The 101,484-nt window shown below is 68.7% G+C and carries 99 protein-coding genes; 34 read left to right on the top strand and 65 right to left on the bottom strand.

Features of this window, described 5'->3' with window-relative positions; translation table 11 throughout:
• The 5 genes from A5760_RS27470 to mihF all read right to left on the bottom strand — a co-directional run.
• The coding region (locus tag A5760_RS27470; RefSeq protein WP_155764202.1) for a hypothetical protein at window positions 1-64 on the bottom strand (64 nt) is incomplete at its 3' end.
• 98 nt (window positions 65-162) lie between these two features.
• Complete coding sequence (gene coaBC, locus A5760_RS24570; protein WP_064885703.1) at window positions 163-1,428, bottom strand: bifunctional phosphopantothenoylcysteine decarboxylase/phosphopantothenate--cysteine ligase CoaBC; 1,266 nt, start codon at window positions 1,426-1,428, stop codon at window positions 163-165.
• Window positions 1,429-1,449: 21 nt separating this feature from the next.
• Window positions 1,450-1,776: a DNA-directed RNA polymerase subunit omega gene (gene rpoZ, locus A5760_RS24565; RefSeq protein ID WP_007774376.1), complete on the bottom strand. Its 327-nt coding sequence runs from the start codon at window positions 1,774-1,776 to the stop codon at window positions 1,450-1,452.
• Window positions 1,777-1,843: 67 nt separating this feature from the next.
• Window positions 1,844-2,515 (bottom strand): guanylate kinase, encoded by a 672-nt coding sequence (gmk, locus tag A5760_RS24560; protein WP_155764460.1) that lies wholly within the window; start codon window positions 2,513-2,515, stop codon window positions 1,844-1,846.
• A gap of 34 nt (window positions 2,516-2,549) precedes the next feature.
• The gene (gene mihF / locus A5760_RS24555; protein ID WP_007171927.1) at window positions 2,550-2,864 is read right to left on the bottom strand and encodes an integration host factor, actinobacterial type; all 315 of its coding nucleotides are present in this window, start codon (window positions 2,862-2,864) and stop codon (window positions 2,550-2,552) included.
• 964 nt (window positions 2,865-3,828) lie between these two features.
• On the opposite strand from mihF, the gene A5760_RS24550 reads away from it, so the two are divergent.
• Window positions 3,829-4,251 carry a TOBE domain-containing protein gene (locus tag A5760_RS24550; protein WP_064885700.1) on the top strand — a complete coding sequence of 141 codons (423 nt, stop codon included), beginning with the start codon at window positions 3,829-3,831 and terminating at the stop codon, window positions 4,249-4,251.
• Between the two features lie 8 nt (window positions 4,252-4,259).
• Here A5760_RS24550 and pyrF read toward each other — a convergent pair whose 3' ends face one another.
• The 8 genes from pyrF to A5760_RS24510 all read right to left on the bottom strand — a co-directional run bounded on the left by pyrF (window position 4,260) and on the right by A5760_RS24510 (window position 14,131).
• Window positions 4,260-5,084 carry an orotidine-5'-phosphate decarboxylase gene (gene pyrF, locus A5760_RS24545; RefSeq protein WP_064885698.1) on the bottom strand — a complete coding sequence of 275 codons (825 nt, stop codon included), beginning with the start codon at window positions 5,082-5,084 and terminating at the stop codon, window positions 4,260-4,262.
• Entirely contained in the window at window positions 5,081-8,455 is a 3,375-nt protein-coding gene (gene carB, locus A5760_RS24540; protein WP_064885696.1) for a carbamoyl-phosphate synthase large subunit, read from the bottom strand. The genes pyrF and carB overlap by 4 nt, the downstream gene beginning before the upstream one ends.
• Window positions 8,455-9,576, bottom strand: a complete 1,122-nt coding sequence (gene carA, locus A5760_RS24535; RefSeq protein WP_064885694.1) for a glutamine-hydrolyzing carbamoyl-phosphate synthase small subunit — start codon at window positions 9,574-9,576, stop codon at window positions 8,455-8,457. The genes carB and carA overlap by 1 nt, the downstream gene beginning before the upstream one ends.
• Window positions 9,573-10,073 (bottom strand): hypothetical protein, encoded by a 501-nt coding sequence (locus A5760_RS24530; RefSeq protein WP_064885692.1) that lies wholly within the window; start codon window positions 10,071-10,073, stop codon window positions 9,573-9,575. Before A5760_RS24530 ends, carA begins: the two co-directional genes overlap by 4 nt.
• On the bottom strand, window positions 10,070-11,374 hold the full coding sequence (locus A5760_RS24525) for a dihydroorotase (RefSeq protein WP_064885690.1): 1,305 nt from the start codon (window positions 11,372-11,374) through the stop codon (window positions 10,070-10,072). The genes A5760_RS24530 and A5760_RS24525 overlap by 4 nt, the downstream gene beginning before the upstream one ends.
• Complete coding sequence (locus A5760_RS24520) at window positions 11,371-12,342, bottom strand: aspartate carbamoyltransferase catalytic subunit (RefSeq protein WP_064885688.1); 972 nt, start codon at window positions 12,340-12,342, stop codon at window positions 11,371-11,373. The genes A5760_RS24525 and A5760_RS24520 overlap by 4 nt, the downstream gene beginning before the upstream one ends.
• Window positions 12,339-12,911 carry a bifunctional pyr operon transcriptional regulator/uracil phosphoribosyltransferase PyrR gene (gene pyrR, locus A5760_RS24515; RefSeq protein ID WP_064885686.1) on the bottom strand — a complete coding sequence of 191 codons (573 nt, stop codon included), beginning with the start codon at window positions 12,909-12,911 and terminating at the stop codon, window positions 12,339-12,341. The genes A5760_RS24520 and pyrR overlap by 4 nt, the downstream gene beginning before the upstream one ends.
• Window positions 12,912-13,510: 599 nt before the next feature.
• On the bottom strand, window positions 13,511-14,131 hold the full coding sequence (locus tag A5760_RS24510; RefSeq protein ID WP_231122738.1) for a MerR family transcriptional regulator: 621 nt from the start codon (window positions 14,129-14,131) through the stop codon (window positions 13,511-13,513).
• A gap of 117 nt (window positions 14,132-14,248) precedes the next feature.
• Between A5760_RS24510 and A5760_RS24505 the strand changes: the two genes are divergently transcribed.
• Genes A5760_RS24505 through A5760_RS24495 form a run of 3 tightly spaced genes read left to right on the top strand, consistent with a single transcriptional unit; the run spans window position 14,249 to window position 16,479 of the window.
• Entirely contained in the window at window positions 14,249-14,680 is a 432-nt protein-coding gene (locus A5760_RS24505; protein ID WP_231122736.1) for a hypothetical protein, read from the top strand.
• A gap of 32 nt (window positions 14,681-14,712) precedes the next feature.
• Complete coding sequence (locus A5760_RS24500) at window positions 14,713-15,927, top strand: serine hydrolase domain-containing protein (RefSeq protein ID WP_064885682.1); 1,215 nt, start codon at window positions 14,713-14,715, stop codon at window positions 15,925-15,927.
• A gap of 12 nt (window positions 15,928-15,939) precedes the next feature.
• Window positions 15,940-16,479 (top strand): GNAT family N-acetyltransferase, encoded by a 540-nt coding sequence (locus tag A5760_RS24495; RefSeq protein ID WP_064885680.1) that lies wholly within the window; start codon window positions 15,940-15,942, stop codon window positions 16,477-16,479.
• Here A5760_RS24495 and A5760_RS24490 read toward each other — a convergent pair whose 3' ends face one another.
• From A5760_RS24490 to A5760_RS24465, 6 genes are read right to left on the bottom strand one after another with little or no spacing between them, the layout of a single operon-like run.
• Window positions 16,480-19,206, bottom strand: a complete 2,727-nt coding sequence (locus A5760_RS24490; protein ID WP_196772198.1) for a fumarate reductase/succinate dehydrogenase flavoprotein subunit — start codon at window positions 19,204-19,206, stop codon at window positions 16,480-16,482.
• Window positions 19,203-19,955 carry an ABC transporter ATP-binding protein gene (locus tag A5760_RS24485; RefSeq protein ID WP_064885678.1) on the bottom strand — a complete coding sequence of 251 codons (753 nt, stop codon included), beginning with the start codon at window positions 19,953-19,955 and terminating at the stop codon, window positions 19,203-19,205. Before A5760_RS24485 ends, A5760_RS24490 begins: the two co-directional genes overlap by 4 nt.
• A complete protein-coding gene (locus A5760_RS24480) occupies window positions 19,952-20,827 on the bottom strand; it encodes an ABC transporter permease (protein WP_064885677.1) in 876 nt (291 codons plus the stop codon). Before A5760_RS24480 ends, A5760_RS24485 begins: the two co-directional genes overlap by 4 nt.
• Window positions 20,824-22,212 carry an ABC transporter substrate-binding protein gene (locus A5760_RS24475; protein WP_064885675.1) on the bottom strand — a complete coding sequence of 463 codons (1,389 nt, stop codon included), beginning with the start codon at window positions 22,210-22,212 and terminating at the stop codon, window positions 20,824-20,826. Before A5760_RS24475 ends, A5760_RS24480 begins: the two co-directional genes overlap by 4 nt.
• Window positions 22,213-22,237: 25 nt before the next feature.
• A complete protein-coding gene (locus A5760_RS24470) occupies window positions 22,238-22,468 on the bottom strand; it encodes a 4Fe-4S dicluster domain-containing protein (protein ID WP_064885673.1) in 231 nt (76 codons plus the stop codon).
• The gene (locus tag A5760_RS24465; protein ID WP_064885661.1) at window positions 22,465-23,235 is read right to left on the bottom strand and encodes a GntR family transcriptional regulator; all 771 of its coding nucleotides are present in this window, start codon (window positions 23,233-23,235) and stop codon (window positions 22,465-22,467) included. The genes A5760_RS24470 and A5760_RS24465 overlap by 4 nt, the downstream gene beginning before the upstream one ends.
• A 229-nt stretch (window positions 23,236-23,464) precedes the next feature.
• On the opposite strand from A5760_RS24465, the gene A5760_RS24460 reads away from it, so the two are divergent.
• The 3 genes from A5760_RS24460 (at window position 23,465) to A5760_RS24450 (ending at window position 25,467) form a co-directional block, all read left to right on the top strand.
• The gene (locus A5760_RS24460) at window positions 23,465-24,292 is read left to right on the top strand and encodes a hypothetical protein (protein WP_064885659.1); all 828 of its coding nucleotides are present in this window, start codon (window positions 23,465-23,467) and stop codon (window positions 24,290-24,292) included.
• Window positions 24,293-24,438: 146 nt separating this feature from the next.
• Window positions 24,439-24,765, top strand: a complete 327-nt coding sequence (locus A5760_RS24455; RefSeq protein WP_064885657.1) for a hypothetical protein — start codon at window positions 24,439-24,441, stop codon at window positions 24,763-24,765.
• Window positions 24,766-24,798: 33 nt separating this feature from the next.
• The gene (locus A5760_RS24450; RefSeq protein WP_064885655.1) at window positions 24,799-25,467 is read left to right on the top strand and encodes a response regulator transcription factor; all 669 of its coding nucleotides are present in this window, start codon (window positions 24,799-24,801) and stop codon (window positions 25,465-25,467) included.
• Here A5760_RS24450 and A5760_RS24445 read toward each other — a convergent pair.
• Window positions 25,449-26,906, bottom strand: coding sequence for a sensor histidine kinase (locus A5760_RS24445; RefSeq protein WP_082279604.1), 1,458 nt, complete (start codon window positions 26,904-26,906; stop codon window positions 25,449-25,451). The genes A5760_RS24450 and A5760_RS24445 overlap by 19 nt on opposite strands.
• Before the next feature lie 79 nt (window positions 26,907-26,985).
• Between A5760_RS24445 and A5760_RS24440 the strand changes: the two genes are divergently transcribed.
• Entirely contained in the window at window positions 26,986-27,249 is a 264-nt protein-coding gene (locus tag A5760_RS24440) for a hypothetical protein (protein WP_231122734.1), read from the top strand.
• A gap of 2 nt (window positions 27,250-27,251) precedes the next feature.
• Here the strand turns inward: A5760_RS24440 and A5760_RS24435 are convergent, their stop codons facing one another.
• The 6 genes from A5760_RS24435 to A5760_RS24415 all read right to left on the bottom strand — a co-directional run bounded on the left by A5760_RS24435 (window position 27,252) and on the right by A5760_RS24415 (window position 33,189).
• Window positions 27,252-30,113 carry an aminotransferase class I/II-fold pyridoxal phosphate-dependent enzyme gene (locus A5760_RS24435; RefSeq protein WP_064885653.1) on the bottom strand — a complete coding sequence of 954 codons (2,862 nt, stop codon included), beginning with the start codon at window positions 30,111-30,113 and terminating at the stop codon, window positions 27,252-27,254.
• Window positions 30,114-30,208: 95 nt separating this feature from the next.
• Window positions 30,209-30,610 (bottom strand): hypothetical protein, encoded by a 402-nt coding sequence (locus A5760_RS24430; RefSeq protein WP_064885651.1) that lies wholly within the window; start codon window positions 30,608-30,610, stop codon window positions 30,209-30,211.
• Window positions 30,607-31,116, bottom strand: coding sequence for a transcription antitermination factor NusB (nusB, locus tag A5760_RS24425; protein WP_064885650.1), 510 nt, complete (start codon window positions 31,114-31,116; stop codon window positions 30,607-30,609). The genes A5760_RS24430 and nusB overlap by 4 nt, the downstream gene beginning before the upstream one ends.
• On the bottom strand, window positions 31,113-31,676 hold the full coding sequence (gene efp, locus A5760_RS24420) for an elongation factor P (protein WP_064885648.1): 564 nt from the start codon (window positions 31,674-31,676) through the stop codon (window positions 31,113-31,115). The genes nusB and efp overlap by 4 nt, the downstream gene beginning before the upstream one ends.
• Window positions 31,677-31,800: 124 nt before the next feature.
• Window positions 31,801-32,025 carry a hypothetical protein gene (locus tag A5760_RS26860; protein ID WP_155764459.1) on the bottom strand — a complete coding sequence of 75 codons (225 nt, stop codon included), beginning with the start codon at window positions 32,023-32,025 and terminating at the stop codon, window positions 31,801-31,803.
• 54 nt (window positions 32,026-32,079) lie between these two features.
• Window positions 32,080-33,189, bottom strand: a complete 1,110-nt coding sequence (locus A5760_RS24415) for a M24 family metallopeptidase (protein ID WP_064885646.1) — start codon at window positions 33,187-33,189, stop codon at window positions 32,080-32,082.
• A gap of 33 nt (window positions 33,190-33,222) precedes the next feature.
• Here A5760_RS24415 and A5760_RS24410 point away from each other — a divergent pair, with 33 nt between their 5' ends.
• A complete protein-coding gene (locus tag A5760_RS24410; RefSeq protein WP_196772197.1) occupies window positions 33,223-33,948 on the top strand; it encodes a B-4DMT family transporter in 726 nt (241 codons plus the stop codon).
• Here A5760_RS24410 and aroQ read toward each other — a convergent pair.
• The 5 genes from aroQ to A5760_RS24385 are packed head-to-tail and all read right to left on the bottom strand — an operon-like array spanning window position 33,945 to window position 38,468.
• A complete protein-coding gene (aroQ, locus tag A5760_RS24405) occupies window positions 33,945-34,391 on the bottom strand; it encodes a type II 3-dehydroquinate dehydratase (RefSeq protein WP_064885642.1) in 447 nt (148 codons plus the stop codon). The two genes, A5760_RS24410 and aroQ, sit on opposite strands and share 4 nt — an antisense overlap.
• Window positions 34,388-35,482 (bottom strand): 3-dehydroquinate synthase, encoded by a 1,095-nt coding sequence (aroB, locus tag A5760_RS24400; RefSeq protein WP_064885640.1) that lies wholly within the window; start codon window positions 35,480-35,482, stop codon window positions 34,388-34,390. The genes aroQ and aroB overlap by 4 nt, the downstream gene beginning before the upstream one ends.
• On the bottom strand, window positions 35,479-36,003 hold the full coding sequence (locus A5760_RS24395) for a shikimate kinase (protein ID WP_064885638.1): 525 nt from the start codon (window positions 36,001-36,003) through the stop codon (window positions 35,479-35,481). Before A5760_RS24395 ends, aroB begins: the two co-directional genes overlap by 4 nt.
• Window positions 36,003-37,208 carry a chorismate synthase gene (gene aroC / locus A5760_RS24390; RefSeq protein WP_064885711.1) on the bottom strand — a complete coding sequence of 402 codons (1,206 nt, stop codon included), beginning with the start codon at window positions 37,206-37,208 and terminating at the stop codon, window positions 36,003-36,005. The genes A5760_RS24395 and aroC overlap by 1 nt, the downstream gene beginning before the upstream one ends.
• 51 nt (window positions 37,209-37,259) lie before the next feature.
• Entirely contained in the window at window positions 37,260-38,468 is a 1,209-nt protein-coding gene (locus tag A5760_RS24385) for an acyl-CoA dehydrogenase (RefSeq protein ID WP_064885636.1), read from the bottom strand.
• 212 nt (window positions 38,469-38,680) lie between these two features.
• Between A5760_RS24385 and A5760_RS24380 the strand changes: the two genes are divergently transcribed.
• Window positions 38,681-39,754, top strand: a complete 1,074-nt coding sequence (locus A5760_RS24380; protein WP_064885633.1) for an LLM class flavin-dependent oxidoreductase — start codon at window positions 38,681-38,683, stop codon at window positions 39,752-39,754.
• Window positions 39,755-39,759: 5 nt separating this feature from the next.
• Here A5760_RS24380 and A5760_RS24375 read toward each other — a convergent pair whose 3' ends face one another.
• From A5760_RS24375 to A5760_RS24350, 6 genes are all read right to left on the bottom strand, one after another.
• Window positions 39,760-40,188 (bottom strand): prepilin peptidase, encoded by a 429-nt coding sequence (locus A5760_RS24375; RefSeq protein ID WP_064885631.1) that lies wholly within the window; start codon window positions 40,186-40,188, stop codon window positions 39,760-39,762.
• A gap of 10 nt (window positions 40,189-40,198) precedes the next feature.
• On the bottom strand, window positions 40,199-41,038 hold the full coding sequence (locus tag A5760_RS24370) for a shikimate dehydrogenase (protein ID WP_064885629.1): 840 nt from the start codon (window positions 41,036-41,038) through the stop codon (window positions 40,199-40,201).
• On the bottom strand, window positions 41,013-42,260 hold the full coding sequence (gene mltG / locus A5760_RS24365) for an endolytic transglycosylase MltG (RefSeq protein ID WP_064885627.1): 1,248 nt from the start codon (window positions 42,258-42,260) through the stop codon (window positions 41,013-41,015). Before mltG ends, A5760_RS24370 begins: the two co-directional genes overlap by 26 nt.
• Window positions 42,253-42,771, bottom strand: coding sequence for a Holliday junction resolvase RuvX (gene ruvX, locus A5760_RS24360; RefSeq protein ID WP_064885625.1), 519 nt, complete (start codon window positions 42,769-42,771; stop codon window positions 42,253-42,255). The genes mltG and ruvX overlap by 8 nt, the downstream gene beginning before the upstream one ends.
• Complete coding sequence (gene alaS / locus A5760_RS24355) at window positions 42,772-45,474, bottom strand: alanine--tRNA ligase (RefSeq protein WP_064885623.1); 2,703 nt, start codon at window positions 45,472-45,474, stop codon at window positions 42,772-42,774. It abuts the gene before it with no gap.
• A 130-nt stretch (window positions 45,475-45,604) separates the two neighbouring features.
• On the bottom strand, window positions 45,605-45,994 hold the full coding sequence (locus A5760_RS24350; protein WP_170880053.1) for a secondary thiamine-phosphate synthase enzyme YjbQ: 390 nt from the start codon (window positions 45,992-45,994) through the stop codon (window positions 45,605-45,607).
• Window positions 45,995-46,153: 159 nt separating this feature from the next.
• Between A5760_RS24350 and A5760_RS24345 the strand changes: the two genes are divergently transcribed.
• Window positions 46,154-46,774, top strand: coding sequence for an antibiotic biosynthesis monooxygenase (locus A5760_RS24345; RefSeq protein ID WP_082279606.1), 621 nt, complete (start codon window positions 46,154-46,156; stop codon window positions 46,772-46,774).
• A 153-nt stretch (window positions 46,775-46,927) separates the two neighbouring features.
• Complete coding sequence (locus A5760_RS24340; protein WP_064885616.1) at window positions 46,928-47,551, top strand: hypothetical protein; 624 nt, start codon at window positions 46,928-46,930, stop codon at window positions 47,549-47,551.
• Window positions 47,552-47,573: 22 nt separating this feature from the next.
• Here the strand turns inward: A5760_RS24340 and A5760_RS24335 are convergent, their stop codons facing one another.
• Together A5760_RS24335 and A5760_RS24330 are read right to left on the bottom strand one after the other, a co-directional pair.
• The gene (locus A5760_RS24335) at window positions 47,574-47,909 is read right to left on the bottom strand and encodes a hypothetical protein (RefSeq protein ID WP_064885614.1); all 336 of its coding nucleotides are present in this window, start codon (window positions 47,907-47,909) and stop codon (window positions 47,574-47,576) included.
• On the bottom strand, window positions 47,906-49,264 hold the full coding sequence (locus A5760_RS24330) for a replication-associated recombination protein A (protein WP_064885612.1): 1,359 nt from the start codon (window positions 49,262-49,264) through the stop codon (window positions 47,906-47,908). Before A5760_RS24330 ends, A5760_RS24335 begins: the two co-directional genes overlap by 4 nt.
• Window positions 49,265-49,419: 155 nt before the next feature.
• On the opposite strand from A5760_RS24330, the gene A5760_RS24325 reads away from it, so the two are divergent.
• The 3 genes from A5760_RS24325 (at window position 49,420) to A5760_RS24315 (ending at window position 56,427) form a co-directional block, all read left to right on the top strand.
• Window positions 49,420-50,337 (top strand): hypothetical protein, encoded by a 918-nt coding sequence (locus tag A5760_RS24325; protein ID WP_064885610.1) that lies wholly within the window; start codon window positions 49,420-49,422, stop codon window positions 50,335-50,337.
• Between the two features lie 91 nt (window positions 50,338-50,428).
• Entirely contained in the window at window positions 50,429-53,758 is a 3,330-nt protein-coding gene (locus A5760_RS24320; RefSeq protein ID WP_064885608.1) for a DUF2126 domain-containing protein, read from the top strand.
• Between the two features lie 53 nt (window positions 53,759-53,811).
• A complete protein-coding gene (locus tag A5760_RS24315) occupies window positions 53,812-56,427 on the top strand; it encodes a circularly permuted type 2 ATP-grasp protein (RefSeq protein ID WP_155764464.1) in 2,616 nt (871 codons plus the stop codon).
• A gap of 11 nt (window positions 56,428-56,438) precedes the next feature.
• Here A5760_RS24315 and A5760_RS24310 read toward each other — a convergent pair whose 3' ends face one another.
• Genes A5760_RS24310 through A5760_RS24300 form a run of 3 tightly spaced genes read right to left on the bottom strand, consistent with a single transcriptional unit; the run spans window position 56,439 to window position 59,184 of the window.
• The gene (locus A5760_RS24310) at window positions 56,439-57,119 is read right to left on the bottom strand and encodes a DUF6629 family protein (protein ID WP_064885604.1); all 681 of its coding nucleotides are present in this window, start codon (window positions 57,117-57,119) and stop codon (window positions 56,439-56,441) included.
• 45 nt (window positions 57,120-57,164) lie between these two features.
• Window positions 57,165-58,220, bottom strand: coding sequence for a zinc-binding metallopeptidase family protein (locus tag A5760_RS24305; protein WP_064885602.1), 1,056 nt, complete (start codon window positions 58,218-58,220; stop codon window positions 57,165-57,167).
• Window positions 58,213-59,184 (bottom strand): transglutaminase family protein, encoded by a 972-nt coding sequence (locus A5760_RS24300; protein ID WP_064885600.1) that lies wholly within the window; start codon window positions 59,182-59,184, stop codon window positions 58,213-58,215. The genes A5760_RS24305 and A5760_RS24300 overlap by 8 nt, the downstream gene beginning before the upstream one ends.
• A 98-nt stretch (window positions 59,185-59,282) precedes the next feature.
• On the opposite strand from A5760_RS24300, the gene A5760_RS24295 reads away from it, so the two are divergent.
• Window positions 59,283-59,672, top strand: a complete 390-nt coding sequence (locus tag A5760_RS24295) for an MmcQ/YjbR family DNA-binding protein (RefSeq protein ID WP_064885598.1) — start codon at window positions 59,283-59,285, stop codon at window positions 59,670-59,672.
• Window positions 59,673-59,677: 5 nt separating this feature from the next.
• On the opposite strand, the gene A5760_RS24290 is transcribed toward A5760_RS24295, so the two are convergent.
• The 3 genes from A5760_RS24290 to A5760_RS26855 form a co-directional block, all read right to left on the bottom strand.
• The gene (locus A5760_RS24290) at window positions 59,678-60,757 is read right to left on the bottom strand and encodes an FUSC family protein (protein WP_064885596.1); all 1,080 of its coding nucleotides are present in this window, start codon (window positions 60,755-60,757) and stop codon (window positions 59,678-59,680) included.
• 3 nt (window positions 60,758-60,760) lie between these two features.
• Window positions 60,761-61,198: a nitroreductase family deazaflavin-dependent oxidoreductase gene (locus tag A5760_RS24285; RefSeq protein WP_064885594.1), complete on the bottom strand. Its 438-nt coding sequence runs from the start codon at window positions 61,196-61,198 to the stop codon at window positions 60,761-60,763.
• 80 nt (window positions 61,199-61,278) lie between these two features.
• Window positions 61,279-61,557, bottom strand: a complete 279-nt coding sequence (locus A5760_RS26855; protein ID WP_231122733.1) for a hypothetical protein — start codon at window positions 61,555-61,557, stop codon at window positions 61,279-61,281.
• Between the two features lie 406 nt (window positions 61,558-61,963).
• Here A5760_RS26855 and A5760_RS26850 point away from each other — a divergent pair, with 406 nt between their 5' ends.
• Entirely contained in the window at window positions 61,964-62,278 is a 315-nt protein-coding gene (locus A5760_RS26850) for a hypothetical protein (RefSeq protein WP_155764455.1), read from the top strand.
• A gap of 156 nt (window positions 62,279-62,434) precedes the next feature.
• On the opposite strand, the gene aspS is transcribed toward A5760_RS26850, so the two are convergent.
• Window positions 62,435-64,264 carry an aspartate--tRNA ligase gene (gene aspS, locus A5760_RS24275; protein ID WP_155764454.1) on the bottom strand — a complete coding sequence of 610 codons (1,830 nt, stop codon included), beginning with the start codon at window positions 64,262-64,264 and terminating at the stop codon, window positions 62,435-62,437.
• Between aspS and A5760_RS24270 the strand changes: the two genes are divergently transcribed.
• The 3 genes from A5760_RS24270 (at window position 64,263) to A5760_RS24260 (ending at window position 66,673) form a co-directional block, all read left to right on the top strand.
• Window positions 64,263-65,162, top strand: a complete 900-nt coding sequence (locus A5760_RS24270; protein WP_196772199.1) for an oxidoreductase — start codon at window positions 64,263-64,265, stop codon at window positions 65,160-65,162. The two genes, aspS and A5760_RS24270, sit on opposite strands and share 2 nt — an antisense overlap.
• A 125-nt stretch (window positions 65,163-65,287) precedes the next feature.
• Complete coding sequence (locus A5760_RS24265) at window positions 65,288-65,785, top strand: SRPBCC family protein (RefSeq protein WP_064885586.1); 498 nt, start codon at window positions 65,288-65,290, stop codon at window positions 65,783-65,785.
• A gap of 9 nt (window positions 65,786-65,794) precedes the next feature.
• Complete coding sequence (locus tag A5760_RS24260; protein ID WP_064885584.1) at window positions 65,795-66,673, top strand: neutral zinc metallopeptidase; 879 nt, start codon at window positions 65,795-65,797, stop codon at window positions 66,671-66,673.
• Between the two features lie 6 nt (window positions 66,674-66,679).
• On the opposite strand, the gene A5760_RS24255 is transcribed toward A5760_RS24260, so the two are convergent.
• On the bottom strand, window positions 66,680-67,561 hold the full coding sequence (locus tag A5760_RS24255; RefSeq protein ID WP_064885582.1) for a dihydrodipicolinate synthase family protein: 882 nt from the start codon (window positions 67,559-67,561) through the stop codon (window positions 66,680-66,682).
• A gap of 36 nt (window positions 67,562-67,597) precedes the next feature.
• Window positions 67,598-68,383: an aldolase gene (locus A5760_RS24250; protein ID WP_064885580.1), complete on the bottom strand. Its 786-nt coding sequence runs from the start codon at window positions 68,381-68,383 to the stop codon at window positions 67,598-67,600.
• A 76-nt stretch (window positions 68,384-68,459) separates the two neighbouring features.
• Here A5760_RS24250 and A5760_RS24245 point away from each other — a divergent pair, with 76 nt between their 5' ends.
• The 3 genes from A5760_RS24245 to A5760_RS24235 are packed head-to-tail and all read left to right on the top strand — an operon-like array spanning window position 68,460 to window position 71,000.
• Window positions 68,460-69,011, top strand: a complete 552-nt coding sequence (locus A5760_RS24245) for a helix-turn-helix domain-containing protein (protein ID WP_064885578.1) — start codon at window positions 68,460-68,462, stop codon at window positions 69,009-69,011.
• Between the two features lie 49 nt (window positions 69,012-69,060).
• A complete protein-coding gene (locus tag A5760_RS24240; protein ID WP_064885576.1) occupies window positions 69,061-70,665 on the top strand; it encodes an MFS transporter in 1,605 nt (534 codons plus the stop codon).
• Entirely contained in the window at window positions 70,662-71,000 is a 339-nt protein-coding gene (locus A5760_RS24235; protein ID WP_064885574.1) for a gamma-glutamylcyclotransferase family protein, read from the top strand. The genes A5760_RS24240 and A5760_RS24235 overlap by 4 nt, the downstream gene beginning before the upstream one ends.
• Here A5760_RS24235 and A5760_RS24230 read toward each other — a convergent pair whose 3' ends face one another.
• Window positions 71,001-71,429 (bottom strand): hypothetical protein, encoded by a 429-nt coding sequence (locus tag A5760_RS24230; RefSeq protein WP_064885572.1) that lies wholly within the window; start codon window positions 71,427-71,429, stop codon window positions 71,001-71,003.
• 88 nt (window positions 71,430-71,517) lie between these two features.
• On the opposite strand from A5760_RS24230, the gene A5760_RS24225 reads away from it, so the two are divergent.
• Window positions 71,518-73,119, top strand: a complete 1,602-nt coding sequence (locus A5760_RS24225) for a fibronectin type III domain-containing protein (RefSeq protein ID WP_064885570.1) — start codon at window positions 71,518-71,520, stop codon at window positions 73,117-73,119.
• A gap of 1 nt (window position 73,120) precedes the next feature.
• On the opposite strand, the gene A5760_RS24220 is transcribed toward A5760_RS24225, so the two are convergent.
• On the bottom strand, window positions 73,121-74,149 hold the full coding sequence (locus A5760_RS24220; protein ID WP_064885568.1) for an Rv2578c family radical SAM protein: 1,029 nt from the start codon (window positions 74,147-74,149) through the stop codon (window positions 73,121-73,123).
• A 109-nt stretch (window positions 74,150-74,258) separates the two neighbouring features.
• On the opposite strand from A5760_RS24220, the gene A5760_RS24215 reads away from it, so the two are divergent.
• Together A5760_RS24215 and A5760_RS24210 are read left to right on the top strand one after the other, a co-directional pair.
• Window positions 74,259-74,744, top strand: a complete 486-nt coding sequence (locus A5760_RS24215) for a hypothetical protein (protein WP_064885566.1) — start codon at window positions 74,259-74,261, stop codon at window positions 74,742-74,744.
• 95 nt (window positions 74,745-74,839) lie between these two features.
• Window positions 74,840-75,064, top strand: coding sequence for a hypothetical protein (locus A5760_RS24210; RefSeq protein WP_064885564.1), 225 nt, complete (start codon window positions 74,840-74,842; stop codon window positions 75,062-75,064).
• 3 nt (window positions 75,065-75,067) lie between these two features.
• Here the strand turns inward: A5760_RS24210 and A5760_RS24205 are convergent, their stop codons facing one another.
• The 3 genes from A5760_RS24205 to A5760_RS24195 are packed head-to-tail and all read right to left on the bottom strand — an operon-like array spanning window position 75,068 to window position 78,529.
• Window positions 75,068-76,564, bottom strand: a complete 1,497-nt coding sequence (locus A5760_RS24205) for an HNH endonuclease signature motif containing protein (RefSeq protein WP_064885562.1) — start codon at window positions 76,562-76,564, stop codon at window positions 75,068-75,070.
• Window positions 76,565-76,597: 33 nt separating this feature from the next.
• Window positions 76,598-77,869, bottom strand: a complete 1,272-nt coding sequence (hisS, locus tag A5760_RS24200) for a histidine--tRNA ligase (RefSeq protein WP_064885560.1) — start codon at window positions 77,867-77,869, stop codon at window positions 76,598-76,600.
• A gap of 3 nt (window positions 77,870-77,872) precedes the next feature.
• Window positions 77,873-78,529, bottom strand: coding sequence for an MBL fold metallo-hydrolase (locus A5760_RS24195; protein WP_064885558.1), 657 nt, complete (start codon window positions 78,527-78,529; stop codon window positions 77,873-77,875).
• A 114-nt stretch (window positions 78,530-78,643) separates the two neighbouring features.
• Between A5760_RS24195 and A5760_RS24190 the strand changes: the two genes are divergently transcribed.
• The gene (locus A5760_RS24190; protein WP_064885556.1) at window positions 78,644-79,537 is read left to right on the top strand and encodes a peptidylprolyl isomerase; all 894 of its coding nucleotides are present in this window, start codon (window positions 78,644-78,646) and stop codon (window positions 79,535-79,537) included.
• A 75-nt stretch (window positions 79,538-79,612) separates the two neighbouring features.
• Complete coding sequence (locus A5760_RS24185; RefSeq protein WP_064885554.1) at window positions 79,613-81,376, top strand: protein kinase domain-containing protein; 1,764 nt, start codon at window positions 79,613-79,615, stop codon at window positions 81,374-81,376.
• Window positions 81,377-81,383: 7 nt separating this feature from the next.
• On the opposite strand, the gene A5760_RS24180 is transcribed toward A5760_RS24185, so the two are convergent.
• The 6 genes from A5760_RS24180 to yajC all read right to left on the bottom strand — a co-directional run bounded on the left by A5760_RS24180 (window position 81,384) and on the right by yajC (window position 89,617).
• Window positions 81,384-83,762 (bottom strand): RelA/SpoT family protein, encoded by a 2,379-nt coding sequence (locus A5760_RS24180; protein ID WP_064885709.1) that lies wholly within the window; start codon window positions 83,760-83,762, stop codon window positions 81,384-81,386.
• Between the two features lie 43 nt (window positions 83,763-83,805).
• A complete protein-coding gene (locus A5760_RS24175; RefSeq protein WP_064885552.1) occupies window positions 83,806-84,348 on the bottom strand; it encodes an adenine phosphoribosyltransferase in 543 nt (180 codons plus the stop codon).
• A gap of 7 nt (window positions 84,349-84,355) precedes the next feature.
• Window positions 84,356-86,050, bottom strand: coding sequence for an ABC transporter substrate-binding protein (locus A5760_RS24170; protein ID WP_064885550.1), 1,695 nt, complete (start codon window positions 86,048-86,050; stop codon window positions 84,356-84,358).
• Window positions 86,051-86,054: 4 nt separating this feature from the next.
• Window positions 86,055-87,335 carry a protein translocase subunit SecF gene (secF, locus tag A5760_RS24165; protein ID WP_064885548.1) on the bottom strand — a complete coding sequence of 427 codons (1,281 nt, stop codon included), beginning with the start codon at window positions 87,333-87,335 and terminating at the stop codon, window positions 86,055-86,057.
• Window positions 87,336-87,338: 3 nt separating this feature from the next.
• Window positions 87,339-89,180: a protein translocase subunit SecD gene (secD, locus tag A5760_RS24160; RefSeq protein ID WP_064885546.1), complete on the bottom strand. Its 1,842-nt coding sequence runs from the start codon at window positions 89,178-89,180 to the stop codon at window positions 87,339-87,341.
• 110 nt (window positions 89,181-89,290) lie between these two features.
• Window positions 89,291-89,617 carry a preprotein translocase subunit YajC gene (gene yajC / locus A5760_RS24155; protein WP_064885544.1) on the bottom strand — a complete coding sequence of 109 codons (327 nt, stop codon included), beginning with the start codon at window positions 89,615-89,617 and terminating at the stop codon, window positions 89,291-89,293.
• 210 nt (window positions 89,618-89,827) lie between these two features.
• Here yajC and gabT point away from each other — a divergent pair, with 210 nt between their 5' ends.
• Window positions 89,828-91,168 carry a 4-aminobutyrate--2-oxoglutarate transaminase gene (gabT, locus tag A5760_RS24150; protein ID WP_064885707.1) on the top strand — a complete coding sequence of 447 codons (1,341 nt, stop codon included), beginning with the start codon at window positions 89,828-89,830 and terminating at the stop codon, window positions 91,166-91,168.
• Window positions 91,169-91,319: 151 nt separating this feature from the next.
• Entirely contained in the window at window positions 91,320-94,832 is a 3,513-nt protein-coding gene (gene car, locus A5760_RS24145) for a carboxylic acid reductase (protein WP_064885542.1), read from the top strand.
• A 65-nt stretch (window positions 94,833-94,897) separates the two neighbouring features.
• Here the strand turns inward: car and A5760_RS24140 are convergent, their stop codons facing one another.
• From A5760_RS24140 to ruvC, 6 genes are all read right to left on the bottom strand, one after another.
• The gene (locus tag A5760_RS24140; protein ID WP_064885540.1) at window positions 94,898-95,590 is read right to left on the bottom strand and encodes a hypothetical protein; all 693 of its coding nucleotides are present in this window, start codon (window positions 95,588-95,590) and stop codon (window positions 94,898-94,900) included.
• Window positions 95,591-95,718: 128 nt separating this feature from the next.
• Window positions 95,719-96,105 carry a DUF1304 domain-containing protein gene (locus A5760_RS24135; protein WP_064885538.1) on the bottom strand — a complete coding sequence of 129 codons (387 nt, stop codon included), beginning with the start codon at window positions 96,103-96,105 and terminating at the stop codon, window positions 95,719-95,721.
• Window positions 96,106-96,263: 158 nt separating this feature from the next.
• Window positions 96,264-96,953 carry a hypothetical protein gene (locus tag A5760_RS24130; RefSeq protein ID WP_064885536.1) on the bottom strand — a complete coding sequence of 230 codons (690 nt, stop codon included), beginning with the start codon at window positions 96,951-96,953 and terminating at the stop codon, window positions 96,264-96,266.
• A 249-nt stretch (window positions 96,954-97,202) separates the two neighbouring features.
• On the bottom strand, window positions 97,203-98,258 hold the full coding sequence (gene ruvB / locus A5760_RS24125; protein WP_064885534.1) for a Holliday junction branch migration DNA helicase RuvB: 1,056 nt from the start codon (window positions 98,256-98,258) through the stop codon (window positions 97,203-97,205).
• On the bottom strand, window positions 98,255-98,854 hold the full coding sequence (ruvA, locus tag A5760_RS24120) for a Holliday junction branch migration protein RuvA (protein ID WP_064885532.1): 600 nt from the start codon (window positions 98,852-98,854) through the stop codon (window positions 98,255-98,257). Before ruvA ends, ruvB begins: the two co-directional genes overlap by 4 nt.
• A complete protein-coding gene (gene ruvC, locus A5760_RS24115; RefSeq protein WP_064885530.1) occupies window positions 98,851-99,417 on the bottom strand; it encodes a crossover junction endodeoxyribonuclease RuvC in 567 nt (188 codons plus the stop codon). Before ruvC ends, ruvA begins: the two co-directional genes overlap by 4 nt.
• Before the next feature lie 179 nt (window positions 99,418-99,596).
• On the opposite strand from ruvC, the gene A5760_RS24110 reads away from it, so the two are divergent.
• The 4 genes from A5760_RS24110 to A5760_RS24095 form a co-directional block, all read left to right on the top strand.
• Entirely contained in the window at window positions 99,597-100,208 is a 612-nt protein-coding gene (locus tag A5760_RS24110; RefSeq protein WP_064885528.1) for a DUF4178 domain-containing protein, read from the top strand.
• A 17-nt stretch (window positions 100,209-100,225) separates the two neighbouring features.
• Window positions 100,226-100,729 (top strand): DUF2617 family protein, encoded by a 504-nt coding sequence (locus A5760_RS24105; protein ID WP_064885526.1) that lies wholly within the window; start codon window positions 100,226-100,228, stop codon window positions 100,727-100,729.
• Complete coding sequence (locus tag A5760_RS24100) at window positions 100,726-101,157, top strand: DUF4247 domain-containing protein (RefSeq protein ID WP_064885705.1); 432 nt, start codon at window positions 100,726-100,728, stop codon at window positions 101,155-101,157. The genes A5760_RS24105 and A5760_RS24100 overlap by 4 nt, the downstream gene beginning before the upstream one ends.
• Window positions 101,158-101,174: 17 nt before the next feature.
• A partial coding sequence (locus A5760_RS24095; protein WP_231122732.1) for a DUF350 domain-containing protein occupies window positions 101,175-101,484 on the top strand: 310 nt, incomplete at its 3' end.

Genomic DNA, 101,484 nt, shown 5'->3' with positions numbered 1-101,484 from the left:
CGATCTTGTCGGGATGTCCCTCAGTCACCGACTCACTGGTAAACAGGCGACCCTTTTCGCTCACAATGACAATCCTTCCTAATTAGTTAGTTAACCGAATTATATCGGTTGGCGTCGGCCCGGCCAGCACCTGCCCCCGGTGCCGAGAAGAACTCGACCGTTCTATCCGCTGTCCCCGTGCAGGAACGCGGCAATCGCATCCACGATACGACTGGCCATCAATGTCTTGGAGCCGTGCTGCAGCGCCGACTCGGTACCGTCGGCCGCCAGCAGCCAACCGTCGTTGCTGTCCACCTCGAACGCCCGGCCGTCGCCCACCGCGTTGACGACCAACAGGTCGCAGCCCTTGTTGCGCAGCTTCGCCCGGGCGTGAAACAGCACGTCCCCGTTGGCATCGCCGGTCTCGGCCGCGAATCCCACGATGGCGCGCATGTTGGGCAGCTCGCCGTTGGTCCGCGCCCGCACCGCACCCGCCAGCACGTCGTCGTTGCGGACCAACTCGATCGTCGGCGGCTGGTCTTGCTCCTTCGGGCCCTTTTTGATCTTGGCGGCCGCAACCCGGGCCGGCCGGAAGTCGGCGACGGCGGCGGCCATCACCAGCACGTCCGCCTCGGCCGCGTGCTTGGCGACGGCGTCGCCCAGTTGCTCGGCGGAGCTGACGTGGACCACCTCTACACCGGCGGGGTCGATCAGCCCGGTGGTGTGCCCGGCGATCAGCGTGACCTCGGCGCCGCGCTGGGCGGCCACCCGCGCCACCGCATAGCCCTGCTTGCCGGAGCTGCGGTTGCCGATGAAGCGCACCGGGTCGACCGGTTCACGCGTGCCCCCCGCCGTCACCAGCACCTTGCAGCCGGCGAGGTCGTAGGGCAGCGCGTCCTGGCGTTCCAGCAGCAGATGAGCCAGCGTGGTGATCTCCTCGGCCTCCGGTAGCCGGCCCGAGCCGCTGTCCGTCCCGGTGAGCCGCCCGGCGGCGGGTTCCAGCACCACCGCTCCCCGGCGGCGCAGCGTGGCCACGTTGTCGACGGTGGCCGGGTGCAACCACATCTCGGTGTGCATGGCCGGCGCGAACAGCACCGGACATCGCGCCGTGAGCAGGGTGGCGGTCAGCAGATCGTCGGCCCGGCCGTGTACCGCCCGGGCCAGCAGATCGGCGGTGGCCGGCGCCACCACGACCAGGTCGGCCTGCTTGCCGAGCTGGACGTGCGGCACCTCCGGCACGTCGCTGAAGACGCCGGTGTGCACCGGCTGGCCGGAGAGCGCCTCGAAGGTGGCGGCCCCGACGAAACGCAGCGCGGACTCGGTCGGGATGACGCGGACCGAATGACCGGCCTCGGCGAGCTGACGAACGACGGTGCACGCCTTATAGGCGGCGATACCGCCGGAGACGCCGACGATTACTCTTTTCGCGACCCGATCGCGGTTGTCCACAGCGCGCCCGGCCCGGCCCTGTTACTCGCCCTCGGTGTGCTCGAGGAGGTCGCCGTGGATCTCGCGCATCGCGATCGAAAGCGGCTTTTCCTGCAGCCCCGGCTCGACCAGCGGACCGACGTATTCGAGGATGCCCTCCCCGAGCTGGTTGTAGTAGTCGTTGATCTGGCGGGCCCGCTTGGCGGCGTAGATCACCAGGGCGTACTTGCTCGAGACGCGGTCCAGCAGCTCGTCGATGGGCGGGTTGGTGATGCCCAGCGGGGTGTCGTAGGCGCCCGGTCCCCCGGCGGACGGATCGAACCGGTCGGGGACGGCGGCCAATGCCGCGTCGGACTGCGGAATACTCACTTAGGTCAATCTCCTGGCGGATTGGAGCGGCTCATCGCCGCTGAAAGAAACTTGAAAAATTCGGTGGTCAATCTTGCTGGGAAGTGGTCCTGCTTCTGGACTGGCCAGACGGGTCATGCCGGCCCGGCGCAGTTCCCACCAGCAAGGATACCAATTCGGAGCACGCTGACTCCAATTCAGTGTTCACGACCACCCGGTCGAAGTCATTTTGGGCCGCCATTTCGACGCGGGCGGTCTCCAGACGCCGCTGCATGACCTCCGGCGTTTCGGTGCCGCGGCCGACGAGCCTGGCCCTGAGGTCCTCCCAGCTGGGCGGCGCCAGGAAGACCGCGAGGGCCTCGGGCATCGCCTTCTTGACCGCCCGGGCCCCGGCCAGATCGACCTCGATCAGCACCGGGAATCCGCGGGCCGTGGCGGCCCGGACCGGCTCGGCCAGGGTGCCGGATCGGTGCAGGCCCGAGTGGATTTCGGCCCACTCCAGCAGCGCGCCCTCGTCGATGAGCTGCTGGAAGCGGGCCGGGGTGACGAAGTGGTAATCGACGCCGTCGACCTCGCCGGGCCGCGGCGCCCGCGTCGTGGCCGAGACGCTGAAATGCAGGTCCGGGACCCGCTCACGCAGGCATCGGACCACAGTCGACTTGCCGACCGCGGAGGGACCGGACAGCACGACCACACGTCCGTTACCTGATGGTTCAGGACGTGTCCCGTGCTGGACGTCCGGTCCCCCGCCGGCGCTCACAGGCGCTCCTTGGGCCGGTGCGCCCACGGCTCGGTTAGGAGCCGAACTTTTCCAGCAGGGCCTTGCGCTGACGATCGCCAAGACCCCGCAGACGGCGGGTCGGGGCGATCTCCAGCTCAGTCATGATCTCCTGCGCCTTGACCTTGCCCACCTTGGGCAACGCCTCGAGAAGCGCGGAAACCTTCATCTTGCCCAGGACTTCATCGGTCTCGGCGTCCTTGAGGACCTGGGTCAGGTTGGTGCCGCCACGCTTCAGGCGGTCCTTGAGCTCTGCTCGCGCTCGACGTGCGGCAGCCGCCTTCTCCAACGCGGCCGCGCGCTGCTCGTCGGTCAACTGGGGAAGGGCCACGATTCCTCCGTATCTGATCAATCAATTTCAATCGATCTCATTTTGTCTCGCCGGCACTTCTGCCAGCGCAGACGACCGTACTCAGGCCTTCTGACGAAATCTAACCCGACCCCCTGCTTAAGGGGGCAAAGTCCCAGCATGCACCGGCGTGTAGCCGGCCAAAGCGGTGCTTCCGGCGGGGTTCACAACGGCCGCGCCGAGCGCCGTCCGGGTGTCGGCACAAGCGCCGTTTCGATTCGTCAATAAGCCGTCTACCTGCGGTTTTATCGCCCGGCGACCGCGGCAGGAGTGACGGCCGGGCCGTCCGGAAAGCCGCCGGCCGGCCGCCGTCACGCCCGGTGCGAGGGATCACGGATTTATTTGCGGCGTGTCGCGCGTGTCGCATCGCCGGTCAAACGCCAGGCCAACACCGCTGTTCGGCCCGCGCCCCGGTCCTGACGGCCCCCGCGGGGGCCTCGAGGCGGCCTTGTGGCCCCGAATCCGGGGTGTCCGCGCGCCTCGCCGTCCGCCCAGCTCCCGGGCCCGCGGCGGCCGCCCCGGACAGCCTTCCGCAGGTCACGCGCGGATCGTCCAGCAACCAATGACATCGCCGCCGGGATTCGTCGTCGAATCCGCCGGCCCGGCAGGCTTTCGCGTCGCGGCGACCCCACGTTCGGCGGTAGGCGTCCGAGCGTGCGCCGCGGCCGATCCGGGGTGGACGTGATCAAGGTCAACTCACCTGAACAAATCGTGAACTTTCACCAACCATCAAGCGCCGCAGCGTCGTTCGGCGCCCGGGATCGGCGCCGCACCCGGACGCCGCGGGCGATGACGGCCGCTCGTTTCCGCGATATTCGGGCGATCTACCGAGTCTATTTCCGCACACGCGGACTGAAGCTAGCCTGGGTTCCGTAAGTGCGGGATGATGGCTCCCCCACGCCTCATTTCAGCTAATCGGGGGCACGGAATCCGATACGATCGAGAAGTGTCCAACCTGCGAATTCGCCAGGCAGCTGAGCTGCTTGGAGTCAGCGACGACACCGTGCGGCGCTGGATCAACCAGGGCACACTTGCGGTCAGTCACGACGCCGCCGGCCGCAAGGTGATCGCGAGCGAGGACCTCGCCCACTTCTCCCGCACCAATGCGCCCGCCCCGCCGGCGGACCCGCTCAGCATCGGCAGCTCGGCCCGCAACCGGTTCGTCGGGCTGGTCACCTCGGTGGTCAGCGACAAGGTGATGACCCAGGTGGAGATGCAGTGCGGCCCGTTCACCGTGGTGTCGCTGATGAGCACCGAGGCCGCCGACGAACTGCAGCTGCGCCCCGGCAGCGTCGCGGTGGCCGTCGTCAAGGCCACCACCGTCATCGTCGAAACCGCGCGGCCCAGCACCGCGGTGGCGTCGGACTAGACGCCAACTCATACCGCCAGGTAGGCGACGGCGTCCAGCATGCGATCGGCCGCCGCGCGCAGCTCCGTCACGCCCGGCCCGGCCCGCAGCACCTCGCGGGCCACCGCGGGCAGCAGCTGCCCGGGTTCCGCGCCGCCCAGCCCGGCGAGGGCCTCCGGCCGCCCGCCCTGGACGCCGAGCCCGGGCACCAGCACCGGACCGCCCAGCGCGCTGAGGTCGGGCGCCTGCAACACCGTCGCGCCCACGACCACGCCGACATATCCCGGTCCGGACGGGGTCGCGGAACGGTTCACCACCGCCGCCTGGTCGACGACCAGCTGGGCCACCGTGCGGCCGTCGAAGGCGGCACGCTGCACGGTGGCGCCCTCGGGGTTGGACGTGGCCGCCAGCACGAACACCCCGCGGTCGTGCGCCGCGGCGGTCTCCAGCAGCGGCCGCAGCGAGCCGAAGCCCAGGTACGGGGTGGCCGTCACGGCGTCGGCGGCCAGCGGTGAATCACCCGCCCAGGCGGCGGCATAGGCCGCCATCGTCGTGCCGATGTCGCCGCGTTTGGCGTCGGCCAGCACCAGCACCCCGGCCGATCGCAGGGCCGCGATGGTGCGTTCCAGCACCGCGAATCCCGCGGCGCCGTAGGCCTCGAAGAACGCGACTTGCGGTTTGACGACGGCGAATCCGGAAAGCGAGTCGATGCAGATGTCACAGAACGCCGCCAGGCCGTCGGCGGTCGTGGGCAGGCCCCAGGCGCGCAGCAGCTCGGGATGCGGGTCGATGCCCACGCACAGCGGCCCGCGTTGCGCCTTCGCGTCCGCCAGCCGGACGCCGAACCCGGTCACCGGTCCCCGTTACCGGTCGAACCGCCCTGACCGATCTGGCTGTGCAGTTCTTGCAGGCTACGCACGCCGATGTCGCCGCGGATGCCCGCTTCGATGCCCTGCACGGCGGCCGAGGCGCCCTGCACCGTGGTGACACAGGGGATGTTGACCGATACTGCGGCCGAACGGATTTCGTAGCCGTCGATGCGCGGGCCGGAGTTGCCGTAGGGCGTGTTGATCACCATGTCGACCTCACCGGCCTTGATGACGTCGACGGCCGACGTCTCGGGGCGACCCGGCTGCGGGTCCTCGAAATGCTTGCGCACCTCGTCGCACGGAATCCCGTTGCGGCGCAACATCTCCGCGGTTCCCTCGGTAGCGAGGACGCGGAATCCCAGGTCGGCCAGCCGCTTGACGGGGAACACCAGCGAGCGCTTGTCCCGGTTGGCCACCGACACGAAGATGGTGCCCTGGGCGGGCAGCGACCCGTAGGCGGCGGTCTGGCTCTTGGCGAAGGCGCTGCCGAAGTCGCGGTCGATGCCCATCACCTCGCCGGTGGATTTCATCTCCGGGCCCAGCAGCGAGTCGATGGCGGCACCGTCCGCGCGGCGGAAGCGGTGGAAGGGCAGCACGGCCTCCTTGACCGCGATCGGGGCGTTCTGCGCGGCGTGGGCGCCGTCGCCGGACGCAGCCAGCATGCCCTCCTCGCGGAGCTGGGAAATGCTGGCGCCCAACATGACTCGGGCGCATGCCTTGGCAAGCGGGATCGCGGTTGCCTTCGACACGAACGGCACCGTGCGGCTGGCGCGCGGGTTGGCCTCCAGGACGTAGAGCACGTCGTCCTTGAGCGCGTACTGCACGTTGAGCAGGCCCACCACGCCGATGCCGTGCGCGATGGCCTCGGTCGCGCGGCGCACCTTCTCGATGTCGCTGCGGCCCAGCGTCACCGGCGGCAGCGCGCACGCCGAGTCGCCGGAGTGGATGCCGGCCTCCTCGATGTGCTCCATGATGCCGCCGATGTAGACCTCGGTGCCGTCGCACAGCGCGTCCACGTCGATCTCCACCGCGTCCTCGAGGAAGCGGTCGACGAGCACCGGGTGCTCGGGTGAGAGCTCGGTGGCGCGGGTGATGTAGTCCCGCAGCGTCTCCTCGTCGTAGACGATCTCCATGCCCCGGCCGCCGAGCACGTAGGACGGCCGCACCAGCACCGGGTAGCCGATGTCCTCGGCGATCCGCTGGGCCTGGGCGAAAGTGGTTGCCATGCCGTACTTCGGCGCCGGCAGGCCGGCCGCGGTGAGCACGTCGCCGAAGGCGCCGCGGTCCTCGGCCAGGTCGATGGCCTCCGGCGGAGTGCCGACGATCGGCACGCCCGCGTCGGCCAGGCGCTGCGCCAGCCCGAGCGGGGTCTGGCCGCCCAGTTGCACGATCACCCCGACGACCCCTTTCCCGGGCCCGGCCCCTGCCGCCGACTGCTGCTCGGCGCGGAACACCTCGAGGACGTCCTCGAAGGTCAGCGGCTCGAAGTACAGCCTGTCGGCGGTGTCGTAGTCAGTGGACACCGTCTCCGGGTTGCAGTTGACCATCACGGTCTCAAAACCAGCCTGCGACAACGTCGTTGCCGCGTGCACGCAGCTGTAGTCGAACTCGATGCCCTGCCCGATGCGGTTGGGACCCGACCCCAGGATCAGCACCTTGGGCCTCTCGGTTTGCGGCGCCACCTCGGTCTCGGCGGCGGGGTCCAGCTCGTAGCTGCTGTAGTGATACGGCGTCTTGGCCTCGAACTCGGCCGCGCAGGTGTCGACGGTCTTGTACACCGGGTGCACACCGAGCCGCTCGCGCAGCGACCGAACCCCGTTCTCGCCGGCCAGTTCGGGCCGCAGCGCGGCGATCTGGCGGTCCGACAGCCCGCTGTGCTTGCCGCGACGCAGCAGGTCGGCGTCGAGCACCGGGGCGGCGATCAGCTCCGCCCGCAGCTCGATCAGCTCGCCGATCTGCGCGACGAACCACGGGTCCACGCCGCTGGCCTCGGCGACCTGCTCCACCGACGCGCCCAGCCGCAGCGCCAGTTCGATGTCGTAGAGCCGGCCCTCGGTCGGCGTCCGCAGCCGGGTCAGCACCTCGTCGACGTCACCCTCGGGGTCGGGTTTGGTCCAGAACCCGGCGCGGCTGGTCTCCAGCGACCGCATCACCTTGCCGAGTGCCTCAACGAAGTTGCGGCCCAACGACATCGCCTCGCCGACGGATTTCATGGTGGTGGTCAGCGTGGGATCGGCGCCCGGGAACTTCTCGAACGCGAAGCGCGGCGCCTTGACCACCACATAGTCCAGGGTGGGCTCGAAGCAGGCCGGCGTTTCCTTGGTGATGTCGTTGACGATCTCGTCGAGCGTGTACCCGATGGCCAGCTTGGCGGCGATCTTGGCGATGGGGAAGCCGGTCGCCTTGGACGCCAGGGCGCTGGACCGCGACACCCGGGGGTTCATCTCGATGACGATCAGCCGGCCGTCGGCCGGGTTGATCGCGAACTGGATGTTGCAGCCGCCGGTGTCCACCCCGACCTCGCGCAGGATCGCGATGCCCAGGTCGCGCATTCGCTGGTATTCCCGGTCGGTCAGCGTCATCGCCGGCGCAACGGTGACCGAGTCACCGGTGTGCACGCCCATCGGGTCGAAGTTCTCGATCGAGCACACAACGACCACGTTGTCGTTGCCGTCGCGCATCAGCTCGAGCTCGAATTCCTTCCAGCCGTAAATCGATTCCTCGATCAACACGTTGGCGCTGGGGCTTTCGGCCAGCCCGGCGCCGGCCATCCGGTCCACCTCCTCGACGGATCGCGCCATCCCCGATCCCAGGCCGCCCATGGTGAAGCTGGGCCGCACCACGACCGGCAGGCCGAGCTCCTCGACCGTCTCGCGGACCTCTTCCATGGTGAAACACACTCGGCTGCGGGCGGATTCACCGCCGACCTTGGCGACGATGTCCTTGAACATCTGCCGGTCCTCGCCGCGCTGGATGGCGTCGAAGTCGGCGCCGATGAGCTCGACGCCGTGGCGCTCCAGCGCCCCGTTCTCGTACAGCGCGACCGCGGTGTTCAGCGCGGTCTGCCCGCCCAGGGTGGCCAGCAGCGCGTCGATCTTGTTGCCCCGCTCGGCCTGCTGGGCGATCACCTTCTCCACGAACGCGGCGGTGATCGGCTCGACGTAGGTGTGGTCGGCGTACTCCGGATCGGTCATGATGGTGGCCGGGTTGGAGTTGACCAGGCTGACCTGCAGCCCCTCCGCACGCAGCACCCGGCAGGCCTGGGTCCCCGAGTAGTCGAACTCGCAGGCCTGACCGATGACGATCGGCCCCGAGCCGATCACCAGCACGTGGTTGAGGTCGGTGCGACGTGGCACTAGCGGCCCTCCCCTGACATCAGCTCGATGAATTGGTCGAAGAGATACTCCGCGTCGTGCGGTCCGGCCGCGGCCTCCGGGTGGTACTGCACCGAGAAGGCTTGCCCGTCTGCGAGTTTGACGCCCTCGACTACTCCGTCGTTGGCGCAGGTGTGGCTGACGATCGCTTGGCCGAACGGCGTGTCGAAGGACTGGCCGGCCTCGCCCTCGAGCGCGAAGCCGTGGTTTTGGGCGGTGACGGCCACCCGCCCGGTGGCGTGGTCGATTACCGGGATGTTGATGCCGCGGTGGCCGAACACCATCTTGTAGGTGGACAGCCCCAGCGCCCGGCCCAGGATCTGATTGCCGAAGCAGATGCCGAACAACGGGATTCCGGCACCCAGCACCTCGCGGGTGACCGCGACGATGTGGTCGGCGGTGGCGGGGTCGCCCGGGCCGTTGGACAGGAAGACGCCGTCGGGCTCGAGGTCGGCGATCTGCTCGTAGGTCGCCGACGAGGCCAGCACGTGGGTGCGGACGCCGCGGCGGGCGAAGTTGCGCGGCGTGTTGGTTTTGATTCCCAGGTCCAGCGCGGCCACCGTAAACCGCGGTGACCCTTCGGGTTCCACGATGTAGGTCTCCGGCGTGCTGACCTCGCCGGCCAGGTCGGCCCCCAGCATCGACCGCTGCCCGCGCACCCGCGCCAGCAGTTCGTCCGCATCGGCGAGCGCCTCACCGGAGAACACGCCCGCCTTCATCGAGCCGCGGGTGCGCAGATGCCGGACCGCCGCGCGGGTGTCGATGCCGGCGATGCCCACGATCTGCTGGCGGACCAGTTCGTCCTCCAGGGTGCCGGTGGACCGCCAGTTGGACGGGCGCGGCGACGGATCGCGCACCGCGTAGCCGGCCACCCAGATCTTGTCGCCGCGGCTTTCGGCGTCCTCGCCGTTCCAGCCGGTGTTGCCGATCTGCGGCGCGGTGGCCACCACGATCTGCCGGTGGTAACTCGGATCGGTCAGCGTCTCCTGGTAGCCGGACATGCCGGTGGAAAACACGGCCTCGCCCAATGTTTGGCCGATCTTGCCGAACGCCGTGCCGGTGAAGACGCGCCCGTCCTCGAGTACCAACTGTGCCTTGGTCACGCCGCTCCCTCCTGATGCTGGGATTCAAGCCACCCGTCGTATTCGTCACGGCGGTTCGCCCGGAAGCCGGTGTCGATCTCGACGCCCGACGGCAGCCGCCAGCGGATCGCCAGAATCCCGATCCGGCCAGTCATTCTGCGCTCCATACGGATGTGCGCGATGGAGTCCCGAGGGATCCAAATAGGTTGGGCCCGTACGCGTTCCACCATGATGCCGCCCGCATAGCGGGTCAGCACCCCTCTGCTACGGAAACCCAGATCACCGGCCGCGATCCGCTCACTCCAGCCCGGCGCCATCATGGAGCCGCAATAGTGCCCGCGGGTGGTGATGGTCGCCGCCCCCACCCGGTCCGGGATCTCGGGCAACGCCCCGATCAGCTCCGCCTGCCGCTGCGAGCGACGGTGCCAGGTCCGCATCATCAGCTGGATCACCACCGTGATCACGACCACCACCACGGCCGCGAAGATCAGCGATCCCACCAGCGTGCCCGAATTCATGCCGGGGACTTCCCGTCTCGGGCGGTGACCTTGCCGCGCAGCAGCGTGGCCGTCACGGTGGCGGGCAGCGTCATCTCCTCGTAGGGCGTGTTGGCCGACCGGCTGGCCAGGTCGGATCCGGCGACGGTCCACGAGGTGGTGGGGTCCACCACCGTAAGGTTGGCCGGCTCCCCCACCTCCAGCGGCCGGCCGTGATCGGGCAGCCCCGCGATGCGGGCGGGGTTTTCGCTCATCACCCGGGCGACGTCCCGCCAGGTCAACAGGCCGGGCGTGACCATCGTCTGCACCACGATCGACAGCGCCGTCTGCAACCCCAGCATGCCCGGGCGCGCCGCGCAGAACTCCACGCACTTCTCGTGCTCGGCGTGCGGGGCGTGATCGGTGGCCACACAGTCGATGACGCCGTCGGCCAGCGCCCGGCGCAGCGCCACCGCGTCGGCCGCTTCGCGCAGCGGCGGGTTCACCCGGTTTTGCCCGTCGTAACCGGCCAGCCTGCTGTCATCGAGCATCAGGTGGTGCGGGGTGACCTCGGCGGTGATCGAGATCCCTTGCCCCTTAGCCCATTTCACGATCTCGACGGTGCCCGCGGTGGAGGCGTGGCAGATGTGTACCCGGGCGCCGGCGTCGCGGGCCAGCAGCGCGTCGCGGGCGACGATCGACTCCTCCGCTGCCCGGGGCCAGCCCGCCAGGCCCAGCCGGGCCGCGGTGGGTCCCTCGTGGGCGACGGCGCCGACGGTCAGCCGCGGCTCCTCGGCGTGCTGGGCGATGAGCACGCCCAGACCGGTGGCGTATTCCAGGGCGCGGCGCATCACCAGCGGGTCGTGCACGCAGATGCCGTCGTCGGAGAACATCCGCACCTGCGCGGCCCCGGCCGCCATCATGCCCATCTCGGTGAGCTCTTTGCCGGCGAGCCCGACGGTGACGGCGCCGACCGGGTGCACGTCGACCAGGCCGACCTGCTGACCTCGATGCCACACGTGGTCGGTGACCACCGGGCTGTCGGCGACCGGGTTGGTGTTGGCCATCGCGAACACCGCGGTGTAGCCCCCCAAAGCCGCTGCGGCCGAACCGGTTTCGATGTCCTCGGCGTACTCGCGTCCGGGTTCGCGCAAATGGGTGTGCAGGTCGACCAGGCCGGGCAGCAGCACCTGATCGGTGGCGTCGATCACGTCCAGGTCCTTTTCGACGCCTCCGGCCTCGCCCAACCCGGGGCCGATGTCGGCGATCTGGCCGTCATCGACCAGCACGTCGACGCGATCGCCCTCGCCGTACAACCGAACCCCGCGCAGCAGCACGCTCACGCCGCACCCTCTTCTCCGGCCAATTCGGTGCCGACCAGCACGTGGAACAGCACCGCCATCCGCACGTGGACGCCGTTGGAAACCTGTTGCAGCACAGCCGATTGCGATGAGTCGGCCACCGACGAGGCGATCTCCATGCCACGCAGCATCGGTCCCGGGTGCAGCACCACGGCGTGGCCGGGCAGCATCGCCTGGCGGCGATCGGAAAGCCCGTACAGCGAGGAGTATTCGCGCACCGAGGGGAAGAACCCGCCGTTCATCCGCTCGGCCTGCACCCGCAGCATCAGCACCGCGTCGGCGGCGGGCAGCTCGGCGTCGAAGTCGTTGGACACGGTGACCGGCCAGCCCTCGACGCCGACCGGCAGCAGCGTCGGCGGCGCGACCAGGACCACCTCGGCGCCCAGGGTGTCCAGCAGCATCACGTTGGAGCGGGCCACCCGGCTGTGCAGGATGTCGCCGACGATCACGATGCGACGGCCCTCGATGCCGCCGAGGCGCTGGCGGATGGTCAGCGCGTCCAACAGGGCCTGGGTCGGGTGCTCGTGGGTGCCGTCACCGGCGTTGATCACCGACGGCCCCCCGTTGTCTCCGGAGGCGTTCGCCGCCGATGTCCACTCGGCGAGCAGGTGCGCGGCGCCGGAGGCCGGGTGCCGGATGATCAGCGCGTCGGCGCCGGCGGCGCGCAGCGTGAACGCGGTGTCGCGCAGCGACTCCCCCTTGCCCACCGACGATCCGGACGCGCTGACATTGATCACGTCGGCGCTCATCCACTTGCCGGCCACCTCGAAAGACACCCGGGTGCGCGTCGAGTTCTCGTAGAACATCGTGACGATGGTGCGGCCGCGCAGCGTCGGCAGCTTCTTGATCTCGCGACCCACCAGCGCCTGTGCGAACCGGTCGGCGTCGTCGAGGATGGCCGTGGCGTCATCTCGGCTCAGGTCGCCGGCCGCCAGCAGATGGCGCGTCATCGTGAGATCACCACCCCGTCGTCACCGTCGTTCTCGCTCAGCAGCACGTGCACGCTCTCGCCGCGTGAGGTGGGAACGTTCTTGCCCACATAGTCGGCGCGTAGCGGCAATTCGCGGTGGCCGCGGTCGACCAGCACGGCCAGCTGCACCACCCGCGGCCGGCCCACGTCGCGCAGCGCGTCCAGCGCGGAACGGACCGAGCGACCGGAGTACAAGACGTCGTCGACCAGGATCACCAACGCGTCGTCGATGCCGCCGGCCGGAATCGAGGTGGCTTCCAGCGGCCGTGGCGGTTTCTGCATCAGATCGTCGCGGTAGAGGGTGATGTCCAGGGCACCGTGGCCGACCTCGACGCCGCTGTATTCGCCGATGTTGGTGGCGAGCCGATCGGCGAGGATCACACCGCGGGTCGGGATGCCGAGCAGCACCACCCGTGGCGCGTCGGGACCGTCCAGTGCGGTCTTTTCGATGATCTGATGCGCAATGCGGGAAATGGTGCGGCCCACATCGGCCGCCGACATCAACTCCCGGGAATCGCTGCCTAAGCCGGTGTCGCCCGCAGCACCCATACGAAACTTGACCTCCTTCTCCGCCTCGCCGGACGGATCGTTAAAGGATGTCGACTGCGAGGCAGCGTAGCACTAATTTCGAGCGCGACGCCGCCAGGCAGGTGTGGCGCCCGTCGTCCCTCACTTGCGCCAGTCACACCCGCCCCATGGGTCTGGGGAAGGGACACATGGCGGGCACGAATCATGTCCGGTCCGCCAACGTCGGATTCGACGAAAGTGAACGCTGAAATTTCGAAGTGAAAGCCTATTGAGGAGGCGGAGGCGGAGGCCAGGTGCGGCGCGGCCTGATCGGCCCACAGTTCAACCCGATTTTGCAGTTCCAGCCGCTTGCCTGGGGTTGGGGCGTATCGCAACAAACGTCATCCGGCGATGTGGGCGTCGGTTCGACGGTCGTCACAGGATCCGCCATGTTGGTGGGCGGCGCTTGAACACCGCCGATTGCACTGAACGCCAGGGCAAACACGGCAGCACCACCGCACGCTGCGGCTATCGTCCTCGCCATTTGATTGGCCATGGCGGTCAATTCAAATTTCTCCGCGCTGAATGTACAGAGGCGTTATTCCACGATCACGTTGCGGACGCAGCGCAAATCATGCCGCCTAATCGAGGGCTGACCCGCCCTCGGCCAGGCGTTGCGCGGCCAGGTGGGCATGCGCGATGCGGCGCAGTGCCGCGAGGATCGGTTCGTAGAAGATCGTCCCGAGGACGGCGTATTCGATTGCCGCCGTTGGGGGTTCCAGCGGCATCTGCTCGATGTCGTAGTTGGCGATGGCACTGATGTGCGGCGCGTATGCGCGCAACCGATCCTCGGTCATCGGCACGCCCGCGGCCTCGGCGTCGGCGAGCGCGCGGTCAAGCTGCGCTACCGCGGGAAGATCGTCGGGCACCACGAAGTCAAGCGCCGACAGCGCGGCCCGAGCCCGTGCGCAGTCCTCACCGCTTGCGGGTTGAGCGGGCCGCGAAAGCGCCGCTGTCGCCGCACCCAGCGTCGCGAAAAGCGACCGGCCCGGGTGGTCGATGAGTCCGACAACGGAACTGATCTGGGAGATCGAGAGACCGATCGCGGACAGCGCCCTGATCAGCGCGATCCGTCGGACGTGGAGCTCGTCGTAGTGGGCGCGAGTCGAGCTGACGACGCGGCCCGGCATCAGCACGCCCTCACGTAGGTAGAACTTGATCGTCGGCACCGGCACATTGGTGCGACTCGCCAGCTCCGACATCAGCACGGAAGCGCTCCTTCGAAAGTCTTGCCAGAACATCTTGACATTGGATACTTCTACTATCCACTATTGGATAGTAGAAGTATCTAACCCCGGCTTATGACGTCAGGAAGTTTTATGAGCACCTCGCTGATCGCCCCGTTCATGAGCGTCACGCTGGGGGCCACCATCATCTCGGTCGTCACCATCGCGTCCGGCGGCGTCTTCTTACTTCGCGTGGTCACCGGGAACCACGAAGCCAACGGCCTGCAGAAATCGTTTTTTCGAGCCGGCCACGCGCACGCCGGTGTGCTCGTGATGCTGGGCCTACTGCTGTCGGTACTGGGCAACGCCGCGGGCGCGAGCCCCGGTTGGGCCAACGGCGGGGCGATCGCCGTGCTGCTGGCCGCCATCATGATGCCCGCGGGATTCTTCCTATCGGTGCTCGGCCGCAACCCGGCGCGCCCGAACCGGATGATCGCGAGCGTGTGGCTCGGCGCGACGCTACTGATCGCGGGCGTACTCACGTCCGGGGTGGCCACCCTGATCGCCGGGATCGACCGAATCTGAGGACCGCACGACCGGCCCGCTAACCTGACCAGGTGAATCGCTCGTCCCTCAATGGCAATGCCGCCTCCATTCGTGAGGTGTGCGACGCCGGCCTGCTCGCCGGCGCGGTGACGGTGGTCTGGCAGCGCGGAGAACTGCTGCAGATCAACGAAATCGGCTACCGCGACGTGGACGCGGGTCTGCCGATGCAGCGCGACACGCTGTTTCGCATCGCGTCGATGACCAAGCCGGTGACGGTCGCGACGGTGATGAGCCTGGTCGACGACGGCAAGCTGACGCTCAAAGATCCGGTGACCCGCTGGGCGCCGGAGTTGGCCGACGTGCGGGTGCTCGACGATCCGCATGGCGCGCTCGACCGGACGCACCCGGTGGACCGCACCATGCTGATCGAGGATCTGCTCACCCACACCAGTGGGCTGGCCTACGGCTTCTCGGTGTCAGGGCCGATCTCCAAGGCCTACATGCGGCTGCCCTTTAATCAGGGCCCGGACGCCTGGCTGGCCGAGCTGGCCAAGCTGCCGCTGGTGCATCAGCCCGGTGACCGGGTCACCTACAGCCACTCCATCGACCTGCTGGGCGTCATCGCCTCCCGCATCGAGGGCAAGCCGTTCCATGAGGTGCTCGATGAACGGATCCTGGGCCCGGCGGGCATGAGCGACACCGGGTTCTTCGTCTCACCCGAGGCCCGGCGGCGCGCGGCGACCATGTACTCACTCGACGAACAGAGCCGGCTGCATCACGGCGTGATGGGCCCACCGCACATCACGCCGCCCTCGTTCTGCAATGCCGGCGGCGGATTGTGGTCGAGCGCAGACGATTACCTGCGGTTCGTGCGGATGCTGCTCGCCGGTGGAACGGTCGACGGCGTGCGGGTGCTCTCGGAAGAGTCGGTCCGGTCGATGCGGACCGACCGGCTCACCGAGGAGCAGAAGCGGCACAACTTTCTGGGCGCGCCGTACTGGGTCGGCCGCGGCTTCGGGCTGAACCTGTCCCTGGTGACCGATCCGGCCAAGAGCACACCGCTTTTCGGGCCCGGCGGCCTCGGCACGTTCAGCTGGCCCGGCGCCTACGGGACCTGGTGGCAGGCCGACCCCAGTGCGGACCTGATCCTGCTCTACCTGATTCAGAACCTGCCGGACCTGACCGTCGACGCCGCCACCGCCGTCGCCGGAAACACGTCGCTGGCCAAACTCCGCACGGCGCAACCGCGATTCGTCCGCAACACCTATCGCGCCCTCGACCTTTAAAGTCACATCCCGATGCCCGAATACCCACCCGACCGCATCAGCGGTCCGCGGCTGCTGCTGCGCCTACCCACACTCGACGACGCCGGGGCGCTGTTCCAGCGGGTCGCCCGCGACCCGCAGGTCACCAAGTATCTGTTGTGGGCGCCGCACCCCGACGTGGCCGCGACGCGGCGCGTGATCACCGAAAAACTCAACGCCAGCGCGGACGAGAAGACGTGGGTCATCGAGTCGCGGCACCGCGGCGAGGTGATCGGGTTGGCCAGCTGCCGGCGCACCGCACCGCATTCGGTCGAGGTCGGCTACTGCCTGGGCAGGCGGTGGTGGGGCAAGGGATTGATGTCCGAGGTGCTCGGCATGCTGCTCACCGCGCTCGACGCCGATCGCGAGGTGTACCGCGTCTGGGCCACCTGCAGTGTGGACAACGAGCGCTCGGCGCGGCTGCTCGAGCACGCCGGCTTCTTTCTGGAGGGGCGACTGGCCCGGCACGCGGTCTACCCTACGATGGGGCCCGAACCGCAGGACAGCCTGCTGTACGCCAAGATCCTGCGCTGATTAGCCTTCTTCCGCCAAGCTGTCCTGCTCGAGCGCCCGGCGGGCGTAGGCCCGCACGTCGGCGTCGCCGTCTTTGAGCGCAAGCCCCAGCGCGTCCCGGGCGGCTGGCTCCCCTGCCCAGCGGGTCAGGCTGAGCACGGCCGCCTTGCGCACGTCCAGATGGGCGTCGCCCAGCGCCTCGGACAGATGCGGAACCGCGAAGTCGACCGGGGCGCCGGCCAGCGCGCGGGCCGCGCCTTCCCGCACCTGCCAGGCCGGCGCCCGCAGCGCCTGCTTGATGGCGGCGTAATCGTCTTGGCCGCAACCCAATTGACCCAGCGCGGCCAGCGCAGCGGCGCGAACCAGCGGGTCGGAGTCGCCGACCAGCCGGCGCACGGCCCGGCTAGCTGGGGCTGCTGTCGCCCTTAGCGTCGCCAGTCCGGCGGCCGCGGCGATGCGGACCTCGCGGTTCTCGTCACCGGCGGCGGCGACGACACCAGCCACGTCGTCGACGGACACCAGCGCGCGCACGGCCTCGATGCGCACCCGATGATCGGCGTCGTCGAGCGCGCGACGGTATTGCGCGGCGTCACCGGCCCGGCGGGCGGCCAGCACGTACAGCGAGGCCGCGCGCACCACCCGATCGACCGAATCCAGGTGCTCGCGAACGCTTTCCGGCTGCGGCAACACCTCGACCAGCTCGCGGATGCCGTCGGCGCTGGTGAGGCGGACCGAGGCATCGCCGTCCTTCAGCGCGGCCACCAGGGCCGGCGCATACCCGTCGGGGATGTGCTCGGTCAGCGTCGACACCGCGGTGCGGCGCACGCCGGGATCCGCGTCGGCAAGGTAGGGATCGAGGTCGATCATCGTGGGCTCCTCGAGCGCCAGGACCTCGGCGATGCGCGGTGACGGCGGCTCGAACGCGGTTGTGGCGGAGCCGATTCGCGACACCGCGGTGGCCGGCGCCTGACCGCCGACCAGCGGCGGCTGCTCCACCGGGTACACGGTCCGGTCGGTGGGCGGCAGGCCGTCGAACTCCGGGACCGGCACGAAATACGGTGCCACCGGCCGCTTGAGGAACACCATTCCTTTTTCGGCGTCGCCTTGGGTCGCTTTGCGCAGGTTGAGGTGATAGCCCCACTGGTTGTCGTCGCGGCCGGGCAGGTCGGCGCGATCGTGATAGAGGCCCCAACGGGATTCGGTGCGGGTGTGCGACGAACGGGCGGCCATCTCGGCGCAGTCGCGGATGAACGTCACCTCCACCGCGCGCATCAGCTCGTGCGGATTGCGGGCGCCCATCTCGGCGATCTCGGCGCTCATCCGCTCGAAGGTGCGGATGGCCAGCGACAGCTTGGCCCCGGTCTTGGGCGGCGCGACGTAGTCGTTGACGAAGCGGCGCAGCTTGTATTCGACCTGGGGTTGCGGCGGGCCGTCCGGATGCCGCAGCGGCCGGTAGATCAGCTCGTGCGCCTCGCGCACCTGATCCTCCGGAAGCTGTTGCGGTGCAGCGACGTCGGCCAGGGTCGAGGCGGCGTGCGTGCCGGCCAGGTCGCCGAACACGAATGCCCCGATCATGTAGTTGTGCGGCACGCAGGCCATGTCGCCGGCGGCGTACAGCCCGGGCACCGTGGTGCGGGCGTGCTCGTCGACCCACACCCCCGACGCGGAGTGCCCACTACACAAGCCGATTTCGGAGATGTGCATCTCGATGTCGTGGGTGCGGTAGTCGTGGCCGCGGTTGGCGTGGAAGGTGCCCCGGGTGGGCCGCTCGGTGGTGTGCAGGATGCTTTCCAGCGCGGTCAGCGTCTCGTCGGGCAGGTGCGACACCTTGAGGTAGATGGGTCCGCGCGCGGAGTCGATCTCGGTTTTGACCTCGGCCATCATCTGCCCCGACCAGTAGTCGGAGTCGACGAACCGCTCGCCGTGCGCGTTGACCTGATAGCCGCCGAAGGGATTGGCGACGTACGCACATGCCGGGCCGTTGTAGTCCTTGATCAACGGGTTGACCTGGAAACACTCGATGCCGGACAGCTCCGCGCCCGCGTGGTAGGCCATCGAGTAGCCGTCGCCGGCGTTGGTGGGGTTCTCGTAGGTGCCGTACAGGTAGCCCGACGCGGGCAGGCCGAGCCGGCCGCAAGCACCGGTGGCCAAAATGACCGCCTTGGCGCCGACCGTGACGAATTCACCGGTGCGGGTGTTCAGCGCCGCCGCACCCACGGCCCTGCCCTCGTGGGTCAGCACCCGCACCGGCATCAGCCGGTTCTCGATCTGGATCTTCTCGCGCATCGACCGTTGCCGCAGCACGCGATACAGCGCCTTCTTGACGTCCTTGCCTTCGGGCATCGGCAGCACGTAGGAGCCCGAGCGGTGCACCCGGCGCACGGCGTACTCGCCGTGCTCGTTCTTCTCGAACTTCACGCCGTACCGCTCCAGCCGCTGCACCATCGCAAAGCCCCGGGTGGCGGTCTGATACACGGTGCGCTGGTTGACGATTCCGTCGTTGGCGCGGGTGATCTCGGCGACGTAGTCCTCGGGTTCGGCCTTGCCGGGGATCACCGCGTTGTTGACACCGTCCATGCCCATCGCCAGGGCGCCGGAGTGACGCACGTGCGCCTTCTCCAGCAGCAGCACCTGCGCGCCGTTCTCGGCGGCCGACAGCGCCGCCATGGTGCCCGCGGTGCCGCCGCCGATGACCAGGACGTCACAGTCAAGCCGGACCGGGGCCGCCGGGTCGGGAATCTGCATCATGCCGCCACCGCCGAGTGATTCAGTGCCGCAATGACTTCGGCGCGCAGCGCGGCGCGCTGCCGGTCGACGCGCGGCTCCGGCACGTCGACCAGGGTGCGCAGCGGCTGACCGGCCTTGCCCAGTACGGCGATGCGATCGCCCAGCAGCAGCGCCTCGTCGACGTCGTGGGTGACGAAGACGATCGTCGTCGGGTGGGCACGCCAGGTGTCGATCAGCAGCCGCTGCATGGCCGTCCGTGTCTGGGTGTCCAGCGCGCCGAACGGCTCGTCCATCATCACCGCGCGCGGCGCCCCGGCCAGCCCGCGGGCCAGCTGGACGCGCTGCCGCATGCCGCCGGACAGGCTCTTGGGCAGATAGTCGCCGAAGCCGGTGAGACCGAGCTCGGCGATCCAGCGGTCGGCCTCGGCGCGCCGGCCGGTCCGGGCGACGCCTCGCAGCCTCAGGGCCAACTCGATGTTGGATCGCACGGTGCGCCACGGCAGCAACGCGTTGTCCTGGAACACCATGCCCCGGTCGCCCGAGGTGGTCGTGACCTCGTCGCCGTCGGCGACGATCCGGCCGTCGTCGGGCCGCAGCAGCCCCGCCAAGGCCCGCAGCACCGTCGACTTGCCGCAGCCCGAGGGGCCGGTGAGCACCAGGATCTCCCCGGGCCGCACCGTCAGGCTCAGCCCGTCGATCACCGGTCTTCCGGTGTAGGACAAGCGAACTCGATCCAGTTCCAGACTCACTCCAGCCTTTTTCAAAGTCATTGCCGGCCTTCCTCCTCCGCACGCGGCAGCCAGCCGGTCACCCGACGGCCCACGACCTCGACGGTCGCCGCCGTCGCGAAACCCAGCACGCCGATGGTGATGATCCCGACGAACACCTGGGGATAGGCCAGCACGGTGTAGTCCTGCCAGGTGCGATAGCCGATCCCGAGTCGGCCCGAGATCATCTCCGCGGAGATCACGCAGATCCACGCCACGCCCATACCGACCGACAGGCCGCCGAACACTCCCGGCAGGATGCCCGGCAGCACCACCTGCTTCAGCACATCCCACCGGCCGCCGCCGAGGGTGCGCACCGAGTCCTCCCACAGCGTGGGCAGCGCCCGCACCGCGTGCCGGGTGCTGACCAGGATCGGGAAGTACGCCGCGAGGAAGGTGATGAACACGATGCCGGCCTCGTCGGTCGGGAACAGCAGGATCGCCACCGGCACCATCGCGATGGCCGGGACGGGTCTGACCAACTCCGTGAGCGGGCCGAAGGTGTTGGCGAACAAGCGGGAACGCCCCAGCAGCACGCCCGTCGCGACCCCGACCACCGCGGCCAATCCGAAGCCGGTGAGGATACGGATCAGCGACTGCGCCAGGTCAAGCCAGTACTCGGAGGTTCCGAGCCGGCGTCCCAGCGCGTGCACGATCTCGGTGACGGTGGGCAGCGTGTCGAAGCGCAGCAGCAGCCGGACCTTGTCGGCGGTGAGCGCCTGCCACAACCCGATCGCGGCGGCGACCGAGGCGAGCCGCAGCAGCCGCCACTGCCATGGCGAGCCGGCACGTCGCGGGGTGGCCGCGGCCGGTACCGCGTCGACGACTTGCGCCGACACCGGGGCTGCCGGGTCGCCGGTGAGATAAGCGGTCATACCGAACCTCCAAGGGCGTGCTCGTAATTCACGATGGCGCCGCCCGGGTGTGCGGCGAGATAGCGATGTGCGCCGGCCGGCGTCCCGAACGGCAGGTAGTTCTGGCCGTCCTGAACCCAGACCGCCTTGTCGGCGAACCACCGGGTGCCCAGCTCCGCGTCGGGAACATAGGCGGCACGGACTTTGGCGCCTCGGGCGGTCGCCTCGCGCACGGCCCGGAGCAGACTGGCCGGGTCGGCGACCGTTTGCGTGGAATCCGAACCGTCCAGCCACAGTTCGCTGGCCAGGGCGGGATCCCCGCGCAGCGCGGACGGGTTGGCGCTGGCGGCCCGGGCCGCGTCGTAGTTCAGGCCGCGGGCGCCGAATACGGTGCGCAAGGGCGCGTCCTGGACGAAGCCGGACACGTCCAGGTCGGCGAAGTCGCCGATCGACTTCAGGTACGGCACATCGTTTTTCAACGCCTCGACCAGGGACGGTTTGAGCGTGGTGTCGAACGAGGTACCACCGGGGCCGTTGTAGAGGTACACCACTTCCTGCGGCAGGCCGCTCCCCTGGGCGACGATCCGGGCGGCCTCCAGCGGCTTGGAGTTGAGGAAGTCGGTGGCGTCCAGTTGCGCCTGCAGGAAGGCGCCCAGCACCTCCGGATGAGACGTCGCATACGAGCGCCGCACCACCACCCCGTGCAGGGTGGGCAGGTTCAGCTCGGCCCCGTCGTACAGCAGTTTGGCCTTGTTCTGGAACACCAGCAGCCCCGGCCAGGCGACGAACTGCGAAAGACCCTGCACCTGACCGGATTCCAAGGCAGAGGCGCCCACCTGCGGTTGCTGGTTGAGCACTTCCACACCCCTGATCCCGGCCCTGTCCAGCGCCCGCATCAGGGTGCCGTGACCGGCCGACCCCACACTCGCCGAGACCTTGGAGCCGGCCAGGTCGCGCAACGTGGTCGCCGACGAACCGGGCGCCACCACCACCATGTTCAGGGCGCCCTTGGGGTTGTAGCCGGTGATGGAGACGATCTCGGTCTTGGCCAGCGGGTTGGCCTGCGTCTTGGAGCCGTTGATCAGCATCGGGTAGTCGCCCATCGAGCCGATGTCGATCTTCTCGGCGAGCATCTGCGCGGTGATCGGAGCTCCGGTGTCGTAATCCTGCCACCGCACAGCGTATTTGGTGCCGGTACGGGTGGTGATGTCGGCCAGCCGGTGTTCCAGGTAGCCCTGCGCGCGCAGCAGCGTACCCGCGGTGACGGTGTTGATGGTCTTGGACTGATATCCCACCACCACGTTGACCACACCGGAGGACTGCGACAGGGATTCCAGTGAGCAACCGGTGGTGATCGCGGCGATCGCGATCACCACCGACGCCAGCCGGATGGCGCGTCGTTTCATCAAAGATCCTGGGGTCGAATGCTTTTCAGCGAAGGAGATAGGGCATGTTGACCGTGACCGCGCCGGTGGGACAGCGGGCCGCGCAGGGGCCGCAGTACCAACACTCGTCGACGTGCATGAAGGCCTTGCCGGTGTCGGGGTTGATGGCCAGCGCGTCGAGCGGGCAGACCTCCACGCACAGGGTGCAGCCGTCGATACACAGCGACTCGTCGATGGTGACCGGCACGTCGGCGCGGTTGTTGTTGATCAGCGTCATGGGTTGCTCCTCATCGGCTCGGCTCTAATAAGGTTGCCCCGCATGGTGATTCGATCGCCCCGCATCCGGATGTACTCCAGGTCGACGGGGGTGCCGTCGGCGAGGCTGGTGAGCCGCTCCAGCATCAGCAGTGCCGCGCCGTCGGGCACCTGCAGCGTGGCCGCCGAGTGCGCGTCGGCGGGAATGGCCTCCAGCGCAAGCGCCGCCGACCCCAGCCGTTGCCCGCTCACCTCCTCGATGAGCGCGAACAGGTCGTTGGTCTCCAGCGGATGGGTCAGCACCTCGCGGCCGATGTCCGGGTCGAGGTAGGTGAGGTCGAGGCTGAGCGGCAGGTCGCCCAGGTACCGCAGCCGCTCGATGAACACCGCCTGCTCGCCCGGTTGCAGCCGCAACCGGCGGGCCACCGACGGCGGCGCGGTGACCGGGATCGCGGCGCGCACCTCGTTACGCACCTCACCGAGATCCTTGAACGTCTCCTTCAGACCCAGCAGCGCGTCGAGACCGTGGTCGTACTTGCGCTGCGCGACGTGCGTGCCGACCTTGGGTCCGCGGTCGATCAGCCCCTCGTGCTTGAGGACGGTCAGCGCCTCGCGAATGGTGTTGCGCGAGACCGAGAATTCGGCGGCCAGGTCCAGTTCCGCGGGCAGGCCCTCCAGATAGGCGTCGGAGTGGATCTGCTGGCGCAGCACGTCGGCGACCCGGCGGGCGCGATTGGCCCTGGAGTCTTGAATGTCCCAGCTGGGTACCGGTTGCGCCACGGGAGTCACGCTAACGCAGCTCAGGGCCGTTTTTCGGGTCGCCGATGATGCCCCGCGGCGGTGGCCGCGCGTATTGCGCCGGGGCGCCTCGAGGCCCGACCAGCTAAAACCGCCACCCGCCGCGGTATTGCGCCACCTGCGCGAACACGTCGGCTTTGCGATCCCGGTGAGCAGAACCTGCCACGCCGTGCGCCGCGCCGATTCCCGGATTGAGGCCCGACGGCGGAAGATGGCGTGCATGACGGACGTTGCGAAGCACGCGCTGACCAAGGTGCCTGCGGTCACCCTGGGGTTCTGGGTCATCAAGGTCTTGGCGACGACATTGGGCGAGACGGGCGGCGACACCGTCACGATGACGCTGAATTGGGGCTATGCCGCGGGGGTCGCGATTTTCGGCGTCGCGCTGGTGGGGCTGGTGGCGGCGCAGATCCTCGCCAAGCGATTCCATGCGGCCCTCTACTGGGCGACAATCGTGGCCTCGACGACGTTCGGCACCGTGCTGGCCGACTTCGCAGACCGATCGCTGGGCATCGGCTACACGGGCGGGTCGCTACTACTGCTGGCGTGCCTGCTGGCCACGCTGGGACTGTGGCGATGGTCGCAGGGCACCGTATCGGTCAGCACTGTCTCCACGCCCAAGGTGGAGGCCTTCTACTGGGCGACCATCACGTTCTCGCAGACGCTGGGCACCGCGCTCGGCGATTGGCTGGCCGACACACGCGATTTCGGTTACGAACGCGGCGCGCTGGTTTTCGCGGTTGGCCTCGCGGTGGTCGCGGCCCTGTACTTCTGGACGTCCATTTCCCGCGTCGCCTTGTTCTGGGTCGCGTTCATCCTCACCAGACCGCTGGGCGCGACCGTCGGTGATTTCATCGACAAGCCCGTCGCCGACGGCGGCCTGGCGTGGAGTCGCCCGCTCGCCTCGGCGGTGCTCGCGGTGTTGATCACGGTGTTGGTCGTCGTCATACCGCAGCGCCCCGGTCGCCACCCCGGCCAGCCCAAAGATGATGCGACGGAACATCATCCGGAAACCGGCGTCCAGCAACCGGACCAGGATCCACGCTGACGCGGCCGCACTCAGCGAGAAGTTAACTCGTAAACCGGGCGCCACCAGCGGAAACGGTGAAGCGGCGACCCGATTCTCAACGATTTCACAGCGATTTGACCTTACGGTTTGTGAGATCGGTGATGACGGCGGCACACAGGAGCGGGATGCCACCCGGCACGCAGCAGCGGCAGGCAACACCCCTCATGATGCTTCCCCCGATGGGCTTGCGAGAGCGTCGCATCGAAGAATGCCCGACGATGTGGTTCAACCGGGACTTCTTCCAACGACCCTGGCCTGACTGGAAAGTCGACGTCGACGTCGACGGCCTGACAACGTTCTTCAGCCACACCAATCCCGGTGAGACCATCGTCGGCCATCCGGTGCGCATCACGCTGGAAAACCCGGGCGTCGTGTGGGTGGCGACCAACCGCTTCTGCCGGATGGGCGGCCCGTTCGCCGAGGTGCTGATCGAGGCCCGCTGGCCCGACTGAGGGCGCGTCCGGCGCTCGACGTAGCGTTGAAACATGAGAGTCCTGCTCGTCGAGGATGAACCGCGGCTGTCCGCCACCGTGGCCAGGGGGCTCAAGGCTGAGGGGTTCGTCGTCGTGGCCGTCGGCAATGGGGTCGATGGCCTGCGGGAGGCCACCGAAAATGGTTTCGACGTAATCATTCTCGACATCATGCTGCCCGGGCTCAGCGGCTATGAAGTGCTGCGCCAAATGCGCTCGCACAACGTGTGGACACCGGTGCTCATGCTGACCGCCAAGGCCGGTGAGTATGACGAGACCGACGCCTTCGATCTGGGTGCGGACGACTATCTGACCAAGCCGTTTTCGTTCCGGGTGCTGGTGGCGCGACTGCGGGCGCTGATTCGTCGCGGCGCGCCGGCGCGGCCGGTGGTGCTGAAAGCCGGGTCGCTGGCGCTGGATCCCGCCCGGCACACGGTGAAACGGGGTTCGACCCCGATCGCGCTGACTCCCCGCGAGTACGGGGTGCTCGAATTCCTGATGCGCAACAAGGACGTGGTGGTGACCAAGGCCGAGATACTGCAGAACGTCTGGGATGCGCATCATCACGGGCCCGACAACGTGGTCGAGGTCTACGTGGGATATCTGCGTCGCAAGATCGATGTGCCCTTCGGCACCAACACCATCGAGACGATCCGGGGCGTCGGTTACCGATTGCTGTGCTGAGACACGGGCAACGTCACGATCATCTTGGTTCCGCCGGAGGGCGGGTCGTCGATGGTGACCGTGCCCCGGTGTGCGGCAACGACCTCGGCGACGATCGCCAGGCCCAGGCCCGTCCCTCCCCCGCTGCGGGCCCGGTCGGAATCCAGGCGCACGAAACGTTCGAATACCCGGTCCCTGTCGGCGGGGGCAATTCCGGGGCCGTCATCGCTGACGGTCAGAACCGCCGCCCCGTCCCGGCCGCCGACTTCGATGGCCACACACGAAACCGCATGGCGGACAGCGTTTTCGACGAGATTACGGATCATCCGCGACATCGCCACCGGATCCGCTTCCAGGCGCACCGGACGAATATCGGTGTGGACCACGCATTGCGTGTCACGCCGCGCGCGGTCGGCTTCGGCGCGCGCGAGGTCGTCGAGCGCCACCTGCTCCTTGCGCCGGAGCAGCGTCTGCTCGTCGGCGCGGGCCAGCAGCAGCAGATCTTCGATCAGGGTGTGCATGCGCTGCGCCTCGGGCAGCAGGGTGTTGACCGCCAGGTCGACGTCGAGCAGATCGGGATGGGCCTCGGCCACTTCCAGCCCCGAGATGATGGTGGTCAGCGGGCTCCGCAATTCGTGCGACGCGTCGCCGACAAACCGTTGCTGCGCGCGGTGACCCGCTTCCAGACGCGAGAGCATCTCGTTCATGGTGACGGCCAGGGCCGCGATCTCGTCGTGGCTGTCCGGCACCGGCACTCGCTCGGCCAGATCGGACGTCGAGATGTCGGCCACCCTGGTTCGGATCGCGTCCACCGACTGCAGCGACCGGCGCACCAGCCAGTAGGTTGCCCCCGCCACCACGCCGACGATGACCGGCGCGCTGCAGGCCAACAGGATCGCCAGCGTCCGTGCGGTCGCCTCGACCGCCTCGCTGCCGCCTCCCACCAGCACCGTGTACACGCCGAATCGCGTCGCGACCTTTTGGCCACTGACGCGCATGTCGTCGCCGGCCACCGCGTCGTCGGGCAGGCCGCGCCGCAGATTGAAGTCGAACTGGCTCGCCGGAACCAGCGGCGTCGTCGGGGCGGAACCGGATCGCTTGACCACGTTGCCATCCGGACCGATCAGCTGGGCCGCGACCACCCGCTGGTCGGTGATCAGCAAACGGTTGTCGAGGTCGTCGGGCGAATCGGACTGCAGTGCCTTGGCGATGTCGCGGACCCGTTCGGCAGCAGCGTAATCGACGCCCGCCAACAACGAGCGGTACAGGATCGCGTCCAAACCTGCGCCGGCCACGCCGAGCGCGCACAGCACGACGATCGCCGACACGGCCGCCGAGCGGGCCGAAATGCCCAGGTGGGCGAGCCGCCACCGACCCGGCCGCCCGCTTCGCCGAAACGGCCAGACACGGGGTATTCGCACGCCGTTAATTCTGCAGCCCCGCGGCCCGGCTGAAAACATCGAGCTCAGCGCGTTCTCAGCGGCCTCTCAGCGGTCGCGTCCTAGGCTGGCGCTCGTCATGTTTGGTACTGCACGCCCCGTGCGTCGTAACGATCGTGCGATCGCCCGAATACTGGTCAGCGCGGCAGTCATGGTCGGCTGCGGCGTCCTGGGAGCGGCGCCGGCCGGCGCCGACCCGAGTCCGTTCAACACCCTCAGCTCGAGCTGCAACCAGACGGCTCCGGCGGGCAGGGACGCACTCCTGGAGGGGATCCGGCGGGGTATCGCCGACTGGTCGGCGGGCGCGCCGCACACCCCGGCCCGCACCGCGTGCGGCGTGAATCCGCCCCCGACGACAGGCTGACCTCAGCTGCTGTCGGCGACCGACGGCACGGCCGGGGCGTCGTTGGCACCGTTGCGCGCTCCGTTCGTTGCCGACGCGTCCGCCGGCAGCTCGAACGCCGCGGTCACCGAGCCCACCGCCGCCATCGCGGCGTTGCGTTGCGCCTCCATGCGCGCCAATGCCGTCTCGGTGAAGACCGACAACCCGAGATCGGGGTTGTACCCGTGGATTTCCTTGACGTCGAGCTGGGCCAGGAAGTAGATGATCTCCTTGGAGACCACCTGGCCCGGGACCAGCACCGGGAAGCCCGGCGGGTAGGGCACCACGAAGGTGGTCGACACCAGGGTCTTGCCCTCGGCCAGCCGTCGCCCGGCCATGCCGATCAGCACGTGTTCGCGGTCGGTCTCCTCGTAGCCGGCGTAGAACGCCGCCCGCATGTCGCCGAAGTTGCACTTGTCGACGGGCCGGAACGCGACGTCGAATTCGCTGAAGTCGGGCAGATGCGGCAGATCCTCGGTGATCTCCTCGACATGACGCTCCTGCAGCGCCCGGTCGGCGACGCTGGCCGCCTTCTCGATGCGGTCGAAATCGATTGCCACCCTTCGTAACACGTCGAGCAGATAATGCACGCTGGACCAGGTGACGCCGATCGTGAAGATCAGCAGCACGCTGTTGATCGACGTCTTGTTGATCTGGATGCCGAATCGCTCCATCAGGATCTTCTCGCGGAAGTCGTAGCCGTTCATCCCGGTCGCGCCCACGAACAAGGTCACGCGCGTCGCATCCAGCACGAACTGGTCGGAGCGCCAGGCCTCGTTCCACTCGGCCAGCGCGCCCTGCCTGACCTCGCGATAGGAGCTCACCGAGGACTCCCGGAACTCCTCGGGCACCAGGTCGGATTCGTCGAGGATGCGGAACCACTTGCTGATCAGCCTGTCTTTTCGCACCCGATGCCGGAAGACCAGTGCCATGTCGTAGACCTGCCGGACCAGTTGAAAGCCCTCGATGTCGACCTGGCGGCGGGCCAGGTCCAGGGACGCCAGCAGCTGCTGGTTCGGCGACGTCGAGGTGTGTGTCAGGAACGCCTCGGCGAAGGAATCCCGGGTGAGCGCGTTGAAATCCTGGTCGCGCACGTGGATCATCGACGCCTGCCGCAGCGCCGACAGCGACTTGTGCGTGGAGTGCGTGGCGTAGACGCGCACCCGGGCGGCGGCAGGATCCGGCATCAGCTCGCGCTCGATCCACTGCGACCGGTCGACCCCGTCCATGGACGCGGCCCATTTCCGGTATTCCTCAACGTATTCCGGCGATGCCAGCATCTGCTCCAGGCGCTCGGCGGACACCATGGCGGTCCGCTGCCGCGCCCACGGCACGGCCGTCGCGAACGCGTACCACGCCTCGTCCCACAGGAAGCAGATGTCCGGCTTGATCGCCAGCACCTCCTGCATGACCTGCATGGGGTTGTAGACGACGCCGTCGAAGGTGCAGTTGGTCAGCAGCAGCATGCGCACCCGGTGCAGCTGTCCGGCCGCCTCCAGGTCCAGCAGTGTCTGCTTGATGGTGCGCAGCGACACCGCGCCATAGATCGCGAACTGCGGCAGCGGATACGCGTCCAGGTACAGCGGGTAGGCACCGGCCAGCACCAGCCCGTAGTGGTGCGACTTGTGGCAGTTGCGGTCGATCAGCACGATGTCGCCCGGCCGGGTCAGCGACTGCACCACGATCTTGTTGGCCGTCGACGTCCCGTTGGTGACGAAGTAGGTGTGGTCGGCGTTCCACGTCTTGGCCGCCTTGTCCATCGCCTTTTTGATGTTGCCGTGCGGGTCCAGCAGCGAGTCGAGGCCGCCCGAGGTGGTGGAGGTTTCGGCCATGAAGATGTTGCGGCCGTAGAACTCCCCCATGTCCTGCAGCGACCTGGAGTTGAAGATGCTGGCGCCGCGCGCGACGGGCAGGGCGTGGAACTGGCCGACCGGCGCGGCGGCATACGCGCGCAGCGCATCGAAAAAGGGTGTGGCATAACGGTTTCGCAGCCCGGCGAGCACCGTGCTGTGCAGGTCGGTGACGTCGTTGAGCCGGTAGAACGTGCGGTCGTAGACGTCGGGCTCGGTGTCATCGCCGGCCGCAATCGACTCGTCGGTCAGCAGATACAGGTCGATGTGGGGCCGCAACTCCCTGATCCACTCGCCGCACTCCACCCAATAATTGGCGCGGTCCGGAATGGCGTCTCCCGCATCCTCGTTGGGCCCGAGCAGGGTGTTCATCAGCGGCAGCCGGTCCCGGGACCGCAGCGACAGGTCGTCACGGATGATCGCGGCCTGAATCTCCCCGTTCAGCGCCACCGCGGTAATCGCGTCCTCGACGCTGGGAACCACCAGGATCTCGAACTGCACGTCGTCGGACGGGCAGCGCAGCGCGCGCAGGCACTCCGCCAGGCTGTCCGGCGCAGTGCTCGGGGCGTCGTCGGCGAGCAGCACGGTGTAGAAGTGCTGCTGCTTGGCCTGGGCGACCAGCTCCTGGTCATCCAGCGGCGCGGAGGTATCGAAAAGTCCTGCGCGGTCACCGTATTCACTCAGCAGCCGCACGGCCAGGGAGACCTCCTCGGTGAGCCGCACCGTGGACAGGCTCTCCAGGTGGGCGCGGAAGATCGCCAGGTTCCCCGCACCGGGGTACAGCCAGTACCGCTCGTAGGCGGCTATGCGATCCATGAGGCGCTTCACCCGCGCCACGTCGTGGGTCTTGTCCAGTCCGGCGAGGTCCACCTCGGCGAGGTGACGGCAGGCGTCGTCGAGCAGGTTCCAGGTGTCGACCCGGGCGTAGGAGGGGTTGGCCACGGCCGCCAGTGCGGACACCCGAAGTCGTCGCGGCTGGGTGCTGTATCGAATCATGACCTCACCTGTTCTTCTCGGATCGCCGCCGCTGACGTGCCGCTCGTATTGTGAACCCGCTGCGCCACGCCCGTGGTCATTTCACCTCAGCTTGCTCAGCGATCCGCCTCGTCGTCACTGTCCACGACGTCGCCTCGAGGTCGCCGAGTACCCCGCGTGCTGTCCGCCCACCGCAGCACGGGCAGCTCGAGGCGACGGACCGGCAACTCGGTGACATCACCGAGCGACCGCACCACGCCCTGCGTCAGCCCCATGATCGCGGCCATCACCGGCAGCAGCGGCTGCAGCGGCTTGGCCGCCGAACGCACCGTGCTGATGCGGCGGGCGACGGCCACCCGTTCGACGCAGTGATACAGCCAGGCGCCCACACCCAGCGCGTAGATCGACAGCACCGAAGCCACGATGCTCAGCCCGTAGGCTGCGCAGATCACCGCACCCAGCACCACCGTGGCGGCCAGGATGGCCGCCACGAGCAGGCGCAGCTCCAACCGGGTCATGGTTGCGGTCCGTGGTCCTCCGGTGTGCCGGAGGTGTCGGAACCCACCGCACCCCGGACCGCCTGGGCGGCGGCCCTGATCTGCGGTGTCACCAGCATGACGTGGCCAAGCACCCCGTTGACGAAGCCCGGCGAGTCGTCGGTGGACAGCTCCTTGGCCAGCTGGACGGCCTCGTCGACGGCGACCGGTTCGGGCACGTCGTCGGCGTAGAGCAGCTCCCAGACCGCGACCCGCAGGATGGCGCGGTCCACGGCGGGCAGCCGGTCCAGCGTCCAGCCCTGCAGATGCGAGCTGATCAGGTCGTCGATGTGCGCGGCGTGTTCGCCGACGCCCCGGGCCGCCGCGGCCGTATACGGCTGCAGGGCCGCCACTTCGGGGTTCGTTTTAGCGAGCCCGGTGCGGACGTCGACGACCTCAGCCGGGCTCAGCCCACGGGCCTCGGCTTCGAAAAGCAGGTCGACGGCGCGCTTGCGGGCCTGATGGCGTCCCCGCACGGGTCTGCTCACGCGTTGACGCGCCCCAGGTAGCTGCCGTCGCGCGTGTCGACCTTCAGCTTGTCTCCGGTGTTGATGAACAACGGCACCTGGATCTCGGCGCCGGTCTCCACGGTGGCGGGTTTGGTTCCGGCGCTGGACCGGTCGCCCTGCAGGCCCGGCTCCGTGTGCTTGACCTCCATCTCGACCGAGACGGGCAGCTCGAGGTACAGCGGGGCCCCGTTGTGGAACGCCACCTGCACCGGCAGGCCCTCCAGCAGGAACCGGGCAGAATCGCCGACCAGCGACTCGGGCAGCGGATGCTGCTCGTAGTCCTGGCTGTCCATGAACACGAAGTCCGAGCCGTCGCGGTACAGGTACGTGGCGTCGCGCCGGTCGACGGTGGCGGTCTCCACCTTCACGCCGGCGTTGTACGTCTTGTCGACGACCTTGCCGGAGAGCACGTTCTTGAGCTTGGTCCGCACGAAGGCCGGGCCCTTGCCCGGTTTGACGTGCTGGAACTCGACGATCTGCCACAGCTGGCCGTCGATCACCAGCACCAGTCCGTTCTTGAAATCGGCAGTGCTTGCCACGGTTCGGTATATCTCCTCGAGGATGGACAGTCGCTACGGAACTGTCTGTAACTTGTCGGCCAGTTTAGAGCGCTCCGCGACCGGGTCCCGCGGGCCGGGTCGGGCGGTGGCGCGCGAAACGCCGTTAGTGGTGGGCGTGTTCGGAGCCGAGCGCGGCGTGCTCGTCTGGCGACGGCAACGGCTTGATCATCGTCAGCAGCGGGACGTGCAGCGTGACCCCGCTGGCGAACGGCAGGTGGATCGCGAAGTAGACGATCTGCATCTCCAGCCGCAGCTCCCGAAGGGGCTGGGCGTACATGTCCCACCGGAAATCTCGCAGGCGTGCCAAACCCCGTGCCACCCCATTCACGCACCCGACTGTACTCGGGGGCGCAACCCCGGCAAAGCCGTGAGTCGGCGGTAGCTACGCCAAAACGGCGAGCTCCTTGGGGAACTTGGTCAGCAATTCGGGGGGCTTGCCGAGGGTTTCGTCCGGCACCACCAGCGTGTCCTCGATGCGCACCCCGCCGCGGCCGGGCAAGTAGACGCCGGGTTCCACGGTCACCACGGATTTGGCCAGCAACGTGCCGGTGGACGTGGCGCCGATGCCCGGCGCTTCGTGGATCTCCAGGCCCACGCCGTGGCCCAGGCTGTGGCTGAACTGCTCGCCATAGCCGGCGTCGGCGATCACCCGGCGGGCCGCGGCGTCCACCTCGCGCAGATCGGCGCCAGCGTGCAGCGCCTCCCGGCCGGCCCGCTGCGAATCGGCGACCAACTGGTAGATCTCCAGCTGCCAGTCGGCGGCCTTGCCGAGCACGAAGGTGCGGGTCATGTCGGAGTGGTAGCCGCCGACCAGCGCACCGAAGTCGATCTTGACGAAATCGCCGCCGGCCAGCACCGCGTCGGTGGGGCGGTGATGCGGGATCGCCGAATTCGGGCCCGCGGCCACGATGGTCTCGAACGAGATCGCGTCGGCGCCGTGATCGAGCATCAGGGCCTCCAGCTCGCGGCTGACCTCGCGTTCGGTCCGGCCGGGCCGCAGGCCGCCCCGCGCCACCAGATCGGTCAGCGCCGCGTCGGCCGCCTCGCACGCCAGCCGCAGCAGTGCGACCTCGCCGGCGTCTTTGACCTCGCGCAACGCCTCGACGGTTCCGGCGGCCTTGACCAGCTCGGTGGCCGCCTTCCGCTCGTCCAGCTCGCGGGTCAGCGCGTCGAATCCGTCGACGGTCACCACGTTGCTCTCGAAGCCCAGCTTCTGCGCGCCGGCTTCGGCGGCGTGCGCGGCCAGGTGGCGTCCCAGTGCCCGCTCGATGGCCACGTCGAGGTCCGGCGCCTGCTCGGCGGCCTGGGTCCGATACCGCCCGTCGGTGGCCAACACCGGGCCGCGATCGTCGGCGAACACCAGCAACGCGCCGTTGGACCCGGTAAAACCGGAGAGGTAACGGACGTTCACCAAGTCCGTGACCAGCAGCGCATCCAATCCGCTGGCCTCAAGTCGCGCTCTGAGCCTGTCTCGACGCTGTGAATGTGTCACGGGTCTTGACGGTACTCGCTACGCTTTTGGGCCATGAGTAACTGGATGCTGCGCGGATTGGTCTACGCCGCGGCGATGGTCGTCGTCCGATTGTTCCAAGGTGCACTGATCAACGCGTGGCAGACACAGGCCGGGCTGTTCAGCGTTTCCCTGCTGATTCTGTTCATCATCGGCGTGATGATCTGGGGAATTCTCGACGGCCGCGCCGACGCCAATGCCAACCCGGATCCGGATCGCCGCGGCGACCTGGCGATGACCTGGCTGCTGGCCGGCCTGGTGGCCGGTGTGATCAGCGGGGCCGTCTCCTGGCTGGTCGCGATCGTGTACAAGGGCCTGTACACCGGGGGCCTGCTCAACGAGCTGACGACGTTCGCGGCCTTCACCGCGCTGTGCGTCTTCCTGCCCGGAATCATCGGCGTGACCATCGGGCGCTGGCGGGTGGACCGGCAGATGGAGAAGACTCCGGAGAAACACCACGGCCTTGGCGAACGCGAGCGGGACGGTGACACCGACGTGTTCTCCGCGGTGCGCGCCGACGACGCCCCCACCGGCGAGATCCCCGCGCAGAGCTCTGACGCCCACGCCGAGCCGCGGACGTCGGCGGTCGCCACGGCCGAGCGCGAGGCGCCCACCGACTCGGCGGCCACCACCGAATCACCGACCGAGACGATCGCCAAGCCCGAGGACGACCCGAAGACCGAGGTGATCCGCACCGGCGACGAGCACACCAAGCCGGGCACGGAACACGACAAGGGCTAGCTGTCGGCGCCGGGCTCCGCGGCCAGATAGCGCAGGGCGAGCAGATAGCCCTGCACCCCCAGCCCGACGATCACTCCGGTCGCGACCGGGCTCAGGTACGAGTGTCGCCGGAACTCTTCGCGCGCATGAACATTGGAGATGTGCACCTCGATCAGGGGCGCACTCAACTCCGCACACGCGTCGCGCAACGCCACCGAGGTGTGGGTCAGCCCGCCGGGGTTGAGGATCACCGGCTCGCCCGCGTCGGCGGCAGAATGGATCCAGTCCAGCAGTTCGGCTTCGTTATCACTTTGCCGCACAACGGCTTTGAGGCCCAGCGCGTCGGCTTCCCGCTCGATCAGCGCGGCCAGCTGATCGTGCGTCGTGTCGCCGTACACCTCCGGCTCGCGCCGGCCCAGCCGGCCCAGGTTCGGGCCGTTGATGACGTTGACCGTCGTGGTCATGAGGCCTCCTCCGCGAGTCCGGCGTAGGCCGCCGCCAGCAGCGACGGGTCGGGGCCGGCCATCCGGCCCGGCTTGCCCAGGCCGTCGAGGACAACGAAGCGCAGCACCCCGGCCCGCGACTTCTTGTCTCCCGCCATGTATTCCAGCAACTGCGGCAGCGCGTCGGCGTCGTAGCTGACCGGCAGGCCAAGCGCGGACAGGATGGTGCGGTGCCGCTGCGCGGTGGCGTCGTCGAGGCGGCCGGCCAGCCTGGCCAGCTCGGCGGCGAAGACCAGTCCCACCGACACCGCGGCCCCGTGCCGCCACTGGTAGCGCTCGCGACGCTCGATGGCGTGCCCCAATGTGTGCCCGTAGTTGAGGATTTCGCGCAGCTCCGACTCTTTCTCGTCGGCGGCCACCACCTCCGCCTTGACGGCGATCGCGCGGCGGATCAGCTCGGCCAGCACGTCACCCGACGGGTCGACCGCGGCCTGCGGGTCGGCCTCGATGAGGTCGAGGATCACCGGATCCGCGATGAATCCCGCCTTGACGATTTCGGCCATCCCGGCCACAAGTTCGTTGTGCGGCAACGTCTGCAGCGTGTCGAGGTCCACCAGAACGGCGTGCGGCTGATGGAACGATCCGACCAGGTTCTTGCCCGCGTCGGTGTTGATCCCGGTCTTGCCGCCGACCGCCGCGTCGACCATGCCGAGCAACGTGGTGGGCACGTGCACGATGTCGACGCCGCGCAGCCAGGTGGCCGCGGCGAATCCGGCGACGTCGGTGGCCGCACCGCCGCCAAGGCTGACCAATGCGTCTTTGCGCCCGATCCCGATGCGGCCCAACACTTCCCACAGGAAGCCCACCACCGGGAGGTCCTTGCCCTCCTCGGCGTCCGGGATTTCGATGCGGTGGGCGTCAACACCCTTGTCCGCCAACCGGCTTCGGATCACCTCGGCGGTCTCGGTCAGCACGGGTTGATGGACGATCGCCACCTTGTGCCGGCCGCCGACAATTTCGTCCAGCTCGCCCAGCAGGCCGGTGCCGACGATCACCGGGTACGGCGGGTCGACGGCCACCTCGATGGTGACCGGATGACCAGAGCGCGTCATGTCGCGGCCCCGGCGGGAGCCTGCAACCGCGAGACGATGTAGCGGACCACCGCGCCGGGGTTGCGCCGGTTGGTGTCGACGCGGATGGTGGCCGCCCGCCGGTACAGCGGGCTGCGTTCGGCCAGCAGCGCGCGGTACTTGTCGGCGCGATCGGGGCCGGCCAGCAGCGGGCGCACGGCGTTGCCGCCGGTGCGGCGCACACCTTCGGTGGCGCTGATCTCCAGGTAGATCACGGTGTGACCGGCGAGCGCGTCACGCACCCCCGGAGTGGTGACGGCGCCGCCCCCGAGCGACACCACGCCGTCGTGGCCGGCCAGCGCGGCGCGCACCACGTCTTCCTCGATGCGGCGGAATTCCGGCTCGCCGTCGGTGGCGAAGATGTCGGCGATGCGGCGCCCGGTCTGCTGCTCGATGGCCACATCGGTGTCCAGGAAATCGACGCCGAGCGCCTTGGACAGCCGCCGGCCGATGGTGGACTTGCCCGATCCCGGCAGGCCCACCAGGACCGCCTTGGGCGCCATTAGGCGGTACCCCGGGCGGCCGGCGACTCCCGCTCTGCGACGGCCTGCCGGTAGGACGCGATGTTGCGGCGGGTTTCGGCCAGCGAATCGCCGCCGAACTTCTGCAGCGCCGCCCGCGCCAGCACCAGGGCCACCATGGCCTCGACGACCACGCCGGCGGCGGGCACCGCGCACACGTCCGAGCGCTGGTGGATCGCGACGGCCTCGTCGCCGGTCGCCATGTCGACCGTGGCCAACGCGCGCGGCACCGTGGAGATGGGCTTCATCGCGGCACGCACCCGCAGCGGCTGCCCGTTCGTCATGCCGCCCTCCAGGCCGCCCGCGCGGTTCGTCGACCGGACCACGCCGTCGGGGCCGGGATACATCTCGTCGTGGGCACGGCTGCCGCGACGGCGTGCCGTCTCGAAGCCGTCGCCGATCTCGACACCCTTGATCGCCTGGATGCCCATGACGGCGCCGGCGAGCTGGCTGTCCAGCCGGTTGTCGCCGCTGGTGAACGAGCCCAGCCCGACGGGCAGGCCCAGGACCACCACCTCGACCACACCGCCCAGCGTGTCGCCGTCCTTCTTGGCGGCCTCGATCTCGGTGATCATCGCCTCCTCGGCGGCCTTGTCGAAGGCGCGCACCGGGCTGGCGTCGATCGCGGGCAGGTCGCCCGGGCCGGGCGGCGGGCCGTCGTAGGGCGCTGATGGGCCGATCGCGACGACGTGCGAGAGCACCTCGACGCCGAGCGCCTGGCGCAGGAACGAGCGGGCAATGGTGGCGGCCGCGACGCGGGCCGCGGTCTCCCGGGCGCTGGCCCGCTCCAGCACCGGCCGGGCGTCGTCGAAGCCGTACTTGAGCATCCCCGCGTAGTCGGCGTGGCCGGGCCGCGGCCGGGTCAGCGGCGCGTTGCGCGCGCTGTCCGCCAGCTCGCCCGGGTCCACCGGGTCGGCGGCCATCACGGTCTCCCACTTCGGCCATTCGGTATTGCCGATCTCGACGGCGATGGGCCCGCCCAGGGTGACACCGTGCCGCACCCCGGACAGCACGCTCACCGCGTCACGCTCGAACGCCATCCGGGCGCCGCGACCGTAGCCCAGGCGGCGACGGGCCAACTGTTCCGCAATGTCGAGGGAGGTGACCTCCACACCCGCGACCATGCCTTCGAGCACGGCCACCAGCGCGCGGCCATGCGACTCCCCAGCAGTGATCCAACGCAACACGGGTCCCATTCTCCCATGGGGGCGGGCGTGGACTTAAATCCGAGCGCTGCGTCAGAAGAAGCTGGTGTCGGGCAGCTCCGCGCCGTTCACGGCGACATCGCCCAGCACCCGCGCCTTGTAGACGGTCGGGTTGTGCGAGAACAGCGTCCGCAGGTTGCGCCAGTGCCGGTCCAACAGCGCCGACGCCTGCACGGCCGACGCGCCGCCGACGTCGAAGACGCGCGACGCGGCCCGCAGCGCGGGCTCCTGGATCGCAACCTTGACGCGCGCGGCGGCGATCGACGACCGGGTTTCCAGCTCGGGATCGATCCCGGTGTCACGCGCCGCCTGAAGCGCGGGAGCGAGTTCGGCCGCCGCGCTGTGCACCAGTGCCTGCGCGGCGTAGGCCACCGCGTCGATCTCGCCGACGATCTGCAGCAGCTGCGGATCCGCGGTTGGCTCCCCGACGCTGGCAAAGGTGTAGGTGCGTGCCCGCCCACGCAACAGCGCCGCGGCGTCCGCGGTCAGGGCCCGCAGTATGCCGGCGGCGATGGCGTGCAGGAACAGCTGCATCAGCGCACCGCGGGCGCGGTTCACCCCGATGGTGTCGGCCAGCGGGAAGACTTCGTCGGGCGCGACCGCGACGTCGTGGAATATCGTTGTGCCGCTGCCCGTTTGGCGCTGGCCAATGCCGTCCCAGTCGTCGAGGTGCTCGACGCCGGCCCGGTCCACCGGGATCACCACCGCGGTCGGGGTGTTGTCGTCGTCCTGCGCGGTGATGCGCAGATAGTCGGAGAACTGTGCGCCGGTGCTGTAGAACTTGCGGCCACGCAGCCGCAGCCCGTCCCCGCTCGACACCAGCCGGGTGTCACGGTCGTTGCCGCCCACCGACTTCTGGCTCTTTTCGGCGTTGGCGCCGCCGATCAGCCCGCCCTCGGCGACCACCGCGATCCACCGGTCGCTGCCCGGTCGCCGCGGCGCGACCTGCAGCTCCTCGACCAGCGCGTAGTGGATCCGCAGGATGTGGGCCAGGTCGGGATCGGCCGCGGCGAGCGCGATGAGGTGGTCGAAGAATTGCGGCACCGAGTAGCCGGCGCCGCCGTGCTCGCGGGCCAATCGCACCGCGCCCCACCGCTGGTCCCGGACGAGTTTGAGGCCGCGCAGAGGCGGCTCGGTTCCGCCGGCGGCCAGCCGCTGGCGATAGTCGGCGGCGATGTCGGCGAGCACCCCGTCGATCGCCGCCGGGTCTGCTGCCGGGTGCTCGTGGGATCCAACGGGCATGGGAGTCAAAGCCTTTCTGGGCGAATCGATGTCGCACACACGACGATCAGCCCGAAAGGCTGTCAGGATGCGACGCTGGCGGCAACGGTTTCCTGCGACCTGAATTTTTCGCCCTCGGGTGGACTTTCATCCGTGCTGATTCCTGCGGTGACCACGCGATAAGCCGCGAAGCCCGGACATGCCACCGCGGTGATGTGCCACCATGTTGCCTGGTGGGTCAATTTCTCTGGTACATACCGAATACCGTCGAGCCGGGGCATCGAGGCGACGACACCGTCGACGGCTGGGGAAGTTTGGACTATTCGGTCGACCTGGCGCTGCGCGCCGAGCAACACGGCTGGGAAGGCGCGCTGATCGGCACCGGCTGGGGACGGCCGGACACCTTCACCGTCGCGACCGCGATCGCCGCCCGCACCACCAACTTCGCCCCGCTGGTGGCGGTGCGCCCCGGTTATTGGCATCCGGCGCATTTCGCCAGTGCGGCGGCAACCCTGGATCGACTCAACCAGGGCCGGCTGCTGATCAACGTCGTCAGCGGCGCCGATGATCTGGCCGCGTACGGCGACCCCGAGGTCGACAAGGGCCGCCGCTACGACCGCACCCGCGAATTCATCCGGCTGGTTCGCCGGTTGTGGAGCGAGGACGACGTCACCTTCCGTGGCGAGTTCTTCGGCGTCGAACACTCGACGTTGCAACCGCGCCCGCTCGGTGCGGCCGACGGCCGGTACCCCAAGCTCTATTTCGGCGGAGCATCGGCGGCCGCCGAGCAGGTCGCCGCGACCGACGCCGATGTCCAATTGTTCTGGGGAGAGTCACTGGACGGGATCGCCGAGCGCATCGACAGGCTGAAGTCGTTGTCCGACAAGCTCGGTCGCGAGCACGCGCCGCTGGAATTCGGGCTTCGGGTGACAACGCTGGTGCGCGACACTTCCGAGCAGGCCTGGCGCGACGCCGAGGCGAAGGTCGCCAAGCTGGCCGGCACGCCGACCATGCTGCTGCTGCACGACCCGGCCGGGTCCGAGGGGCAGCGGCGGCTCAACGACCTGGCCGGGCGCGGAGAGGTGGTCGATTCCTGCCTGTATACGACGCCGAGCAAGTACGGCGGTGAGGGCGCCGGGACGACCTGGCTGGTCGGCTCGGCCGTCGAAGTCGCCGACGCGCTGCGCAACTACACCGAGCTCGGTGTCAGCCATTTCGTGCTGTCGGACACCCCGTACAAGTCGGAGACGGTCAGGCTCGGCGACCAGCTGCTGCCGCTGCTGCGCCCCACCGCCGTCCCGAACTGAGGGCGTCAGAACAGCGTCAGCCCCACCCCCGCCGCGCTGGCCAGACACATCGACGGCCCGTGCGGCACCGTGGCACCGGTGCGCCGCGGCGTACAGACCACCCCGAGCGCCGCGGTCAGCAGCGGCGCGCCCAGCGCCGCCAGAAACCACACGCCGACGCCGAAGCAACCGGTCAGGGCGCCCAGACCCAGGGCCAGCTTGACGTCACCGGCGCCCATTCCGCCCGGTGCCGCGCAGTGCACCGCCAGGTAGATAGCGGTCAGGGCCAGGGTTCCGGCCAGCGCCGCCGGGCCGCGCCCGGCCAGCGTCGCGACCGCCAGGATCGCCGCGGCCCCGGTCAGCGTCAGCGCGTTGGGCAGGCGTCGTTCGCGAACGTCGTAGCAACTCAACGCCGCCAACCAGGCCAGCACCAGGCACGCGACCGCAATCCGCATGCGCGGCAGGCTATTCCGGTGCGGCCACCGCGCAAGTCATGGCCTCGCGCGGCGCGGGCCGCCCGGTGAACTGTTCCACCTGCGCGAAAGCCTGGTGCAGCAGCATCTGCAGGCCGCTGACCACCCGCCCGCCGGCGGCGCCCACCGCGGCGGCCAGCGGCGTGGGCCACGGGTCGTACACGGCGTCCAGCAGCACACCGATGCGTGCGAAGGTGCCCGCGTAGCGTTCGGCCACCTCCGCTGGGATGGTGCTGACCAGCACCTCGGCGCCCGCCACCTCGGCGGCCAGCCCGTCGCCGTCCAGGTCGCAGAACCGGGTCGGCATGCCCAGCTCGTTGCCCAGATCCACCAGCCGGGCCGCCTTGTCGGGGTTGCGGGCCAGCACGGTGACGCCGGCGACGCCCAGCTGGGCCAGGCCGGCGACGGCGGCCGGCGCGGTGCCGCCCGATCCACAGACGAGCGCCCATCCCGAGGTCCGCCCTGTTGACGCGAGCGCCCCCGTCACCCCGTCGATGTCGGTGTTGTCGGCCCGCCAGCCCGCGGGCGTGCGCACCAGGGTGTTGGCCGATCCCACCCGCTGCGCCCGGTCGGTGCGCTCGTCGGCGAATCGCAGGGCGGCGAACTTGCCCGGCATCGTCACCGATACCCCGACCCATTCGGGGCCGAACCCGCCGACCACGCCGGGCAGCTGCTCGGCGTCGCATTCGATGCGCTCGTACGTCCAGTCGGCCAGGCCCAGCGCACGATAGGCGGCCAGGTGCAATAGCGGGGACTTCGAGTGGGCGATCGGCTTGCCGAGCACGGCCGCCCTGCGGGGGCCCGCGCTAGCGGGGCGTGCTGTCGAGGACACCGTTGCGCTTAGCCAGCTCGATGTTGGCCAGATGTTGTTGATAGTCGCGAGTGAACAGCGTCGTGCCCTGGGCGTCGATGGTGACGAAGTACAGCCAGTCACCGGGCTGCGGGTGCTCGGCGGCGCGCAGCGCGTCGGTGCCGGGCGAACAGATGGCGGCGGCCGGCAGGCCCTGCGACACGTAGGTGTTCCACGGCGTCTTCTGGGCCCGGTCGGCGTCGCTGGTGGCCACCTCGCGGCGGTCCAGCGGATAGTTGACCGTCGAGTCGAACTCGAGCGTGTGGTGGGCGTGCAGGCGGTTGTAGATGACCTGCGCGACCTTGGCGAAGTCCTGGGAGTTGGATTCCTGCTGCACCAGCGACGCCACCACCAGGATGTCGTAGGGCGACAGGCCCATGGCCTGGGCGGTGTCCACCAGCCCCGACTTCACGTACTCCTCGCCGCCGGCGCCGATCAGGGTGGCCAGGATGCTCTCCGGCGACGCGGACGGATCGATGTTGAAGGTGCCCGGCGCGATCAGGCCCTCGATCCGGCGGTGGTCCTTGCCGAGCTCACCGACCGGTTCGGTGGCCCACGGCGGCACCGCCAATGCCAACGCAGAACTGTTGGTTGCGGCCGCGCGCAGGTCGTCGACCCGGACGCAGCGCGTGTCGCCGTCGAAATCCACGCAGGTGGCACGCGAGATCAGCGTCAGGATCCCCGGCGTCACCACGTTGGTCTTCATGTCGGTGGTGTCGTCGAGCTGACGGCCCTCCGGGATGACCAGCCGGCCCACCCGGCTCTTCGGGTCGGTCAGCCGCGCGACGGCGTTGGCCGCCGGGATTTCGGTGCGCATCCGGTAGAAGCCGGGCTGGATCGAGTTGATGGCGCTGTTGCCGTGCGCGGCGTTGACGAACGCCCGCACCGTCTTGACCACCTGCTCTTTTTGCAGGGTCTCGCCGATGTTGGTGGTCGAGTCGCCGGCCTGGACCTGGATCACCAGGTCCCGCTTGCCGCCACCGCTGAAGTCGTTGTCGGGTCCGAACAGGATGTGCCACAGCTTGCCGCCGACGACGACACCCACGAGCACCACCACAACGAGCAGCGCGAGCGCGATCTTGCCGGCGAACCGCCGCCGACGACCCCGCTTGGCCTGTTTTCGGGAGACGCGGCTCGACCTGCGCCCCGACGGCGCACCCACCGCCTCGGGCTCGGCCCGTTCCCGCCGTGCGCTGTCAACCATCGCTGAGCTCCCCCGCCACCGCCGCGCGGCGCTGATCCAGCCAACTCTGCAGGATCGCCACCGCCGCCGCCTGATCGATCACCGCACGCTGTTCCTTGGCCCGCACCCCGGCAGCGCGCAGCGAACGCTGCGCGGCCACGGTGGTCAGCCGCTCGTCGGCCAGCCGCACCGGAGTGGGAGGAACTCGGCGGGCCAGCACTTCCGCCAGTTTGTCGGCCACCTCGATCGCGTCGATCGCCGACGGGCCGGTGCGATCGGCCAGCGTGCGCGGCAGTCCGACGACCACCTCGACGGCCTCGAGTTCGGCGGCCAGCGCGGCCAGCCGCCGCAGGTGTTTGCCGTTGCGGTCGCGGCGGACGGTCTCGACCGGGGTGGCCAGGATGGCGTCGGGGTCACTGCAGGCCACGCCGATGCGGACGCTGCCCACGTCGATGCCGAGCCGCCGTCCCCGTCCAGGGTCCTGTTGGGGATCGCCGGGCCGGTCAGGCAAGCGGTGCTGTGCCGAGACCACTCAGTCGACCCGCGCTATCACGGCGATCTCGGAACGTACCGCGTCGAGCGCTGCGTCGATGCGCGCCGGATCCTTGCCGGAACCCTGCGCCAGGTCCGCCTTGCCGCCCCCGCGGCCGTCGACGCTCGCGGCGAGCTGTTTGACCAGATCGTTGGCGCGAAGCCCGAGATCCTGGGCGGCCGGGTTGGCGGCGACCGCATACGGCACCGACCCGCCCTCGCCCTCGGCGATCAGCGCGACCACCGCGGGATCGCTGCCCAGCTTGCCGCGGATGTCGCCGACCAGGGAGCGCAGATCGGCCGCGGTCATCCCGCCCGACATCCGCTGCGCCACCACCCGCACGTTACCGATACGCTCCGCGCCGGCCGCGGCGTTGGTCGCGGCGGCCCGCGCGCCGGCCAGCCGGGCGCGTTCGAGTTCCTTCTCCGCCGCCTTGAGCCGCTCCACCAGGTTGGCCACCCGGGCGGGCACCTCGTCGGAGGGCACCTTCAGCGACGACGCCAGCCCCGCCATGAGCGCGCGTTCCTTGGCCAGGTGCCGGAACGACTCCAGCCCGACGTAGGCCTCCACCCGGCGCACCCCGGAACCGACCGAGGATTCGCCCAGGATGGTCACCGGTCCGATCTGCGCCGAGTTGTGCACGTGCGTCCCGCCGCAGAGCTCCAGCGAGAACGGGCCACCGATCTCCACCACCCGGACCTCGTCCGGGTAGGCCTCGCCGAACATGGCCATCGCGCCCATCGCCTTGGCCTTCTCCAGCTGCTCGGTGAACGTGTGCACCTCGAAGTCGGCCTGCACGGCCTGGTTCGTCACCTCTTCGACCTGGGTGCGCTGCTCTTCGGACAGCGGCCCCTGCCAGTTGAAGTCGAACCGCAGATAGCCCGGCCGGTTCAGCGACCCAGCCTGAACGGCGTTGGGCCCCAACACCTGTCGCAGCGCCGCATGCACCATGTGGGTGCCCGAGTGCCCCTGGGTGGCGCCCCGGCGCCACCGCGGGTCGACGGCCGCAACGACGGTGTCGCCCTCCACGAATTCACCCGACTCGACGTTGACCCGGTGCACCCACAGGGTTTTGGCGATCTTCTGCACGTCGGTTACCGCGGCGCGGGCGCTCTGTCCGGCGCCCGTTCCGCTGATGGTGCCCTCGTCCGCGATCTGGCCGCCGGCCTCCGCGTACAACGGCGTGCGATCCAGCACCAGCTCGACCCGGTCGGCCCCCTCGGCCCCGTGGGTGACAACCGGAACCCGCTTGCCGTCCACGAAGATACCCAGAATCTTTGCCTCGGAAGTCAATTCGTCGAAGCCGGTGAACTCGGTGGGCCCGGCGTCGACCAGCTCCCGGTAGGCGGTCAGGTCGGCGTGCGCGTGCTTGCGTGCGGCGGCGTCGGCCTTGGCGCGGCGACGCTGCTCGGCCATCAGCTCCCGGAAGCCGACCTCGTCCACGTGCAGCCCGGCCTCGGACGCCATCTCCAGCGTGAGCTCGATCGGGAACCCGTAGGTGTCGTGCAGGGTGAAGGCATCCGAACCCGAGATCGCTTTCGCACCAGAGGCTTTGGTGGTGCCGGCCACCTCGTCGAACAGCTTCGAGCCCGCCGCCAACGTGCGATTGAACGCGGTCTCCTCGGCGACGGCGATCCGCCGGATCCGATCGAAGTCGTCGACCAGCTCGGGATACGACGGGCCCATCGCGTCACGCACGGTGGCCATCAGGTCACCGACGATGGGCCCCTCGATGTCGAGCAGCCTGGCCGAGCGGATCACCCGGCGCAGCAGCCGGCGCAGCACATAGCCGCGGCCGTCGTTGCCGGGCGTGACGCCGTCGCCGATCAGAATGGCCGCGGTGCGGCTGTGATCGGCGATGACCCGGTAGCGCACGTCGTCGTCGTGGTTGCCGACGTCATACCCGCGGGGTGCCCGCGCTGCCGCGGTGTCGATGACGGGCCGCAGCAGGTCGGTCTCGTAGACGTTGTGCACGCCCTGCAGGATGAAGGCGACCCGCTCCACCCCCATGCCGGTGTCAATGTTCTTGCGGGGCAACGGCCCCAGGATCTCGAAGTCGGCCTTGCCGGTGCCTTCGCCCCGTTCGTTCTGCATGAACACGAGATTCCAGATCTCGATGTAGCGGTCCTCGTTGGCGATCGGGCCGCCCTCGACGCCGAACTCCGGCCCGCGGTCGTAGTAGATCTCCGAGGACGGGCCGCACGGGCCGGGGATGCCCATCGACCAGTAGTTGTCCTCCATGCCGCGGCGCTGGATGCGATCCTCGGGCAGCCCGGCGATCTCCTGCCACAGCTGCACGGCCTCGTCGTCGTCGAAAAAGACCGTCGTCCAGATGCGTTCGGGATCCAGGCCGTAACCGCCCTGCTCGACACCGTTGGTCAGCAGGGTCCAGGCCAGCTCGATGGCGCGACGCTTGAAATAGTCGCCGAACGAGAAGTTACCGGCCATCTGAAAGAACGTGTTGTGCCGCGTGGTGATACCGACCTCGTCGATATCGGGGGTGCGGATGCACTTCTGGATGCTGGTGGCGGTCGAGTATTCGGGGGTGCGCGCGCCCAGGAAGTAGGGCACGAACTGGACCATGCCCGCGTTGACGAACAGCAGGTTGGGGTCGTCGAGGATCACCGATGCGCTCGGCACCTCGGTGTGGCCCGCCTTCACGAAATGATCAAGAAACCGCTTCCTGATCTCGTGTGTCTGCACTTTCGAGTCCGCTTCTTTCCGTTACTTCGACGTCTCATTCCCAGCCTATTCGCCGAGGCATGGCAAGCCCGTCTCACGACGCATTTCGACCGCTCACAGTACCTGCCCCCGCGCGCCGGGCACCGGGCCGCTAACCCTCCAGAAAGCTCAGCCGGACGGAGCGTTGCGGGTTGTCCCGGTTCAGGTCGACCAGGACGATGCTCTGCCACGTCCCCAGCATCGGCTCACCGGCCGACACCGGAACCGTCACCGACGGGGCGACGAGCGCCGGCATCACGTGGTCGGCGCCGTGGCCCGCGGAGCCGTGCGAATGCCGGTACCGATCGTCGCGCGGCAGCAGCCGTTCCAGCGTGTCGACCAGGTCGTCGTCGGAACCGGCCCCCGTCTCGATGATGGCCACGCCCGCCGTGGCGTGCGGGACGAACACGTTGCACAGGCCGTCCCCGCGCGACCAGCAGAATCCGCGCACCGCCTCGGTGAGATCGACGATGCGGCGGCGCGAGGTGTCCACGTCCAACACATCGGTATGCATCCGGCCAAGCCTACGGCGCGGGCGACATGACCGGCCAACCAATTGTGAGTGCTGCCACACCATTGCGGGTGCCAACGGGCAGGAGGAAGGTAGTTCATGACCGGTGGCGCCACCGGGGCGCTGCCCCGAACAAAGAGGGGGTGGATCGTGTACGCACGCTCTACCACAATCCAGGCGCAACCCTCGTCCATCGACGCCGGAATTGCGCATGTTCGCGATGAGGCCATGCCCGCGCTGCAAGGTATGCCGGGGTGCGTCGGAGTATCCCTTTTGGTCGACCGTCGCTCGGGCCGGTGCATCGCCACCAGCGCCTGGGAGAGCGACGAGTCCATGCGCGCCAGCGGTGACACCGTGACGCCGATCCGTGATCGGGCGTCGGAGATGTTCGGCGGCACGGCGGACGTCGAGCAGTGGGAGATCGCGGTGCTGCACCGCGACCACCGCGCGCCCGACGGTGCGGGCGTGCGTGCGACTTGGGTCAAGGTGCCGCCCGAAACTATGGACCAGGGCATCGAGTACTACAAGTCGTCCGTCCTGCCCCAGCTCGAGGGTCTCGACGGGTTCTGCAGTGCGAGCCTCCTGATCGACCGTGCCTCAGGGCGTGGCGTGTCCTCCGCGACGTTCGACAGCATCGAGGCGATGGAGCGGAACAGGGACCAGGCAACCGCGCTAAAGGACTCCTCGATGCAAGAGGCGCGCGCCGAGGAACTCGATGAATGCGAGTTCGAGCTGGCGCTAGCGCACCTCCGCGTGCCCGAGCTGGTCTGATCGAGGTGCGGCGGTAGACCGGCTGAACCAGGCGTTCCGCCGGCCGACGATCCGCGCCCGGAAGGCATTGCGGCGAGTATCCGGCAGGAGGAAGGTAGCGGGTGGGACCGGTGGCGCCACCGGGGCGCCGCCCCGACATAGAAGGGGCCGACCGTGTACGCACGCTCCACCACCATCCAGGCGCAACCCCTGTCGGTCGACATCGGCATTGCGCACGTTCGCGATGTCGTCATGCCCGCGCTCACCGAGATCGACGGGTGTGTCGGACTGTCGCTGCTGGTCGACCGGCAATCGGGCACCTGCATCGCCACCAGCTCGTGGGAAACCATGGAGGCGATGCGCGGCAGCGCCGAGCGGGTCGCACCCATCCGCGACCGGGCCGCGCTGATGTTCGACGGCAGCGCGCGGGTCGAGGAATGGGACATCCCGTTGCTGCACCGTGACCATCCGTCCCGCTCCGGCGCCTGCGTGCGCGCCACCTGGCTCAAGGTGGTGCCGGATCAGCTCGGCCGGTCGCTGGACTTCTACCGGATGGCGGTGCTGCCCGAGATGCAAGACCTCGACGGGTTCTGCAGCGCCAGCCTGATGGTCGACCACCCGGCCTGCCGCCGCGCCGTCAGCTGCTCCACGTTCGACTCGATGGAGGCGATGGCCCGCAACCGCGACCGCGCCAGCGAGCTGCGCAGCCGGCGCGTGCGCGAGCTGGGCGCCGAGGTGATCGACGTGGGCGAGTTCGAGCTGGCGATCGCCCACCTGCGGGTGCCCGAGCTGGTCTAGCGTCGCGGCAATCGGGGCCGGCTCAGGGCAGCGCGTCCCCGGGGAATCCGCGGCACGGGTGCACCCGGTAGGTGAAGACGCCCGCCGCCACACCCGGGTCGTCGGCCATGATCGCCGTGGTCTCGTCGACCGTCGCCGCGAACACCCCGATGCCGCACACGTCGGATTCGTCGATGACCGGCAGCACCACCGGGAGCACTCCGTCGTCGCGCAGCCCGAAATTGCGCCGGCCGTGCTCCCAGACGATGCCCGGCGTTGCCTCGTCGCCGTACTTCGGTCCCTTCTCGAGGATCACCACGCTGTAGGGCTGGGCGGTGGGCAGCAGAGCGCCCATCTCCTCGTCGGTGAAGATCTTCATGCCCGTCCACTCTTGCGGATGATCGCGCGCAGCCGGTCCAGCCGCCCGGACATTTCGCGTTCACCGCCGCGGCCGGTGGGCCGGTAGTAGTCGACCCCTGCCAGCTCGTCCGGCGGATATTGTTGTGCGACAACCCCGTCCGGGTGGTCGTGGGAATACTTGTAGCCCTGCGCGTTGCCCAGCCCCGCCGCACCCGAATAGTGCCCGTCGCGCAGATGGGGCGGAACCAGTCCGGCTTTGCCGGCCTTGATGTCGGCCATCGCCGCGGCCAGCGCGGTGGTGACGGCGTTCGACTTCGGCGCGGTGGCCAGATAAATCGTGCAGTGCGCGAGGGTGAGCTGCGCCTCGGGCATGCCGATCAGCGCCACCGTCTGCGCGGCCGCCACCGCGACCTGCAGCGCGTTCGGGTCGGCCATGCCGATGTCCTCGCTGGCCAGGATCATCAGCCGGCGCGCGACAAACCGTGGGTCCTCGCCGGCGACGAGCATGCGGGCCAGGTAGTGCAGCGCGGCGTCCACGTCCGAGCCGCGCACCGACTTGATGAAGGCGCTGATGACGTCGTAGTGCTGGTCGCCGTCACGGTCGTAGCGCACCGCGGCCTCGTCGAGGGACTGCTCGACGGCCGCGACGGTCAGCTCGCCGCCGGGCTCGACCGCCTCGGCGGCGACCTCCAGCGCCGTCAGCGCGCGCCGAGCGTCGCCCGCGGCCAGGCGCACCAGCAGGTCGACGGCATCGGGCGCGACCGCGATCTGGCCGCCCAGCCCGCGCGGGTCGTCGATCGCGCGCTGCACCACGGCGCGGATGTCGTCGGCGCTAAGCGGCCGCAAGTGCAGGATCAGCGAGCGCGACAGCAGCGGCGCCACCACCGAGAACGACGGATTCTCCGTGGTCGCAGCCACCAGCAGCACCACCCGGTTCTCCACGGCGGACAACAGCGCGTCCTGCTGGGTCTTGGAGAACCTGTGCACCTCGTCGATGAACAGCACCGTCTGCTCGCCGGACAGCAGCGCCCGGCGCGCGGTGTCGATCACCGCCCGGACGTCTTTGACTCCGGCCGACAGGGCCGACAGCGCCTCGAACCGGCGGCCGGTCGCCTGCGAGATCAGCGCGGCAAGCGTCGTCTTGCCGCTGCCGGGCGGCCCGTACAGGATGGCCGACGCCACGCCCGAGCCCTCGACCAGCCGGCGCAGCGGAGATCCGGGCGCCAGCAGATGGTCCTGACCGACCACCTCGTCCAGCGATGCCGGGCGCATCCGGACCGCCAGGGGTGCACCGCCCGACACGCCCAGCCCGTGATCGGTCGGCTGCGGCGCACCGGGGAGGTCAAACAGACCGTCGGACACGGTTTCAGGCATACCACGGCGGGCGGACACCCGCGCCGGCCCAGGCGTGCGGGCCGGCAATCCGCGCGCCCCGGCCGCATCTTTGCTAAGTTCCGGTTTGCCAGTTCCGCGCGCGTTCCCTCCTAGGAAACTTCGCCACACGAGGAAATCCGACAGCAAGGACGGACATGAGCCAACCTCCCGAGTATCCGGGCATCCCGGCAGATCCCCAGGGCAGCAACCCTCCCGGCTACCCGCCGCCGGGCTACGGCGCACCCCCACCGCCTCCTCCGGGGTACGGACCGCCCCCGGGATATGGCGCGCCCCCTCCCGGCTACGGACCGCCACCCGGCTACGGTGGCCCGCCCGCGTTCAGCATCGGGGACGCGTTCGGCTGGGCCTGGAACACGTTCACCAAAAATGCTGTGGCACTTATTGTTCCGGCCCTCGTGTATGCGGTGCTGTTTGCCATCGCCTCCACCCTGATCGGCCTGAGCCAGAACATGGGCAGCACGGCGAGCGACTCCGACGACGACTTCACCTTTTCCGCGAACCTCAACGGCGGCGGGATGGCGCTGCTGATCCTCGGCTACCTCGTCGCCTACCTCGTGGGGGCGTTCGCCCAGTCCGCGTTCCTGTCCGGCTGCCTGGATCTGGCCGACGGTCGCCCGGTGACCATCGGGTCCTTCTTCAAGCCGCGCAACTTCGGCATGGTTTTTCTGGCGGCGCTGCTGGTCGGGATTCTCACCTCGATCGCGTCGGTGCTGTGCTTCCTGCCCGGCCTGATCCTGGGGATCTTTGCCCAGTTCACCATCCCGTACGCGATCGATCGGTCCGAGCAGCCCATCAAGGCGCTCACCTCCAGCTTCTCCACCGTCACGTCGAACTTCGGCAACGCCCTGCTGGTGTGGCTGGTCGAGGTCGCCGCCGTGGTGGTGGGTTTCCTGGCCTGTGGGGTCGGCGTGTTGGTGGCCGTCCCGGTCGCCGCTCTGGTCGGGATCTACGCGTATCGCAAGTTTTCCGGTGGCCAGGTCGCAGCGCCGCAGCAGGCGGGATACGAGGCCGGCCCGCCGCCGGGCACACCACCGGGACACGCACCGGCCTGACGCTGCGCGCAGGTTTCTCCGTATTACGGCGCGGTAAGCCGCAATCGCGGCGCGCTGCGCCGTGTCCGCGCGTGTGATGGGATCAGCGATTATGAGCATCAAAGTTGCGCTGGAGCACCGCACCAGCTACACCTTTGACCGGCTGGTCCGGGTGTATCCGCACATCGTGCGGCTGCGCCCGGCGCCCCACACCCGCACGCCCATCGAGGCGTACTCGCTGCGCATCGAGCCCGACGAACACTTCATCAACTGGCAGCAGGACGCGGTGGGCAATTTCCTTGCCCGGCTGGTATTTCCGACTCCGATGCAACAACTGAGCATCACCGTCGGGTTGATCGCCGACCTCAAGGTGATCAACCCGTTCGACTTCTTCATCGAGGACTGGGCCGAACGGTGGGCCCCCGCCAACGGACGCGCCGGGCTGACCTACCCCAGAGAACTGGCCGAAGACCTGGAGCCCTACCTGCGGCCGGTCGACGAAGAGGGCGACGGCTCGGGCCCGGGCGAGCTGGTGCGGGCCTGGCTGAACGATTTCTCGGTGCGCGACGGCACTCGCACCATCGACATGCTGGTCGAGCTCAACCGTGCGATCAACGCCGACGTCGCCTACAGCCTGCGGATGGAACCCGGTGTGCAGACGCCGGATTACACGCTGCGGGCCGGGGTCGGCTCGTGCCGCGATTCGGCCTGGCTGCTGGTGTCGATCCTGCGCCAGCTGGGGCTGGCCGCCCGCTTCGTGTCCGGTTACCTGGTGCAGCTGGCGTCGGATATAGAGGCGCTCGACGGGCCCTCGGGACCCGTCGCCGACTTCACCGACCTGCACGCCTGGACCGAGGTGTACATCCCGGGGGCGGGCTGGATCGGCCTCGATCCGACGTCCGGCCTGTTCGCGGGCGAGGGCCACATCCCGCTGGCGGCCACGCCGCACCCGACGTCGGCGGCACCGATCAGCGGGGGCACCGAACCCTGCGCCTCGACGCTGGAGTTCTCCAACACCGTCACCCGGGTGCACGAAGATCCGCGCGTCACACTGCCGTACACCGACGACGCGTGGCGGACCATCCACGACGTCGGCCGGCGCGTCGACGAGCGGCTGGCCGCGGCCGACGTCCGGCTGACCATCGGCGGCGAGCCGACCTTCGTGGCGGTGGACAACCCGGTTACCAAGGAATGGACGACGGCCGCCGACGGCCCGCACAAGCGGCGGCGCGCCTCCGATCTGGCCGCCCGCCTGAAATCCGTGTGGGCGCCGGGCGGCGTGATCCAGCGCGGGCAGGGCCGCTGGTATCCTGGAGAACCGTTGCCCCGCTGGCAGATTGCGCTGCATTGGCGCACCGACGGGCGTCCGCTGTGGACCGACGAGACGCTGCTGGCCGACCCCTGGAGCGGCCGGGCGCAACGCCGCGTCGACGGCGAAGCGGCCGCCCGGGTGCTCGCCGGGATCGCCGACGGCCTGGGACTGCCGGCCTCGCAGATGCGGCCGGCCTACGAGGACCCGCTGCATCGACTGGCCGCCAAAGTCAGTGAGCCCGAAGGGGTTCCGGTGGACCCCGCCGACGACCTGGAAGCCGACTCCCCCGCGGGCCGCGCGGCGCTGTTGGCCCGCCTGGACGAATCGATCAAGGCCCCGGCGGCATTCGTGCTGCCACTGCACCGGCGCGACGATGACCTCGGGTGGGCCAGCGCCGACTGGCGGCTGCGCCGCGGACGTATCGTGTTGCTGCCGGGGGATTCTCCGGCGGGGCTGCGGCTGCCGCTGGATTCGGTCAGCTGGAAACCGCCGCGCCCGTCGTTCGATGCCGATCCCCTGTCAGTAGGACCCGAGCTGGCGGCGAAGGCCACCGCGAGCGCAGTAGTGGTCGACGCCGACGGGGCGCCGCCTACCGCGCTGGTCACCGAGGTTCGGGACGGGCTGGTCTTCGTCTTCCTGCCGCCCACCGAGGCGCTGGAGCACTACGTCGATCTCATCGGCCGGATCGAGGCGGCGGCGGCGAAGGCCGACTGCCCGGTGGTGATCGAGGGTTACGATCCCCCGCCGGACCCGCGGCTGCGCTCGACCACCATCACCCCGGACCCGGGGGTCATCGAGGTCAACGTCGCACCCACCGCCAGCTTCGCCGAACAGAACCAGCAGCTGGAAACGCTGTACGCGCAGGCCCGGCTGGCCCGCCTGTCCACCGAGTCCTTCGACGTGGACGGCACGCACGGCGGCACCGGCGGCGGCAACCACATCACCCTGGGCGGCGTGACGCCCGCGGACTCGCCGCTGCTGCGCCGCCCCGACCTGCTGGTGTCGCTGCTGACGTACTGGCAGCGCCACCCGTCGCTGTCCTACCTGTTCGCCGGCCGGTTCGTGGGCACCACCTCGCAGGCGCCGCGGGTGGACGAGGGCCGCGCCGAGGCCCTCTACGAGCTCGAGATCGCGTTCGCCGAGATCGCCCGGCTGGGCGGCGGTGGCGCCACCAAGCCGTGGGTGATCGACCGCGCGCTGCGTCACCTGCTCACCGACATCACCGGCAACACCCACCGCGCCGAGTTTTGCATCGACAAGCTGTACAGCCCCGACAGCGCCCGCGGCCGGCTCGGCCTGCTGGAGCTGCGCGGCTTCGAGATGCCCCCGCACCTGAGGATGGCAATGGTGCAGTCGCTGTTGGTGCGCTCTTTGGTCGCGTGGTTCTGGGACGAGCCGCTGCGCGCGCCGCTGATCCGCCACGGCGCCAACCTGCACGGCCGATATCTGTTGCCGCACTTTCTGATTCATGACATCGCCGACGTCGCCGCGGACCTGCGCGCGCACGGCATCGCGTTCGAGACCAGCTGGCTGGATCCGTTCACCGAGTTCCGGTTCCCGCGCATCGGGACGGCGGTGTTCGACGGCGTGGAGATCGAACTGCGCGGGGCCATCGAGCCGTGGACCACGCTGGGCGAGGAGTCCACCGCCGCGGGCACCGCGCGCTATGTTGACTCCTCGGTCGAGCGCATCCAGGTCCGCATCATCGGGGCCGACCGCCACCGTTATGTGTTGACGGTCAACGGCTATCCGGTGCCGCTGCTGGCCACCGACAATCCCGACATCCACGTGGGCGGGGTGCGGTTCAAGGCCTGGCAGCCGCCCAGCGCGCTGCACTCCACGATCTCGGCCGACGGGCCGTTGCGGTTCGAGCTGATCGACCTCACCACCGGCACGTCGCGCGGGGGCTGCACCTATCACGTCGCCCACCCCGGCGGGCGGGCCTACGACACGCCCCCGGTCAACGCCGTGGAGGCCGAGGCACGCCGCGGCCGCCGCTTCGAGGCGACCGGCTTCACCCCCGGCAAACTCGACCTGTCGGGCATCCGGGAGAAGCAGGCCCGGATCTTCACCGATGTCGGCGCGCCGGGCATCCTCGACCTGCGCCGCGTGCGTACCGTTGCGCAGTAATGGCGTTTGCGGACATGACATTCGGCACCGGTGCACCGGCTGGGTCCGGCTCGATGGCCGGCACCGCGCGCTACGACGCCGATCGCCTGCTGGCCGGATACCGCGCCGCGCGGGCCCAGGAAGCGCTCTTCGATCTGCGGCACGGCCCGGCAAGCGGCTATGACGAGTTCGTCGACCAAGACGGCAATGTGCGCCCGGGGTGGGCCGAGCTGGCCGACGCCATCGCGGAGCGGGGTCGCGCCGGGTTGGACCGGCTGCGTTCGGTGGTGCGCGACCTCATCGACAACGACGGCATCACCTACACCGACGTCGAGCCCGGCGGTCGCGGCCAGGAGCCCCGGCCCTGGCAGCTGGACACCCTGCCCATCGTGCTGTCCGCGGCCGACTGGGAGGTGCTCGAGGCCGGCCTGCTGCAACGATCGCGGGTGCTCGACGCCGTGCTGGCCGACCTGTACGGTCCGCGCAGCCTGCTCACCGAGGGCGTCCTGCCCCCGGAGCTGCTGTTCGGCCACCCCGGGTATGTGCGCGCGGCCAACGGCATCGAAATCCCGGGCCGCCACCAGCTTTTCATGTACGCCTGCGATGTCAGCCGGCGTCCGGACGGCACCTTCGTCGTCAATGGCGACCGCACCCAGGCGCCCTCGGGGGCCGGGTACGCGCTGGCCGACCGACGCGTCGTCGCGCACTCGATTCCCGAGCTCTACGAGCGCATCGCGCCACGACCGACGACGCCGTTCGCCCAGGCGCTGCGGCTGGCGCTGATCGACGCGGCACCCGATGACGCCCGGGACCCGGTCGTGGTGGTGCTGTCTCCGGGTATCTATTCCGAGACCGCGTTCGACCAGGCCTATCTGGCCACCCTGCTGGGTTTTCCGATGGTGGAATGCGCCGACCTGGTGGTGCGCGAGGGCATGTTGTGGATGCGCTCGTTGGGCACGCTGAAGCGCGTCGACGTCGTGCTGCGCCGGGTCGACGCCGACTACACGGACCCGCTGGATCTGCGCGCCGACTCCCGCCTCGGGGTGGCCGGTTTGGTGGAGGCCCAGCACCGCGGGACGGTGACCGTGGTCAACACGCTGGGCAGCGGAATTCTGGAAAACCCTGGGCTGCTGCGTTTCCTGCCCGCGATGGCCGAGCATCTGCTGTCGGAGACGCTGCAGCTGCCCACCGCCCAGGTCTACTGGGGCGGCATCGCCAGTGAACGCTCACACCTGGTGGCGAACCTGTCGTCGTTATTGGTGAAGTCCACCGTCGGCGAGAAAACCCTTGTCGGGCCCACGCTTTCGGCTCAGCAGCTGACACGGTTGGCGGCCCGAATCGAGCAGACCCCGTGGCAGTGGATCGGCCAGGAACTGCCACAATTCTCGTCCGCGCCCACCGACCACGCCGGCGTGCTGTCGTCGGCGGGCGTCGGCATCCGGTTGTTCACCGTTGCCCAGCGCGGCGGCTACGCGCCGATGATCGGCGGCATCGGCTATGTGCTGGCACCCGGATCCGCCGCATATACACTGAAAACCATTGCGGCAAAGGATGTCTGGGTGCGACCCACCGAGCGGGCCCACGCCGAGGCGATCAGCCTGCCGACGCCGGAGCCGCCGGCGAAGACGGCCGCGGGCACCTGGGGCATCAGCTCCCCGCGTGTGCTGTCCGACCTGTTCTGGATCGGCCGCTACGGCGAGCGCGCCGAAAGCATGGCGCGGCTGCTGATCGTCACCCGCGACCGGTTCCACGTCTACCGCCACCACCAGCACAGCGAGGAAAGCGAATGCGTGCCGGTGCTGATGACCACGCTGGGCCGCATCACCGGAACCGACATCGCGGCCGACAGCGACGGCGACCACGCCGAGATGATCGCGATCGCCCCCTCCACGCTGTGGTCGCTCACCGTCGACCCGCACCGGGCCGGCTCCCTGGTGCAATCGGTGGAGGGTTTGGCACTGGCCGCGCGGGCGGTGCGCGATCAGATGTCGAACGACACCTGGATGGTACTGGCCGCGGTCGAGCGCGCACTGGCACTGGAAAGCGAACCGCCGGACTCACTTTCCGAGGCCGACGCCCTGCTCACCGGGGCCCAGACCCAGACGCTGGCCGGCATGCTGACCCTGTCGGGGGTGGCCAACGAGTCGATGGTGCGCGACGTCGGCTGGACGATGATGGACATCGGCAAACGGATCGAACGCGGGCTGTGGCTGACGGCGTTGCTGCAGGCCACCCTGACTGTCCGCCGCGGCGCCGCGGCCGAACAGACCGTCATCGAGTCCACCCTGGTGGCGTGCGAGTCCTCGGTCATCTACCGGCGCCGCACGGTGGGCAAGATCAGCGTGGCCGCCATGGCCGAGCTGATGCTGTTCGATGCGCAGAACCCGCGGTCGCTGCTGTACCAGTTGGAGCGGCTGCGGATCAATCTCAGGGACCTGCCCGGCTCGTCGGGGTCTTCGCGCCCCGAACGGCTGGTGGACGAGATCGGCACCCTGCTGCGGCGGTCCCATCCCGCCGAGCTCGAACGGGTCGGCGGCGACGGCCGGCGTGCGGAGCTAGCCGAGCTGCTCGCTGCGGTCCATGTCGAGCTGCGCAACCTGGCCGAGGTCATCACCACCACCCAGCTGGCGCTGCCCGGTGGCATGCAACCGATTTGGGGCCCGGACGAACGACGGGTGATGCCGGCCTAGCCGGCCGAGCTTCACGCGTTCGATGTCGCCCGGTCCTCGGCGACGCCGTGTAAGCGGTGTGGATCGGGCAGTCGCCGGCGCCGCACCATGTGCACCAGCGCCAGGACCGACAGCGCGGCGGCGTAGATGCACCACAGCGACGCGAACGCCTGCGTGTAGACGATCGCGACCACGGTCAGCCCCACCAGGTTCGCCAACCCGAACACCACAATCGAGCGATAGCCCGACATCAACGCCGGCCCGATGACGGCGATGACGTAGAGCGCCGCCCACACGTAGCCGTCGCTGACGCCGGTCTGGTACTGCAGCGCGTGGGGACCCTTCGTCACCGTGACCGGTTCGGTGAGCACGACGACGGCCAGATAAACCGACACGACGGTGCCGAGCACCGCGAACGGCGCCACCCGCAGCCGGGCACCGCGCGGTTCCAGCATCAAGATCGCCCAGGGCACCAGCGCGGGAAGCAGCGGCAGGGCGATGAAGACATACGCACGCATCGCCACGTTGGCCATCCCCGGGGAGACAACGCCGTTGGGCCACACGGCCGCCTCGATGAACTGGTGGACCGCGAAGACCGTCGGCAACAGAGCGAATGGCACTTCGCGCCAGTGCTTCACCTCACGCAGGGTCGCCACCGCGACCGGCACCAGAGCGGTGCCCACGACCAGGTCCGCCGTGATCGAGAAGCACACCGCCGCAGTATTCCCGTTTGCGCCGCTGCCAATCGAGGCCGAAACTCAGCCGGCTACCGAGGCGCGACCGCGGGACTCCGAGGTCACGTCGTCGACCACGGTGTGGATGAACTTCATCTTCCCCAGCACCGCGACCGGCAGCACGAACGGGTACAGGTCGTCGTGGCCCATTGACCGGTTCACCATGTTCAGCGACCACGACAACGGCAGCCACATGTCGATGATCGTCTGAAAAGCGCTGGGGCCCAACGCGGGCCGGTCGAACGTGGCCGACGCCGGCGCCAGTCCGCACCACGCCGAGGTGTCCAGCGTGTCGCGAATGTGCAGGTAGTGGGCGAACGTCTCGGCCCAGTCCTCGGCGGGATGCATGGTGGCATAGGACGAAACGAAGTCCTCCTGCCAGCCCTCGGGAGCGCCCTCCCTGTAGTGGCGGTCGAGCGCCTGCTGATAGTCGGCTTCGTGGTCACCGAACAGCTCGTTGAACCGCTGCACGTAGTCGCTGAACGGCGCGATCAGCCGGTAGTAGTAGTAATGCCCGATCTCGTGGCGGAAGTGCCCCAGCACGGTCCGGTAGGGCTCGTCCATCTCGACGCGCAGCTGCTCACGGTGCGCGTCGTCGCCCTCGGCCAAATCGATGGTGATGACCCCGTTTTCGTGTCCGGTCGTCACCTTCTCGTGCGCGCTGGACAGCAACCGAAACGCCAGCCCGTAGTCGGGATCCTTGTCCCGTCCGACGATCGGCAGCTTCAGCTCGTGCAGCTCGGTGATCAACCTGCGCTTGGCCGCCTCGGCGCGGGCGAACTCGGCCATCCCGACGGTGTCGGCGTCGTTGGGCCGCTCAGTCGTCAGCGCGCACGAGGGGCACAGCAGCCGGGGGTAGTTGACCGGGACCAGCCAATTGCATTCGGCGAGCAGCAGGTTGGCGCACAGCTGATACTCGCCGGCGTGGACGAAGCCCGCGTGCTCGGTGGCGTCGTCCTCCGAGATCACCAGCAGCGCCATCTGGTCGAGCGAAAACCCCAGCGCGCTGCCGCAATTCAAGCAGGTGGAGTTCTCGAAGGTCAGGCGCTGGCCGCAGTTGGGGCAGGTGAAGTCACGCATGCAGCACTTCACCTTCGTAGGGCACCACGTCGACGGCGACGTCGATCACGCTGTGCTCCGAGTTGGTGTAGATGATGCCCCGCAGCGGCGGAACGTCCGCGTAGTCGCGGCCTCGGCCGACGACGATGTAGCGCTCGTCGACCATCTGGTCGTTGGTGGGATCGAGCCCCAGCCACTCGAATTGGCCGGGCTGTTGCGGAGTCCACACCGCCGCCCAGGCGTGGGTGGCGTCGATGCCGATCATCCGATCCTTTCCGGGTGGCGGATCGGTGGCCAGGTACCCGGATACGTAACTGGCCGCCAACCCGTTGGCTCGCAGGCAGGCGATCGCCAGCCTGGCAAAGTCTTGACATACCCCTTCGCGGGCGGCCAGAACCTCATTGACCCCGGTGGAAATCGTCGTCGACCCCGACCGGTAGGTGAAATCGGTGAAGATGCGCGACGTCAGATCGCCCAAGACCTCAATCAGCGGGCGCCCCGGGGTGAAGCTGGGCGCCGCGTAGTCGCGGACGTCGTCGGTGATCTCCGGCGGATTGAGGTCGAGGGTGAACTCGGTCGCCAGCGCTGCACCGGGCCCGACGGGCCGGGCCGCCTCCCACGGCTGCGCCGCCGGCCCGCCGGTGTAGAGATCCGGGCCGGGCGGATAGACGTCGACGATCGAGTCGCTGGTCACCTTCAGCACCCCGTGCGGTTCGGTCACGTGGAAATAGGAGCTGATGTTGCCGTAGCTGTCCTCGCTGGTGGAGCTGTCGGCGGGGGCGGGGTCGATGATCAGCCGATGCGCGACACAGCGCTGCCGCAGCGAGTCGCGCGGGGTGAGAAATCCGCGGCCATAAGAGCTGGTCACGACGTCGGAGTAGCGGTACTCGGTGCGGTGGGTTACCCGGTGGCGGCGTGCGACCCCGGTCCCCGGTTCGCCTGGTTCTGCTGGCAAGCGCTTCCTCCTCCTCACCGCTGATCTCATCACATGCCGGACGACTGCGTGTGGTGCGCGGGACGCCCCCTCGCGTACCGTTTGCCGATCCGACGGCATTCCCGCCAAAACGGGAGCACAATCGTGTTGTGGCCACGTGGGGCGACGTCGCCCGCATCGTTGGTGAGCTGGCACTCACCTCCGAGCCGTCACCGCACGACTGGCGGGTCGGCAAGAAATTGCTGGCCTGGGAGCGGCCGCTGCGGCCCTCCGAGCGCGAGGCGCTGGAGCGCGACGGCCCCCACCCGCCGCAGGGCGACATCCTCGGCGTTCGGGTGTCCGACGAGGGCGTCAAGTTCGCGCTGATCGACGACGAGCCCGGGACTTACTTCACCACACCGCATTTCGATGGCTATCCCGCGGTGCTGGTCAACCTGGCCGAGATTTCGGTGCGTGATCTCGAGGACCTGATCACCGAGGCGTGGCTGACCCAGGCGCCGCGGAAGTTGGTTCAGGAGTTCCTGGCCGACTCACGCTGAAGCGCTCAGACGTGCCGAAGATCGATGACCCGTTGCAGGTCGTCGACGCAGGCGCTGACGACGTCGGCGAGGATCACCTGCGTCTTCTCGCGCGCGCCGGATTGCAGTTCCGCGGCGTGATGACGCGCCGAGGCCGCGTACGCGCAGGCGCCGGCGGGATCGGTGTCGGCGAGCGCGGTCGCGGCGGCCAGCACCACCAGCACGGTAGGCACCGGCTCGGAAAGGCGTTCGCGGCCGCCGTCCGAGGTGGGATCGGGGCCGGGCGAGACGGCGCGGGCCAGTTGCAGCACCGAGCCGGCCAGGAGGGCCACGTGCACGGCCTGGTGGTCGGCGGCCCGGATCGTGGTCCGCAAGCCCCATCGCCGCGGCGCGATGGTGACGACGTGGCGCGCGGTGGTGCGCGCCTCGAGCAGCCCGCTGAGCTGTTCGTGCACCCGGTCGACGGCCGTCAGCGGCCAGTCCGGCGGCGGTTCCTTGCGGCCGACGGCGACGTCCGCGGCCCGGGACAGGACATCGCGCAGCACCCCGAGCACACCGACGCGGGCATCGCGCAGCACCGTCAGCGGGTCGGCGGGAAACAGCAGGACGGCGAAGACGATGGCCACCGCACCGCCGATCAGCGCGTCGAAGATGCGTTCCAGCCCGACGCCGCCGTGGTAGAGGGCCAGCACCAGGATCGCCGACACCACGGTCTGGTTGGCGAACATCATGCCGTGACCGATGAAGCCGCCCCCGATGAACACCGCGGCGCCCAGCGCCACCAGCGCGGCGACCGCGATGGGCATCTCGCCGGGACCGAGCAGGCCCTGCACCAGCGAGCCCACCGCGATCCCCAGGGTCACCCCGATCATCATCTGAATGGCGCGTTGCGCGCGCAGCACGTTGCTGGTCGACAACGACACGGCGGCCGCGATCGGCGCGAAGAACGGCTGCGGGTGGTCCAGGACATCATGGGCCAGGTACCAGGACAGGCCCGCGGCCACCGCGGTCTGCACCAGGTTGAACCACACCACCCGCAGCCGCTTGCTGCCCGCGCGCGCGGCGGCGAGAACCAGCGATGGCCCTGCCCGCCGCGAAGCGCCCACCGCCTAGGTTCGGCTTAACTCGAAGAGCGGAATGACCCGGGTGGTCTTGGCCTGGTACTCGGCGAAGCCGGGCGCGACGGCGGTGACTTTGTCGAACAGCGCGGCCCGCTCGTCGGCGGGCAGCTCGTGCGCGGCGACGTCGAACGAGTCGGTGCCGATCTCGACGCGCGCGTGCGGATTGGCCCGCAAGTTGTGCACCCAGGCCGGGCTGACCGGGGCGCCGGCGAAGGAGCCGATGATGATCAGCTTGCCGTCGATGCGGAAGTAGGCCAGCGGCGATACCCGGGGCTGGCCGGATTTGGCGCCGGTGGTGTGCAGCAACAGCAGGTCGGCGTTGGCGAACTGGCCGCCGACCTTGCCGTCGTTGGCGCGGAACTCCGCGATGATCTTCTCGTTGAAATCGTTGACGAATGCCGGGTCGAGGCGCTGTTCCTCAGTCATGGCGCCGCTCCTCCTCATCGCTGCGCTCTGCATCGTCGCCAGCGCGCGTCATGCCCTGTCAACCTTCTCGCGCTTGGCGTCTATTCCGGACTCCTTCCTAGGCGTAACCGAGCCGCTGCTATCACTGCCTCGGCTTCTGCAATTACCGCTTCTGCCACCGCCGCCTTGGCTTCTGTCTCGGCTTTTGCTGTCTCGGCTTCTGCTACATCGCCTCGCCACGCCGCATGTCCGCGTGCCTCCGCTTGTAAGACGATCAACAGCCCCGCGCAAGCGACGATAGCCACTACTGGACCCGCTGCGACGGTGACGATGAACGCAAAGCAAAAACCCGCCACAATCAGCCGCCTCTTCATCATCATGGAACTTAAGTCGGCTTGTACCGCATCGACGTTACCCAGGACCCGCAGGCGGCAGCCTCGTCATCCGCGAACCACCGGTGCAGCGGGCAACCCCGCGCATGGGCGACATCGACACCATCGACTCCGACGCGTATCGCACGCACCGACTTCCCGGCCGTTAGGTCACCCAGAATAAGCGAATTCCAAGGTTAGTAAGCAAATTCCAACATTAGTAAGCAAATCTATAGAGTCCGATCCGTGATCGTGTCGTGTTTCGATTGTGATTCTTGACGCGCAGTGTTACCCGGGTGACTTGAGTGTCTGAAAGCACTCGGTGCTTCAGCGGAGTTTGAGGAGTATCCCGTTGTCCCGGAACATGTTTGCGATGTCGAATGCTCGAAGGCCACGGACCCGAGGGACGCTGGGTATGGCGCTCACGATGGCGGCAATTGGCGCAATTGGTTTTAGCAGCGGGATCGCTGAGGCGGCTCCGCAGCAACCTTTGCTTGTCGACGATCCAGTGGCCGTTCCCGCCCCTGCCGGGCTTGACCCCACCACGGCTGTGAACATCGCGAACACGATCTTCGGTGAGCTCGGTTCTTTGTTGAATGGCTGGTTTCCCGGCAGTGGTTCCAGCACAAACCCCCTGCTTCCCGGCTATCCGAACACGGTGTTGCCGGGGCAGACTCCTGCGATGCCGTACTCGCCCGGCGCCGTACTGCCCGATCCATCGTCGTACTAGCCGGGGCGGATGCGCTGTGAATGTCATCGACGGGTCGGCCCGCCGATCCGTCCAAAGATCGACCTCCCGTAAGCGGCCGGGCAGCCGATGGTGAACGCGGCGTCATCGACTTGACCGCCGCGAGCACATGAGCACGGTCCGTTGCAAGTCAGCGAGTTAGCTGGGTCGCAGCTTGGCGTCTATTCCGGACTCCTTGCGCTGCTGCGCCGTGATGGGTGCCGGCGCCTCGGTGAGCGGGTCGACGCCGCCGCCGGTCTTGGGGAACGCGATCACCTCTCGGATCGAGTCGACCCCGGACAGCAGCGCGTTGATCCGGTCCCAGCCGAACGCGATGCCGCCGTGCGGCGGCGCGCCAAAGGTGAACGCCTCCAACAGGAATCCGAACTTCTCTTCGGCCTCGGCCTTGTCCAGGCCCATCACGGCGAACACCCGCTCCTGAATGTCGCGGCGGTGGATGCGGATCGAGCCGCCGCCGATCTCGTTGCCGTTGCAGACGATGTCGTAGGCGTCGGCCGGCACGTTGCCGGGATCGGAGTCGAGAGAGTCCTCGTATTGCGGCTTGGGCGAGGTGAACGCGTGGTGCACCGCGGTCCACGCCCCGGAGCCGACCGCCACATCGCCGGCGGCGGTCGCGTCCTCGGCGGGCTCGAACAGGGGCGGGTCGACCACCCACACGAAGGCCCACGCGTCCGGGTCAATGAGGCCCAGCCGCTTGGCGATCTCGCCGCGGGCCGCGCCCAGCAGCGCCCGTGACGACTTCGCCGGGCCGGCCGAGAAGAAGATGCAGTCCCCCGGCTTGGCCCCGGCGTGGGCGGCCAGACCGTCGCGTTCGGCGTCGGACAGGTTCTTGGCCACCGGACCGCCCAGCTCGCCGTCGTCGCCGACGAGCACGTAGGCCAGCCCCCGGTGCCCGCGCTGCTTGGCCCACTCCTGCCAGCCGTCCAGGGTGCGCCGCGGCTGCGAGGCCCCGCCGGGCATCACGACCGCACCGACGTACGGCGCCTGGAAGACGCGAAACGTGGTGTCTTTGAAGAACTCCGCGCACTCGACGAGCTCGAGTGAGAACCGCATGTCGGGCTTGTCGGAGCCGAACCGCCGCATGGCATCGGCGTAGCTGATCCGCGGGATCGGGCGCGGGATCTCGTAGCCGATCAGCGCCCACAGCGCGGCCAGGATCTCCTCGGAGACGGCGATGATGTCCTCGGCGTCGACGAAGCTCATCTCCAGGTCGAGCTGGGTGAATTCGGGTTGGCGGTCGGCGCGGAAATCCTCGTCGCGATAGCAGCGCGCGATCTGGTAGTAGCGCTCCATGCCGGCCACCATCAGCAGCTGCTTGAACAGCTGCGGGCTCTGCGGCAGGGCGTAGAACGAGCCCGGGTGCAGGCGGGCCGGCACCAGGAAGTCGCGCGCCCCCTCAGGCGTCGACCGGGTGATCGTCGGGGTCTCGATCTCGACGAAATCGTGCCGCGCCAGCACCGCGCGCGCGGCCGCATTCACCTTGGAGCGCAGCCGCATTGCCGCGGCCGGGCCGTCCCGGCGCAGGTCGAGGTAGCGGTACTTCAACCGCAGCTCCTCGCCGGCGGGCTCGTCGAGCTGGAAAGGCAGCGGCGCGCTCTCGCCGAGCACGGTCAGCGAGGTCGCGTTGACCTCGATGTCGCCGGTCGCGATCTCCGGGTTGGCGTTGCCTTCCGGCCGGATCTCGACGACCCCGGTCACCGCGACGCAGAACTCGGCGCGCAGCCGGTGCGCCTGGGCCAGGACGTCCGGGTCGCGGAACACCACCTGCGCGACGCCCGAGGCGTCCCGCAGGTCGATGAAGATGACGCCGCCGTGGTCGCGGCGACGGGCCACCCAGCCCGCCAGCGTCACCTGCTGCCCGGCGTCGCTACTCCTCAGCGAACCCGCGGCGTGACTGCGCAGCACGAAACACTCCTTTTCACTGGCCAGAACGAGTGCCCAGTCTAAAGGAGGTAATTTCGGTGGCATCGCCACAGACGCTGCTACCAACATCGCCCTGGTCGGTCCCGGCGCCGTCGGCACGACGGCCGCCGCGCTGCTGTACCGGGCCGGTCACTCGGTGATGGTGTGCGGTCGCACCCCGCGCGATGCCATCGAACTGCGGCCCGACGGAGCCGATCCGATCGTCGTCCCCGGGCCGGTGCGCACCGATCCCGCCGAGGTGACCGGGTCGGTGGACGTCGTCCTACTGGCCGTCAAGGCCACCCAGAACGACGCGGCGGCCGGCTGGCTGGACCGGCTGTGCGACGTCCACACCATCGTCGTGGTGCTGCAAAACGGTGTCGAGCAGGTCGAGCAGGTGCAGCCGCACTGCCCGCTGTCCCCCGTCATCCCCGGCATCGTGTGGTATTCGGCCGTCACCCAGCCCTCGGGCTGGGTGAGGCTGCGCAGTGAGGCGGCGCTGGTCCTGCCCAGCGGGCCGTCCGGACAGGCCGTCGCCGAGCTGCTGCGCGGCGCCGGGTGCCGGGTGGACTGCGAACCCGACATCATCACCGCGGCCTGGCACAAGCTGCTCACCAACGCCCTGGCGGGGTTCATGGCGCTGGCGCGGAGGCGGTCCGGGATGTTCCGCCGCGACGACGTCGCCGCGCTGTCGCGGCGCTATGTCGCCGAGTGCCTGGCGGTCGCCCGGGCCGAGGGCGCCCGGCTGGCCGACGGCGTGGTCGACGAACTGGTCGACATGTTCCGCAACGTCGCCGAGGACATGAGCACGTCGATCCTGACCGACGCGGAACATCAGCGGGCGATGGAATGGGACATCCGCAACGGCGTGATCATTCGCAAGGGCCGGGCCCACGGCCTGGCCACGCCGATCAGCGACGTCATAGTGCCCTTACTGGCCGCGGCCAGCGACGGCCCCGGCTAAGTTGAATTGTCCAGCTCCTCCTCCCGCGGTTTCACCGCGCGCATCGTCGCCGGACCAAGTTGAATTGTCCAGCTCCTCCTCCCGCGGTTTCACCGTGCGCATCGTCGCCGGACTAAGTTGTTGTCATGTTCCCGTGCGAGCGCGTCGATACGAGCTTCACCGAGACCGCACCCTTCCGGTTCAGCAACAGCGTCGACCTGGCCATCACCCCCGAGCAGCTGTTCGAGGTGCTGTCGGATGCCCAGTCGTGGCCGCGGTGGGCGAAGGTGATCACCAAGGTGACGTGGACCAGCCCCGAGCCGCGCGGCGTCGGGACCACCCGCGTCGTCGAGATGCGCGGCGGCATCGTCGGCAACGAGGAATTCCTCGCGTGGGAACCGTTCACGCACATGGCATTCCGGTTCAATGAATGCTCGACCCGATCCGTGGCCGCCTTCGCCGAGGATTACCGGGTCGAGGTCATCCCGGGTGGCTGCCGGCTGACGTGGACCATGGCCCAGAAGCCGGCCGGACCGGCGAAGCTGGCGATGGTCGTGGTGGGGCCGCTGCTGAACCTGGCCCTGCGCCGCTACCTGCGCAACCTGCGCAGCTACACCGACTCCCTTGCGACCCGGCAACGTTAGGAGAGCGTCATGACCTTCAACGAGGGCATGCAGATCGACACCAGCACCGCGTCCTCGTCCGGCGGGGGCGGCATGGGAATGGCCGTCGGGGGTGGTGGCCTCGGGCTGCTAATTCTCATCGGCGCGCTGTTCTTGGGCGTCGATCCCGGCCGCGTCATGAATTCCCAGCAGACGAACACCGGTGGCTACTCGGCGCCCGGGTTCGACCTGAGCCAGTGCAAGACCGGCGCCGACGCCAACAAGTACGTCCAATGCCGCGTGGTCGCCACCGGCAACTCGGTGGACGCGGTGTGGCACCAGCTGCTGCAGGGTTACACCCGTCCCCACGTCCGGCTGTTCACCGGATCGGTGGAGACCGGCTGCGGACACGCCACTACCGCGGTCGGGCCGTTCTACTGCCCGGTGGACAAGACGGCGTATTTCGACACCGACTTCTTCCAGGAGCTGGTCGATCGATTCGGTTCCAGCGGTGGGCCGTTCGCCCAGGAGTACGTGGTCGCCCACGAGTATGGCCACCACGTGCAGCAGCTGCAGGGCCTGCTGGGCCGCTCTCAGCAGGGCGCGCAGGGCGCCGGCGGTAACGGCGTGCGCACCGAGCTACAGGCCGACTGCTACGCCGGGATCTGGGCGCACTACGCCTCCACGGTCAAGCAGGAGAGCACCGGCGTTCCCTACCTGGAGCCGTTGAGCGACAAGGACATTTCCGATGCCCTCTCGGCCGCGGCCTCGGTGGGCGATGACCGCATCCAGAAGGAATCCACCGGCCGGGTCAGCCCCGAGTCCTGGACGCACGGTTCGTCGGAACAGCGGCAGAAGTGGTTCACCATCGGCTACCAGACCGGTGACCCGAAGAAGTGTGACACCTTCTCCGCGCCCGACCTGGGTTAGCCGCAGCTAGGCGAGCAAGCCCCGCAGCTCGGCGCGGCCCTGCTCGTCGAGCGGCAGCAGCGGGGCGCGCGGGTCGCCGACCGGGAAATCGAGCAGCTCCAGGCCGGCCTTCACGGTGGTGGCCAGTCCGCCCGCGACGATGAAGGTGAGCAGCGGCTTGAGGTCGTCGTAGAGCTTCTGCGCGTTGTCGAGGTCTTGCGCGCGCACCGCCTCGTACAGGTCGATGCAGGGTTGTGGCCGCAGATTCGGTGCGGCCGTGCACCATCCGGACGCTCCGGCCTTCAGCGCGTCGAGCACCAGCGGGTTGCTGCCGTTGTAAAAGGGCAACCGGTCGCCGGACAGTTCGGCGATGCGCTGCATCCGGGTCAGGTCACCGGTGGATTCCTTGACCATGCGCACGTTGTCGATGGCTTCGAACATGCGCACCAGCAACTCGGGAGGCATGTCGACGCCGCTGGTGGCCGGGTTGTTGTAGGCCATGATCGGGATGGAGATGGCGTCACTGATGCTGCGGTAATGCTGGAAGATCTCGCGCTTGGTGAGCTTCCAGTAGGACACCGGCAGGATCATTACCGCGTCGGCCCCGGCTTGCTGTGCGTACGTGGCGCGCCGAATCGTCTTGGCGGTGGTCACATCCGACACCCCGACGATCACCGGGACGCGGCCGGCCACGGTGGCGATGGTGGTGTCGACGACGGTATCGACCTCGGGTTCCTCGAGGTACGCCAGTTCGCCGGTGCTGCCCAGCGGCGCGATCGCGTGAACGCCGGCGGACACCAGCCGCTCGACCAGTGCGGCCAGCCGACCGGTGTCAATCCCCTTTTCGGAGAACGGGGTCACCGGGTAGGCGATGATGCCGTGGATCTTGGGCTCTGACGGTCGCGCCACAGCGGGCTCCTTGGATTGGGTTGGCGGATAACGGGTTCAGCTGGTCAACACGTCGGGGTGCCGGGCCAAAGCCCGGCGGGCGTAGTAGGCGAAGTTGGCGCGGCTGCGCTGCGGTGACAGCGTCCAGTCATGGGCCTCACGGGCCAGTTCTTCGGGCAGTTCCTTGACGGTGCCGGCGGCCATGGCGGTCAGCTGCAGTTTGGCGGCGCGCTCGATGAGGATTCCCAACGAACACGCCTCCTCGACGCTGGCACCGGCGATGACGTGGCCGTGGTGCGCCAGCAGCACCGCCTTCTTGTCGCCGAGGGCGGCGCTGATGATCTCGCCCTCTTCGTTGCCGACCGGGACGCCCGGCCATTTCGGCAAGAACGCGCAGTCGTCGTAGAGCGGCGTGGTGTCCATGTGGGAGACGATCAGCGGGACTTCCAGCATCGACAACGCCGCCACGTGAAAGGCGTGGGTGTGCACGATGCACTGGACGTCGGGCCGGGCGCGGTAGATCCAGCTGTGAAAACGGTTGGCGGGGTTCGCGATTCCGTCCCCGTCCAGGACGTTGAGGTCCTCGTCGACCAGCAGCAGGTTGTCGTCGGTGATCTCATCGAACCCCAGGCCCAGCCGCTGGGTGTAGTAGGTGCCGTCCGCCTCGGCGCGGGCGGTGATCTGCCCGGCCAGCCCGGAGTCATGCCCGGCGTCGAACAGCGCCCGGCACGTCAAAGCCAGCTTCTGACGGGTGGTCAACTGCGAATCGGCGACGTTGGCCGTCAACTGCTCGGCAGCCCGGCGCATCAATTCAGACTTCGATTCGGTGAACGTGCTGGCCATAATCGGCTCCCTCGGCGCGAACGTGTGACACAATAGTATCACTATAGGAAACCTTGTGTCATGAGAGGGGTGGCCCGTGACCGCACTGCTGCGCGCGGTCCGCAAGCAACGCGGCCTCACCCTGGAGGAGTTGGCCCGGCAGACCGGACTGACCAAGAGCTACCTGTCCAAGATCGAACGCCGTTGCAGCACACCGTCGATCGCGGTGGCTCTCAAAGTCGCCAAGGCCCTCGACGTCGACGTGGGGCGGCTGTTCTCCGAGGAGGCGGCGCAGGAGAAGATCACCGTCGAGCGTGCCAGCGGCGACGCCGAGGGTGGGCGCTACCGGGTGCTCGCCTCGTCGCTGCTGGGAAAGTCGATGTCGCCGTTCGTGGTTCGCCCGACGGAGCAGCTTGCCGACGATCCCCATCCCGAACACGCCGGCCAGGAGTTCATGTTCGTGCACGCCGGAACCGTCGAACTCGATTACGGGGACCAGACGTTCATGCTCGGCCCGGGCGACAGCGCCTATTTCGACGCATCGGTCAGCCATAAGATCCGGGCGGTCGGCGCCGAACCCGCCGAAGTGGTCGTCGTCGCGCATGCCGAACCCGGCGCCCGCAGCACCCGCGACATCTTTGTGTCCTAGACTTCTATCCCCCACCGCTTCCTCCCGCAGACGCGAAAGGCGTTGCAGTATGCCTTCAACGCAAACCGAGGACCGGCAAGCGTCCGCGTGGGCACCGATGCGCAATCGCGTGTTCCGCACGTTGTTCATCGCGCAGTTCGTCTCCAACGTCGGGACCTGGATGCAAAGTGTCGCGGCGCAATGGTTCCTGATCGAAGACCACAGCAGTCCCGTCATCGTGGCCCTGGTTCAAACCGCGAGTCTGGGACCGACGCTGCTGCTGGGATTCTTCGCCGGGGCGCTGGCCGACCTCTTCGACCGGCGGCGACTGCTGATCTTCCTGCAGTCGTATGCGGTCGTGGTGACGCTGGCCCTGGCCGTGCTGACGTTCCTCGGCACCCTTACCCCGACCTCACTGTTGCTGTTCACGTTGGCGGTCGGCTTCGCCTCCGCCCTGACCGCACCGGCCTGGCAGGCGATTCAGCCCGAGGTCGTCACGCGCGAGGAGATTCCCGCCGCGGCGACGTTGGCCAGCGTCTCGGTGAACATCGCCCGCGTGGTCGGGCCCGCGATCGGCGGCGTGGTGCTGGCGGCGACCGGCCCCGGAGCCGTCTTCGCCATCAACGCGATATCCTTCGCCGGCATCATCGTCGCCCTGGCGGCGTGGCGCCGACCCAAGCAAGAGCCGCCCGTCGAACGGGAACACTTCAGCCAGGCCATCGTCACCGGCTTCCGGTACGTCGCCAACGGGCCCATTTTCCGCAGGATCCTCTTGCGCACAGCCCTTTTCGTGTTTCCCGCCTCGGCGCTGCTGGCGCTGTTGCCGGTGGCCGCCGCCGACCGGTGGCACCTGGGGGCCGGTGGCTACGGTGTGGCGTTGGGCGCCATAGGTTTTGGCGCGGTGCTCGCCGTCGCGGTTCCCGCGCCGCTGCGCCAGAAGGTGCCGCCCAACGGCCTGCTGGCCATTTCGGCCGCCGCGTACGCACTTGCGCCGCTCGCCGTGGTGTGGCTGCCGTTCGCCGCGGCGGCGCCGCTTCTGGTGCTGTCCGGGACGACCTGGTTGATCACCTTGACGACGCTGAACGCCGCGGCGCAACTCCACCTGCCGCAGTGGGTGCGGGCCCGCGGATTGTCGGTGTATCTCTTGGTTTTCACGGGATCCCAGGCATTCGGCTCATACCTCTGGGGCGCCATCGCCACCCGCGCGGGGCTTGATCTCGCGCTCAGCTTGTCGGCCGCGTTCCTGGGCGCCGCCGCCCTCAGCGTCGCCGTTCTCCCCTTGCGGCCGTCGACCGGAAAGCTCAGCCGCGACATCTCCAGGGCATGGCCGTCGCCCATGATCGTCTTCGAACCCTGTCCCAACGACGGGCCGGTCCTGGTGGCCATCCGCTATCGGGTGGCGGCGGACAAACTTCAGGAGTTCGTCAACGCGATGAGCGCCGTGCGGCGATCGCGGCTGCGCACCGGTGGACACAGCTGGCGGCTCTATCACAGCATCGAAGACCCCGACGCGGTCCTCGAGAGGTTCACCGTGCCGTCCTGGACGGAGTTTCAGCACCAGCACACCGAGCGCTGGCTGGAGTCCGACCACGACGGCCTGGCGACGGCGGTGAGTTACACCGTCGACAGCACCCGGCAGCACGAGTACTACCTGGCGCTGCGGGTGCACCGATGATCCAGCTGTTGTTCTCCTACGGCACCCTGCAACAGCCCGACGTCCAGCGCGCGACGTTCGGCCGCGAGCTCACCGGCCACCGCGACGCGATCGTCGGCTACGAACTGGAATACGTCACCATCACCGACCCGCACATCGTCGCGACCAGCGGCAGCTACCGCCACCCGATCCTGCGGCCGAGCAACCGTCCCGACGCGCACGTGGACGGCACGGTGTTCGCCATCAGCGAAGCCGATCTGGCGGCCGCCGATGAGTACGAGGTGGACGAGTACCGCCGCACCGAGGTGCCGCTGCGATCCGGCGCGACCGCGTGGGCGTACGTCTTCGCCGGCTGACTAGCTGGGTCGGCAGGTGACGGTGGTGGTCGCGTCCTGATGCGCGACCACCTGGCCGTCCACGGCGATCTCGCAGTGGAATTGGGCGGGGCCGTTGCCCGAATCCGGCCAGTGCAGCATGCCGCTGGCGGTGATGCTCGCAAACTGGCTCGGGTTCGCCAGGGTGGCGGTGTAGGTGACCGGCGCTCCGCCGCTGAGCGGGGCCTGCACGCTGGTCGAGAACTTCGACGGGTCCGCGCTGAAAGCGGCCTGGCTGGGCGGGTCGGCGTTCACGTACGAGACGTTGGCGGTCAGATTGTTGGGGCTGGTCACGGTGTAGGTCACCTGGTGGCCATCCGCATGCGCCGTCGCCGGCGTCAACACCGCCCCCGCGGCCATTGCCAGCGTTACCGCTGAGATCGCGCTCGCTGTCCTTTGCACGTTCGTCATATCGAAAACGCTACCGGATTCGTTAGCGGCGGTTTGGTGTTTACCGGCAGCTGTGCCCGCGGTTGCCCGGCTCCGGTATGAAGCAAGCATGAGCGATGAGACGCGTCCGGCCCCCAAACAGGCCGATAGCGCCGAAGTGCCGGTGACCCGCCGCCGGTTGCTGACGACCGGGGCGGTGTCGGCCGCCCTCGGGGTGGGCATCGGGGGCGGTGCCGTGCTGCTGTGGTCACGTCCGCGGGGCCCGATGGCCTGGCTGCAGCCCGATCGCCACGGCGCGCCGCCGGTCGGCGGGCTGCACCTGCAGTTCGGGAAGAACGCCGGCACCGAAGTGGTGGTGTCGTGGCACACCACCGACGCCGTCCGTAATCCGCGGGTCCTGCTCGGAACGCCGGCGTCCGGCTTCGTCCGCACCGTCGCCGCGGAAACCCGCACCTACCGGGACGCGAAGTCTGGCACCGAAGTTCGCGTCAACCACGCCCGGCTGACCAACCTCACCCCGGACACCGACTACGTGTACGCCGCGCTGCACGACGGCGCGGAACCGGAGCAGGGCACCGTGCGCACCGCGCCGACGGGCCGAAAGCGACTGCTGTTCACCAGCTTCGGTGACCAGTCCACGCCGGCACTGGCCAAGATGCCCGACGGCAGCTACGCCACCGACAACATCGGCTCGCCGGCCGCCGCCGACACCACCATGGCGATCGAACGGATGGGGCCGCTGTTCAACCTGATCAACGGCGACCTGTGCTACGCCAACCTGGCCCGAGACCGGGTGCGCACCTGGTCGAACTGGTTCGAGAACAACACCCGCTCGGCGCGATACCGGCCCTGGATGCCCGCGGCCGGCAATCACGAGAACGAATTGGGTAACGGGCCAATCGGTTACGGGGCCTATCAGGCCTACTTCGCGGTACCCGATTCCGGGTCGAGCCCCGAGACCCGCGGCATGTGGTACTCGTTCACCGCCGGCTCGGTGCGGGTGATCAGTCTGAGCAACGACGACGTCGCCTTCCAGGACGGCGGCAACTTCTACGTGCACGGCTACTCCGGCGGCGAGCAAAAGCGCTGGCTTGCAAACGAACTCGCCGCGGCCCGGCGCGACCCGGATATCGACTGGATTGTCGTCTGCATGCACCAGACGGCGATCTCCACCGCCGATAAGACCAACGGGGCCGACCTGGGCATCCGTGAGGAATGGCTGCCGCTGTTCGACCAGTATCAGGTCGATCTGGTGGTGTGCGGTCACGAACACCACTACGAACGCTCGCATCCGTTGCGCGGCACGCTGGGCACCGACACCCGCACGCCGATACCCGTCGACACCCGAAACGATGTCATCGACGCCACCCGCGGAACGGTACACCTGGTCATCGGTGGCGGCGGCACCTCGGCGCCGAGCAACGCGATGTTCTTCCCCGATCTCCGGTGCCGCGTTGTCACCGGCGTGGGCGCGTTCGATCCACGGCTGGGCCGCGGGGCCCCGATCTACGTTCTGGAGGACGCGCCGTGGTCGGCTTTTCGCGACCGCGAGAACCCTTATGGTTTCGTGGCTTTCGACGTCGACCCGGGCCAACCCGGCGGTAACACCTCGATCAAGGCGACGCACTACGCACTGCGGGGCCCGTTCGGTGAGGTCGCCGTGATCGACGAATTCACGCTCACCAAGCCGCGCGGTGACAAGGCGGACTAGCTCAAAACAGCGTCGCCTGAACGGGTTCCGGCGCCGGCGCGGCCGGGGCCGCTCGCGAGAACGGGCGGTGGTCACCGGCCAGTCGATGCTTGGCGATCAGCGGGGCGGCCCGCTGCCGCAACATGTCGCGATAGCCCTGCGGCAGGTAGGCACCGCGCCGGTACAGCTCGCGATAGCGGCCGACCAGTTCGGGATGCGAGCGTGCCAGCCACGCCATGAACCACCCCCTGGTCGAGCTGCGTAGATGCAGGCCGAAAACCGTGACGCTGCTGGCACCGGCCGCCGCGATCTGGCCGAGCAGCCCGTCGAGATGCTCGACGGAATCGGTGAGATGCGGCAGCACCGGCGCGACCATCACATGACAGTCCAGCCCGGCGGCACGGATCGCACGGATCAGGCCCAGCCGCGCCTGCGGTGTGGGCGTGCCGGGCTCGACGTCTTTGTGCAGCTCGGGATCGCCGACGGCCAGCGACACCGCGACCGAGACCGGAACCTGCGCCGCGGCTTGGGTGATCAACGGCAGGTCGCGCCGCAGCAGCGTCCCCTTGGTCAGGATCGACAGCGGCGTACCCGATTCGGCCAGGGCGCCGATGATGCCGGGCATCAGCGCGTAGCGCCCCTCGGCCCGCTGGTACGGATCGGTGTTGGTGCCCAGGGCGACGGTCTCGCGCTGCCAGGACGGCCGTCGCAGCTCGCGGCGCAGCACCTCGACGACGTTGGTCTTCACGACGACCTGAGTGTCGAAGTCGTTGCCGCAGTCCAGCTCCAGGTATTCGTGGGTGGGCCGGGCGAAGCAGTACCGGCAGGCGTGCGAGCAGCCGCGGTAGCCGTTGACGGTGTAGCGGAACGGCAGCGCAGCCGCGTTCGGCACCTTGTTCAGTGCGGACTTGCACACAACCTCGTGAAAGGTGATCCCGTCGAACTGCGGCGAGCGCACGCTGCGCAGGAAGCCGATGCGCTGCAGCCCCGGCAGCGCCCCGTCCTCGACCGGCGTCCCGTTGACCGCGACGGCCTGGTTTGCCCACCGCATGTGGTCTATTCGAACATTAGTTCGAGGACGAGTCAAGCACCGGGCGGCGCGTTCTCTGGTCGTACAGTGAACGTCGACCGTATCGCCCCTACGCCGGCCGCGAGGACCGATGACCGAACGCATTGAGACTTCCCGCACCATCGCCGCCCCCGCGGATGCGATCTTCGCCGTGCTGTGCGACCCGCAGGGCCACGTGGCGATCGACTCGTCCGGGATGCTTCAAGACGCCGAGGGTGATCCGGTGCGCGCCGTCGGTGACCAGTTCGTCGTCCACATGGACCGCGAATCATTAAACGATTTCCCGGAATTGGGCAGATACGACGTCACCGTCGACATCAAGGAATTCGAACAGGACCGCCTGATTTGCTGGACGGTTCTGGGCCAGATTCAGCCGCCGATCGGCCATGTCTACGGCTACGCGCTCACACCCACCGAGGACGCCGAGGCCACGATCGTCACCTCGTTCTACGACTGGTCGAACATCGACCCGAAGTGGCGGGAAGCCGGGATTTTCCCGATTCTGTCCGAGGGCGCATTGCGTGCGACTTTGGGAATTCTCGACCGCACGATGCGCCGCGGTTATCCGGGCGGATAAAACCACAACCTCGCATGGGGCACGTGAATCGAGTTTCGGTTTTGCGCGACATTTGTGCGGGTATTACCGGAGGGCCCCTCACGAAAGGACCTGTCATGTTGCACCAGGTAATTCTGGCGAGTTCGGACCCGATCGCGGCCGGCTTTATCCTCCGTGGCATCAAGGGAATTTTCGTCGCTATCGGCAGCATTATCGCCGCAATAATCTGCGGAATCATCGCCATGATGAAGGGCCGCAATCCGCTGGGCTGGGGAATTCTCGGGCTGTTCTTCTCGATCCTGACGTTGATCGTCGTCATCATTATTCCCAGCAAGAAATAGCACTTAGAAGGGCGGCGGCTCCCCGTCGCCAACGGCATGGGTCAAGTCGGAACCCCGAGTGTAGGAAGGCGTTTCGGCCTGACGCGCCATTCGATTGCGATGGCGTTCGGTGGCGATGCGAACGCTGCGGTTTTGCGCCCGGGTGCGGCGGCGCTTGGGCATCATCGCCGTCCGGTCGCCGCACGGCTCGGCGCTGGTGGCCGCTGGCAAAGGGCTCGCGCCGCCAGTGGGCACGCACAAGCTGGGGAATAGCAGCGCGCTGCCCGGGGTCGTGACGTACGTATGTCCCGACGGGGACGTCAAGATGAGGGTCCCGTCGCACAATTGGGTGTCGCGCCAGCCCCAGAAAGTCTTCACCAAATGATGTGTGCGGCAATAACATTTGAGATTCGACGCGTGTGTGGGGCCGCCGTCGGCATACGGGATCGTATGGTCGAGGTCGCAGTCGGTGGCCGGGCGGTCGCACCCGGGCCAGCGACACGTCAAATCCCGGCAGCGCACGAAATCGGCCAGCGCCTTGGAGGGCACATGACCGGGCTCCGGTGGCGCATCACCGGGATGTACCAGCGGGGTCAGCTTGGCCGAAGCGGCCAACTCGCCGAGCAACTCCGGCGGGACCAAGCCCTGCGCACCTATCTGAGCGGCGGGCGTTGAACCGCGGCCATCCAGCACGGCCTGCTCGGCGATCACATGAATCACCACGGGGCTGGCCGCGGGCCGTTTACCAGCCGCGCAATCCGATCGCCCGCACCGGCACCCCAACCGGTCCGCGCCGGCCGCCAACGCCCCCAACGCGCCAGCGCGGCGCTGCTCCCGGGTGCGCGGATCGCGCTCACACACCGTGGCCGCCAACGCGTCTAACCGCTGATCCAACGCATGCGCGTCCGGACTCACCAGGGTGCCTTCGATATGCGACATGCCGTCGCCCGCATCGGCGATCCAGATCTCGCGATCGGCTATGCGCTCCTTGCGGCGTCGTACCGCGTCCGCATCAGCGCGAGCCACCACCTTGTCCACCTGCGCGGCCAGCCGGCCCTGGCTCAGTGACGGCCACCTGGTGACGTTGGCGGCCAGCTCGGTGTCCACGGCGCCCAACACGTCGGGGTCGGTGATCAAATCGGTGCGGAACACCATCGTTTGAAACATTCGGTAGTCGATATCGCCGGCCGCGAACACCGCACCTACCTTCGGCAGCCGCTCACGCATCGCACGGGCATAGCGCACGCGGCTGGCGGCCAGTCCCTGGCCTATCCGCAACTCCGCGGCCACCTCCGCGCTCACCGCCGCCTCGGTGTCGACCGCCCACTCCTCGGTCTCCGAACACCGTGACAGCCGGTAAGAAAACAACTCAGCAATCGCTACCAACTGCGCGGCCGCCGACCGATTCTCCGCCCGGGCGGCCGCTCCGATCCGCTCCAGCAGACCTACCGACACCGACGTCGCCGACGGGTAATGGCGCTCGACAAGGTCGTCGAACCGAGCCCGGACTTCTTCGAACATGTGTTCGAGCCTATCACTCGCGGGCGACAAACCTCAGCGACCGAACCGCCCGAGCACCTCGGCGACAACGGAATCCAGCGCGACGGGGACCTGCTCCCCGGTCCCGAGATCCTTCACCCCGACGGTGCCGCCCTCGATGTCGCGGTCGCCGAGGACCAGCGCGATCCGGGCCCCGGAGCGGTCGGCCGCGCGCATCGCGCCCTTGAGTCCGCGGTCGCCGTAGGCCAGGTCGACGCGCACACCGCCGGCGCGCAACTGCGCGGCCAGCACCGCCAGCCGCAGCTTGGCCTGCTCGCTCAGCGGCACGCCGAACACCTCGCACCGCGCGGCCTCCCCCACACTCTTGCCCTCCGCGCGCAGCGCCAGCAGCGTCCGGTCTACACCGAGCCCAAACCCGATGCCGGACAGGTCTTGTCCGCCGAGTTGGTGCATCAGGCCGTCGTAGCGGCCACCGCCGCCGATGCCCGACTGCGCGCCCAGGCCGTCGTGCACGAACTCGAAAGTGGTCTTGGTGTAGTAGTCCAGGCCGCGCACCATGCGGGGGTTGATGACGTAGGGCACCCCCATCGCATCCAGGTGCGCCAGCACGGTGTCGAAGTGTTGCTTGGCCGCATCGGACAGGTGATCGAGCAGCACCGGGGCGTCGGCCATCATGGCGCGCACCGCGGGTCGCTTGTCGTCGAGCACCCGCAGCGGGTTGAGCTGCGCCCGCCGTCGCGTCTCATCGTCCAGGTCGAGCGCAAACAGGAAGTCCTGCAACAATTCCCGATACTGCGGCCGGCAGCTGTCGTCGCCCAGTGAGGTGATCTCCAGGCGGAATCCGTCCAGCCCGAGCGAGCGGAAACCGGCGTCGGCGATCGCGATCACCTCGGCGTCCAGAGCCGGGTCGTCGACACCGATCGCCTCCACGCCGACCTGCTGCAGCTGGCGATAGCGGCCGGCCTGCGGACGCTCATAGCGGAAAAACGGTCCCGCGTAACAGAGTTTGATCGGTAGCGCGCCGCGGTCGAGGCCGTGTTCGATGACCGCGCGCACCACGCCCGCGGTGCCCTCGGGCCGCAACGTCACCGAGCGATCGCCACGGTCGGCGAACGTGTACATCTCTTTGGACACCACGTCGGTGGATTCGCCGACGCCGCGGGCGAACAGGGCGGTGTCTTCGAAGATGGGCAACTCGATATCGCCGTAGCCGGCCCGGCGGGCGGCGCCGAGCAGCCCGTCGCGCACCGCGACGAACTGCGCCGAATCCGGCGGGACGTAGTCCGGCACGCCCTTGGGCGCGGAAAAAGCGGAGAACTCGCCCACGTGCTACAGGCCTTCGAGGAACGGGTTGAGGCGCCGCTCGGCGCCGATGGTGGTGGAGTTGCCGTGTCCCGGCAACACCACGGTCTTGTCGTCGAGCACCAGAAGTTTGTCGACGATCGAGGTCAGCAGGTCCCGGCCGCTGCCGCCGAACAGGTCGGTGCGGCCCACCGCGCGTTCGAAGAGCGTGTCACCGGTGAACACGACGTCCTCGTCCCCGGCGACCCGGAACACCACTGATCCGCGGGTGTGTCCCGGCGTGTGGTCGACGTTGACGGTCACGCTGCCCAGGTCCAGCTTGTCGCCGTCCCGGTCCAGCTCGACGACCTGCTTGGGCTCCCGCCAGAAGGCGCCCGCCACCAGCTGCGCCAGGCGGGGGCCCAGGCCGTAGATCGGGTCGGTGAGCATGAACCTGTCCTCGGGGTGGATATACGTCGGGCAACCGTAGGTGTCGGACACCTTCTGCGCCGACCACATGTGGTCGATGTGCCCGTGGGTCAGCAGCACCGCGGCCGGCGTCAGCCGGTTCTTGTCCAGGATGTTTCGCAGCGGACCCATCGCCCGCTGCCCCGGATCCACGATGACGGCGTCCGTTCCTGGCCGCTCGGCCAGCACGTAGCAGTTGCACTGCAACATGCCGGCGGGAAATCCGGTGATCAACACGGTTCCCAGTTTCCCATGGGCCCCACTTGACACGAGTCGCGGCGCCCACATTAGCCTGAGCTGGCAACTCTCCCGTTTAAGGGGGCTCCGATCAATCATGGAGGCATAGCGGCCGTGCCGACCAACGAACAGCGACGTGCCAACGCCAAGCGCAAGCTCGAACGGCAGCTGGAGCGGCGCGCGAAGCAAGCCAAGACGCGCAGGATCGTGCTGATCGCGGCCGGTTCGATCGTGGCCGTGGCCGTGATCGCGGCGGTGGTGATCACGATCGTCAACACCAAGCACGACGACCACAAGAGCATCACCGCGGCGTCGACGACCACCAGCAGCAGCGCGCCGGTGACGACGGCGCCCGGCCAGCCGGGCCAGACCGCGCCGCTGCCGCCGTTCAAGCCGTCGGCCGACGTGGGCGCCAACTGTCAGTACCCGGCCTCACCCGAGCCGGCGGCCAAGGAGGTCAAGCCGCCGCGGACCGGCAAGGTACCCACCGACCCCGCCCAGGTGAGCGCCAGCATGGTGACCAACCAGGGCCACATCGGCCTGATGCTGGCGAACAACGAATCACCTTGCACCGTCAACAGTTTCGCGAGCCTGGCCGGTCAGAAGTACTTCGACAACACCAAGTGCCACCGGCTGACCACCTCGCAGGGCCTGGGCGTCCTGCAGTGCGGCGACCCGAAGGGCGAGGGTACCGGCGGTCCGGGCTATCAATTCGCCAACGAGTACCCGACCGACCAGTTCCCGCCGAACGACCCCAAGGCACAGGAGCCCGTCGTCTATCCGCGCGGCACCCTGGCCATGGCGAACGCCGGGCCCGGTACCAACGGCAGCCAATTCTTCTTGGTGTACAAGGACTCCCAGCTGCCGCCGCAATACACCGTGTTCGGCACCATCCAGGCCGACGGGCTGGCCACCCTGGACAAGATCGCCAAGGCCGGAGTCGCCGGCGGCGGTGAAGACGGGGCACCCGCCACCGAGGTGACCATCACCTCGGTGCTGCTCGACTAGGCCGAATCGACGCGAAACTCCCTCTGATCGGCGGGATTCGCCCGGCGCGCACCGCCGAGAGCTTATGGTCGTTGGGTGAATCTGGATCCGGACTCATTCGGTCATTACCGAATATTGGATTTGTTGGGGCGCGGCGGGATGGGACGCGTATACCGTGCCTACGACACAACCACGGACCGGGTAGTCGCACTGAAAGTGCTTCCGCCGCATCTGGCTGAGGATCAAGACTTTCAGCAGCGTTTCCGCCGAGAGGCCCGCATCGCGGCGGCCCTCAACGACCCGCACGTGGTGCCCATCCACGGTTTTGGCGAGCTCGACGGTCGGCTCTATGTCGACATGCGGCTGATCGAGGGCCGCCACTTGTCCCAGTACATCAACGAAAACGGCGACCGACTCAGCCCCGAGCAAACGGTCGCGGTGATCGAGCAGGTTGCGGCGGCGCTGGACAGCGCCCGCCAGGCGGGGTTGATCCACCGCGACATCAAACCGATGAACATCTTGATCACCACCGCACACAATTTCGTCTATTTGATCGACTTCGGTCTTGCCCGCACGGAGGCCGACACCCAACTCACGCAGACCGGTGCCACCATGGGCACCGTCGCGTACATGGCGCCCGAGCGCTTCAAAGGCAAAACGGATCACCGTGCCGACGTCTATTCGTTGGCCTGCGTTTTGCACGAGTGCTTGACCGGCAAGCGCCCCTACGCTGGAGAGAGCCTCGAAGAACAGCTCAACGCGCATCTGAATGCCCCACCGCCGCGACCGTCCGCAACCGCACCCGGTGTCCCGTCGGGCTTCGACGCGGTTGTCGCTCGCGGGATGGCCAAGGACCCCGAACAGCGGTACCAGACGGCAATCGAGCTTGCTGAGGCCGCCAGGGCAGTGCTGGTCGGCAGTGGCCCGGCTACCACGTCGGGACCGCCGGGCGCGGCGCCGCCGGGGCCCGCGGCTGCCCCGCCGGGCAGCCAACCCGATCCGCGGTTGCAGCCTGGCCGCCCAACGCATTCGCGGCGTTTGCTGGTCGGGATCGTCGGCGCATCGGCGCTGGCGCTGGCCGCGGTGGCGGCACTGGTCATCGCGCTGGTGGCCCAGAGTCACGGTTCGGCCGACAGCGCGGGATCGTCCACCCAGACCCGGGCGCGGGCGCCCGGCAGGACCGGTTCCAACCCCGGTTCCAGCGGGCCGGCGTCGGCGACGGTGCCGCCGTTGCCGGCGTTCGCGCCGCCGGCCGATCTGGGGGCCAACTGCCAATATCGTTCGGTGCCGGACCCGGCCACCCGGCCGGTGAACCCGCCGCAGTCGGGCCGGGTGTCCACCACTCCCCCGCAGATCGGTGCGGTCATCTCCACCAACTTCGGCGACATCGCCATCCAGCTCGCCAATTCCGAATCCCCGTGCACGGTGAACAGCTTCATCAGCCTGGCCAAGCAGCAGTTCTTCGACAACACCCAGTGCGCCCGGCTGATCAGCTCCCAAGACGGCGGATCGCTGTTGTGTGGCGGCCCCGAGGTGGACGGCTCGGGCGGTCCCGGTTACGAATTCGGTGACGAGTACCCCACGGACCAATACAAGCCCGACGATCCCGCACTGCGCGCGACGGTGGTGTACCCGCGCGGCACCATCGTGATGGCCACCGAGGGGCCCAACACCAACGGCAGCCAATTCGCCTTGATCTTCAAGGATTCCGAGATGGAACCGCAGAGCACCGTTCTGGGCACCATCGACCAGGCCGGGCTGGACACCCTGGACAAGATCGCCCGGGCGGGCATCGCCGGGAATCGGCAGAGCGGCGCGCCGACCAACCCGGTCAAGATCACCTCGGTGCGACTGAGCTAGGGCGGGTTCATGCCGCGGACGTCACGCGGTAGACGTCATAGACGCCTTCGACATTACGCACGACATTGAGCAGATGGCCGAGATGCTTCGGGTCCCCCATCTCAAAGGTGAAGCGGCTGATGGCAACCCGGTCACCCGAGGTGGTGACCGACGCGGACAGGATGTTGACCTTCTCGTCGGCCAGCACCCGCGTGACGTCCGACAGCAGCCGGTGCCGGTCGAGCGCCTCGACCTGGATGGCCACCAGGAACACCGACGACGGCGACGGCGCCCAGTGCACTTCGATGATGCGCTCGGACTGCTGCTGCAGCGAGGCCGCGTTGGTGCAGTCGGTGCGGTGCACGCTCACCCCACCGCCGCGGGTGACGAACCCCATGATCTGGTCGCCGGGCACCGGGGTGCAGCATTTCGCCAGCTTGGTCAGCACGCCCGGGGCGCCGGGGACCGAGACGCCGACGTCGTCGCTGCTGCGCGGGCGGCGCAACATGGTTGTCGGCGTGGACCGTTCGGCGAGGTCCTCCTCGGCCTGGTCGATGCCCCCGAGTTCGGCCAGCAGCCGCTGCACGACGTGCCGGGCCGACACATGCCCCTCACCAATGGCCGTGTAGAGCGCGGACACGTCGGTGTAGTGCAGCTCGCGCGCCACCGCCGACAGCGTCTCACCATTGACCAAGCGCTGCAACGGAAGTCCGCCGCGACGCACCTCGCGGGCCATGGCGTCCTTGCCGGATTCGAGCGCTTCCTCGCGGCGCTCCTTGGCGAACCACTGCCGGATCTTGGCCTTGGCGCGTGGTGAGACCACGAACTGCTGCCAGTCCCGCGACGGCCCGGCGTTGGCCGCTTTGGAGGTGAAAACCTCGACGACTTCCCCGTTTTCCAGCTTGCGCTCCAGCGCCACCAGCCGGCCGTTCACCCGGGCGCCGATGCAGCGGTGTCCGACCTCGGTGTGCACCGCATAGGCGAAGTCCACCGGCGTCGAACCGTTGGGCAGGGTGATCACGTCGCCTTTGGGCGTGAACACGAAGATCTCTTGTACCGCAAGGTCATAGCGTAGGGACTCGAGGAATTCGCCCGGGTCCGCGGCCTCCCGTTGCCAGTCGAGCAGCTGGCGCATCCAGGCCATGTCGTCGATCTCGGCCGCGGCGTGCGGATGCGGAAGGCCGTTGCGCCCCTTGGCTTCCTTGTAGCGCCAGTGCGCGGCGATGCCGTATTCGGCGGTGCGGTGCATGTCGCGGGTGCGGATCTGCACCTCCAGCGGCTTGCCCTCCGGTCCCACGACGGTGGTGTGCAGCGACTGGTAGACGCCGTACCGCGGCTGGGCGATGTAGTCCTTGAACCGCCCCGCCATCGGCTGCCACAGCGAGTGCACCACGCCGACAGCGGCATAGCAGTCGCGGATCTCGTCGCACAGGATGCGGATGCCGACCAGGTCGTGGATGTCGTCGAAGTCGCGGCCCTTGACGATCATCTTCTGATAGATGGACCAGTAGTGCTTGGGGCGCCCCTCCACCGTCGCCTTGATCTTCGACGCGCCCAGGGTGTTGACGATCTCGGCGCGCACCTTGGCCAGGTAGGTGTCCCGGGACGGCGCGCGCCCGGCGACCAGCCGAACGATCTCCTCGTACTTCTTGGGGTGCAGGATGGCGAACGACAGGTCTTCCAGTTCCCACTTGACGCTGGCCATACCCAGCCGATGTGCAAGGGGCGCAATGACTTCCAGCGTCTCACGGGCTTTGCGCGCCTGCTTTTCCGGCGGCAGGAACCGCATGGTGCGCATGTTGTGCAGCCGGTCGGCGACCTTGATCACCAGCACGCGCGGATCGCGCGCCATCGCGGTGATCATCTTGCGGATGGTCTCGCCCTCGGCGGCGGTGCCCAGCACCACCCGGTCCAGTTTGGTGACGCCATCGACCAGATGGCCCACCTCTTCACCGAATTCCTCGCTCAAAGCGTCCAGGGTGTAGCCGGTGTCCTCGACGGTGTCGTGCAGCAGCGCGGCCACCAAAGTCGTGGTGTCCATGCCCAATTCGGCCAGAATGGTCGCGACGGCCAGCGGGTGGGTGATGTAGGGGTCGCCGGAATGGCGTAGCTGGGTGGCGTGCCGCTGGTCGGCGACCTCGAAGGCGCGCTGCAGCAGCGACACGTTCGCCTTCGGGTAGATCTCCCGGTGCATCGCCACCAGCGGTTCCAGCACCGGGTTGAGGGTGCTGCGCTGAGCCGTCATCCGGCGGGCCAGCCTGGCCCGGACCCGACGCGACGCGCTGCTGGACGTTTTCAGGGATTCGGCCGGTGGCTCCGGGGCCTCCATCGGCTGCGTGATGGCCGGCGGCTCTGTGACTTTAGTGGGCGCGTCGAGCGCTTGCGCCGCGCTGTTTTCCTCCGCCACGTTGGTCACCTCCGAAATCGAGGATATCTCCAATGCCTGAGCGCTACTCGCAAGTCAGGCTGTATACCGCCAACGGCGCGACCGCTTCCCGCCCGCGCAGCGCGCCGAGCTCGAACACCACCGCCGCCGCCAGCACGTTGGCCCCGGCGCGCCCGAGCAGCCGCGCCGACGCGGCCAGGGTACCGCCGCTGGCCAGCACGTCGTCGATGATCGTGATATTGCGCCCGCGCAGGTCCATGCCGTCGGCGGGGATTTCCAGCGTCGCGCTGCCGTATTCCAGGTCGTAGCGCTCGGCGTGTACCGGCGGCGGCAGCTTGCCGGCCTTGCGAATGGCCAGCACGCCGGTCTGCAGCCGGTCGGCCACGGCCGCGGCCAGCAGGAATCCCCGCGCCTCGATGCCGGCCACCAGATCCGCACCGGACGCGATCTCGGCCAATGCGCCCGTGATCGCCGTCATCGCCGTGGCGTCCGCGAACACCGGGGTGAGGTCCTTGAACTGGACACCGGGCTTGGGGAAATCGGCCACCTTGCGTGTCAGCGACGCGATCAGCTCCGCGACCGGCGCCCGCTCGCCAGCGCTCGTCATCGGAGCCTCACTGGATCAGCGCCCATCGGTCCATGTTCCAGCCCGCGCCCCACCGCGTCGGGTTCTTGCTGACCGCGTACATCTTCTTCGAGGTCAGCAGCGTGCGCTGCTGCCGGTACAGCGGCAGGGTGGGCATGTCGCCCCACAGTATCGGGGCGGTTTCGGTCAACAGCCGGACTCGTTCGGAGGCGTCGGCCGAGACGGCCAGCGCGCTGATTGCGTTGTCGACCTGGGGATTCGAATACCCGGACAGGTTGTTGCCGTTGCCGGTGTGCAGGGCGTAGGCATCGAGCCCAGACGACCCCGTCGACCCGCTGCCGGTGGCGCCGCCGGTGCTGGCCAGCAACGCGTCGATCTTGCCGTCCCGCAGCGCCTGCGGGCCCGGACCGTCCAGGATGACGCCGGTGACGGTGACACCCGCCACGGCGCACGCCTTGGTGATGACGCCGACGTTGACCGCGAGCCGCGCGTTGGGCCCCCGATAGCCGATCCGCACCGTCAGGGGCGCGCCGCCCAGCGCGTTGCGCGCGGCGACCGGATCGGCCTTGCCGAATGGTTCGGCCTCGGCGGCCCCGTCAGCGGCCGAGACGGCGTCATCGGTGGCCGGGTCCAGGCGCGAGTTGGCGATCGACGTCCCCGCGTCCTTGGCCAGCGAATCGCGGGGCGTGCAGAGCGCAACCGCGCGCCTGGCCTTTGGCGCGGCCAGCGGGCCCTGCGGGGCGAAGATCAGCTGTTCGACGCCGTCCGATGGCGCGTCGGAGCGCTCGTAGTTGTCGGGCGTGGTCAGCGCCCCCGAGGAACCCGCGGCGACGTCGACCACGTCGACACTGCGGCTGTTGACCCGGTCTTGGATGTCGGGCCCCTGCGACCACACGGTGACGCGCTTGGTGATGGCCTTGGGCCCCCACCACCGGTCGTTGGCGACGAGCACCACGGCGCCGCCGTCCAGCACGGATTCGATCTTGTACGGCCCCGACGACGGGAAACGCTTGACGTCGACGCCGGGCTTGAGGTCCCAGGTGGTGTTCCACAGCTTCGCGATCTGCTGCACCAGCGGCCCGTTGTTGCTGAGCAGGGCGGCGGTCACGTCGACATTGAGTTGGTCGGCGATGACGTGCGACGGCATCAGTGTGGTCGCGGTGAACAGCTGGGTGTAGTCGACGATCCCGCGATCCGGAACGAAGGACACCCGGGCCTTCTTTTGCCCGGGCATGCATTCGACGTTGGCGATGTCGAGGTAGCCGGCCTGGGTGGCGGCATGGAAGTCGGGGAACTTGCCGGACTGGGCCGCCCAGGCGAGCACGATGTCGTCGCAGGTCACCGGCTTGCCGTCGGAGTAGACGGCGTTGTCGGCGATCTGGTAGTCCAGCACCAGCGGGGTGCCGCCGACCACCGACACGGTGCCGAAGTCGCGGTCGGCGACGGTTTGCCCGTCGGGGCCGTGATAGCTGAAGCCGGTGAGCGTGCGGGCGAACGCCTGCGCTCCGGCCGAGGCGGCGCCGGCCACGGTGTTGGTGTTGTAGGTGGACAGCGGCCCGTCGACCACGTAGTCGATCTGGGAGGCGGCGCTGCCCGCGCAGGCGGTCAGGGTGACAGCGGCCACCAGCACTACCGCCAACCCGGCGCCGATCCACCCCGCGAGGGCCCGATGGCTGATGAGCGCGCCACGATCGGCCCCAGTTCCCCGGTACCCGGTGGCCATGGGCCTACCGCCGGCCGACGTTCCGCTTGCCGGTGGGACGACGGGTCCCGGTCGGCCGCACGGGACGGGCGCCCGGCGCCGGCTTGCTCGGCGCGGGCTTGGACGGCTTGGCCGCCGCCGCTTCTTCCGCCTCCTCGGCGGTCTCGGCCTCGTCGTCGCCGGAGCCGGTCTCCGCGGCCGCGGGCGAGCCGGGGCTGCGCCGCCGCATCACCCGACGGGTGTGGGTGCCCACCAGCTCGGTGCGCTCGCGCAGCGTGACCAGCAGCGGGGTGGCGAAGAATATCGACGAGTAGGTGCCGACCAGGATGCCGACCAGCTGCACCAGCGCCAGGTCCTTCAGCGTGCCGACGCCCAGCAGCCACACTGCCACGACCATCAGCGCCAGCACCGGAAGCACGCTGATCAGGCTGGTGTTGATGGATCGCATGAACGTCTGGTTGATCGCCAGGTTGGCCTGCTCGGCGAAGGTGCGCCGGGTGGTGTGCTGGAAGCCGTGGGTGTTCTCCTCGACCTTGTCGAACACGATGACGGTGTCGTAGAGGGAGAAACCGAGAATCGTCAGCAAGCCGATGACGGTGGCCGGCGTGACCTCGAAACCGACCAGCGAGTACACCCCGGCGGTGACGCTCAGGTCGAAAACCATGGTGGTCAGCGCGGAGATGGCCATGTACCGCTCGTAGCGGACCATGATGTAGACCCCGACCAGCACCAGGAAGACCGCGAGCGCGATCAGCGCCTTGTCGGTGATCTGGTCGCCCCAGGTCTCGGAGACGGCCGCGTCGCTGATGGCCTGCTTGCTGGGCTTACCGTCGGCGCCTTTGGGTCCGAAGGCGTCGAACAGGGCATTGCGCAGCTTCGCGGTCTGCTCGTTGGTCAGCGTTTCCGAGCGGATCTGCACGGTCGCGCCCGCACCGTTGCCGACGACGACCACCGCCTCCGGATCGTTGCCGATGGCCTTGCGGAACACCTCGGACACCTGCGAGGTCTGCACGGTGCCGGCCTGCCCGGCGGCGGGCATCGACACCGTGGTGCCGCCGTTGAAGTCGATGCCGAAGGTGAAGCCCCGCAACAGGATGGACAGGACGGCGATGGCGACGATCGCGCCGCTGATGCCGAACCACAGCCGGCGCCGGCCGACCACCTCGAACGCGCCGGTGCCGGTGTAGAGGCGCGACAGGAAGCCGTGGTGCGGCTGCCCGGCGGCGCTGCTCTCGGTCAATTCGGTTGCGCCCTCGGATGCTTCGGTGATCTCGGTTGCGTCTTTGGAGGCTTTGGAGGGAGTCATGCGTTATCCCCGTCCCGTCTTGACCTGCGCCGAAGCCCGGCGTTCGCGGGCGACCTGCTGAACGGCGCCCAAGCCGTTGTAGGCCGGCTTTGCCAGCGTCGGGGACTTGGACGCCAGGTACACCAGCGGCCAGGTCACCAGGAACACCACCACGATGTCGAGGACCGTGGTGAGGCCCAACGTGAAGGCGAATCCGCGCACCTGGCCGATGGCCAGCGCGTACAGCACCGCGGCGGCCAGGAAGGTGACGGCGTTACCCGACACGATCGTCTTGCGGGCACGCACCCAGCCTCGTGGCACCGCCGATCGGAACGAACGGCCCTCGCGGATCTCGTCTTTGATGCGCTCGAAGAAGACGACGAACGAGTCGGCGGTGGTGCCGATACCGATGATCAGACCCGCGATACCGGCCAGATCCAGGGTGTAGTTGATCTGACGGCCCAGGATCACCAGGATCGCGAAAATCATTGCCCCGGAAGCGCCCAGCGACAGCGCCGTGAGCAATCCCAGCACCCGGTAGTAGAACAGCGAATACAGCAGCACCAGGATCAAGCCGATCGCACCCGCGATCAGTCCGGCCCGCAGCGAGGTCAATCCCAGTGTCGCCGAGACGGTTTGGGCCTCCGACGATTCGAAGGACAGCGGCAGCGAGCCGTATTTGAGGACGTTGGCCAGCTGCTTGGCGGTCGCGGCGGTGAACGGCGGATCGCCACCGCTGATCTGGGTCCGGCCGCCGGGAATGGCTTCCTGGATCATCGGCGCGCTGACCACCTGCGAGTCCAGGGTGAAAGCGGTCTGGGTGCCGATGTGGGCGGCGGTGAAGTCGGCCCAGGTGTTGGCCGCGGCGGACTTGAACTGCAGGTCGACGACGTAGCCGATGCCGCGCTGGTTCTGGCTCGCGCTGGCGTCCTGGATCTGGTCACCGCTGATGATCGACGGGCCCAGCAGGTAGGCGACCTTGTGGTCGGTCGAGCAGGTGATCAGCGGCTGGGCGGGATCGTCGTTGCCGGCCAGGATGTCTTCTTTGTCGCAGCGCGTCGCCTGGAACTGCAGGGCGAGGAACTGGATGCCCTGCCGGGTGCTCTGACGCCACTTCTTCTCGTCGGCGATGCGGTCGGCGAGCTCCTTGCGCGGATCAGGCGGCGCGGGCGCTTCGGCGGGCGGGGCCTCTCCGGCGGGCGCACCGGGTGCGGGAGCGGGCGCGTTCGAGCCGGGCGCCGGAGGTGCGGGGCTGGGCGTCGGCGGCGGGTCCTGCGGATACGGGCGCGGCTGAGCGCCCGGGTGGGCGGGCGCGGGCTGACCCGGAGCGGGCTGACCGGGCGCGGGCTGACCGGGAGCCGGTTGAGCCGGAGCGGGCTGACCGGGAGCCGGTTGGGCCGGAGCGGGCTGACCGGGCGCGGGTTGACCCGGCGCCGGCTGACCGCCCGCGGGCTGGCGCGCCGGCGGCTTGGGCTCGGCGCTCTGGGCCGGCATCGAGTTGAGCACCGGCCGGATGTAGAGGCGGGCGGTCTGGCCCAAGTTGCGGGCCTCGTTGCCGTCGTTCCCGGGGACCGTGATGATCAGGTTGTCGCCGTCGACGACGACCTCCGAACCCGAGACGCCGAGCCCGTTGACCCGGGCGCCGATGATCTGCTGGGCCTGCGCCAACGCCTCACGGCTGGGCTTCGAGCCGTCCGGGGTGCGCGCGGTCAGCGTGACCCGGGTGCCGCCCTGCAGGTCGATACCGAGCTTTGGGGCGGCCCGCTTGTCCCCGGTGAGAAACACCAACAGGTAGACGCCGACGAGCAATAACAAGAAGACCGACAGGTAGCGGGCAGGGTGCACCGGCGCCGAAGACGATGCCACGTTCCTTCTATCTCCTCGAAAATCGGTTAGTTACCCCGGACAGAGCCTACGTGGCCCCCACTTGCCCGTTGCGCAAGCGGTCCGTTGCAGCGATCGGTGGGGAATCCCCGTCACAAATCCTTGGTGATCGAGTCCTCGTCGGCGGTGTCCTCGCCGTCGGCCAGGTCTTCGTCGTCATCGGGCAGGATCCGGTCGCGGATCGCCAGCTTCATCCACGTGGTCACCACGCCGGGTGCGATCTCGAGGTCGACGGTGTCGTCGGTGATCGCGACGACGGTGGCCTGCAGCCCCGACGTGGTGTGCACCCGGTCGCCGGGACGCAGCGATTCGTGCAGGTCGATGGTCGCCTGCATCGCGCGCTTCTGACGGCGCGACGCCAAGTACATGAACCCGCCCATGATGAGCAGGAACGGCAGGAACAGGATCAAGCTTTGCATGGACGCGCCTGTCTTTCGTCGTAAATTATCGGGGCTACGGTGCCGGTACGACTCGAGCGTCGCGCACCTTGTAACGGTCCAGTGTGCCCGTTCAGTCTGGCAGGCCGCGGGTCACGGCCGACCGCCACGGTGCACGGAGTGCCCGCCGGCGCCAGGGTCGATAGGCTTTTGATGCGACGTGAGACGCGCGCCGCGGGGAGGAGTTGTGTGGTGGCCAGCCTCGAGCAGACTCGCCAACTGGTCACCGAGATCCCCGGTCCGGCATCGCTGGAACTGACCAAGCGCCGGGCTGCGGCGGTGTCGCACGCGGTGAACGTGTCGGTGCCGGTCTTCGTGAAGCGCGCCGGCGGCGGCATCATCGAGGACGTCGACGGCAACCGGCTGATCGACCTGGGTTCCGGCATCGCCGTGACCACCATCGGCAACTCGTCGCCCCGGGTGGTCGAAGCGGTGCGCGCGCAGGTGGCCGAGTTCACCCACACCTGCTTCATGGTGACGCCCTACGAGTCCTACGTCGCCGTCGCGGAGACGCTCAACCGGATCACCCCGGGTTCCGGCGAGAAGCGCTCGGTGCTGTTCAACTCCGGCGCCGAAGCGGTCGAGAACGCCGTCAAGGTCGCGCGCGCTTACACCCGCAAGCCCGCCGTGGTGGCGTTCAACCACGCCTACCACGGCCGTACCAACCTGACCATGGCGCTGACCGCCAAGTCGGCCCCGTACAAAAGCGGCTTCGGCCCGTTCGCGCCGGAGGTCTACCGCGCGCCGCTGTCCTACCCCTACCGGGACGGCCTGATCGACAAGGAACTGGCCACCGACGGGGAAAAGGCCGCCGCACGCACCATCAACGTGATCGACAGCCAGATCGGCGCCGACAACCTGGCCGCCCTCCTCATCGAGCCCATCCAGGGTGAGGGCGGGTTCATCGTTCCCGCCGAGGGCTTCCTACCCACCCTGCTGAACTGGTGCCACAAGAACGACGTGGTGTTCATCGCCGACGAGGTGCAGACCGGGTTCGCGCGCTCCGGCGCCATGTTCGCCTGCGAGCACGAGGGCATCGAGCCCGACCTGATCTGCACCGCCAAGGCCATCGCCGACGGACTGCCGCTGTCGGCGGTCACCGGCCGCGCGCAGATCATGGACGCGCCGCACGTCGGCGGTTTGGGTGGCACCTTCGGCGGAAACCCCCTAGCTTGCGCGGCCGCGTTGGCCACCATCGAGACGATCGAGAAAGACGGATTGATCGAACGGGCCCGGCAGTTGGAGCGCCTGATCACCGAACCGCTGCTGCGCCTGCAGGCCGGCGACGACAGGATCGGCGACGTGCGCGGTCGCGGCGCCATGATCGCCATCGAAATGGTGAAGTCGGGAACCGCCGAGCCCGACAAAGAACTGACGCAGAAGCTGACCGTCGCGGCCGCCGCGGCCGGCGTGATCGTCCTGACCTGCGGCATGTACGGCAACATCATCCGGCTGCTGCCGCCGCTGACCATCAGCGACGAGCTGCTGTCCGAGGGCATCGAAATCCTCGGCGGACTCCTGCGCGACCTGTAAGCCCGGGCAAGCGCCCCGCCCCGCGTGGGCAATCTCACAAACACCACAACGGCCAGATCATGGTGGAATACCGTTACCTTAGCTAACGTTCTATATGTCAGCGCGGACAGCGCAATTTGACTCGCTAACTTTCATTTGCAAGGGATCTGTTATGTCGACTGCTATTCATGACGAAGGGCTCGAGCGCCGCATCGAGCAACTCATTGCCACCGACCCCCAATTCGCCGCCGCCCGACCGGACCCGGCGATCACCGCTGCCACCGAACGGCCCGGGCTGCGGCTGCCGCAGATCATCCGGACCGTTCTGGACGGTTACGCCGACCGGCCGGCACTGGGCCAGCGCGTCGTGGAGTTCGTCAAGGACGCCAAGACCGGACGGACGTCGGCCCAGCTGCTCCCGCGCTTCGAGACCGTCACGTATGGCGAACTCGGCGAACGGGTTTCGGCCCTCAGCCGCGCCTGGGCCAGTGACTCGGTGAGCGTCGGCGACCGCGTCTGCGTGCTGGGCTTCAACAGTGTCGACTACACCACCATCGACATCGCGCTGGGCACCATCGGCGCCGTGTCGGTGCCGCTGCAGACCAGCGCGGCGATCTCGTCGCTGCAGCCGATCGTGGCCGAGACCGAGCCCAGCCTGATCGCCTCCAGCGTCAACCAGCTGCCCGACGCCGTGGAGCTGATCCTGGCCGGTGAGCACGTGCCCGGCAAGCTCGTCGTCTTCGACTACCAGCCCGAGGTCGACGACCAGCGCGAGGCCGTGGAGAGCGCGGTGGCCCGGCTGGCCGGCACCGGCGTGGTCGTCGAGACGCTCGCCGACGTGTTGCGGCGCGGCAAGGACCTGCCCCCGGTTCCCGAGCAGCAGACCGACGAGGACTCGCTCGCGCTGCTGATTTACACCTCCGGAAGCACCGGCGCCCCCAAGGGCGCGATGTACCCGCAGAGCAACGTCGGCAAGATGTGGCGGCGCGGCAGCAAGAACTGGTTCGGCGAGACTGCCGCCTCGATCACCCTCAACTTCATGCCGATGAGCCACGTCATGGGACGCGGAATCCTCTACGGCACGTTGGGCAATGGCGGCACCGCCTACTTCGCGGCGCGCAGCGACCTGTCCACCCTGCTCGAGGACCTCGAGTTGGTGCGGCCCACCGAGATGAACTTCGTCCCGCGCATCTGGGAGACGCTGTTCGGTGAATTCCAGCGCCAGGTCGAGCGCCGTCTGACCGACGGCGGAGACCGTGAGGCGGTCGAGGCCGCGGTGTTGGAAGAACAGCGTCAGTACCTGCTGGGCGGGCGGTTCATCTTCGCGATGACGGGCTCCGCGCCCACCTCACCGGAGTTGAAGAAGTGGGCCGAGTCGCTGCTGCAGATGCACCTGATGGACGGCTACGGCTCGACCGAGGCCGGAATGGTGTTGTTCGACGGGGAGATTCAGCGTCCGCCGGTGATCGACTACAAGCTGGTCGACGTTCCGGACCTGGGCTACTTCAGCACCGACCGCCCGCACCCGCGCGGTGAGCTGTTGCTGCGGACCGACAACATGTTCCCCGGCTACTACAAGCGGGCCGAGACCACCGCCAACGTTTTCGACGACGACGGCTACTACCGCACCGGCGACGTGTTCGCCGAGATCGCTCCGAACCGGCTGGTGTACGTCGACCGCCGCAACAACGTGCTCAAGCTCGCACAGGGCGAGTTCGTGACGCTGGCCAAGCTCGAAGCGGTGTTCGGCAACAGCCCGCTGATCCGCCAGATCTACGTCTACGGCAACAGCGCCCAGCCCTACCTGCTGGCCGTTGTGGTGCCGACCGAAGAGGCGCTGGCGGACAACGACATTGAGTCGCTCAAGCCGAAGATCGCCGACTCGCTGCAGAAGGTCGCCAAAGAGACCGGCCTGCAGTCCTACGAGGTGCCGCGTGACTTCATCATCGAGACCACCCCGTTCACGCTGGAAAACGGTCTGCTGACCGGGATCCGCAAGCTGGCGTGGCCGAAGCTGAAGCAGCACTACGGCGAACGGCTCGAGCAGATCTACGCCGACCTGGCCGCGGGACAGGCCAACGAACTGGCCGAACTGCGCCGCAGCGGCGCCGAGGCGCCGGTGCTGCAGACCGTGAGCCGGGCCGCGGCCGCCATGCTGGGGGCCGCGACCAGCGACCTGTCCCCCGACGCCCACTTCACCGATCTGGGTGGAGACTCGTTGTCGGCGTTGACATTCGGTAACCTGCTGCGCGAGATCTTCGACGTCGACGTCCCGGTGGGTGTCATCGTCAGCCCGGCCAACGACCTGGCGGCCATCGCCGCCTACATCGAGGCCGAGCAGCAGGGCTCCAAGCGGCCGACGTTTGCCGCCGTGCACGGACGCGCCGCCACGACGGTGCACGCCAGTGACCTCACGCTGGACAAGTTCCTCGACGAGGCCATCCTGGCCGGCGCGCCGAGCCTGCCGAAGCCGGCGACCGAGGTGCGCACGGTGCTGTTGACCGGCGCGACCGGATTCCTGGGCCGCTACCTGGCACTGGACTGGCTCGAGCGGATGGACATGGTCGACGGCAAGGTCATCGCCCTGGTGCGGGCCAAGTCCGACGAGGAGGCGCGCGCCCGGCTGGACAAGACCTTCGACAGCGGCGACCCGAAACTGCTGGCGCACTACCAGGAGCTGGCCGCCGATCACCTCGAGGTCATCGCGGGCGACAAGGGCGAGGCCAACCTCGGCCTCGACCAGCAGACCTGGCAGCGACTGGCCGACACGGTCGACATCATCGTCGACCCTGCGGCGCTGGTGAACCACGTGCTGCCCTACAGCGAGCTGTTCGGTCCCAACGCCCTTGGCACAGCGGAGCTGATCCGAATCGCGTTGACGTCCAAGCAAAAGCCGTACACGTACGTGTCGACGATCGGTGTGGGCGACCAGATCGCGCCGGGCAAGTTCGTCGAGAACGCCGACGTCCGGGAGATCAGCGCCACCCGCGAGATCAACGACAACTACGCCAACGGCTACGGCAACAGCAAGTGGGCCGGCGAGGTGTTGCTGCGTGAGGCACACGACCTGTGCGGCCTGCCCGTCACGGTGTTCCGCTGCGACATGATCCTGGCCGACACCACCTATGCCGGACAGCTCAACCTGCCGGACATGTTCACCCGGCTGATGCTGAGCCTGGTCGCCACCGGTATCGCGCCCGGTTCGTTCTACGAGCTCGACGCCGACGGCAACCGGCAGCGGGCGCACTACGACGGACTGCCGGTCGAGTTCATCGCCGCGGCGATCTCGACGCTGGGAACGCAGATCCTGGACAGCGACACCGGCTTCCAGACGTACCACGTGATGAACCCGTACGACGACGGCATCGGACTCGACGAGTACATCGATTGGCTGGTCGAGGCCGGGTACTCGATCGAGCGCATCCCCGACTACTCCGAGTGGCTGCGGCGGTTCGAGACCTCGCTACGGGCCCTGCCGGATCGGCAGCGTCAGTACTCGCTGCTGCCGCTGTTGCACAACTACCAGAAGCCGGAGAAGCCGATCAACGGCTCGATGGCACCCACGGACGTGTTCCGCGCGGCGGTGCAGGAAGCGAAAATCGGCCCCGACAAAGATATTCCGCATGTGTCGGCGCCGGTGATCGTCAAGTACATCACCAACCTGCAGTTGCTCGGACTGCTGTAAAGGCAACAACGCAATCGCCCAGTCCCGTTGCGGGACTGGGCGATTGCTATTGATCGGCGGGAGAACTACTGCTGCGGGTGCGGCCAGCGCAGGTACGCGGCGTTAGCCCCGGCCCCCCCACCGGCACGGTTCTTGCGCCATCCGCGCTTGGACTCGGCGTCCGCCGCGGACCGCGGCTTGGTCAGCGCGCCAGAGGAGACCTCGGCCGGCTCGTAGACCGAATCCCGGTAGGGCTCAACACCCGGTGCCGCGGCGACGGGCTCGCCCGCCACCGGATGCACGTCGCGGGCCAGGCGCACGGCGGTGCGCGCCAGCGCAACGCCACCCACGAAGATGATCAGCGCGCCCAGGCCCGAGAAGTAAGTGACCTCCAGCACCGCGCGCTTGCGGTCGGTCGCGGCGATCGGATCACCGGCCGAGCCGATTCCCAACAACGGGGCGAACTGGCCGCCCACGACGAACCAGGCGCCGGCCAGCACGGCCAGCCAACCGCCCAGCATGGCGGCGACCCGGTTGCCGGCGACGATCAGTAACAGGCCGCCCAGTACGGTGGCCGCTCCCGGCGCCACTTCCAGCCAGCCCCGGGCCGTGCTCCATGCCCAGTCCCGGTCCGGTGTGTATGCAAAATTGAAGTGCGGACCGACAAACGGTATTAACGCCCCCCAAGCTCCCAAAATGACCAGGAGCAATCCGCTGACCGCGCCGCGCGAGCGCGGCATACTCAGCCCGCGGGGTCGGCCGTCTTCTGCGTATTTCATGACATCCCCTCGTTGAATACCGGGTCGATTTCCGGCCTGGGATGGTTACCCAGCGCCTTCCACTACTAACCCACGATGAAGGCGAAAGCCACCGGTAGCCGTGGCTTTTGAGGCTGCTGGGACTGGTGTTACTGCTGAAGGCCGAGCAACAGGAGCACGATGACGATCGCCGGGAAGGTGCCCTGCGTCGCGGCGGCGCGCGCCTTGCTGCGGTCGGACGCGATCAGCACCACCGCGGCCGCAGCCATCGACCCGACACCTGCGAAGATCAGGGCCGCTCCAATCCCTGTGTGCCCCAAGGCAACTGCGACGATGCCCACACCTGTGACGATGGCCAGGAACAAGTTGTAGAAGCCCTGGTTGAAGGCGAGGGGCTTGGTGGTTTCGGCTTCGGCCGGGGTGGTGCCGAAGGTGGCGCGGGTGCGCTCCGAGGTCCAGGTCAACGATTCGATCACAAAGATGTAGACGTGCAGCAACGCCGCCAGTGCGGCGAACACCAACGCGGTGGTGATCATCGCTCCTCCTCGCTGGTCGCGGCCTGCGTGGCGGCGGCCACATTTCCGCTTGTCTCGGCCGGTGAACATTACCGACCGGCGGTTAGCCGGGCCAGCCTGACGCGAAAAGGCCCCGGTAGCCGAGGGCTACCGGGGCCTCCCGCCTTGGAGATTGCGCGCTAGGCGCCGGCGTGGTGGTGCCGGTGGAACAGGCCGCCGCCGGTGCGCCGACGGAACAGGCCACCACCCGTGCGCCCGCGGGGCGCCCGCTCGGCCGCCACGGCGTCCGACCGCGCCCCCGCCGGGCCGCTGGTCTCGTCATACATGGCCGGTTGTGCCGCCGGGACAGCCTCGCCCGCCACCGGTGCCGGTTCCCTCACCACGACGTCACGCGCGTGACGAACCGCCAGCCGGGCCACGGCGGCGCCGCCCAGGAACACGATCAGGGCGCCCAGGCCGGTGAAGTAGGTGACGTCGAGCAGGGCCCGTTTCAGGTCCGTCGCCGCCATCGGTTGACCGATGTCGCCGATGCCGAGCGTCGTAGCGAACGCGCGGCCCACCACGAACCAGGCGCCGCCGGCCACCGCCAGCCAGCCGCCGAACACTGCGCTGGCGCGATTGCCGGACATGAGCACCAGCAGGCCGCCGACCGCCGCAGCGACTCCGGGGAGCACCTCCAACCAGCCTTTGGCCGTGGTCCACGTCCATGCGGGGTCGGCCATGTAGGCCCAGTCGATGTTGGGCCCGAAGAACGGCACCAATGCACCCCACGCACCCAGAAGTATCAGCAGGAGCCCGGTTAGCGCGCCGCGGGTACGTGGCATGTACAGCGCGCGGGGTCGGTCGTAGTCGTCGCTCGTGGTCCTCATCGGAACCTCCTTCAAACAGGTATGACTGCTGTGAGGCTGGTTACCCGACGGTGCCGGGGTGTAACCGGTCACGCGCATGTTGGTGTTTGCTGGGGGCACCGGAACGGGCTCCGGCGGGCGATGGTTGCGGCCGGGCTGTCCACGGCCCCGGCGGCCTGAGCTGGCCGGAGGCCGCGCAAGGCGAGCGTTCGGGCCCGGCCGGGCGCAAAGGTCACGATTTGGCCGCGAAACGGCCCAGGGCGGTGGCCGCTAGTCGAACAGGCCGGCCTGGCCGAGGCCGGTGACCCCGGCCGGCGGCGTCATGCCGAGGTGCGTCCAGGCCTTGGCGGTGGCCACCCGGCCCCGGGGCGTGCGCGCGATCATGCCGGCGCGGACCAGGAACGGCTCGCACACCTCCTCGACCGTGGTGGCCTCCTCGCCCACCGCCACCGCCAGCGTTGACACCCCGACCGGGCCGCCGCCGAAGCTGCGGGTCAGCGCCGAGAGCACCCCCCGGTCCAGCCGGTCCAGGCCCAGCTCGTCGACGTCGTAGACCGCCAGCGCGGACTTGGCGACGTCGCGGGTGATCACGCCGTCGGCACGCACCTCGGCGAAGTCGCGGACCCGGCGCAACAGCCGGTTCGCGATGCGCGGGGTGCCGCGCGAGCGCCGGGCGATCTCCTCGGCCGCATCGCCGCCGAGTTCGATGCCCAGGATCCCGGCCGAGCGGGCCAGCACCCGCTCCAGCTCGGCGGGCTCGTAGAAATCCATGTGCGCGGTGAAACCGAACCGGTCGCGCAGTGGGCCGGTCAGCGCGCCGGACCGGGTGGTCGCGCCGACCAGGGTGAACGGCGCCACCTCCAGCGGTATCGATGTGGCCCCGGGGCCCTTGCCGACCACCACGTCGACCCGGAAGTCCTCCATGGCCAGGTACAGCATCTCCTCGGCGGGCCGGGCGATGCGGTGGATCTCGTCGATGAACAGCACGTCGTGCGCGACCAGGTTGGACAGCATCGCGGCCAGGTCGCCGGCGCGTTCCAGCGCCGGACCGGACGTCACCCGCAGCGACGACCCGAGCTCGGCCGCGATGATCATGGCCAGCGATGTCTTGCCCAGCCCCGGCGGACCGGACAACAGAATGTGATCCGGAGTGTTGCCGCGGTTTTTGGCGCCCTCGATGACGAGCTGCAGCTGTTCGCGCACCCGCGGTTGGCCGATGAATTCCCGCAGCGAGCGCGGCCGCAGGCTGACGTCGATGTCGCCTTCTGCCGGCGCCAGCGCCGCTGAAACTTCCCGAACCTCTCGGTCCTCGTAGTCGTCCGTCATCGGGACTTACCCAACAATGACAGCGCGGCCCGCAGCGCGGTCGACGTGGTGGCGTCGTGTTCGGCGGCCAGCACCTTGTCGGTGGCCTCCTCCGCCTGCTTGGCCGCAAACCCAAGGCCGACAAGGGCTTCCACAACCGGATTGCGCACGGCGTGGCCGTTGAGACCCGCGCCGGCCGGTGCGTCCGCCGCGACCCCGACACCGACCTTGTCACGCAATTCCAAGACCATCCGTTCGGCGCCGCGCTTGCCGATCCCGGGCACCCGGGTCAGCGCGGTGACGTCGCTGTCGTGCAGCGCCTGTCGCAGCGCCCCGGCGTCGTGCACGGCCAGGGTCGCCATCGCCAGCCGCGGCCCCACCCCCGACACCGACAGCAGGGTGAGGAACAGGTCGCGGGTCTCGGTGTCGGTGAAGCCGTACAACGTCATCGAATCCTCGCGGACGATCATCGCGGTGATCAGCCGGGCCTCGGTCCCCGACCGCAGCGTCGCCAGCGTCGACGGGGTGGCGTTCACCCGGTAGCCGACGCCGGCGGCCTCGATCACCACGTGATCGAGCGCAACCTCGAGGACCTCCCCGCGCACCGACGCGATCATCGCGCGGCCTTCAGCTTGGCGTCCACCTTGGCCTGGTACTTCTGTCGCTGCTGGGCGGCCATCGCCTCGGCGGCGGCCATCCGGGCGATCATCGGCGCCCGCCAGCAATGACAGATCGCCAGGGCCAGCGCGTCTGCGGCGTCGGCGGGCGTCGGTTTGGCTTGCAGCTCAAGGATTCTGGTGACCATCGCGGTGACCTGTGCCTTATCTGCGGCACCGTTGCCGGTGACCGCGGCTTTGACCTCGCTGGGGGTATGGAAGTGGACATCGATGCCGCGCCTCGCGGCCGCCAGGGCGACGACGCCGCCGGCCTGGGCGGTGCCCATCACCGTAGACACATTCAACTGGGAGAACACCCGCTCGATCGCCACGACGTCCGGCCGGTGGGTGGCCAGCCAGTGCTCGACGGCGTCGCTGATCTTCAGCAGCCGCTCGGCCAGCGGGGCGTTCGACGGGGTGCGCACCACGTCGACGTCCAGCGCGACGACCGTACGCCCGCGCCCGCTCTCGACGACCGACAGACCGCATCGGGTCAGGCCGGGATCGACGCCCATCACCCGCATTCCCGCTCCCACCTAGTAGAACAGCTGTTCGATACCCTAGCGGCCGGCGCCGACGGGTCCGGGTAGGACACGCGGCCCAGCCGCCGATTCCCGCGGTGACGTTACGGCGCCGAATCCGAGGAAAAGCTGTTAGCTTTAGCCCACGTTCGCTCGAGCAATGTGGCAACGGAGAGGTTGGCGTGGGATCTCTGCTGGTCATGATCGCCGTAGTGCTCTTCATCGCGTCCATCGTGGTGCTCGTGGTGGCTTTGCGGCGGCCGAAGCATCCGGCCCAGCGGGGCGGACGCCAGGATCCACTGGCCGCCGACGCGATGCCGCAGTTCGGCCCCCGCCAACTCGGGCCCGGGGCCATCGTCAGCTACGGCGGCATCGACTACATCGTGCGCGGTTCGGTGACCTACCGCGAGGGCCCCTTCGTCTGGTGGGAACACCTGCTGGAGGGCGGCGACCAGCCGATCTGGTTCAGCGTCGAGGAAGACGACGGGCGCCTGGAGCTGGCGATGTGGGTCACCCGCAAGGACGTGCCGCTGCGGCCCGGCGATCCCTACGTCGTCGACGGCGTGATGTTCCACGAGTCCGAACGCGGCCGCGCCTCCTACACGACCGAGGGCACCACCGGCCTGCCGGCCGGCGGCGAGATGGAGTTCGTCGACTGCACCAACGCCGACGAGTCGGCGCTGCTCTCGTTCGAGCGCAGGGCCCCGGACATGCCCTGGGAGGTATCGACGGGAAAGTCCGTCTCGCCGAGCGAGATCACCGTGTATTCGGCGCCCCCACCCAGCCCGGCGTAGAGCACGAGGTCCCCTCGGTGCCCCTTCATCAGCTCGCCGTGACCCCGGCCGACGTATCCGGGGAACGGCTGGGACTCGCGCTCAACGCGCCCGTGCCCACGCCGCTGGCCAGCTGCCGGCTCGACCACCCCGACGGCGGCGCCGCGCTGCTGCTCGGCGTGCTCGGCGCCTCACATGTCGTCGCCGTCGAGCACGCGTTCTCCGAGGAAATCTCTTGTACCGCACGCAGTCTCGGGGCCGACCTGCCGGAGCGCACCGAGGCGCCCGGTTACCGCCTGGACTCCCGCACCGACGCCCACGACGAGGCGAGTTTTCGCCGCCTCGCGAGCGACCTGCGCGGCCGTTGCGCCCAGGCGGGCTGGCTCGGTGGCACGTTTCCCGGCGATGACGCCGCGCTGACCGTGCTGGCCGCCGAACCCGACGGCGCCGGCTGGCGCTGGCAGACCTGGCACCTCTACCCGGGGCGCCCCGCCGGCAACGGCGGAACGGTGGTTCACACGGCCAGCCGGTGGCACCCGTGAGCCGCAACCGCCTGTTCGTGATCGCCGGTGTGCTGGGCGTGGCCGGTGTGGCGTGCCTGATATTCGGAATCATCTTGCTGCAGAAGAACATCGCGTCGTATGTCGCCGGCCATTATCACGAGTACGCCCGCGATGTGAACGGGACTCGCTACCAGTGCAGCGGTTCGCCCGACCAGGTAGCCGACACGCTCGCCGACTATGCCGAACCGAACGCGCGCGCCGACAACGGCAAAACCGAGTACCTGCGCTACAGCAACAACATCGTGATCGTCGGCCCCGACGGCAACTACCCGTGCAGCATCCGCGTCGAATCGCTGAGCGCCGGATACAGCCACGGCGCCTTCATCTTCCTCGGCCCCGGATTTTCCCCTGGATCCCCGTCGGGCGGCGCCGGAGGCACCCCGGGCGGCCCCGGCGGAACCAAGTGAACGCAAAGGAGAACACCATGTATCTCGCCGTCGAGATCGGCAGCGTCGACCTCAACCCCGTGCTGAAAGGCGCAGTCGCGACGATCCTCTACTTCGTCGTCGGCATGGCTGTGCTTCTCGTCGGGTTCTACGCGGTCGACGTGCTGACCCCGGGAAAGCTGCGCCAGCTGGTCTTTATCGACCGCCGGCCCAACGCCGTGGTGGTCGCGGGCGCGATGTACATCGCCCTGACCGTCGTCATCATCACGGCCATCGCCAACAGCGCGACGCCCAGCAGGACCACGCCCATCAGCCCGTACACCGCCACGCCGACGAGTCCCTGGCCCA

Source organism: Mycobacterium colombiense, from assembly GCF_001665835.1.
Lineage (GTDB): Bacteria > Actinomycetota > Actinomycetes > Mycobacteriales > Mycobacteriaceae > Mycobacterium > Mycobacterium colombiense_A.
Note: the sequence above shows the minus strand (reverse complement) of the source record. Positions and strands in the feature narration are given on the sequence as shown.

What these genes read in the sequence shown, in the direction of transcription:
- A5760_RS24325 (WP_064885610.1), top strand. Translation starts at nt 49,420, where the DNA reads ATGAGCCAACCTCCCGAGTATCCGGGCATCCCGGCAGATCCCCAGGGC.
- A5760_RS24530 (WP_064885692.1), bottom strand. Translation starts at nt 10,073, where the DNA reads ATGAATTCGGGCACGCTGGTGGGATCGCTGATCTTCGCGGCCGTGGTG.
- mltG (WP_064885627.1), bottom strand. Translation starts at nt 42,260, where the DNA reads ATGGTTGACAGCGCACGGCGGGAACGGGCCGAGCCCGAGGCGGTGGGT.
- A5760_RS26850 (WP_155764455.1), top strand. Translation starts at nt 61,964, where the DNA reads ATGGCGCTCACGATGGCGGCAATTGGCGCAATTGGTTTTAGCAGCGGG.
- A5760_RS24235 (WP_064885574.1), top strand. Translation starts at nt 70,662, where the DNA reads ATGATCCAGCTGTTGTTCTCCTACGGCACCCTGCAACAGCCCGACGTC.
- A5760_RS24410 (WP_196772197.1), top strand. Translation starts at nt 33,223, where the DNA reads ATGAGTAACTGGATGCTGCGCGGATTGGTCTACGCCGCGGCGATGGTC.
- ruvA (WP_064885532.1), bottom strand. Translation starts at nt 98,854, where the DNA reads ATGATCGCGTCGGTGCGCGGGGAGGTCCTCGAGGTTGCGCTCGATCAC.
- A5760_RS24480 (WP_064885677.1), bottom strand. Translation starts at nt 20,827, where the DNA reads ATGACCGCTTATCTCACCGGCGACCCGGCAGCCCCGGTGTCGGCGCAA.
- car (WP_064885542.1), top strand. Translation starts at nt 91,320, where the DNA reads ATGTCGACTGCTATTCATGACGAAGGGCTCGAGCGCCGCATCGAGCAA.
- A5760_RS24220 (WP_064885568.1), bottom strand. Translation starts at nt 74,149, where the DNA reads ATGCGGTGGGCAAACCAGGCCGTCGCGGTCAACGGGACGCCGGTCGAG.
- A5760_RS24335 (WP_064885614.1), bottom strand. Translation starts at nt 47,909, where the DNA reads ATGAAGATCTTCACCGACGAGGAGATGGGCGCTCTGCTGCCCACCGCC.
- A5760_RS24205 (WP_064885562.1), bottom strand. Translation starts at nt 76,564, where the DNA reads ATGTTCGAAGAAGTCCGGGCTCGGTTCGACGACCTTGTCGAGCGCCAT.
- A5760_RS24175 (WP_064885552.1), bottom strand. Translation starts at nt 84,348, where the DNA reads ATGACGAGCGCTGGCGAGCGGGCGCCGGTCGCGGAGCTGATCGCGTCG.
- yajC (WP_064885544.1), bottom strand. Translation starts at nt 89,617, where the DNA reads ATGCAAAGCTTGATCCTGTTCCTGCCGTTCCTGCTCATCATGGGCGGG.
- A5760_RS24210 (WP_064885564.1), top strand. Translation starts at nt 74,840, where the DNA reads ATGTTGCACCAGGTAATTCTGGCGAGTTCGGACCCGATCGCGGCCGGC.
- A5760_RS24495 (WP_064885680.1), top strand. Translation starts at nt 15,940, where the DNA reads ATGCCCGAATACCCACCCGACCGCATCAGCGGTCCGCGGCTGCTGCTG.
- A5760_RS24300 (WP_064885600.1), bottom strand. Translation starts at nt 59,184, where the DNA reads ATGAGATCAGCGGTGAGGAGGAGGAAGCGCTTGCCAGCAGAACCAGGC.
- A5760_RS24395 (WP_064885638.1), bottom strand. Translation starts at nt 36,003, where the DNA reads ATGGCGCCCAAGGCGGTCCTGGTGGGCCTGCCGGGATCGGGCAAGTCC.
- A5760_RS24170 (WP_064885550.1), bottom strand. Translation starts at nt 86,050, where the DNA reads ATGGCCACCGGGTACCGGGGAACTGGGGCCGATCGTGGCGCGCTCATC.
- A5760_RS24505 (WP_231122736.1), top strand. Translation starts at nt 14,249, where the DNA reads ATGAGCACCTCGCTGATCGCCCCGTTCATGAGCGTCACGCTGGGGGCC.
- A5760_RS24260 (WP_064885584.1), top strand. Translation starts at nt 65,795, where the DNA reads ATGACCTTCAACGAGGGCATGCAGATCGACACCAGCACCGCGTCCTCG.
- A5760_RS24485 (WP_064885678.1), bottom strand. Translation starts at nt 19,955, where the DNA reads ATGACTTTGAAAAAGGCTGGAGTGAGTCTGGAACTGGATCGAGTTCGC.
- A5760_RS24315 (WP_155764464.1), top strand. Translation starts at nt 53,812, where the DNA reads ATGGCCGGCACCGCGCGCTACGACGCCGATCGCCTGCTGGCCGGATAC.
- A5760_RS24285 (WP_064885594.1), bottom strand. Translation starts at nt 61,198, where the DNA reads ATGACTGAGGAACAGCGCCTCGACCCGGCATTCGTCAACGATTTCAAC.
- A5760_RS24215 (WP_064885566.1), top strand. Translation starts at nt 74,259, where the DNA reads ATGACCGAACGCATTGAGACTTCCCGCACCATCGCCGCCCCCGCGGAT.
- pyrR (WP_064885686.1), bottom strand. Translation starts at nt 12,911, where the DNA reads ATGGGTGCTGCGGGCGACACCGGCTTAGGCAGCGATTCCCGGGAGTTG.
- A5760_RS24265 (WP_064885586.1), top strand. Translation starts at nt 65,288, where the DNA reads ATGTTCCCGTGCGAGCGCGTCGATACGAGCTTCACCGAGACCGCACCC.
- ruvC (WP_064885530.1), bottom strand. Translation starts at nt 99,417, where the DNA reads ATGCGGGTGATGGGCGTCGATCCCGGCCTGACCCGATGCGGTCTGTCG.
- A5760_RS24455 (WP_064885657.1), top strand. Translation starts at nt 24,439, where the DNA reads ATGCCACCCGGCACGCAGCAGCGGCAGGCAACACCCCTCATGATGCTT.
- A5760_RS24375 (WP_064885631.1), bottom strand. Translation starts at nt 40,188, where the DNA reads ATGCGGATTGCGGTCGCGTGCCTGGTGCTGGCCTGGTTGGCGGCGTTG.
- A5760_RS24225 (WP_064885570.1), top strand. Translation starts at nt 71,518, where the DNA reads ATGAGCGATGAGACGCGTCCGGCCCCCAAACAGGCCGATAGCGCCGAA.
- aroB (WP_064885640.1), bottom strand. Translation starts at nt 35,482, where the DNA reads ATGACGCGCTCTGGTCATCCGGTCACCATCGAGGTGGCCGTCGACCCG.
- A5760_RS24470 (WP_064885673.1), bottom strand. Translation starts at nt 22,468, where the DNA reads ATGACGCTGATCAACAACAACCGCGCCGACGTGCCGGTCACCATCGAC.
- secF (WP_064885548.1), bottom strand. Translation starts at nt 87,335, where the DNA reads ATGACTCCCTCCAAAGCCTCCAAAGACGCAACCGAGATCACCGAAGCA.
- A5760_RS24130 (WP_064885536.1), bottom strand. Translation starts at nt 96,953, where the DNA reads ATGAGGACCACGAGCGACGACTACGACCGACCCCGCGCGCTGTACATG.
- A5760_RS24450 (WP_064885655.1), top strand. Translation starts at nt 24,799, where the DNA reads ATGAGAGTCCTGCTCGTCGAGGATGAACCGCGGCTGTCCGCCACCGTG.
- A5760_RS24330 (WP_064885612.1), bottom strand. Translation starts at nt 49,264, where the DNA reads ATGCCTGAAACCGTGTCCGACGGTCTGTTTGACCTCCCCGGTGCGCCG.
- A5760_RS24510 (WP_231122738.1), bottom strand. Translation starts at nt 14,131, where the DNA reads ATGTCGGAGCTGGCGAGTCGCACCAATGTGCCGGTGCCGACGATCAAG.
- A5760_RS24230 (WP_064885572.1), bottom strand. Translation starts at nt 71,429, where the DNA reads ATGACGAACGTGCAAAGGACAGCGAGCGCGATCTCAGCGGTAACGCTG.
- A5760_RS24240 (WP_064885576.1), top strand. Translation starts at nt 69,061, where the DNA reads ATGCCTTCAACGCAAACCGAGGACCGGCAAGCGTCCGCGTGGGCACCG.
- A5760_RS24460 (WP_064885659.1), top strand. Translation starts at nt 23,465, where the DNA reads ATGACGGACGTTGCGAAGCACGCGCTGACCAAGGTGCCTGCGGTCACC.
- A5760_RS24305 (WP_064885602.1), bottom strand. Translation starts at nt 58,220, where the DNA reads ATGCGTGACTTCACCTGCCCCAACTGCGGCCAGCGCCTGACCTTCGAG.
- A5760_RS24430 (WP_064885651.1), bottom strand. Translation starts at nt 30,610, where the DNA reads ATGACCCGGTTGGAGCTGCGCCTGCTCGTGGCGGCCATCCTGGCCGCC.
- A5760_RS24140 (WP_064885540.1), bottom strand. Translation starts at nt 95,590, where the DNA reads ATGAAATACGCAGAAGACGGCCGACCCCGCGGGCTGAGTATGCCGCGC.
- A5760_RS24385 (WP_064885636.1), bottom strand. Translation starts at nt 38,468, where the DNA reads ATGCCCGTTGGATCCCACGAGCACCCGGCAGCAGACCCGGCGGCGATC.
- A5760_RS24445 (WP_082279604.1), bottom strand. Translation starts at nt 26,906, where the DNA reads ATGTTTTCAGCCGGGCCGCGGGGCTGCAGAATTAACGGCGTGCGAATA.
- aspS (WP_155764454.1), bottom strand. Translation starts at nt 64,264, where the DNA reads ATGCCACCGAAATTACCTCCTTTAGACTGGGCACTCGTTCTGGCCAGT.
- aroQ (WP_064885642.1), bottom strand. Translation starts at nt 34,391, where the DNA reads ATGACCACGACGGTCAACGTCATCAACGGCCCGAACCTGGGCCGGCTG.
- A5760_RS24135 (WP_064885538.1), bottom strand. Translation starts at nt 96,105, where the DNA reads ATGATCACCACCGCGTTGGTGTTCGCCGCACTGGCGGCGTTGCTGCAC.
- A5760_RS24320 (WP_064885608.1), top strand. Translation starts at nt 50,429, where the DNA reads ATGAGCATCAAAGTTGCGCTGGAGCACCGCACCAGCTACACCTTTGAC.
- A5760_RS24520 (WP_064885688.1), bottom strand. Translation starts at nt 12,342, where the DNA reads ATGACGCGCCATCTGCTGGCGGCCGGCGACCTGAGCCGAGATGACGCC.
- ruvB (WP_064885534.1), bottom strand. Translation starts at nt 98,258, where the DNA reads ATGACGGACGACTACGAGGACCGAGAGGTTCGGGAAGTTTCAGCGGCG.
- A5760_RS24490 (WP_196772198.1), bottom strand. Translation starts at nt 19,206, where the DNA reads ATGATGCAGATTCCCGACCCGGCGGCCCCGGTCCGGCTTGACTGTGAC.
- A5760_RS24250 (WP_064885580.1), bottom strand. Translation starts at nt 68,383, where the DNA reads ATGGCCAGCACGTTCACCGAATCGAAGTCTGAATTGATGCGCCGGGCT.
- A5760_RS24435 (WP_064885653.1), bottom strand. Translation starts at nt 30,113, where the DNA reads ATGATTCGATACAGCACCCAGCCGCGACGACTTCGGGTGTCCGCACTG.
- A5760_RS26855 (WP_231122733.1), bottom strand. Translation starts at nt 61,557, where the DNA reads ATGATGATGAAGAGGCGGCTGATTGTGGCGGGTTTTTGCTTTGCGTTC.
- A5760_RS24475 (WP_064885675.1), bottom strand. Translation starts at nt 22,212, where the DNA reads ATGAAACGACGCGCCATCCGGCTGGCGTCGGTGGTGATCGCGATCGCC.